Source organism: Acinetobacter sp. 1125_18A (genome assembly GCF_052824985.1).
In genome coordinates, this window is record NZ_VTDG01000004.1 from 230,687 (window position 1) to 346,029 (window position 115,343).

Annotated in this window: 113 protein-coding genes, 1 tRNA gene and 3 pseudogenes (2 of these 117 running past the window's edge); 79 read left to right on the plus strand and 38 right to left on the minus strand. The window is 37.1% G+C overall.

The window, feature by feature from the left end:
* The 3 genes from FY049_RS09170 to FY049_RS09180 form a co-directional block, all read left to right on the plus strand.
* A protein-coding gene (locus FY049_RS09170; protein WP_446083576.1) for a TonB-dependent receptor domain-containing protein crosses the window boundary here: on the plus strand, positions 1–1,589 show its 3' portion. The gene continues 1,546 nt to the left of window position 1, outside the view; only the last 1,589 of its 3,135 coding nucleotides appear in the window; its start codon lies beyond the left edge, outside the window; the stop codon is at positions 1,587–1,589.
* A 201-nt stretch (positions 1,590–1,790) separates the two neighbouring features.
* Positions 1,791–2,552 (plus strand): Slam-dependent surface lipoprotein, encoded by a 762-nt coding sequence (locus tag FY049_RS09175; protein WP_004820661.1) that lies wholly within the window; start codon positions 1,791–1,793, stop codon positions 2,550–2,552.
* A gap of 67 nt (positions 2,553–2,619) precedes the next feature.
* Positions 2,620–4,110 (plus strand): surface lipoprotein assembly modifier, encoded by a 1,491-nt coding sequence (locus tag FY049_RS09180; protein WP_446083577.1) that lies wholly within the window; start codon positions 2,620–2,622, stop codon positions 4,108–4,110.
* A gap of 133 nt (positions 4,111–4,243) precedes the next feature.
* Here the strand turns inward: FY049_RS09180 and FY049_RS09185 are convergent, their stop codons facing one another.
* Positions 4,244–4,939: an alpha/beta hydrolase gene (locus FY049_RS09185; protein WP_333667797.1), complete on the minus strand. Its 696-nt coding sequence runs from the start codon at positions 4,937–4,939 to the stop codon at positions 4,244–4,246.
* Between the two features lie 201 nt (positions 4,940–5,140).
* Here FY049_RS09185 and FY049_RS09190 point away from each other — a divergent pair, with 201 nt between their 5' ends.
* Positions 5,141–6,037, plus strand: a complete 897-nt coding sequence (locus FY049_RS09190) for an AraC family transcriptional regulator (protein ID WP_446083578.1) — start codon at positions 5,141–5,143, stop codon at positions 6,035–6,037.
* Positions 6,038–6,265: 228 nt separating this feature from the next.
* Positions 6,266–6,643 carry a hypothetical protein gene (locus FY049_RS09195; RefSeq protein ID WP_446083579.1) on the plus strand — a complete coding sequence of 126 codons (378 nt, stop codon included), beginning with the start codon at positions 6,266–6,268 and terminating at the stop codon, positions 6,641–6,643.
* Positions 6,644–6,742: 99 nt separating this feature from the next.
* On the opposite strand, the gene FY049_RS09200 is transcribed toward FY049_RS09195, so the two are convergent.
* Positions 6,743–7,978: a pyridoxal phosphate-dependent aminotransferase gene (locus tag FY049_RS09200; RefSeq protein WP_004721317.1), complete on the minus strand. Its 1,236-nt coding sequence runs from the start codon at positions 7,976–7,978 to the stop codon at positions 6,743–6,745.
* A 221-nt stretch (positions 7,979–8,199) separates the two neighbouring features.
* Here FY049_RS09200 and FY049_RS09205 point away from each other — a divergent pair, with 221 nt between their 5' ends.
* Positions 8,200–8,379 carry a hypothetical protein gene (locus FY049_RS09205; RefSeq protein ID WP_004721316.1) on the plus strand — a complete coding sequence of 60 codons (180 nt, stop codon included), beginning with the start codon at positions 8,200–8,202 and terminating at the stop codon, positions 8,377–8,379.
* A 101-nt stretch (positions 8,380–8,480) separates the two neighbouring features.
* Here the strand turns inward: FY049_RS09205 and FY049_RS09210 are convergent, their stop codons facing one another.
* From FY049_RS09210 to FY049_RS09220, 3 genes are all read right to left on the minus strand, one after another.
* Positions 8,481–9,932, minus strand: coding sequence for a sensor domain-containing diguanylate cyclase (locus tag FY049_RS09210; RefSeq protein WP_419258833.1), 1,452 nt, complete (start codon positions 9,930–9,932; stop codon positions 8,481–8,483).
* Between the two features lie 187 nt (positions 9,933–10,119).
* The gene (locus tag FY049_RS09215) at positions 10,120–11,532 is read right to left on the minus strand and encodes a diguanylate cyclase domain-containing protein (RefSeq protein WP_446083580.1); all 1,413 of its coding nucleotides are present in this window, start codon (positions 11,530–11,532) and stop codon (positions 10,120–10,122) included.
* A gap of 99 nt (positions 11,533–11,631) precedes the next feature.
* Positions 11,632–12,411 (minus strand): A1S_2505 family phage non-structural protein, encoded by a 780-nt coding sequence (locus FY049_RS09220; RefSeq protein ID WP_262085757.1) that lies wholly within the window; start codon positions 12,409–12,411, stop codon positions 11,632–11,634.
* 177 nt (positions 12,412–12,588) lie between these two features.
* Between FY049_RS09220 and uvrB the strand changes: the two genes are divergently transcribed.
* From uvrB to FY049_RS09260, 8 genes are all read left to right on the plus strand, one after another.
* The gene (uvrB, locus tag FY049_RS09225; RefSeq protein WP_446083581.1) at positions 12,589–14,610 is read left to right on the plus strand and encodes an excinuclease ABC subunit UvrB; all 2,022 of its coding nucleotides are present in this window, start codon (positions 12,589–12,591) and stop codon (positions 14,608–14,610) included.
* 137 nt (positions 14,611–14,747) lie between these two features.
* Positions 14,748–15,338, plus strand: a complete 591-nt coding sequence (locus FY049_RS09230; protein ID WP_056512453.1) for a lipocalin family protein — start codon at positions 14,748–14,750, stop codon at positions 15,336–15,338.
* Between the two features lie 144 nt (positions 15,339–15,482).
* Complete coding sequence (gene rarD, locus FY049_RS09235; protein WP_333669834.1) at positions 15,483–16,412, plus strand: EamA family transporter RarD; 930 nt, start codon at positions 15,483–15,485, stop codon at positions 16,410–16,412.
* Between the two features lie 112 nt (positions 16,413–16,524).
* Positions 16,525–18,225: a hypothetical protein gene (locus FY049_RS09240; RefSeq protein ID WP_446083582.1), complete on the plus strand. Its 1,701-nt coding sequence runs from the start codon at positions 16,525–16,527 to the stop codon at positions 18,223–18,225.
* Positions 18,226–18,579: 354 nt separating this feature from the next.
* On the plus strand, positions 18,580–20,037 hold the full coding sequence (locus tag FY049_RS09245; protein WP_004721304.1) for a glyceraldehyde-3-phosphate dehydrogenase: 1,458 nt from the start codon (positions 18,580–18,582) through the stop codon (positions 20,035–20,037).
* Between the two features lie 147 nt (positions 20,038–20,184).
* The gene (locus FY049_RS09250; RefSeq protein ID WP_154129877.1) at positions 20,185–20,646 is read left to right on the plus strand and encodes a hypothetical protein; all 462 of its coding nucleotides are present in this window, start codon (positions 20,185–20,187) and stop codon (positions 20,644–20,646) included.
* A gap of 130 nt (positions 20,647–20,776) precedes the next feature.
* A complete protein-coding gene (locus FY049_RS09255) occupies positions 20,777–21,511 on the plus strand; it encodes an MFS transporter (protein WP_096733849.1) in 735 nt (244 codons plus the stop codon).
* 12 nt (positions 21,512–21,523) lie between these two features.
* On the plus strand, positions 21,524–22,204 hold the full coding sequence (locus FY049_RS09260; RefSeq protein WP_035371575.1) for a hypothetical protein: 681 nt from the start codon (positions 21,524–21,526) through the stop codon (positions 22,202–22,204).
* Positions 22,205–22,264: 60 nt separating this feature from the next.
* On the opposite strand, the gene FY049_RS09265 is transcribed toward FY049_RS09260, so the two are convergent.
* Positions 22,265–23,116, minus strand: coding sequence for an SDR family oxidoreductase (locus FY049_RS09265; protein ID WP_446083583.1), 852 nt, complete (start codon positions 23,114–23,116; stop codon positions 22,265–22,267).
* Between the two features lie 126 nt (positions 23,117–23,242).
* Here FY049_RS09265 and FY049_RS09270 point away from each other — a divergent pair, with 126 nt between their 5' ends.
* Positions 23,243–23,617 carry a winged helix-turn-helix transcriptional regulator gene (locus FY049_RS09270; RefSeq protein WP_004721299.1) on the plus strand — a complete coding sequence of 125 codons (375 nt, stop codon included), beginning with the start codon at positions 23,243–23,245 and terminating at the stop codon, positions 23,615–23,617.
* A 68-nt stretch (positions 23,618–23,685) separates the two neighbouring features.
* On the opposite strand, the gene FY049_RS09275 is transcribed toward FY049_RS09270, so the two are convergent.
* The 5 genes from FY049_RS09275 to FY049_RS09295 form a co-directional block, all read right to left on the minus strand.
* Positions 23,686–24,327 (minus strand): DUF2238 domain-containing protein, encoded by a 642-nt coding sequence (locus FY049_RS09275; RefSeq protein ID WP_335954929.1) that lies wholly within the window; start codon positions 24,325–24,327, stop codon positions 23,686–23,688.
* A gap of 101 nt (positions 24,328–24,428) precedes the next feature.
* Positions 24,429–25,817, minus strand: coding sequence for an adenylosuccinate lyase (purB, locus tag FY049_RS09280; RefSeq protein ID WP_446083584.1), 1,389 nt, complete (start codon positions 25,815–25,817; stop codon positions 24,429–24,431).
* Between the two features lie 56 nt (positions 25,818–25,873).
* On the minus strand, positions 25,874–26,605 hold the full coding sequence (gene hflD, locus FY049_RS09285; RefSeq protein WP_004721292.1) for a high frequency lysogenization protein HflD: 732 nt from the start codon (positions 26,603–26,605) through the stop codon (positions 25,874–25,876).
* Positions 26,606–26,635: 30 nt separating this feature from the next.
* Positions 26,636–27,772 carry a tRNA 2-thiouridine(34) synthase MnmA gene (gene mnmA / locus FY049_RS09290; protein ID WP_034613669.1) on the minus strand — a complete coding sequence of 379 codons (1,137 nt, stop codon included), beginning with the start codon at positions 27,770–27,772 and terminating at the stop codon, positions 26,636–26,638.
* Between the two features lie 4 nt (positions 27,773–27,776).
* A complete protein-coding gene (locus FY049_RS09295; RefSeq protein WP_056512437.1) occupies positions 27,777–28,262 on the minus strand; it encodes an NUDIX hydrolase in 486 nt (161 codons plus the stop codon).
* Between the two features lie 739 nt (positions 28,263–29,001).
* Between FY049_RS09295 and FY049_RS09300 the strand changes: the two genes are divergently transcribed.
* Positions 29,002–30,048: a linear amide C-N hydrolase gene (locus tag FY049_RS09300; RefSeq protein WP_004721283.1), complete on the plus strand. Its 1,047-nt coding sequence runs from the start codon at positions 29,002–29,004 to the stop codon at positions 30,046–30,048.
* Between the two features lie 13 nt (positions 30,049–30,061).
* Positions 30,062–30,544: a hypothetical protein gene (locus FY049_RS09305; protein WP_004721281.1), complete on the plus strand. Its 483-nt coding sequence runs from the start codon at positions 30,062–30,064 to the stop codon at positions 30,542–30,544.
* Positions 30,545–30,665: 121 nt separating this feature from the next.
* Here the strand turns inward: FY049_RS09305 and FY049_RS09310 are convergent, their stop codons facing one another.
* The 4 genes from FY049_RS09310 to FY049_RS09325 all read right to left on the minus strand — a co-directional run bounded on the left by FY049_RS09310 (position 30,666) and on the right by FY049_RS09325 (position 33,554).
* Positions 30,666–31,208: a gamma carbonic anhydrase family protein gene (locus FY049_RS09310; protein ID WP_151957070.1), complete on the minus strand. Its 543-nt coding sequence runs from the start codon at positions 31,206–31,208 to the stop codon at positions 30,666–30,668.
* Positions 31,209–31,341: 133 nt separating this feature from the next.
* Complete coding sequence (gene dacC / locus FY049_RS09315) at positions 31,342–32,490, minus strand: D-alanyl-D-alanine carboxypeptidase PBP5/6 (protein WP_056512427.1); 1,149 nt, start codon at positions 32,488–32,490, stop codon at positions 31,342–31,344.
* Positions 32,491–32,631: 141 nt separating this feature from the next.
* Positions 32,632–33,006 carry an MCR_0457 family protein gene (locus FY049_RS09320; protein ID WP_004721274.1) on the minus strand — a complete coding sequence of 125 codons (375 nt, stop codon included), beginning with the start codon at positions 33,004–33,006 and terminating at the stop codon, positions 32,632–32,634.
* A gap of 182 nt (positions 33,007–33,188) precedes the next feature.
* Complete coding sequence (locus tag FY049_RS09325) at positions 33,189–33,554, minus strand: MCR_0457 family protein (protein ID WP_004721272.1); 366 nt, start codon at positions 33,552–33,554, stop codon at positions 33,189–33,191.
* Between the two features lie 116 nt (positions 33,555–33,670).
* Between FY049_RS09325 and surE the strand changes: the two genes are divergently transcribed.
* From surE to FY049_RS09340, 3 genes are all read left to right on the plus strand, one after another.
* Positions 33,671–34,456 (plus strand): 5'/3'-nucleotidase SurE, encoded by a 786-nt coding sequence (gene surE, locus FY049_RS09330; protein ID WP_151957069.1) that lies wholly within the window; start codon positions 33,671–33,673, stop codon positions 34,454–34,456.
* A 106-nt stretch (positions 34,457–34,562) separates the two neighbouring features.
* A complete protein-coding gene (locus FY049_RS09335) occupies positions 34,563–35,399 on the plus strand; it encodes a peptidoglycan DD-metalloendopeptidase family protein (RefSeq protein WP_004820715.1) in 837 nt (278 codons plus the stop codon).
* Positions 35,400–35,494: 95 nt separating this feature from the next.
* Complete coding sequence (locus FY049_RS09340) at positions 35,495–36,427, plus strand: LysR family transcriptional regulator (protein WP_004721269.1); 933 nt, start codon at positions 35,495–35,497, stop codon at positions 36,425–36,427.
* A 137-nt stretch (positions 36,428–36,564) separates the two neighbouring features.
* Here FY049_RS09340 and FY049_RS09345 read toward each other — a convergent pair whose 3' ends face one another.
* On the minus strand, positions 36,565–37,776 hold the full coding sequence (locus FY049_RS09345; RefSeq protein WP_446083585.1) for an acetylornithine/succinylornithine family transaminase: 1,212 nt from the start codon (positions 37,774–37,776) through the stop codon (positions 36,565–36,567).
* 165 nt (positions 37,777–37,941) lie between these two features.
* Between FY049_RS09345 and grxD the strand changes: the two genes are divergently transcribed.
* Entirely contained in the window at positions 37,942–38,283 is a 342-nt protein-coding gene (grxD, locus tag FY049_RS09350) for a Grx4 family monothiol glutaredoxin (protein WP_004721264.1), read from the plus strand.
* A gap of 227 nt (positions 38,284–38,510) precedes the next feature.
* On the opposite strand, the gene FY049_RS09355 is transcribed toward grxD, so the two are convergent.
* On the minus strand, positions 38,511–41,150 hold the full coding sequence (locus tag FY049_RS09355; protein ID WP_166782653.1) for a Lon protease family protein: 2,640 nt from the start codon (positions 41,148–41,150) through the stop codon (positions 38,511–38,513).
* 181 nt (positions 41,151–41,331) lie between these two features.
* Between FY049_RS09355 and FY049_RS09360 the strand changes: the two genes are divergently transcribed.
* From FY049_RS09360 to rpmE, 4 genes are all read left to right on the plus strand, one after another.
* Positions 41,332–43,527, plus strand: a complete 2,196-nt coding sequence (locus FY049_RS09360; protein WP_446083586.1) for an AmpG family muropeptide MFS transporter — start codon at positions 41,332–41,334, stop codon at positions 43,525–43,527.
* 289 nt (positions 43,528–43,816) lie between these two features.
* Positions 43,817–44,218, plus strand: coding sequence for a lactoylglutathione lyase (gene gloA / locus FY049_RS09365; protein ID WP_056512413.1), 402 nt, complete (start codon positions 43,817–43,819; stop codon positions 44,216–44,218).
* A gap of 351 nt (positions 44,219–44,569) precedes the next feature.
* Positions 44,570–45,550: a bile acid:sodium symporter family protein gene (locus FY049_RS09370; protein ID WP_004820726.1), complete on the plus strand. Its 981-nt coding sequence runs from the start codon at positions 44,570–44,572 to the stop codon at positions 45,548–45,550.
* Between the two features lie 227 nt (positions 45,551–45,777).
* Positions 45,778–46,002: a 50S ribosomal protein L31 gene (rpmE, locus tag FY049_RS09375; protein WP_004721254.1), complete on the plus strand. Its 225-nt coding sequence runs from the start codon at positions 45,778–45,780 to the stop codon at positions 46,000–46,002.
* Between the two features lie 146 nt (positions 46,003–46,148).
* Here the strand turns inward: rpmE and FY049_RS09380 are convergent, their stop codons facing one another.
* The 3 genes from FY049_RS09380 to epmB are packed head-to-tail and all read right to left on the minus strand — an operon-like array spanning position 46,149 to position 51,150.
* Positions 46,149–48,386, minus strand: a complete 2,238-nt coding sequence (locus tag FY049_RS09380; RefSeq protein ID WP_446083587.1) for an EAL domain-containing protein — start codon at positions 48,384–48,386, stop codon at positions 46,149–46,151.
* The gene (locus tag FY049_RS09385) at positions 48,368–50,119 is read right to left on the minus strand and encodes a hypothetical protein (protein WP_034612070.1); all 1,752 of its coding nucleotides are present in this window, start codon (positions 50,117–50,119) and stop codon (positions 48,368–48,370) included. Before FY049_RS09385 ends, FY049_RS09380 begins: the two co-directional genes overlap by 19 nt.
* Positions 50,120–50,133: 14 nt before the next feature.
* A complete protein-coding gene (gene epmB / locus FY049_RS09390; protein WP_004721248.1) occupies positions 50,134–51,150 on the minus strand; it encodes an EF-P beta-lysylation protein EpmB in 1,017 nt (338 codons plus the stop codon).
* A gap of 340 nt (positions 51,151–51,490) precedes the next feature.
* Here epmB and efp point away from each other — a divergent pair, with 340 nt between their 5' ends.
* The 10 genes from efp (at position 51,491) to FY049_RS09440 (ending at position 62,177) form a co-directional block, all read left to right on the plus strand.
* A complete protein-coding gene (gene efp, locus FY049_RS09395; protein WP_004721246.1) occupies positions 51,491–52,060 on the plus strand; it encodes an elongation factor P in 570 nt (189 codons plus the stop codon).
* Between the two features lie 398 nt (positions 52,061–52,458).
* On the plus strand, positions 52,459–54,558 hold the full coding sequence (locus FY049_RS09400) for a carbon starvation CstA family protein (RefSeq protein ID WP_446083588.1): 2,100 nt from the start codon (positions 52,459–52,461) through the stop codon (positions 54,556–54,558).
* Between the two features lie 32 nt (positions 54,559–54,590).
* On the plus strand, positions 54,591–54,893 hold the full coding sequence (locus tag FY049_RS09405; RefSeq protein WP_004721243.1) for a YbdD/YjiX family protein: 303 nt from the start codon (positions 54,591–54,593) through the stop codon (positions 54,891–54,893).
* Positions 54,894–55,089: 196 nt separating this feature from the next.
* Positions 55,090–56,115 (plus strand): 2-dehydropantoate 2-reductase, encoded by a 1,026-nt coding sequence (locus tag FY049_RS09410; protein ID WP_446083589.1) that lies wholly within the window; start codon positions 55,090–55,092, stop codon positions 56,113–56,115.
* A 140-nt stretch (positions 56,116–56,255) separates the two neighbouring features.
* Complete coding sequence (locus FY049_RS09415; protein WP_224965313.1) at positions 56,256–57,215, plus strand: AAA family ATPase; 960 nt, start codon at positions 56,256–56,258, stop codon at positions 57,213–57,215.
* 12 nt (positions 57,216–57,227) lie between these two features.
* Positions 57,228–58,136 carry a DUF58 domain-containing protein gene (locus FY049_RS09420; RefSeq protein ID WP_224965314.1) on the plus strand — a complete coding sequence of 303 codons (909 nt, stop codon included), beginning with the start codon at positions 57,228–57,230 and terminating at the stop codon, positions 58,134–58,136.
* 9 nt (positions 58,137–58,145) lie between these two features.
* Entirely contained in the window at positions 58,146–60,161 is a 2,016-nt protein-coding gene (locus FY049_RS09425) for a transglutaminase family protein (protein WP_446083590.1), read from the plus strand.
* A gap of 44 nt (positions 60,162–60,205) precedes the next feature.
* Positions 60,206–60,282: transfer RNA gene (locus tag FY049_RS09430), tRNA-Val, on the plus strand.
* Positions 60,283–60,501: 219 nt separating this feature from the next.
* Positions 60,502–61,518, plus strand: coding sequence for a tyrosine-type recombinase/integrase (locus tag FY049_RS09435; protein ID WP_446083591.1), 1,017 nt, complete (start codon positions 60,502–60,504; stop codon positions 61,516–61,518).
* A gap of 29 nt (positions 61,519–61,547) precedes the next feature.
* On the plus strand, positions 61,548–62,177 hold the full coding sequence (locus FY049_RS09440; protein WP_446083592.1) for a hypothetical protein: 630 nt from the start codon (positions 61,548–61,550) through the stop codon (positions 62,175–62,177).
* An 18-nt stretch (positions 62,178–62,195) separates the two neighbouring features.
* Here FY049_RS09440 and FY049_RS09445 read toward each other — a convergent pair whose 3' ends face one another.
* The 13 genes from FY049_RS09445 to FY049_RS09505 all read right to left on the minus strand — a co-directional run bounded on the left by FY049_RS09445 (position 62,196) and on the right by FY049_RS09505 (position 72,068).
* Positions 62,196–62,489 (minus strand): hypothetical protein, encoded by a 294-nt coding sequence (locus FY049_RS09445; RefSeq protein WP_446083593.1) that lies wholly within the window; start codon positions 62,487–62,489, stop codon positions 62,196–62,198.
* A gap of 66 nt (positions 62,490–62,555) precedes the next feature.
* Positions 62,556–63,959, minus strand: coding sequence for an SNF2-related protein (locus FY049_RS09450; protein ID WP_446083594.1), 1,404 nt, complete (start codon positions 63,957–63,959; stop codon positions 62,556–62,558).
* Positions 63,956–64,153, minus strand: coding sequence for a hypothetical protein (locus tag FY049_RS09455; RefSeq protein WP_446083595.1), 198 nt, complete (start codon positions 64,151–64,153; stop codon positions 63,956–63,958). The genes FY049_RS09450 and FY049_RS09455 overlap by 4 nt, the downstream gene beginning before the upstream one ends.
* The gene (locus FY049_RS09460) at positions 64,150–64,413 is read right to left on the minus strand and encodes a VRR-NUC domain-containing protein (RefSeq protein ID WP_446083596.1); all 264 of its coding nucleotides are present in this window, start codon (positions 64,411–64,413) and stop codon (positions 64,150–64,152) included. Before FY049_RS09460 ends, FY049_RS09455 begins: the two co-directional genes overlap by 4 nt.
* Entirely contained in the window at positions 64,414–65,238 is an 825-nt protein-coding gene (locus FY049_RS09465) for a hypothetical protein (protein WP_446083597.1), read from the minus strand.
* Positions 65,239–65,242: 4 nt separating this feature from the next.
* Positions 65,243–67,309, minus strand: a complete 2,067-nt coding sequence (locus FY049_RS09470; protein ID WP_446083598.1) for a DNA polymerase — start codon at positions 67,307–67,309, stop codon at positions 65,243–65,245.
* 209 nt (positions 67,310–67,518) lie between these two features.
* Positions 67,519–68,337 carry a DUF2303 family protein gene (locus FY049_RS09475; RefSeq protein WP_446083599.1) on the minus strand — a complete coding sequence of 273 codons (819 nt, stop codon included), beginning with the start codon at positions 68,335–68,337 and terminating at the stop codon, positions 67,519–67,521.
* Positions 68,338–68,395: 58 nt separating this feature from the next.
* Positions 68,396–68,722 (minus strand): hypothetical protein, encoded by a 327-nt coding sequence (locus FY049_RS09480; RefSeq protein WP_446083600.1) that lies wholly within the window; start codon positions 68,720–68,722, stop codon positions 68,396–68,398.
* 58 nt (positions 68,723–68,780) lie between these two features.
* Positions 68,781–69,353 carry a DUF2815 family protein gene (locus FY049_RS09485; RefSeq protein WP_446083601.1) on the minus strand — a complete coding sequence of 191 codons (573 nt, stop codon included), beginning with the start codon at positions 69,351–69,353 and terminating at the stop codon, positions 68,781–68,783.
* Between the two features lie 15 nt (positions 69,354–69,368).
* Positions 69,369–70,658, minus strand: coding sequence for a DUF2800 domain-containing protein (locus tag FY049_RS09490; protein WP_446083602.1), 1,290 nt, complete (start codon positions 70,656–70,658; stop codon positions 69,369–69,371).
* A 10-nt stretch (positions 70,659–70,668) separates the two neighbouring features.
* Positions 70,669–70,845: a hypothetical protein gene (locus FY049_RS09495; RefSeq protein ID WP_446083603.1), complete on the minus strand. Its 177-nt coding sequence runs from the start codon at positions 70,843–70,845 to the stop codon at positions 70,669–70,671.
* Positions 70,838–71,302 carry a hypothetical protein gene (locus FY049_RS09500; protein ID WP_446083604.1) on the minus strand — a complete coding sequence of 155 codons (465 nt, stop codon included), beginning with the start codon at positions 71,300–71,302 and terminating at the stop codon, positions 70,838–70,840. The genes FY049_RS09495 and FY049_RS09500 overlap by 8 nt, the downstream gene beginning before the upstream one ends.
* Before the next feature lie 148 nt (positions 71,303–71,450).
* On the minus strand, positions 71,451–72,068 hold the full coding sequence (locus FY049_RS09505) for a LexA family protein (protein WP_446083605.1): 618 nt from the start codon (positions 72,066–72,068) through the stop codon (positions 71,451–71,453).
* 139 nt (positions 72,069–72,207) lie between these two features.
* Here FY049_RS09505 and FY049_RS09510 point away from each other — a divergent pair, with 139 nt between their 5' ends.
* The 31 genes and pseudogenes from FY049_RS09510 (at position 72,208) to FY049_RS09660 (ending at position 97,878) form a co-directional block, all read left to right on the plus strand.
* Positions 72,208–72,465, plus strand: coding sequence for a helix-turn-helix transcriptional regulator (locus FY049_RS09510; protein WP_446083606.1), 258 nt, complete (start codon positions 72,208–72,210; stop codon positions 72,463–72,465).
* Positions 72,455–72,646, plus strand: a complete 192-nt coding sequence (locus FY049_RS09515; RefSeq protein WP_446083607.1) for a hypothetical protein — start codon at positions 72,455–72,457, stop codon at positions 72,644–72,646. Before FY049_RS09510 ends, FY049_RS09515 begins: the two co-directional genes overlap by 11 nt.
* A gap of 4 nt (positions 72,647–72,650) precedes the next feature.
* On the plus strand, positions 72,651–72,989 hold the full coding sequence (locus FY049_RS09520) for a hypothetical protein (protein WP_446083608.1): 339 nt from the start codon (positions 72,651–72,653) through the stop codon (positions 72,987–72,989).
* The gene (locus FY049_RS09525) at positions 72,986–75,571 is read left to right on the plus strand and encodes a phage/plasmid primase, P4 family (protein ID WP_446083609.1); all 2,586 of its coding nucleotides are present in this window, start codon (positions 72,986–72,988) and stop codon (positions 75,569–75,571) included. The genes FY049_RS09520 and FY049_RS09525 overlap by 4 nt, the downstream gene beginning before the upstream one ends.
* Positions 75,572–75,831: 260 nt before the next feature.
* On the plus strand, positions 75,832–76,278 hold the full coding sequence (locus FY049_RS09530) for a hypothetical protein (protein WP_446083610.1): 447 nt from the start codon (positions 75,832–75,834) through the stop codon (positions 76,276–76,278).
* Between the two features lie 183 nt (positions 76,279–76,461).
* Positions 76,462–77,088: a super-infection exclusion protein B gene (locus FY049_RS09535; protein WP_446083611.1), complete on the plus strand. Its 627-nt coding sequence runs from the start codon at positions 76,462–76,464 to the stop codon at positions 77,086–77,088.
* 71 nt (positions 77,089–77,159) lie between these two features.
* Entirely contained in the window at positions 77,160–77,705 is a 546-nt protein-coding gene (locus FY049_RS09540; protein WP_446083612.1) for a terminase small subunit, read from the plus strand.
* Positions 77,680–78,969 carry a PBSX family phage terminase large subunit gene (locus FY049_RS09545; RefSeq protein WP_446083613.1) on the plus strand — a complete coding sequence of 430 codons (1,290 nt, stop codon included), beginning with the start codon at positions 77,680–77,682 and terminating at the stop codon, positions 78,967–78,969. Before FY049_RS09540 ends, FY049_RS09545 begins: the two co-directional genes overlap by 26 nt.
* Positions 78,966–81,191: a portal protein gene (locus FY049_RS09550; RefSeq protein ID WP_446083614.1), complete on the plus strand. Its 2,226-nt coding sequence runs from the start codon at positions 78,966–78,968 to the stop codon at positions 81,189–81,191. Before FY049_RS09545 ends, FY049_RS09550 begins: the two co-directional genes overlap by 4 nt.
* A gap of 1 nt (position 81,192) precedes the next feature.
* Positions 81,193–81,996, plus strand: a complete 804-nt coding sequence (locus FY049_RS09555; RefSeq protein ID WP_446083615.1) for a hypothetical protein — start codon at positions 81,193–81,195, stop codon at positions 81,994–81,996.
* 12 nt (positions 81,997–82,008) lie between these two features.
* Positions 82,009–83,238, plus strand: a complete 1,230-nt coding sequence (locus FY049_RS09560) for a P22 phage major capsid protein family protein (RefSeq protein WP_446083616.1) — start codon at positions 82,009–82,011, stop codon at positions 83,236–83,238.
* 64 nt (positions 83,239–83,302) lie between these two features.
* Entirely contained in the window at positions 83,303–83,836 is a 534-nt protein-coding gene (locus FY049_RS09565) for a hypothetical protein (RefSeq protein WP_446083617.1), read from the plus strand.
* Positions 83,837–83,906: 70 nt separating this feature from the next.
* Positions 83,907–84,074, plus strand: a pseudogene (locus FY049_RS09570) (DUF2829 domain-containing protein); the annotation flags it as partial.
* Entirely contained in the window at positions 84,057–84,272 is a 216-nt protein-coding gene (locus tag FY049_RS09575) for a crAss001_48 related protein (RefSeq protein WP_446083684.1), read from the plus strand. The pseudogene FY049_RS09570 and the gene FY049_RS09575, both read left to right, overlap by 18 nt.
* A gap of 12 nt (positions 84,273–84,284) precedes the next feature.
* Positions 84,285–84,908 carry a hypothetical protein gene (locus FY049_RS09580; RefSeq protein WP_446083618.1) on the plus strand — a complete coding sequence of 208 codons (624 nt, stop codon included), beginning with the start codon at positions 84,285–84,287 and terminating at the stop codon, positions 84,906–84,908.
* On the plus strand, positions 84,901–86,838 hold the full coding sequence (locus FY049_RS09585; RefSeq protein ID WP_446083619.1) for a packaged DNA stabilization protein: 1,938 nt from the start codon (positions 84,901–84,903) through the stop codon (positions 86,836–86,838). The genes FY049_RS09580 and FY049_RS09585 overlap by 8 nt, the downstream gene beginning before the upstream one ends.
* A gap of 3 nt (positions 86,839–86,841) precedes the next feature.
* Positions 86,842–87,042, plus strand: a complete 201-nt coding sequence (locus FY049_RS09590; RefSeq protein ID WP_446083620.1) for a hypothetical protein — start codon at positions 86,842–86,844, stop codon at positions 87,040–87,042.
* Entirely contained in the window at positions 87,039–87,638 is a 600-nt protein-coding gene (locus tag FY049_RS09595; protein ID WP_446083621.1) for a hypothetical protein, read from the plus strand. Before FY049_RS09590 ends, FY049_RS09595 begins: the two co-directional genes overlap by 4 nt.
* Positions 87,635–88,531: a hypothetical protein gene (locus FY049_RS09600; RefSeq protein WP_446083622.1), complete on the plus strand. Its 897-nt coding sequence runs from the start codon at positions 87,635–87,637 to the stop codon at positions 88,529–88,531. The genes FY049_RS09595 and FY049_RS09600 overlap by 4 nt, the downstream gene beginning before the upstream one ends.
* A gap of 16 nt (positions 88,532–88,547) precedes the next feature.
* A complete protein-coding gene (locus FY049_RS09605) occupies positions 88,548–89,033 on the plus strand; it encodes a hypothetical protein (RefSeq protein ID WP_446083623.1) in 486 nt (161 codons plus the stop codon).
* Entirely contained in the window at positions 89,021–89,977 is a 957-nt protein-coding gene (locus FY049_RS09610; protein WP_446083624.1) for a hypothetical protein, read from the plus strand. Before FY049_RS09605 ends, FY049_RS09610 begins: the two co-directional genes overlap by 13 nt.
* A 12-nt stretch (positions 89,978–89,989) precedes the next feature.
* The gene (locus FY049_RS09615) at positions 89,990–91,498 is read left to right on the plus strand and encodes a hypothetical protein (RefSeq protein ID WP_446083625.1); all 1,509 of its coding nucleotides are present in this window, start codon (positions 89,990–89,992) and stop codon (positions 91,496–91,498) included.
* Between the two features lie 53 nt (positions 91,499–91,551).
* The gene (locus FY049_RS09620; protein ID WP_446083626.1) at positions 91,552–91,809 is read left to right on the plus strand and encodes a hypothetical protein; all 258 of its coding nucleotides are present in this window, start codon (positions 91,552–91,554) and stop codon (positions 91,807–91,809) included.
* Positions 91,809–92,264 (plus strand): surface-adhesin E family protein, encoded by a 456-nt coding sequence (locus FY049_RS09625; protein ID WP_446083627.1) that lies wholly within the window; start codon positions 91,809–91,811, stop codon positions 92,262–92,264. The genes FY049_RS09620 and FY049_RS09625 overlap by 1 nt, the downstream gene beginning before the upstream one ends.
* Before the next feature lie 123 nt (positions 92,265–92,387).
* Positions 92,388–93,068: a hypothetical protein gene (locus tag FY049_RS09630; protein ID WP_446083628.1), complete on the plus strand. Its 681-nt coding sequence runs from the start codon at positions 92,388–92,390 to the stop codon at positions 93,066–93,068.
* Positions 93,069–93,071: 3 nt separating this feature from the next.
* Complete coding sequence (locus FY049_RS09635; RefSeq protein ID WP_446083629.1) at positions 93,072–94,829, plus strand: hypothetical protein; 1,758 nt, start codon at positions 93,072–93,074, stop codon at positions 94,827–94,829.
* 52 nt (positions 94,830–94,881) lie between these two features.
* Positions 94,882–95,778, plus strand: a complete 897-nt coding sequence (locus FY049_RS09640; RefSeq protein ID WP_446083630.1) for a phage baseplate protein — start codon at positions 94,882–94,884, stop codon at positions 95,776–95,778.
* 15 nt (positions 95,779–95,793) lie between these two features.
* Positions 95,794–96,189 (plus strand): hypothetical protein, encoded by a 396-nt coding sequence (locus tag FY049_RS09645; protein WP_446083631.1) that lies wholly within the window; start codon positions 95,794–95,796, stop codon positions 96,187–96,189.
* Positions 96,182–96,394, plus strand: a complete 213-nt coding sequence (locus tag FY049_RS09650; RefSeq protein WP_446083632.1) for a hypothetical protein — start codon at positions 96,182–96,184, stop codon at positions 96,392–96,394. Before FY049_RS09645 ends, FY049_RS09650 begins: the two co-directional genes overlap by 8 nt.
* Positions 96,395–96,437: 43 nt before the next feature.
* Positions 96,438–96,995, plus strand: a complete 558-nt coding sequence (locus tag FY049_RS09655; protein ID WP_446083685.1) for a lysozyme — start codon at positions 96,438–96,440, stop codon at positions 96,993–96,995.
* A 622-nt stretch (positions 96,996–97,617) separates the two neighbouring features.
* A complete protein-coding gene (locus tag FY049_RS09660) occupies positions 97,618–97,878 on the plus strand; it encodes a hypothetical protein (RefSeq protein WP_056512397.1) in 261 nt (86 codons plus the stop codon).
* A 328-nt stretch (positions 97,879–98,206) separates the two neighbouring features.
* Here the strand turns inward: FY049_RS09660 and FY049_RS09665 are convergent.
* A pseudogene (locus FY049_RS09665) lies at positions 98,207–98,673 on the minus strand (BLUF domain-containing protein).
* Between the two features lie 39 nt (positions 98,674–98,712).
* A complete protein-coding gene (locus FY049_RS09670) occupies positions 98,713–99,162 on the minus strand; it encodes a BLUF domain-containing protein (protein WP_446083633.1) in 450 nt (149 codons plus the stop codon).
* 566 nt (positions 99,163–99,728) lie between these two features.
* Between FY049_RS09670 and FY049_RS09675 the strand changes: the two genes are divergently transcribed.
* The 6 genes from FY049_RS09675 to FY049_RS09700 all read left to right on the plus strand — a co-directional run bounded on the left by FY049_RS09675 (position 99,729) and on the right by FY049_RS09700 (position 103,740).
* On the plus strand, positions 99,729–100,073 hold the full coding sequence (locus FY049_RS09675) for a hypothetical protein (protein ID WP_446083634.1): 345 nt from the start codon (positions 99,729–99,731) through the stop codon (positions 100,071–100,073).
* A 185-nt stretch (positions 100,074–100,258) separates the two neighbouring features.
* Positions 100,259–100,417, plus strand: a complete 159-nt coding sequence (locus FY049_RS09680; protein WP_004721227.1) for a DUF1328 domain-containing protein — start codon at positions 100,259–100,261, stop codon at positions 100,415–100,417.
* 102 nt (positions 100,418–100,519) lie between these two features.
* A complete protein-coding gene (locus FY049_RS09685; protein ID WP_446083635.1) occupies positions 100,520–100,789 on the plus strand; it encodes a hypothetical protein in 270 nt (89 codons plus the stop codon).
* A gap of 23 nt (positions 100,790–100,812) precedes the next feature.
* A complete protein-coding gene (locus FY049_RS09690; RefSeq protein ID WP_327858531.1) occupies positions 100,813–101,013 on the plus strand; it encodes a hypothetical protein in 201 nt (66 codons plus the stop codon).
* A 585-nt stretch (positions 101,014–101,598) separates the two neighbouring features.
* Positions 101,599–102,210: an NAD(P)-dependent oxidoreductase gene (locus tag FY049_RS09695; protein WP_004721223.1), complete on the plus strand. Its 612-nt coding sequence runs from the start codon at positions 101,599–101,601 to the stop codon at positions 102,208–102,210.
* 1,272 nt (positions 102,211–103,482) lie between these two features.
* Positions 103,483–103,740 carry a hypothetical protein gene (locus tag FY049_RS09700; RefSeq protein ID WP_166782637.1) on the plus strand — a complete coding sequence of 86 codons (258 nt, stop codon included), beginning with the start codon at positions 103,483–103,485 and terminating at the stop codon, positions 103,738–103,740.
* Between the two features lie 125 nt (positions 103,741–103,865).
* On the opposite strand, the pseudogene FY049_RS09705 reads toward FY049_RS09700, so the two are convergent.
* A pseudogene (locus FY049_RS09705) lies at positions 103,866–104,744 on the minus strand (ATP-grasp fold amidoligase family protein).
* An 870-nt stretch (positions 104,745–105,614) separates the two neighbouring features.
* Between FY049_RS09705 and FY049_RS09710 the strand changes: the two are divergent.
* The 4 genes from FY049_RS09710 to FY049_RS09725 all read left to right on the plus strand — a co-directional run bounded on the left by FY049_RS09710 (position 105,615) and on the right by FY049_RS09725 (position 107,791).
* Complete coding sequence (locus FY049_RS09710) at positions 105,615–105,848, plus strand: hypothetical protein (protein ID WP_224965319.1); 234 nt, start codon at positions 105,615–105,617, stop codon at positions 105,846–105,848.
* A gap of 634 nt (positions 105,849–106,482) precedes the next feature.
* Positions 106,483–106,743, plus strand: a complete 261-nt coding sequence (locus FY049_RS09715; RefSeq protein WP_262779846.1) for a hypothetical protein — start codon at positions 106,483–106,485, stop codon at positions 106,741–106,743.
* Between the two features lie 354 nt (positions 106,744–107,097).
* Positions 107,098–107,301, plus strand: a complete 204-nt coding sequence (locus tag FY049_RS09720) for a hypothetical protein (RefSeq protein ID WP_004721216.1) — start codon at positions 107,098–107,100, stop codon at positions 107,299–107,301.
* An 82-nt stretch (positions 107,302–107,383) separates the two neighbouring features.
* Positions 107,384–107,791, plus strand: coding sequence for a hypothetical protein (locus tag FY049_RS09725; RefSeq protein WP_004721214.1), 408 nt, complete (start codon positions 107,384–107,386; stop codon positions 107,789–107,791).
* 235 nt (positions 107,792–108,026) lie between these two features.
* Here the strand turns inward: FY049_RS09725 and FY049_RS09730 are convergent, their stop codons facing one another.
* Positions 108,027–108,578, minus strand: coding sequence for a DUF2799 domain-containing protein (locus FY049_RS09730; protein WP_262779849.1), 552 nt, complete (start codon positions 108,576–108,578; stop codon positions 108,027–108,029).
* A gap of 1,131 nt (positions 108,579–109,709) precedes the next feature.
* On the opposite strand from FY049_RS09730, the gene FY049_RS09735 reads away from it, so the two are divergent.
* From FY049_RS09735 to FY049_RS09745, 3 genes are all read left to right on the plus strand, one after another.
* The gene (locus FY049_RS09735; protein WP_004721210.1) at positions 109,710–110,066 is read left to right on the plus strand and encodes a hypothetical protein; all 357 of its coding nucleotides are present in this window, start codon (positions 109,710–109,712) and stop codon (positions 110,064–110,066) included.
* 261 nt (positions 110,067–110,327) lie between these two features.
* Complete coding sequence (locus FY049_RS09740; RefSeq protein WP_262779851.1) at positions 110,328–110,507, plus strand: ribbon-helix-helix domain-containing protein; 180 nt, start codon at positions 110,328–110,330, stop codon at positions 110,505–110,507.
* Between the two features lie 506 nt (positions 110,508–111,013).
* Positions 111,014–113,071, plus strand: a complete 2,058-nt coding sequence (locus tag FY049_RS09745; protein ID WP_151958037.1) for a TonB-dependent receptor domain-containing protein — start codon at positions 111,014–111,016, stop codon at positions 113,069–113,071.
* 693 nt (positions 113,072–113,764) lie between these two features.
* On the opposite strand, the gene FY049_RS09750 is transcribed toward FY049_RS09745, so the two are convergent.
* Positions 113,765–115,343: the 3' portion of a TonB-dependent siderophore receptor gene (locus FY049_RS09750; RefSeq protein ID WP_446083636.1), read on the minus strand. 656 nt of this gene lie beyond the right edge of the window; 1,579 of the gene's 2,235 nt are visible here — the last part of the coding sequence; the start codon falls outside the window, past its right edge; it ends in the stop codon at positions 113,765–113,767.

Below are 115,343 nucleotides of genomic sequence, written 5' to 3' on the forward strand. Positions count from 1 at the left end.
ATACCAAGAGCCATACTTATAGTTCAGGTGGATTTCCCAATGATACCAATGCAAACTTGGGTGTTTTTGTGAACAGTGCTACCGCAAACTCAGATAATACTCGCCAAGGAATGACCTTAAGTAATAAGTTTAAATTGCTGTCTAATCTGGGTTTAACTGTTGGGGGGAGTTTTCAAAAAGAAAAACTTAGTTCGGATGATATTTATAAAGACCCGAATATTAACGGAACAAATTCGGGTTATAGGATGTTACCGAGAGCAGGTCGTCGAGAAGAAAAAGAATTTAATTTTAACTTTGACTATCAACCTGTCTCATGGCTGAATTTAAACGCTGGTGCAAGATATCAAAACTATTGGGCCTTTGATGATTTTCTTAATGAACGAGTCAATGCGGGTGATCCCCAGTTTAGCCTGATTAAAAAAGCCACGGCATTAAGTATGACTTATTTTACTAAACGCCCAAATATGACACCAGAACTTGAACAGCAAACACGAGAAAGTATAGAGGCTCTTGCTTTAGCGGAAGGTTGGACTGATGAGCGCAAGCAGGCTCGAATTTTAAGTCGAATTTATCAGAAATCTAATAAAATTGATTACAAAATGGATAACCGTGGAAAATTAACCATTGCCAATAATCCCTTTTTAAATGGGACCTTAGTACAAGGTCGGGATTATGGATATTATTCTGGTAGTGGCATTCCTAGCGGTTATGAAGATATTGACTTAGCAAAAACAGGTGTGCAAAAAAGCAAAGATCATGGTTGGACACCGACAGCTTCAGCAACGGTTAATTTTAGCCCAAATAGTCGAATGTATTTACGTTATAGCGAAGCTTATAGAATGCCAAGTATGTTTGAAAGCACGCTTGGGTTTTCTGGAACCTTAAGTGGTTATAAGTTGCAACCAGAGCATGCATCAAATTATGAACTTGCCTATGTTCATAATCTATCTGAGTTATTTAAAAATAGCAGTTATGCAGATATTAAGTTGGCTTATTACTATAACAAAACCAAGAATGCGATTGAACGTAGTCCAACTTTGGCATTTAGCAATGTCGATAGCCTTACCACAGAAGGATTAGAACTGCAAAGTCGCTTTGACAATGGGCGTTTCTTTACTGACTTAAGTGCCAATTATCGTTTTAAAAATAAAGTTTGTGATGAAAACTCAGCGATGCTTCTAGGGGCGAGCCACCAGTTTTTATTAAATCGTTGTGTTGATGATGGATTTGTAGGCGGATATTTAGTCAGTATGGCAACCCCAAAATATTCAGTGAATTTAACACTTGGTGGACGATTCTTTGATCAAAAACTTGAAGTCGGAACTCGTGCGAGTTATCACCATAAGTATGAAAATCCTGAAACGAAAAACTATAACGATATAGAGATGAGTTATTACGCCAATACCCCTTTGGCATGGAACTCAATGACCATTGTGGATGCTTATATCAATTATCGACTTAAACAAGACACCTTATTTGAACTGGTGGGGACTAATCTCACTGACGAATTCTATATTGATCCATTAACTCGTTCGGCAATTGCAGCACCAGGTCGAACATTTAAGCTAAGCATTACCCATAAGTTTTAAGGAACTTAGAGGTAATTAACCGAATTTATTGCACACCAAATGCAATAAATGTGTGGAAAATAAGACACGTACTCCTTGATTTTACACTTGAATTTAAATATTAAAATCAGTGCAGCACATGTTTTATTTTAATGATAATCATTAAGACTTTTGTTTTTATTCTTAATGATAAAACTTTAAACTCAAATCGAGGAACTTAAAATGAAACTTCAATCTATCTCATTGGCTATTTTACTATCTGTTGGTTTAGTCGGTGTTGCACAAGCAGCTGTTGTAGGTGAATCAAGTGATATTGGTAACATTGTAGTTGGTTCTACAGGTTCACTTGGACCGACTCATCCAAACTCAGGTGTTGGTTTTGGTGTTAACACTCTTTATAACGGTGCAATTGTTGCATTCTCAGGTTTTAATGGCTATGCAGATGGCAATGGTGTTGTACGTCTAAGCCCGTACTTACCTGGGCTTCCAGCGTCTCATGCTGGGATTGGTTATGCTAACTATAAACAAGTGCCTACACAAGACGTCTGGTTTGGTGAGTGGAATGCCGAAGCCAAAGATGCCAGCGGTAAGCGTTTAGGTACGGTTGATCCAGCAACACACACTGTTTATTACAATGGTAAAGATGCGGATACCAGCGTACCGTCTACAGGTACTGCAAATTATAGTGTTCAAGGTGTCAATAATTATAATGGCTCTAATTTATTGTCAGGTACTTTTACTGCTAACTTTGCAACCAAACAGTTAACGGGTTCATTGAGCGATAGTTCACGTACCTTTAATTTGGGTACTGCAACAATTAATAACGACGCAACGATTAGTGGTTCAAATGCATCTTGGACGACTAATCCGTCAGCTGGTGCAGGGACAGTTTCAGGTCAATTCTATAATAGCCAAAGCAGCTTAGCTGGAATTGCAACATTTAACAATAATGTGCATGACGTTGCTTTTGGTGGAAAAAAATAATGATTTAAATGAGAAAGGCTTACTTCGGTAAGTCTTTCTTTTTTTATTCTATCTGGTGAGTTTATAGATGAAAAAAATAGTATTGCTTGGTGCCGTATTGCAGTGTGGACAATGTGTTTATGCAGCGGATGATACCAGTATCAGGTTAAATCAGGAAATTAGCCAACAGCAATATCAAAATGATAAGAAACTACTCAAATCAGAAGACCCTAAGAACACACAAGCATTACCGAATCTGATCATACAAGGTCAAGAATATGTGGTTAAGGATGAACCCGCAGAAGTTGCATATGCACTTTACTTGGCAGTGATGCAAAAACAATGGCAAGTGGCTTTAAGCTATCTTGAAAAATATAAAAAATTTCCAAATTATGATCAGGCTTTGACTGAGTTCGCTGAGGGCGTCATGGCACGAACACAGGGGAATTTAAGTTTAGCTGAGAGTAAACTAAAACACAGTCTAGAGATTCAATCGAATAATTTAATGACTCAACTTGAACTGGCTCGTGTCTATACTGAACAACAAAAAAATCAGCAAGGTCAACAGTTATTTCAACACATTCAATCTCAACTGGCTCTATCTACAGATCCCGCTGCCCAAGGTATTGGTCAAACCGTAGAGATGTATCTCAAAGGGCTTAAACAACGAGATGAATGGCATGGTTCATTGGCTTTTGGTTCACGCTATGCCAGCAATATCAATAATGCTTCCGATAAATACGACATTATTACTTACTACGGTATTGATCCAGTGACCAAGGAAGTAGTGCCTGTTGAACAATTAAAGCGTGGCACACCTGATGCGATCAGTGCACAAGGTTTGGACTATGAAGCGACCTTAACTAAACGATGGTCGCTTTCTGGACAACATGGTATTGCATTGCGTGGATTATTCTATGGTCAAGTTTACCCAGAGCAGACAGATTATAATGAATTAACTTTTAACTTAAATGCGGGTTATAGTTATTACAACGAACGTAATCAAGTCTTGATTGCCCCCGTATTTGAACATAAATACTATGCCCACGACCCGCTGTATAGTGCCTATGGGCTAAGGGGTGAGTGGATGCGTTTTATCTCTAACGACAAAGCTGTCAAGTTAGAAGCCGAAATGAAAGATATAAATTATTCCCAGTATAAAGGCCAAGATGGCGTAGAATATTCAGTCTATTCAACCTTTTGGAAAATTTTACCGAGAAACTGGACCCTATTTGGCGGACTGGATTTTGTCGACCATAATACCCAAGAGCAATATTTCACAGCTTATCAACAACAAGGCGTGCGTTTGGGCCTTTCCAAAAACTTTGACTCAGGTTTTAACGCAAATTTATTTAGTTCTTTCCGTTGGCGTCAATTTGATAAATTTACTCCGGTGTTGGAGGCTAGACGACATGATTTTGAACAAAATTATACTTTGATTTTAAGTGCACCTCGTTGGGCTTTTTATGGTTTAACACCTAATCTCACTTATCAATATAATCAAAATAACAGCAATGTAGAGTGGCTATATTCTTATGATAAACATAATGTTAGTTTAAAGCTGGAGCATCGGTTTTAAAGTGTTGTAGAGGTTTTATTACTGAATTCTAATTTAGGCATTTATATAGCCAAATTGAATTTCAATAAATCTAAGTTTTAAATGGGCCTATGATATAGAGGAAATCCATTGATTCCCTCTATTCATTCATCATTTATTGAGCAAGAAAGCTGACAGCTTCCTCAATCAAGTCTGAAATTTCTTTTGGATGTGATGCCAAAGAAGCATGGCTTGCATCTAACGAAATCACTTTTTTTGCATTTAAGCGTGCAGACATGACTTTTTGATTTTCAGGGTGGATCATTCGATCTTGAGTCGAGATTTGATACCAAGATGGTTTCGTTTTCCATGCTGGCGTGGAAATCGTATCGGCAAAAGTGCTTGCTACTGGCGCTTTTTGGGTGACACCCATTGCAAACCCTTCATCTTTGGTTAAATCCTGACAGAAACTTTCATGGAATTTATCTGCTTTAAGCCAGAGATAACCATCACTGTCTGGTTCTAAGTTTGGTGCAGCCTCAGGTAAATGTTGTTGAGTAATGCCACCAGGGCTTTCGTTTGAGTCAGGTGCAAAAGCAGCAATATAAACCAGGCCTACCACATTCGTTTGATTGCCAACTTCAGTAATTACAGCGCCACCATATGAGTGACCAACCAGAAGCACATCTCCTTTAACTTGCGCAATCATTTTTCTTGTTCGTTCAACATCTTCAGCCAGTGAGCTCAGCGGGAGTTCTACTGCACGTAATGATTCATATCCTCGGTGAGACAGCTCAGTTACCACTTTACTCCAATGAGCAGCGCCTCCCCAAAATCCGTGTACGAATATAATTGTCGGTTTATTACTCATGTGTGTCTCCTAGCTAAATGCTATTGTATTTGTTGAGCTAAATGATTGAAGACTTTTTGTATAAAGATTGGATAGATACTGAATGTAATTTTTATACTCAAAAAAGCTTCTATAAACGATTATTCATGTTTAAATTCACTTTAACAATAACAGAAACACCAATGTTTTTGCAGAAACACTTTTTAGGAATTGTGACAAAGAATGAGAGATAAATATGCTGAAAAAAGTGCTTTAACGGATATATTCTTTGATATTTACCAGTTTGCAAAAATATCAGGTGAGATCTATGACTTCGCGCGATTTACAGATCAACAACAGTTAAGCTTTAAACAGGATTATGCATATATCCATATCGTTCAGCAGGCGACATGTAGACTTAAAGTAGCAAACTCTAATCTAGATCTGGTTTTAAAAGCAGGGGATATTATTGTTCTACCTTCAACTGGAGAACACACGATTGAATTGTTGGATGCTGAAAACCAAGCAGCCGCTGTGATTAGCTGTATTTTTAAACTCAGCGGAATTTATGGTGCAGCCATAATCGAGGGGTTGCCTCGCTATATCCATGTCCCATCGCATAATGATACTGGTAAAATTGCAGAATGGGTGCCAATGACTGTTGCTGCGATAAAGCTTGAGCTTGAGCATCCTAGCCTTGGTAGTCAAGTGATGCTTTCACGAATCATCGATCTTCTATTGGTGTGGTCAATACGGTTTTGGTTGGCAAAGGCAACCATCGAACATAAAAGCTGGATTGTCGCTTTACGTGATCCTGCGATTAGTAAAGCATTATCTTTGATGCATGATCGTCCTGCTTATGCATGGGATGTGGAAAATTTGGCTCAATCCACCCATCAATCTCGTTCAAGTTTTGCTAAAAAATTTGTTGAACAAGTGGGTGTTTCTCCAATTCAATATTTAAAAAATTGGCGGATGAGACTAGCAAGTCAGTTTCTAAAAGAGACAGACAAAAATATCTTTCAAATTGCTGAATTAGTAGGATATAGCTCACAAGCAGCATTCACTCGTGCTTTCACACAAACATATGGATATGCACCGAAAGTATTTAGAGCATCATTGATACAAAGTGATCTATAAATACAAATGATCAACTTTAGTTTTTATGCTCTAAAACGCGCTTTAACACTGAATCGTATTTAGTCAAACTGATCTGGAACAGCAATAAAACTTGAAGATTTAGGCTAGGTCTTAGATTTTTTTGAAGGTGTGCTTAGATTGGTTAATGTCATAAATGTAATTCCCATGACCGTGAATTGTATAGTTTCGACCTCTAGAATGAAATGATATCTCAATGGGAAGAATGACATGAAAACTTTAATCAGATTAACTGTTATTGGTCTTTGTAGTGTTTCAAGTTTAAGTTTTGCATCACATCAAAATACGCAAGAAATACGCATTGATCACTTTGGTACAGGTAGCGATGGAGATAACACGTCAGGTCTTTTATTGAAAGAGCCAATAAAACTTGTGCCTTATTCAAAGCTTGATCAAAATAAGGGGCCGAGAATTGAACATTATGGCACAGGCAATGATGGAGACAATACCACAGGGTTATTATTAGTCGATCATGAAAAGTACTATGCGGCAAACACATCTACTGTGCAAGTTGATACTGTACGTATAGATCATTACGGTACTGGAAATGATGGAGACAATACCACGGGCTTGCTACTCAAAGATTAATTTACAAAAAATATAGAAGCTTGTTGATAAGTAAGATTAACAAAGATAAAAAAATGGGTGTAATCAATACACCCATTTTTCATTTAAACCAATCTCGTCTTATTGCGCTGCTTTTTCAGCTGCGATTGAAGCAATTGCTGCATCAACACCGTCAATAGAATCTGCAGCTTTTTTAATACGAGCAAGCGCATCAACAAGTACTTCATCAGCAGTCGCATAAGAAATACGCATATAGCCGCCTAAACCAAAAGCATCACCAGGAACAACAGCAACACCAGTTTCTTCCAATAACCATTCTGAGAATTCTGTGCAAGATTTTAAGCCTTTTGCACGAATCAAAGGACGAATGTTGGCATAAGCATAGAATGCACCATCAGCAGGTAAGCAGCTAATCCCTTGAATTTCATTCAAGCCATTCACAACTAAATCATGACGACGTTTGAACGCTTCAATCATTGGTTGAAGTACATCTTGAGGACCATTTAACGCAGCTTCAGCAGCAACTTGTGAAATCGAAGTTGGGTTTGAAGTTGATTGTGATTGGATTTTTTTCATTGCGCCAATCAATTTTGCAGGTCCTGCTGCATAGCCGATACGCCATCCAGTCATTGCATATGCTTTAGATACACCGTTAAGCACGATAACACGCTCATAAAGATCAGGAGCTACAGTAGCAATATTGTAGAACTCATCATCCCAACGGATCGGCTCATACATATCATCAGAAGCAACATAAACTTGAGGATATTTACGGAGCACTTCTGCTAAAGCTTCAAGCTCAGCTTTGCTGTAGATCATGCCTGTTGGGTTAGAAGGACTATTTAAAACCACCAAACGTGTTTTGTCTGTAATCGCAGCTTCTAGTTGAGCAGGTGTAATCTTGAAACGTTGTTCTTCACCACATTTCACGATGACAGGAACACCTTCAGCAATGATCACCATATCTGGATAGCTTACCCAATATGGCGCTGGAATAATGACTTCATCACCTTTGTTTAACAAAGCAAGTGCTAAGTTAAAGAAAGACTGTTTACCACCGCAAGACACTAAAATCTGATTTGCAGCATAGTCAAGATTGTTATCACGTTTTAGCTTCGCAATAATTGCTTTTTTAAGGCCTGGTGTACCATCAACAGCGGTATATTTGGTAAAACCGTTGTTAATCGCTGTAATAGCAGCATCTTTGATGTGTTGTGGGGTGTCAAAATCTGGTTCGCCAGCGCCCAATCCGATTACATTTTTACCCGCAGCTTTTAATTCAGCAGCTTTGTTGGTAACAGCAAGCGTTGGAGACGGTTTGATGGCATTTACACGATCAGAGAGACGTACGTCCACGGCATTATTCCTTCTTATAGGGATTAAAAAAATAAAAAGCACATTATCATAGCCTAATTTTTCATGTTTGGTCGTCTAATATCTATGCAAATTCAATAAATATTCATCAAAAGCAGAAATTAATGTATCAAGAGAATACAAATAAAAGCGAAAGTTTAAGAGCACTCGCATCAAAGCTGAAATTTACGTACAATATAGTCAGTTAAAATTGAGTGAATCACATGAGCACCCAAAATACTCCCAAAAAGAAGCCATTGGTGAATTTACCATTTCCAATGCCATCATCTTTAGAAAATGATGATGATGTTGCCCACAACAACGTCCGTCCTAAACCTGAGCAATATGCAGATCGTACTTGGATGCCACCTCGTGGTACACGCCGTTCGATGGGAAAACGCTAAGTGTTTGAGATATAAAAATAGGTGCTTGATGCACCTATTTTTATAATAAGAATTAAAAAGAATATTTTTATTAAGGCTATAACATTTATCCTTATGGATTATTAAGCACTACCATTTAACATTTCCGTGACATATTCATAATAATTTTTTTTCTTTTGATACATCAATAAATCTGCACGTTTCAACATATTGTCTATACTTTCATTTGCAGATGTTGTTGCATAACCAATGGCAATACTAATAGGCTGTGACGAATAATATTGATTGTCGATATTGAGTAATTCTTCAATAGTCATAATCATCGATTCGACGGTCTGTTCATTTGCCGCAGGCATAAGAATCACAAACTCATCTCCACCAATACGGGAAGCGGTATAACTTGTATTGGCAATGGTACGAGTCAGAATGTTGCCCATTCGTCGCAATAATTCATCACCAACATCATGACCCAACTGATCATTGATGGCTTTTAAACCGTTCATATCAATAAAAATGGCTGAAGTCGGACGCAGTACACCACGCTCTAAACGATTAATTTCCTCTGTATAGAACGAACGATTGAATAATTTAGTCAGAACATCATGTTTCCCCAGATATTCCAAATACGTTTCTGCTTTTTTCCGTGCAGTAATATCAGTCAATGCAACTTGCACTAGACTCCAGTCATGTTCATAACCCGGGAAAACAGTAAATTGAAGCAATACATTTCGTACTGAACCATCCAATGCATAATTTACAGCTTCACGTTGATGATGAATTTTACCATTCCAGAGTTCAATCAGTTGCTCACGGAAAGTCTGATACATCTCTTTTGCAAATACTTTGTTTAAGTTTTTAAACAGGGTTTCTTTGTCTTTGGCTTTAAATAAATCAAGGGTTGCTTGATTGACATCCAATAAGATGATGTCTTCGATACACTGGTTTACAAAGTCGGTATGTACATCTAAGAAGGTGCGAAAATCTTCGATACCAATTTCACGGAGTTGGTCTATGCGGAGTCTTACACGACTAAAATCTTCAACCCACAACGAGGTAGGCGAGTAAATAAAGCGAGATTCTGCCAGTTGGCGATTTTTTTCTTCTAAACGGCGCGCATTTTGATAGTCCGTAATATCTTCAGTGGTGATTAAAACCCGGTCTAAACTGACTTCTGAACCCGGCATGATGATACCGCGTAATTTGATGTCTAATTTTTTGCCTGAAATCGTGTAATTGACTGTGGTATTTGAAAATTCAGGTTCTCCATTCCAAAGTGCAACCAGCTCTTTGATATGTGAGTGCAGCATTTCTTTCTGAAAAATAATATTTAAGTTCTGATACAGGTGTTGCTGATTTCTGGCTTCAAATAAATCTAAGGTTTTTTTATTGACATGTAGAATTTTAATTTTGTGTGCACAAGCCGTAATCTGATCTGGATTTTCTTCTAAAAAGCTTTGAAGATTTGTGATTCCTTGGCCTTTCCACTGATTAAATTGTTCTCTTACTTCGCTATAGTCCTCTATCCACATCGGGGTAGGTGATATATCAAAAATAGAAGAATCAGAAAATTCCATTATAAGATTCTCGTGTGTTGAGCGGTGATCTAGAATGTTTGAAATATATCCTAAAAAAGAGCGATATAAAATAATAAAATCCAAGTTATTTATTACTTATTGTATTTTATGATCGCTGGTTATCCTTTTATTGGGTTTGCATTGATGTTGGTTAATTTCAATTAATTTCTTTAATTCTTAAAAGACATTAATCCGTATTTAATAAATAATATGCTTGCTTATCTTGATACATAATTTGATCTGCTTTTTTTAATAAATCATCAATATTTTTATAATGGCTTGTTGTCGCATAACCAATCGCAACATGAATTGGATGTTGAGGATTGTTCAGTCGATCTATCTCTAATTCTTGTTGAATGATCTTAAGTAATGTTTCTATATGCAGATGATTTGATTCAGGCATAAGAATCACAAATTCATCACCACCAATACGCGAAACAGAATAAGGTGTTTTGATGGTGGATTTTTTTAACAGGTGTGCAAAACGTTGAATCAGTAAGTCGCCGACATGATGTCCCTGTAAATCATTCACTCTTTTTAAACCATTGATGTCTAAATACATACATGAAAGTGAATTAAATTTTTGAGATTGTAAGCGTTGAATTTCACCGATAAAAAATGTTCGATTATATAACTGCGTTAATTGATCATGTTTACTGGCATGTTGCAGATGATCTTCTAATTTTTTTCGTTCCGTTAAATCGGTAAAGGCAATTTGCACGGTATCCCAGTTATGTTTTGAATCTGGAAAAATAACAAACTGTTCGAGTACATGCAGCAAATCTCCATTGATTGACTGGTATTCACATTCTCGTTTAAGTTGATGATGATCATTCCATAAGTGTAATAATTGTTTATGAAAATTTTGTTGATAATTCTCTCTAAAAATATGATTTAAATGCTGATAAAAATGTTGTTCATTGTCGGCATTAAATAAGTCCAGTAAAGCTTGATTTACACCAACTGATCGGATGTTTTCAAAACAAAGAAATAGAAAATCTGGATTTTGCTGAATATATTGATCTAAGTCAGTGACATTATTCGCTACTAATTGATTAAATAATGATTTTATTTTGCTGTAGTCTTTGACCCAGAGGGCAGTGGGTGAATGCAAAAATAGGGATTCTGCAATCCGACGTGCATTTTGACACTGAGAGATATCTTCCGTGGTTAATAAAACTCGATCCCAGCTTTGTTTCGCATCCGTTAAAATATTGGCTCTAAGTTGGATATCAATTTTTTTGCCTTTGCAGCTAAGGTTGACCACTTGAATCGAGCAATCTGTTTCTTTATTCCAAAGCGCTGAAAAAAATTGGATATGTAATAGTTCAGTATTTTCTGTATGCATTTCCGGAAATTTTTCTAAAATATCCGCTAAATCATCAGCTTCATATAAAATCAGGGTGCTTTTATTGATATGAATGGTGCGGATCGCCGCCAAACAAGGTTTTAAACGGCTAGTATCTTCCAATAGATGTTGCTTAATATCGGATATACCTTGCGCGGTCCACTCATCAAATATTTTTTTTATACCACTAAAATCTTGTAGCCACATGGCAATTGGAGACAAATCAAATATTGTTAAATCCATTTGCTCCATATATTTTCCAATTTCTCTTTTATTAATTTAATCTTAACTATATAACATAAGTAAAAACTTAACATAAATAGTTGTTCAATTAAAAATAATCAAAGCATTTTACTTTTTAGCTCGATGTTCTGCTTTGGGTGCAGCAATGGTACGCTGACCAGTCCATACTGCAATAAAGTCTGTTTCATTTAAATTATAGAGTTCTAAAAGCGCTAAAATAGCACCCCCAAAAATCATTGAACCTTCTGAATTAGACTGAAATTCAAATATTTTTCCATTTAAATTGTGCAGGATATCTTGTATTTCAAAAATACGATCTCGACCATTACTATCGTTAGGATACATTGGCGTATTGAGAATAATTGTAGCAAGGCTTTTTTCAGCTTCAGTTAAATCTAAGCTTTGAATCTTTTGCTCTATATCTGAACTAAAAATAACCTCATCAGTTAAAAAACTATGCAGTAATTTTTGCGTGAGCTTAGGCAAGGTTTTTTCTACAAATGGACGGAATGAAGCAGGGAAGATCACATTGCGTGAAATACCTTTAAACATCGGCGCGATTTCTTCGACTTTATAGCCTGCAACACCACAACCCACCGACGTAATAAAATATTTCATCTTCGGGTGATTTTTTGTATAAATTTTAAAATCATCAATATAGTGTTGAATTTGCGAAAGTGGCATTTGTTGTAAATGTTCATTCATGGTCGGTATAGCAAAACTTTGTCCTGCCCAGCCACGTCCAACACCTTTGGTTGCGCCAAAATGTAAATGTGCTGTTTTTGCCGCACCGCCTTGATGAGTACCCGCCATATTACTACCAAAAACAAACACAGTATCTTCTGGCAAAGTTTTGATTATGCTTTCATCATGATAGTGATATGTCATGTTTTTCAATCTTTTAATTGGCTTGTTTCCATGTTGCTATTGAAATAAAAAAGGGTCAAGGTATTTGTTGAATATTGTGTAAAAAGCCCCATCTAGAATAGGTGTCAATGTATGGGTTTAATTGGTTTCTGTTAAACTACTGTGGCTTCTTCCCGATTGGTTAAAGAGTGAATTATTGTGAGTGAACATCAACCTTTTGAACTTGTTACAAATTATCAACCTGCTGGGGATCAACCACAGGCAATAGCAAAATTAGTCGAAGGCATAAATAAAGGTTTTCACGACCAACTTCTACTCGGTGTAACGGGTTCAGGGAAAACCTATACCATGGCAAATGTGATTGCACAAACGCAACGTCCAACTATTGTCATGGCACATAACAAGACTCTCGCTGCACAATTATATGGTGAATTTAAAGCATTTTTCCCAAACAATGCAGTTGAATACTTCGTTAGTTATTATGACTATTATCAACCTGAAGCTTATGTACCATCTTCGGATACTTTTATTGAAAAAGATTCAGCAATCAATGATCATATTGACCAAATGCGTCTCTCTGCTACACGTGCTTTATTAGAACGCCGTGATGCCATTATTGTCGCTTCAGTATCCGCAATCTATGGTTTAGGTGATCCCAATGCTTATATGAGTATGTTATTGCATATTGTACAAGGGGACAGAATTAGTCGTGATGACATTATTCGCAGACTTGTTGAAATGCAATATACCCGTAATGAGCTGGAATTTTTACGCGGTACCTATCGTATTCGTGGCGAAATTATCGATATTTTCCCTGCTGAATCGGACCAACATGCAGTTCGGATTGAGTTGTTTGATGATGAAGTCGATTCAATTCGATGGTTTGATCCAATTACTGGGAAAATGGTCCGTAAAGCACCGCGTATAACAATCTACCCAAAAAGCCATTATGTAACGCCAAAAGACAATTTGCAGCGTGCAATTGGAACGATTCGTGATGAATTGGCTGATCGTTTAGTGTTCTTTAAAGAACATGAAAAACTCCTTGAAGCACAGCGGATCGAACAACGGACCCGTTATGATTTAGAAATGATGCAACAATTGGGTTATACCAATGGTATTGAAAACTACTCAAGGCATTTATCTGGTCGCCCAGCGGGTGAAGCACCTCCGACATTATTTGACTATATCCCAGATGATGCGTTACTGATTATTGATGAATCGCATGTGACTGTTCCACAAATTGGGGCAATGTATAAAGGTGACCGTTCACGTAAAGAAAACTTGGTCAATTATGGTTTCCGTTTACCTAGTGCATTGGATAACCGTCCGATGAAATTTGAGGAATGGGAGCGTATTGTTCCAACCACTATTTATGTCAGTGCAACACCTGCGAAATACGAACTGGAAAAATCTGAACAAGTTGCAGAGCAGGTGGTACGTCCAACAGGATTGGTCGATCCAGAAATTGAAATACGTCCTGTATTGACTCAAGTGGATGATGTGCTTTCAGAAATTAATATCCGTAAAGAACTCGATGAACGTGTTTTAGTCACCACCTTAACCAAGCGGATGGCAGAGGACTTAACTTCATATTTAAAAGAATATGGGGTTAAGGTGGCTTATTTACATTCAGATATTGATACCGTTGAGCGTGTCAAAATTATTCACGAACTGCGGACAGGAGTACATGATGTTCTGGTCGGGATTAACTTGTTGCGTGAAGGTCTGGATATGCCAGAAGTATCGTTGGTTGCCATTCTTGATGCAGATAAAGAAGGTTTTCTTCGTTCTGAACGGTCGTTAATCCAAACCATCGGTCGTGCCGCTCGTCATTTAAAAGGTAAGGCGATTCTATATGCTAACCGTATAACTGATTCGATGCAGAAAGCCATAGATGAAACTGATCGTCGTCGGGCCAAACAAATTCAATTTAATGAAGAGCATGGCATTATTCCACGCAGTGCTGTACGTCAAGCAATTAAAGAAATTGATACTGGTGAAGTGATCAGCGATGATCAAATTGAAGCAGGTATTAGTGACCAGCATCAGGCTTTAACTGCGGATGAGCGTCATATTTTATCTGATCCAAAACTCTTTACGAAACACATTAGCAAGCTTGAAAAAGAAATGCTAAAAGCGTCTAAAGAACTGCAATTTGAACAAGCTGCGCGATTACGTGACGAAATTGTGCGTTTAAAAACCAGAATGTTAAAGTAATTGTCTCATTGTGAAATGATTTCACTTTTGTGCTTGCTGTAGCTTTAGCTCGAACAAGGATACATAAAGCTACAGTCTAAGTTTAAATTTCTGATTATTTTATAATAAATAGTAAAAAGTAATGCTGAGGGTATAAGGTGCAATTATTTAAAATATTACCCAATTCTTATGACTTTAAAAAATTAATAATCGTATTTGGGATGGTTTTTTCGAGCTTTTTTTATCCAAAAGTCTATGCGGAAAACTCGACTTTAGCTGCGATTCCAAAATTGGAATTGGGTCAATATTTAGGGCTATGGTATGAAATTGCCCGCAAGCCAATGTATTTTCAAAAAGATTGTAAGTCGGATGTGACTGCACGATATACCGTGAATGAATATGGCAATGTTGCAGTTGATAATAGATGTGTAGATCAAAATGGACAAGAATTACGTTCATTGGGTGAAGCATTTATCAGTAATGAGCCGTTTAATTCAAAATTTAAAGTAAGTTTTATTCCCGAAGCGATTCGTTGGATGCCGGTGGGACGTGGTGATTATTGGGTGTTAAAAATTGATTCAAACTATCAAATGGCTTTGGTGGGAGAACCGAAGCGAAAATATTTGTGGTTGCTGTCTAGAGACCCTCATCCAGATGAAGCAAAAGTAACTGAATTTCTTCGTTATGCCCAGACTGTTGGTTTTAACTTAAAAGATCTGATTCGAACCAAGCAGAACGCGCAAGAATAATCAGAAATTTAAGCCGATATATTTTGAATATTTCGATATTTGCAAATCTTGAGTTTGGAAAAATAATTGAATATTCAAATTAATTTTGGGTGAAGATGTTTATAATGCCTAAGAATTTATTTGAAAATCACCGTGAGGCGACAGATGTTTAAGGGCGTCGTATTGTCTGTATTGGCATCTGTAACATTTGGGGTCTTATACTTTTATACCAAATTGCTGGGCGATCTAGATAGTCAACAAACCTTTGGTTGGCGGATTATCGCCACTTTACCGTTCCTGACCTTATTTATGTTATTGAGCGGTGATTTTGTCCATGTTAAAACCATTTATCATCGAATGGTCAAACAACCTGCTTTATTACTTTTATTGATCATCACTTCTATTTTGACCTGTTTCCAACTTTGGCTTTTCCTTTGGGGGCCGATGAATGGACGGGGCTTACAAGTATCGCTTGGATATTTTCTTTTACCCTTGGTTCTAGTCCTTGCAGGTAGCATTTTTTATAAAGAGAAATTATCTAAATTCCAGATGGTTGCCGTTGCTTTTGCGGTGCTTGGAGTAGGGCACGAATTATGGCGTTTGGGCACTATTGCATGGGAAACCCTCAGTGTTGCATTGGGCTATTCGCTTTATTTTCTTGTTCGAAAAACTATTAAAACCGATAATTTAGGTGGCTTTTGGTGGGATATTTTAATTTGTATTCCCATCGCAATTTATTTCACTCAAACAGGATTAGATGCTTATAACCAATTTGCTGATGCACCGGTTTTAATATTTGTGGTTGCAGGACTTGGGATACTGAGTGCGATTGGTTTAGGTAGCTATATTTTGGCGAGTCGCCATCTACCGATGGTCTTGTTTGGATTGTTAAGTTATTTAGAACCTGTCTTGTTGGCCTTAGCATCCTTGGCGCTGGGTGAGTCTATTTCAGCAGATGAATGGTTTACCTATATTCCAATTTGGTGTGCTGTGGGGGTTTTGGTATTGGAGGGGATCTGGCATCTCTATCAACAAAACAATAAACGGAAAAACTTAGCCTTGAATATCGAAAAATTAGACGAAAGAATTGGTTAATCAATAAAAAATAAATTGATAATTGTTGGGCTATAATTTTTAAAAGTGTTAAATTTATCTCATTAATCTATGTTTTAATTTGGTTTTTGAGTAAAAAAACGCTGAATATATTATGAACACAACAATAATTCCCTATCAAACACGGGCAACCTTATTGCAATTAGAGCCTAGTACCGATTTAAACTGGGAACAGGTTTTGTGTGATGTTTTTGACGAAGCCAATATCGAAATACGCGAAGAGATTGAGCGTCAAATTTTAAGACCGAAAGAAATTCAATGGAACAAAGGCAATAACAGCTTTGAATTTAAAATCACAAATTCATTAGAAAATTTAAAATATACCTTTGAAAATGAGCGAATGCGTTCCATTGCAACCAAACTGAGCAACTCAATCAATTGGTTAAAAAATATTACAGATAGTATTCAGATTGCAGACTATTTAGAAAATGCGTTGTATCAAATTGATTTGATTTCGGTGGATGATCATCTAAATTTGCAGCGAGAAAAATTACTGATTCGTCGTGTTTTTTTACAAGATGTGGCGAAATTGATCCGTACATTAAATATTGAAGCGCCAGCAGGTATCCGCAACTTAACTTCTGATCAAATTAAATGTTTTATTATTGAAGTGTTTATTAAACAACAATTATTGGGTTATTGGTTTAAGCCCTTATTGACCAAATCATCTGAATTAATGAAACGTCCTTTTTTTAAGTATTTTATTTTAAGAGAACAACGGATTCGTAAGTTTGAGATTGTTAAAACCTCTGAATTTATCTATTTAATTGCACCAATTGAAAATTTTGAACAGAATCCTTATTCAATTCGACGCTTTTTGTTTGAAGAAAATATTGAATATAAAAATCAGGTCTATGTAACGGGTTTGGTTCTCGATACGGATCAAATGAGTGAAAGTGAATATCGAGATAGCACGGATCTTTTGATTCAGAAAATGGTCACAATTCAGCATCAAGTCCATAGAGATGTGATTGAAATTGTGCAAGAATTTGAAGAATTTACAGAAAACAAGCTCTTGCCATTTTTGATGGAACCCCTTGGAATGGTGGGGAAAAATAGTGATACGGTTGCACAAAACCATATCAAAACCATTGAACAGTTGCTCACGGCCAATATATTGATGCCTTTAAGAAATGCGGTTAAAAGCGATTTATCACATATTGAAGAATTTGAATATTTGTTTATGAGTGTACATCGAATATTTTCTGAAATTTTATCGCATTATCGTGACTTTAAAGAACAACCCGCATTATTTTTTAATTCTCATGTACAACTGTTTGAATATCGTCTGCTGGCTTATTTAAAGCTATTGGAAAAGCGTAAAGATGAAATTTTTATTCCAATGAGTCCGCGAGAGTGGCAAGTCATGCATGAACGTTCTCAACAGCCAATTAGAAAACTTCAAGAAATTATCGCTGAGCAAGTGAAAGATTATAGGGCTTTAGACAGCTATGTTAAACAATTAAAGAATGAACAAAATGAAGTAGAAGGCTCGCTGTTAAAAAAAATGATCAAAGGTGGGAAAGTTGAAAAAGATATTGTTCAAGCAAACCATGCTGCAATGTTGATAAAAAAACAAACCTATTTAGAGGTATTAACTGTCCCTAAATGTTTAGCAAAGTATAGTGTATTTATTGAGTTTGAAAGCCTGACTTCAATGAGTGAATTGGAGCGCCATTACGCATTTCCTTCAGGGGACAATGGTATTATTCGCTTTCCTTATTTAATGAAGCTGCCCGAAAATTTAGCTGATTTTGATTTGGAAGAATTTAATGCGTCGATTAATGATGATTAAAGCGCGTGTTAGGGGCTGAGTAGAAAGCTCAGACTAAGCGCGATAATAGGATGTTTAACGAAGCTACATCAGCTTTATTTTTTCTTTTGTCTGGTTTTTTCTTTATTGTTATCTGGTTTATTTTCCTCTTACTCTGCTAAAGTCAATATCAATACTAAAAATCTACATAGATGTAAAAAATCGAAATGGCTAAAATATTGTTTAGAGATCAAGGCATAATTTAAAATAAAATACCCAGTATGACAAAATATTATAAAAATGTATCACGATTTGATTTCAACTAAATGAGAATTACATTACAATTATGGGGTTTAAAAATCCATGTCTAGATATACATAAATAGAGGACGTATCTGTGAGCAAAGACACTATCATCGCCCTACATGCAGAGCACCAAGGTCGCTGGAAAAACCGTGAAGAAATCGCGGAACGTATGATTGCATTAATCGGTCAATTATACCGTGAAAAAAACATTGTGACTTCTGTGTACGGTCGTTCTTTAGTGAACCGTTCAGTAATTCAAATTCTTAAAGCACACCGTCGTACACGTATGATGGATGTTGAGCTTTCTGTTGTACATACTTTCCCTATTTTAGAAGCTTTAGCGAAATTAGATAATATCGGTTCTGCTGAAGTTGATTTAGGTAAACTTGCAGTTGAATATAAAGAAAAGGGTGGCGATATTGATGCATTTGTTGCTCAAGCTGTTCAATCTTTAGAAGGTCGTCCTGCGCAAGTTGAGCCTAAAGATGTTGTTCTTTATGGTTTTGGTCGTATTGGCCGTATTTTAGCGCGTTTAATCATTAGCCAATCAGGTCTTGGTCGTGGTTTAAGCCTTAAAGCGATTGTTGTACGTAAATCATCTGATGGTGATTTAGAAAAACGTGCTTCATTGTTACGTCGTGACTCAATTCATGGTCCATTTGCAGGAACAATTTCTGTTGATGAACAAAATGAAGCAATCATTGCAAATGGTAACTTTATCAAAGTGATCTATGCGTCTAGTCCTGCTGAAGTTGATTACACAGCTTATGGTATCGACAATGCACTAGTGATTGATAACACGGGTAAATGGCGTGATATCGATGGTTTATCTCAACACCTTAAATGCCCTGGCGTAAGTCGTGTTGTGCTTACAGCGCCTGGTAAAGGTGATATGAAGAATGTCGTGTTTGGTGTTAACCAAGCAGACATCATTGATTCAGACAAAATCATTTCTGCTGCAAGCTGTACAACTAACGCGATCACACCAGTTTTAAAAGTGTTAGAAGACAAATACAAAGTGATTAATGGTCATGTGGAAACTGTTCACTCATTTACAAATGACCAGAACTTGATTGATAACTACCACAAAGCGGATCGCCGTGGTCGTGCTGCAACTCTGAATATGGTTATTACAGAAACAGGTGCTGCAAAAGCTGTTGCGAAAGCATTACCTCAGTTACAAGGTAAATTAACAGGTAATTCAGTACGTGTTCCAACACCAAACGTTTCACTTGCTATTCTTAACTTAACACTTGAGAAAGAAGTAGATCGTGAAGAAGTGAACGAATATATTCGTCAAATCTCGATCAACTCTAACCTTCAAGGTCAAATTGGCTATACCAACTCTACAGAAGTTGTATCGTCTGACTTTATTGGTTCGCGTACAGCGGGTGTATTTGATGCACAAGCAACAATTACTTCTGGTAACCGTTTAACAGCTTACGTTTGGTACGATAACGAAGTTGGTTATAGCTGCCAAGTATTGCGTATTGCTGAACAAGTATGTGGCGTAAGCTATCCAAAAGTACCGGCTGAAACAAATGCATAATTTGTAAGAGTTGTCGAAAAGGAGCTTCAAATGAAGCTCCTTTTTTATATTCAAAATTGATGATATATGGTTAAATTCAAATGAAAATTACCATTTGTCTCAACAATTTGACTATAAACATTTGATTAAGAAATTAGAGAAAATAAAATGAAAACAAAAATCTTATGCATCATGATGTTATTTACTTGTTTTGCTACACATGCCAAATCCTTAGAATTACGTCCTTTATTAAAAGATCGTTTTGAACAAAACTGTGCAATTCGGCAGCAATATGATTTTCATAATGAAAATACAGAACTGATTGCACCACTTGAACATTATACGATTGATGTAAAATATGTGGATAAACAGGTATATGACTCAACCGCTTATAAATTAAAAAATGTCACTTATGCTGGCATTCCTATTCGCAAAATAGAATTTAGTTTTGGTCGTCCAGCGCAACAATACAATGAATATTTATATTTTGATTTGAGTGCTACAGCAGCAAAGCAGCGATTTAAAACTCTAAAATTCAATCAAAACCATGAAAAAGGCGATGTGAGTGTTGAGTATAAAAATAATACAGCAATTGTGCAGTGCTATTGGTTAGCTGATTTTCCGAAATAATCCGTAGGTTAGATATCAATTGTTTATTAATTGAACAAAATTCTTCGACTTTTATACATAAAAACGCATATTAATTCACATAAGTATTTAAAATGAAAAATAATTAAGGATAAAAATTAAGGACAGGATTTTGCAGTTGAAGCAAGTTATGGCAGGAGTTGCCTTTATTCTTATTGCTACAGTGTGTGGTGTATTGATTGCAATCTGGGTATTTAAACATTTTAATATTTATATTCCACTTGAAAATCAAGCTGTACGTATCGATTTAAAAGAGCCTTTACAAGCCAAAGTACAAATTCATGACGCATTAGATGTGGATGTTAAAGGAAAAGTCAAAGCTGAAATTCCTATTCATGAAAAGCTAAATTTACCGATTACACAAACCTTAACCCCACACGTGTATTTTGATAATGAAGTCCCAATTCAAACCACAATTCCTGTGAATGAAGTGATCAAAATCAATCAGGATATGCCGATTGATACCAAGGTTAAAGTCACTGTTTTAGGCAAAGATATTACTTTACCGTTAAAAGGGAACATCCCGATTCATATGGATGTGCCGATTAATTTGCAAGTGCCACTCAACCAAAATATTCATTTAAAGTTTGATGCGCCTGTAAAGGTTTTACTTAAAGAAAACTTACATGTGCCACTTGATGCGACATTAAAAACCAATATTCCAATTCAAGGCCACCTCAATGTTCCAATTAAATCAGCACTTCAAGCAACAGTAGATGTTCAAAATACATTGCCAGTAAAAATTGAAAAAGGGCAACTTAAAATTCCACTCAATAGTTTAAGGCTATCACGTCGCGATCATCCGCCAGTAGAACCACAACAACCACAGTCCGAAGCTTTAAAATAGGGTGGTATGGAAATGTGGATCTTTAAATCTATACGAAATTTGTTGTTCACTTTTATAAGTGTCGTATTGCTCATTGCGCTGTGCGTTTGGTTATATTTGAATATTCATGCCTCAATGCAGGTTTCTGCACAAAGCGCACAAATTCAATTGTCGGAATCTTTACCGACAAAAATCCATGTGGGGAATTATTTACAAACACATGCACAAGGCGCTTTAGATACTGAGTTGACGATTGACCGTGAGTTGGCTTTACCTTTGAAAGGCAAATATTTGGCTAATTTAAGTTTTGTTGTGACAACGCCGATTGAGGTTGAGCTGGATTATGAGACTGATATTCAGATTGAAACGCTAATGCCATTAGAAACGACTACGGACTTGGTTTATCAAAATAAACTGTTGCCTCAATTTCCTTTAAAAGTGGATATTCCGATTAAACTTTCGGTGCCATTTAAGTTAAAACGACGATATCAAGTCCCGATCAAAATTATGTTTGATGGGCCGGTTTATTTAGAATTTGATGAAGTGATTCATTTATATGTTAAGCATAAACTTAGGCCAATACTGAATATTAATGATCCAATGACGATGAAAAAAATTGCGGTGTTCCGTGCAACCATGTACAACACAGAAAGGCAGTCCCTAGCAGATCTAGAGATGAATATCGATTTCCCTATCAAAAATATTCATCCTTAATTACTCAGTATAGCATGGGCTTAAATTTTGTATTTAAGCCCATGCTTATCTTTAAAATGCCTAAAATAAAGCTTTAACCTGATCCTGAATATGCGTTGTTTTACGACCAATCAAATATTCCAAGTCTTTACTTTCACTATACATTGCACCATTTACAGTCTGTACATCTGCATCAACAATAAGCGCTACCAGTGCTTGGGGTAATCCTGCTGTGAGAAGCGCCTGAGTATAATCTTCTGGGCTGATATCTTGATACTGTACAGTTTTACCTGATGCCAAAGCGATATAAGAGGCTAAATCTGCAAAGGTAAAATGATTTGAATCTGCAAGCTCATAGGTTTTATTTTCATGTCCTGAGGAAGCAAGGACTTTGGCCGCAGCTTCAGCATAATCTAAACGAGAAGCTGAACTGATTTTTCCATTTTGAGCACTGCCGTAAAGCGTTCCTGTTTCCGCAGTATGCTTAACGTTACCAAGATAATTTTCGCTATACCAATTGTTGCGTAAAAACGTATATTTCAAACCACTTTGCAGAATAAGTTCTTCTGTTTCAGGATGTTCTTGCGCTAAACCGAGTAGGTTATCTGTTGCATTGAGTAAGCTGGTATAGGCAATGTGTTCAACTTTGGCTGCGACTGCGGCATCTATAACTGCTTTATGTTGTGGGGTACGACGACCAATTTCATTGGCTGAAATTAAAAGTAATTTATCTACATTGTGTAAAGCAGGTATTAATGTTTCAGGTTGATCATAGTTAAATAGGCGAAGTTCAATCCCTTGTTGTTTGAGCGACTGTGCTTTATCTATATTTCGAACCAGCGCCACAATATTTTCAGCAGCAGTATGTTGAAGTAAGGCTTGGATCACCAATTGTCCAAGTTGACCCGTTGCACCTGTAATTGCGATTTTCATAAATTCACCTTTAAATATGATTTAAATTGGATGTTTTTTAAACTTGATGTTATTATCATAATCATTAAACTTACTATATGTAAGTACGTACCTAAAAGTAAGCTAATTACTGTGTAGAGAGAATTTATGAGCATCTATGCTTCAAGTGATTTAATTGGTCAAGTTTTATCCAGTCAGTGCCCATCTAGAGAAATATTGGAGCATTTAACCAGCAAATGGTCTGTATTGGTTTTACGTTGTTTAAATGATGGTGTGCAACGTTTTAGTGAACTGCGCAATCGAATTGAGGGGATCAGCGAAAAAATGCTGGCACAGACATTAAAAGTGCTTGAGCAAGATGGCTTTATATTGAGAACGGTTTACCCTGAAGTACCACCGAAAGTAGAGTATCAATTGACGATTTTAGGCGCACAAGCGGCTGAAAAATTAAACTATTTGATTGGTTGGATCGAGCGCAGTTTGCCCGATATCTTAGAGAATAAACAAAGATTGCAAAAGTAAAACTCAGTGGATTCTATACTCACCAACAACTTGATCGCTGAGTGAGTATATTGAGAGGAAAGTCCGTATTATTGAGGATGATTTCCTTTTGTCGCAGCTTTTAAAGAGACTAGTCCTGTCATGATTGCACCAATGGTGGCTAAGAACATATCCTTATGTGCATCCCATATATCACCTTGTTGCCCATTGTAGTTTTCAGCTTCTTCTGGAGATAGGCCAATGGCAATCCACCATTCAATCCATTCATAAAATAAACTGGTTGCCATAACAAATTGAATGACCAATAAAAATAAGGTTTTAGGCTTTAAGCTTGGTAACCAGACTTGGAAAATTCGGTAGAAAAATGGGTAAAGGAATAAACCATAGAACAAGTGTACAAAGCGGTCAAACATGTTACGTGTCCAACCCATTGCTTGATTGAGATCAAAATGTAAGTATTTGATTGACCAATCATTATAAGGCACATAAGAATAAAGATAATGTGCTGCAATGACATGAATCATCAAGAAGAGGATATACAATAAAAATGATGAAAATGTCAGCCCTATTTTCTTTAGACAGAAAAACAGGGTAATCAGCATGAGCAAGGTGCCAATCTGATGCAGCATGTAGGATGGATATTCTAAAGGATTGATACTGGCAAGAATGATTGCGATTGCAAGAATAGCAAGAACAAGCCAATGTTTTTTTGTTAAGGCATGATAAATCATTATGGTATTTTCTAAAAATTATTACTGCGCATTGTAATCAAAAAGCAAAAAAATGCGAAGCATTGGCTTCGCATTTTTAGGTCTTTTAGAAGATTAAAAGCTTAGATTTTATCAATCAAATCTTTAATTTGTTTGGCTTGATCCGCAGCATTACCCGTGTAAGTCGCAGGGCTCATTTCAGCCAAACGTGCACGATCAGCAGCAGGTACGGCTTCAAGTTCAGTGCCATTGACAAAATCAACCATCATGTCACGTGTCATCGCTTGACCGCGAGTCAATGCTTTTAATTTTTCATATGGTTTTTCAACTGCATAACGACGCATTACAGTTTGGATTGGTTCAGCCAATACTTCTTGAGCATGATCAAGGTCTTCAAGAATACGTGTTGCATTGAGCTCAAGTTTACCAATACCTTTTGAACATGCTTCAAAAGCAATTAAACTTTGTGCCAAGCCAACACCCATGTTACGCAATACAGTCGAGTCGGTAAGGTCACGCTGCCAACGAGAAATTGGTAATTTTTCGCCTAAGTGGGCTAATACTGCATTGGCAATGCCCAAGTTTCCTTCAGAGTTTTCAAAATCAATTGGATTGACTTTGTGAGGCATTGTAGAAGAACCTACTTCACCTTCTTTTAGACGTTGTTTAAAGAAGCCTAAAGAGATATAGCCCCAAACGTCACGGTTAAAGTCGATTAAAATTGTGTTAAAACGACGTAAAGCATCGAATAATTCAGCGATGTAATCGTGTGGTTCGATTTGAGTTGTATAAGGGTTGAAGGTTAAACCGAGTGATTCAACAAATGCTTGTGAGTGAGCAGGCCAGTTGATTTCTGGATAAGCAGAGTAGTGCGCGTTGTAGTTACCTACCGCACCATTAATTTTGCCCAATAATTCAACTTGTTTAAATTGTTTGATTTGACGCGCTAAACGATATGCAACGTTGGCCATTTCTTTACCCAAAGTGGTTGGGCTCGCAGTTTGACCATGGGTACGTGATAGCATTGGTTGTTCTGCATGTGTTTCAGCTAAAGCCACAATAGAATCAACAATTTGTTGCATAGCAACAACTAACACTTCACGACCATTTTTCAACATCAAAGCGTGAGAAAGGTTGTTGATGTCTTCTGAAGTACAAGCAAAGTGAATAAATTCGCCTGCATTTTTAAGCTCATCAATATGTGCAATTTTTTCTTTTAAGAAATATTCAACCGCTTTTACATCATGGTTAGTGGTGCGTTCAATTTCTTTAATACGGTTAGCATCATCTTCCGAAAATTGAGTAACAATGGCATCTAAAGCTTTATTGGTTGCAGTAGAAAAAGCTGGAACTTCTGTGATTTCAGGACGATTTGCAAGCGCTTGTAACCATCGCACTTCAACAGTCACACGAGCATGGATTAAACCAAACTCAGAGAGGTAAGGGCGTAATGCATCACATTTGCTTGCATAGCGTCCGTCTAGTGGAGAAAGTGCGGTTAAAGCGTTCATAAAGATTCCTTAAATTTTGGAATTAGAGCGAATGGCGTAACTCGAACAGTATCAAATTAAACAACCTGATATTGTAATCGAGCAAGATCTTGAATATCTTGAAGAAGTTTACGTTTGCTAAAGATCATATTCCATGAACTACCACCTAGTTGACGCCATAGGTGAGCCATTTGTAAGCCTGTGAATAAACTGGCACGGATACGATTGGTATGTGCAGAGTCTTTAAAAGCTTCTGCATTACCACGGACTAGAATTCGAGGGTTAATTTGACCAGCAGTGTCGACATAGGTTTGTGCTAAATTGGCAATGATACTTGGATGTAAATAGTTATTATCAAAAAAAGACAGCTGTTTTAATATTTTTTGTTGAGATTGTTCAATAATTTCAACAAACTTTGGATTGCTATAAACTTTTTTTTCCAAGGCCAATAATGACATGGCATAAGTCATTGGCAGTTTTGCATTGGCAATTTTAGGAATTCTAGATTTCGGTGATGTCGAGAAAGGTTGCGTAATACTACTTTCTAAAGCTTTTAAACCTAAGGAGATGTCTGCCAATTGATTGAAGAAGTCTAAAGTTTGACCTGATGAATTGGCAGTGGCACGGATATTGAGGCTGGCTTTGATGAGCTGTTCAAAATAGAAATTACCGCTTTCACCAATGCTTTGACGTCCTGACATTGCAGTCATATGGGTTAGCTGTGTTGCTTGAAACACAGCTGCTAACGCCAAAGCTCGGTTTTGGCGTTGATTCAAAGTTTGAGGCTGTTGAAAGGGCAACTCAACCATGCCTAAATTCCTTTAAATAATTTTTAATCATTACTCAATAAAATCTGGTTTTGGTGCATTGGTATGATGAATCACACCTCCACCTAAACAGACTTCATCGACATAGAAAACAACACTTTGTCCCGGCGTTACGGCACGCTGTGCTTCATCAAATTCGACACGAACACCATTTGGCGTGTTTGCATCTTTATAAATTGTACATGCTTGATCAGGCTGACGGTAACGAGTTTTTGCCGTGCATCGGAAACCTGTGTCTGGAATCGCTTGTTCACCCGCAACCCAGTCAATTGTTTCAGACCATAAAATGGTACTTTGCATTAGTGGATGTTCATGACCTTGTCCAACCACAAGACGATTACCTTCGATGTCTTTATGTAGAACAAACCAAGCACCTTCTTCTGCGCCTTTGAGTCCACCTAAACCAATACCACCACGCTGACCGAGCGTATAGTACATTAAGCCGTGATGATCACCAACCTCTTTTCCTGTATCTAAGACAATTTTCCCAGGTTGAGCCGGTAAATATTGTTTTAAGAAGTCATTAAAACGGCGTTCACCAATAAAGCAAATCCCCGTTGAATCTTTTTTCTTGGCAGTAGCCAAACCAAGCTCTTCAGCAATTTTACGTACTTGTGGTTTTTCAATCTCACCAACAGGGAACAAGGTCTTATTGATTTCACGGCCATGAACCGCGTGAAGAAAATAAGTTTGATCTTTGTTGTTGTCTACACCACGTAATAAAGGCGCATATTGATCGCCTTTTGAATTGGTGGTTGTTTCACCACGACGACAATAATGTCCAGTTGCAATAAAATCAGCACCTAAATTGACAGCATGATCTAAGAATGCACGGAATTTAATTTCTTTGTTACATAGAATATCTGGGTTTGGCGTACGCCCAGCGGCATATTCTGCTAAGAAATGTTCAAAAACGCGATCCCAATATTCCATTGCAAAATTTGCAGTATGGAGTTTGATCCCAATTTTGTCGCACACCGCTTGCGCGTCAGCAAGGTCATCCATTGCGGTACAATATTCCGTGCCATCATCTTCTTCCCAGTTTTTCATGAAAAGCCCTTCAACTTGATATCCTTGTTGAAGTAAAAGTGCAGCAGAAACAGATGAATCTACACCACCCGACATACCGACGATGACACGTTGTTGCATAGGATTAGGCATCCAAATTTGAAATTAAAGGAGAGTTTTGGTGCTCATAGATGAGCGAAAGCGGGTATTTTTGCCCAGAAAGTGCGTCTTGTACAGCTTTAATGACCAAAGGGCTTCTTGCGCGAGCAGATTCAAGCAGTTCTTCAAGCGTCATCCATTGCGGACCAATGATATCTGTATCAAGTTGCGCGTCTGGAAAGTATTCAGTTACATGGGCTAAAAAGCAAAATCTAAAATAGGTACGGTCTGGAAACATGGGTGGGGTATAGGTATAGATCCCCAGTAATGAATTGATTTCTACTGCATATCCTGTCTCTTCCATGGTTTCACGTAACGCAGCTTGAATAATGGTTTCATCAGATTCAACATGCCCAGCGGGTTGATTGAACACAGTATGGCTTACACCTTCAGTATATTCTTCTACAAAAAGAAATTTTCCATCTTTTTCTACAACTGTCGCAACAGTAACGTGGGGTGTCCAAGCGGTCATGACCAGCACCAAGGGAGATAAAGTATTATTCTACAAAATTTAGCGCGTGGTGGCTATGTTCATAAGGGTTTTCTTTGATCACCCTAAAAGGATTTATATCTATAGGCTGTTTAAAAATACCTCATGGTCGAGTTTTGTTTATTTTTTTTAAAATTTTTATTTGCTTATTTTATAAAGGAAAGATTTATCTCATGGTTTTTTTTTGGTGATACTTCATGTAAAAAGTTTAATAAAAATATTCTTATATCTTGATATCTAAATGCAATTAAATGTGACATCAATTTATGAAGTAATTTTTTTTATTATTTTAATTCTTATCAGTAATGACCAATAGATAGAGGTAGCAACTCATAAGTAAATATTTCAAAGTTATTGGTTTTATGGTGAATGGCATTTAATTTATTTTTGTACAATAAATACCCGAATAAGGCATTTACTATGATTGAAACATATGATAAAAAATACGTATATATAAAATTTTATTAAACTTAACAATTATTTATTTTTCCTGTTAATAGTGTGTTTATTCAATTTGGTTTTATTGGATGCTTCGTTGAATAGGTATGGTTATCCAAAATTAATTAGTTCATGGATCTATCGTTTAAAGATGTGTAATCACAAATAGAGTGGAAATAAACTTTTTTGATAAATATAGTTTAAGCATATTTTATTGGAAATATATGCTTATATTGAGTCAAAAATAAGTCTAACTTTAGTAATTTTATAAGTGAGTATAATCATGAAAAAGGCAATAAAAAAGGTATTGTTTGCAGCAGGGCTTTTGGTTGCGGCTGAGCTGGCGACGGCATGTACGCGGGTTGTTTATTTAGGCAATAATGATGTGATGACAGCACGTTCTATGGATTGGAAAAGTGATGTTGGAACAAACTTGTGGATATTGCCCAATAATGTAAAACGCAGTGGTATGGCTGGGCCAAAATCGATTCAATGGACATCTAAATATGGCAGTGTTGTCGCAACAGGTTATGATATTTCAACAACAGATGGTGTAAATGAAAAGGGTTTGGCTGCAAATTTACTTTGGCTGGTTGAGTCTGAATATCCAAATGTTAAAAACAATAAAAAACCGCCATTAAGTATCTCACTTTGGGCGCAGTATGTTTTAGATAACTATGCAACAGTAGATGAAGCAATTCAGGCTTTAGCACAAGAGCCGTTTATGATAGTAACAGATCAAGTGCCAGGTGAAAAAAGACTAGCGACTCTGCATTTATCAATTTCAGATGCAACGGGTGACAGTGCTATTATTGAATACATTGGTGGTAAGCAGGTCATCCATCATAATCGACAATATCAAGTGATGACAAACTCTCCAACCTTTGATCAGCAATTGGCGTTAAATACATATTGGAAACAAATTGGCGGAACAACGATGTTACCTGGAACCAATCGAGCTGCAGATCGGTTTGCAAGAGCATCTTTTTATATAAATGCGATTCCTAAAGATGCGACTCCTGAATATTCTTTAGCAAGTGTATTTAGCGTGATACGTAACACATCTGTTCCGTTTGGGCTCAATACAGAAGAAGAGCCAAATATCTCCTCTACACGTTGGCGTACAGTGGTAGATCATAAGCGAGGACTTTATTTTTTTGAATCTGCTGTATCACCAAATGTTTTTTGGGTAGACTTAAAAGAGATTGATTTTAAAGATGGTCAAACCAGAAAGCTTGAGTTGGGTGCTGATCAAGCAAAAGTTTATGCAGGTAAGGCTAATTCTTCTTTTAAGGTCGCTCCACCATTTCAATTTTTGGGCATACAATAGGATTTAAAAAAGTATGATAAAGAAATTATTATGTATACCTTTCAGTGTATTACTAATTACTGGGTGTGCTTCAAATCCTAATGACGCTACTTCAAATTTAGGTACGCAGGGATTATTAATTTGTCAGCCAAATGAGCTTTGTCCAATCGTCACCGTAGTGTGGAATGAGACACATAAAGATTTTTTAAAAGTGAAACTTAGCTTAAATAGTGCCTATACAAAATATAATATTGAAAAAGTTGTATTTAGTGATGGCGCAAAAAGTCACTCATTTAATGTGATTGGACCAACTGAAATTGATTTTGCTTTTAAGGCAAATCGCTCTCGCAACAGTGTGCTTATTCCAGTCAATCTTATGGGGGACTTTAAAAGTTCTCAAAATATCTTTATGGAAATACATACAGATCAAGGTGTGATTACTCGATATATCTTAAAAGATAATGTCAAAGCACCAGTATTTGAAGAATTAACCAAATACTACAATGTTTCAAAATAGAAATTTGATCTAAAAAATATAGGCTTCATTCCACTGTGCTTCAGTGGAACGAAGTCGACTTGAACCACTTAATTCAAATAATCAATATGCTTTAAAAGATGTTTATATGTTTGTTATATCCCTAATCATTCGCTTCTAAATATTGATTTGCTACTTTGACATAGTGTCTTGCGGAATAAGGCAAAAATTCCTTTTCTTTATCAGTTAAAGGTCGAACCTTTTGTACTGGGCTTCCCACATAGAGGTAACCACTTTCTAAGCGCTTACGCGGTGGAACCAGTGAGCCTGCACCAATCATGACATCATCTTCAATCACTACATCATCTAGAACAATGGTATTAATTCCCACTAAAACACGGTTGCCAATGGTACAACCATGTAAGGTGACATGATGTCCAATGGTCACATCTTCCCCAATCACTAAAGGTGAGCCATTGGGTTTAGCATCATTTTTATGACTGACATGTAACATGCAATGGTCTTGTACATTAGAATAACGACCAATTTTGATGTGATTGACATCAGCACGAATCACTGCAAAAGGCCAAACAGATACATTCTCCGCCAAAGTTACTTCACCGATCACAACGGAGAGATCGTCAATATAACAAGTTGAATCAATTTTAGGATGATGACCTAAATACGAACGAATATTTTTTTTCATGTTGGCTTCCATGTCAAAAGCAAATTTAACCAGTGTATTTTTACCGAGTATAAATTAAAAAGGCATCCAAATCTGTGATCAGGATGCCTGTGCTTTAGTCTAATAGATTCAATATTAGGTTTAAGCGAATAACTTAGAACAAGTTGCTAAAGAACATTTTGATATGGTCGATTAAGCGAGAGAAGAAGCCTGCTTCTTCTACAGCTTTTAAAGCCACTAATGGTTTTTCAGCAATCACTTTACCATCTAAGGTTGCTGTTAATTTACCAACGACTTGACCTTGTTTTAATGGTGCATTTAAGTTGGGTTGAACAGTGACTTGTGTTTTGATTGCATTGGCTTGACCTTTAGGCATGGTCACATTGAAGTTTTCAGCTAAACCAATTTGTACATCATTTTCTTTACCAAAATAAACTTTTGCTTTAGCAAGCACTTGATTTGCAGGTTGAACGCTGACCGTTTCAAAGTTTGAATAACCCCAAGATAACAATGAGCGTGTTTGGCTCGCACGTTCATTCATAGACGGTGCACCAAAAATCACTGAAATTAAACGCATTGGACCGCGTTTTGAAGATGTGGTTAAGCAATAACCAGCTTCCTCTGTATGACCTGTTTTTAAGCCATCAACACTTGGGTCAGTATAAAGCAAGGCATTACGGTTACCTTGTTTAATCCCGTTGAAGGTAAATTCTTTTTCAGAATAAATAGGATAATATTTTGAACTGTCATGAATGATATGTTTAGCAAGTACCGCCATATCTTTTGCAGTGGAGTAATGACCTTCAGCAGGCATACCTGTTGCATTGATAAAGTGTGTATTGACCATGCCCACACGTTTGGCTTCTTGGTTCATTGCATAGGCAAATGAACCTTCATTACCTGAAATATGTTCAGCCATTGCTTTAGATGCATCATTACCCGACTGGATAATAATACCTCGTAACATTTCTAAAACTGTTGCAGTACCATTTAACGGCACATACATACAAGATTCAGTACTGCTACCACGACACCATGCAGACTCATTCATGCGAACTTTTTCACTTTCGGTCAGTTCGCCTTTAAGAAGTTTTTGCTCAATGATGTAACTCGTCATCATTTTCGTCATCGAAGCAGGAGCTAATTTTTCATTTTCATTCTTCGATGCAAGAATTTGACCTGTCTCATAGTCCATTAAGACATACGATTTATTATTTAATTCTGGCGGAGTGGTTAAGACGGTTGCTGCATAAGAAAATGAAGGTAAAAGTAATAATGCAGCAATGGCGCTTTTTCGAGTCATTCTAGGTCGTTCCAATCGTTATATGAGCACAAACAGGCTAGCATTTTAGGGCAAAGCAAAGCCGACTTCTATAAGGAAAGTCGGCTTATTTCTTACTTATTGTAACTAATTCAATATTTGTTGAATAAATTGCAGAAATCGTTATGACTGATAGTTACTAATGTCATTACAAATTGCTGTGTTTTCAGTATCACCCGCTTTTTTAGCATCACTTTTTGCTTCTTTTAATGCTCTTTGGAAATCTTTTTGCTTGGCAAGTGATTTTAAGGTTGCTTTAGGATCTTTGTCATTAGGCATATAGTCTTTAAGTAAGTGATCAAAACCTTTATTAAACGCAGCGTCTGTTTTAATTAGACTCGGGCAGATATCCGACAATACATAAATTGCAGCCAATTCTTCTTTAGATACTTGTTGCTGTGTGACTTCGATTTTGTCAGATGCGGCAAAAGCATGGGTCATAAACAAACCACTTGCTGAAACAAGGCTTAATGTAAGCATTTTTAAAGTCATACGCATAAATAACCTAATCAATTTTTAATTTGAGAACCTGCATAGATTAAACGTAAAAACTGTGAAAAATATAGATAAAGTGTATCGATGTTGTAGATTTATTTGAAATTTTCGCAAACTGAACAATGCAAAAGATGTCAAAAAAGGGTTTTTTAACATCGCATTGGGGGGAGGTTTTTTATCTTATGTTAGTGTGGAAGTTCAAGCACATCTGCACATACTGCTTTGTGTTCAGCTTGATCAACTTCTTTGGCACTGGTTTGTGCTTCTTTGAGTACGGTTTGGTATTCTGGATCTTGTTGAAGCTGAGTCAATGTTGTAGGTTTAGACAAATCCTTTAATAAGGTTTGGGTTAAACTTCCGATTTTAGTTTGAAATGCAGGGTTGTTTCCAATTAACGCTGGGCAAACTTCGGCAAGCACCTGTGTTGCGGCAATATCCTCTTTCACAATTCGATCAGATTCTTGTGAAGTTAATGTTTCTGAAAATGCAGATTGTGCGCAAAGTGTGATGAGTGCGATAGAAATAGTACGAGTAAGAGAACGTGTAATCATCTTTATAGTCACAAATTAGATTTAAAATTGAGTAAGTAACTATATATAATTGTTCAATAAATTTGAATTAAATTACTCGGTAGTCATTTAATAATTTTTAGTCAGAGAACTTTTTAGTGAATATTTTAGTTGCCAATGATGATGGTGTTTTTGCACCAGGTATTCAAGCTTTAGCAAAAGCATTACGACCATTAGGTCGAGTTGTTATTGTTGCGCCAGAAAGTGAGCGCAGTGGTTTTTCAAGTGCATTAACCCTAGATCGACCACTTCGACCGATTCAAGTTGCACCAGATATGTGGGCAGTAAACGGCACACCTGCTGATTGTGTTTATTTGTCAATGAATGGTTTATTTGATTTTGAGTTTGATTTAGTTGTCAGTGGAATCAATAGTGGTGCAAATTTAGGTGACGATGTCCTTTATTCTGGAACCGTAGGGGCGGCATTTGAAGGACGGTTGATGAAACAGCCTGCAATCGCAGTTTCATTGGCAGGCAGTAATGTACGTTCCTATGACCACCCTGAAGATTATGCGCAAGCCGCAAACTGGGTTTACAACTTTATTGCTAAGGGCTTACCCGAGCTGCCTCCACGACATATCTTAAATATCAATATTCCAGATGTCGCAGAAATTTTAGGGGCTCAAATTACGTATCAGGGTCGTCGTATACAATCAAAACCAATGACCAGTCAGGTTGACCCGCGTGGTCGTCAAGTCTATTGGATTGGTTTGGCGGGTGAAGCGGTGACAGATCCCCAAAAAAACGCACAAAACCTGCAATCTGACTTTTTTGCCATTGCCAATGGTTACGTCAGTATTACGCCAATTCAGATGGATGCAACCAATTACACAATTCTTGAAACACTACAATCACAACTCTCACATAGTCATTTTGATGTATGAGTGTTATAACTTTGTGAAAAAGCACTGTTAAACAGTGAAATACGTGTGTATTTTGCTAATCTTAAGCAAATATTTTTAAATTTTAAGATTGTAGAGAGGGAAATCAATGCTTTTGGCTCGATCAACACTTCCAATTCAAATGCCTAAGCGATGGATGAAAATCATTTTGTCCACAATAGCAATCACCTCTACCATAGTGGTGACTGGGTGTGCATCGAAGCCTCAAATTAATAACCCTACACGTTATGCTGTTGCACCTGACTATTACACAGTTCGTTCTGGTGATACCCTAAGTGCAATCTCTATGCGTTATGGTTTGAGTTATCTCAGTGTTGCTGAAATGAATGATATTGCTGCGCCTTATCGAATTTATGTAGGGCAGTCATTACGTTTGAAAAAAGGTGGGGGTAATGTCACCCGATCTACAACGAAACCGTTGACGAGCAATGAACCACAAATTCAACGCCAAACGATTAAGTTACCAACGCAGCAGCCGACGTCGCCAACTGGCACAACGACGGCTCAGCCAGTAACGCCACCGCCTGTACAAACGACGACGACAGTACAATCAACTCAATTGAGATGGGTAAAACCATCAAATGGATCTGTTATTGCAAATTATAATATTGCGAATAATATTAAAGGAATACGTTTTGGAGGGAATCAAGGTGATCCAATTTTTGCCGCAGCAGATGGACAGGTGGTTTATGCTGCAGATGGATTAAAAGAATATGGTAATCTTGTCTTAGTAAAACATATTGATGGTTACATTACTGCATATGCTCATAACAGCAAAATGTTGGTGAAAAGTGGTCAAACTGTGACAGCAGGACAGAAGATTGCAGAGATGGGATCTTCAGGTGCTAGCAGTACCATGTTGGAGTTTCAGGTACGTTTAGATGGCAAACCGATAAACCCAGCAAATATTTTACCAATAAATTAAATATTTTAATGCAAAGTGTAATTTTCTTCGTATAATACAATGAGTTGTTTTGAACAAAAAAGTGTGAAACAGCTCATAATTTCAGAGGGAAATTTATGTTAGATCAACTTCGGGCAATGGGTGTATTTGCTTGTGTTGTTGAAAAAAGCTCTTTTAGTGGTGCCGCGCGTGACCTTGGCATTACGACTAGTGCGGTTAGTCAGCAAATTAGATCTCTAGAACATGAAATGGAAGTGACACTTCTACATCGTTCTACGCGAAAGCTGAGTTTAACTGAGGCTGGTCAAGCTTTTTTCCACAGTTGTCAAGAAATGCTCGCTGCCGCAGAGCGTGGAAAAATCCGCATTAATGAGTTGCGCGATGATTTAGTTGGGGATTTGCGTATTGCGACAACCCCAGAAATAGGAGCAACACATGTTGTTCCTGCTTTATCGCATTGGATGTCTGCACATAGAGGTTTGATGGTTCATTTTGAAGCAGATAACCAATATATTGACTTGATTCAAGAGCGTATAGATATTGCTATTCGCATGTCTTCAAAAATCGAAGATGCGAATAACTTGAGTTGTATGCCACTTGCACGAGTCGATCAGATCTTAGTTGCATCGCCAAGTTATTTAAATCAAACAGCACCTATTTCACGTCCTGAAGATTTACAGAATCATGATTTGATTCCGATAAATATCATGAAAAATTCTCAACATTTTTCATTTCAGCATGGCGCAACTGGTGAAGTTGTTAATTTAGAAATGAAGCATCGTCTTCAGACAAATAACGTATTTGTTGCAAAATCATTGTGCCAACATGGGCATGGTATTGCGCGGATCCTTTATTTAGATGTGCAAAAAGAATTAATGAACGGAACATTGGTTGAAGTGCTTCCAGAGTGGAAATTACCAACTTTCACTTTAAGTGCTGTGACCTTAAAGCGTGAACAGCAGCCGATGAAAATTCATCGTTGTTTGGATGCTTTGAAACAATATTTTAGCCAGTTACCTGGTGGTAGAATTTTCCAAGAAGCTTCATAGAGTCAAAGTTCTAATTCTAATAAGTTCTAATAAAAAAGCCGCTTTAAAGCGGCTTTTCTATATCTGCAATTTTATACGCAATGATGATGAAACCAAAAGAGATTAACAGGTTAATCTCTTAAAGCGTTTATACACACTTAGGCAAGGAACTCTTTAATTGCAGGCACTAAGCGTTTTAATAAATCATCTGCTTGTTGATGATTCATATTCAAAGCCGGCAGTAAACGCACCACATTGCCTGAAGTAACGTTAATAATTAAATGATGCTTATCACGTGCAATGTTTACTAATTCGGCACAGTCTTTAGGTAATTCGATACCAATCATCATGCCGAAACCACGCACAATCACATTTTGCTCTACAAGTTGAGCACGGAACTGATCGACCAGATATGCTCCAATTTCAGCAGCATTTGCAACGATGTTTTCTTTTTGGATCAAGTCAATCACTGTGTAGACAACGCGTGAGCCTAAATGCGTACCACTATAAGTAGAGCCGTGATTTCCCGCAGCAAGTACCCCAACACCACGACCTTGTGTCATCACAGCACCAATTGGGAAACCATTTCCTAGGCCTTTTGCTGTGGTTAAAACATCTGGAATAATATTGGTATGTTGATAAGCAAAGTATTTACCGGTACGACCATTACCTGTTTGGACTTCATCTAGCATCATCAACCAATTATGTTGATTACAAATACGACGAATACCTTCAAGGTAGCTAAAGCCTTGAGGTGCGGTATTGACACCGCCTTCACCTTGGATCGGTTCGACCAGAATTGCCACAATGTCAGGATGCTGAATAGCGGCTTCTTCAATGGCTTCTACATCGCCAAAAGGCACACGAATAAAGCCTTCAACTAATGGTGCAAAACCTTCTTGAACCTTTTTATTGCCCGTAGCTGAAAGCGTTGCAAGGGTACGACCATGGAATGATTGATCCGCAACAATGATTTTGGGATTAGAAACACCCTGTAAGTGACCAAATTTACGTGCAATTTTAATTGCACCTTCATTTGATTCTGCACCACTGTTTGAGAAAAAGATTTCTTCCATACCCGAAACTTCAGCCAGCTTTTGCGCTGCTGCAGTTTGCCAAGCGACTTCGTAAATATTGCTGGTATGGATTAATGTAGCCGCTTGTTCTGCAATAGCCTCTGCCAGCACAGGATGAGCATGTCCTAAGCCACACACGGCAATACCTGTCAATGCATCTAAATACTCTGTACCATTTTCAGTATAAAGATAAGAACCTCGTCCTCGTACAAAGCTGATCGGTTGACGGCTGAATACAGGCATCAAATGTGAAGGTTGATCAGTTTGTACCGGAGCGAGGGTGATGTTATTCATAACTAACTCTTATCTGTTAGGAGTGGAAAGGGTAAAGGATTATCTAACCAAAATATGCGCAAGATTTAAAGCTTTAATATAAATAAAATTGGAAATAATCGTCTAGACATATTCTTTATTGTGGATTTAGGTATAATGCAGGCAGATGAGTTGAGGATTTAATCAATGACTGAACAAGCGCGTGATACAGAAGCGTTAATTCGCGATCAAATAGCTAAACATGCAGTACTTCTTTATATGAAAGGTACTCCGCAATTCCCACAATGTGGTTTTTCTGCACGTGCAGTTGAAGCACTTAGCCAAATTGGTCGTCCATTTGCTTATGTAAATATCTTGGAAAATCCAGATATTCGTGCAACTTTGCCACAAATTGCAAATTGGCCTACATTCCCGCAATTGTGGATTAATGGCGAATTGATTGGCGGTAGCGACATTATGCTAGAAATGTTCCAAAATGGTGAATTAAAACCATTGATTGAGCAATATAGCCCAGCAGCAGATGCTTAATAAGTAGATGATGTAGAAAAAGCACCAGAAGGTGCTTTTTTATTGGCTAAGCTTTATGTTGTTTTCACTTGGCTGAACTGATCAGTTGCCTAGACGAGATTATGTCGTGACTGATGCACTGTTTCAATCTTTGTTTGTTTTGAATATTTAACAAATTATCAGAATAAATTAGACAAAGCTTTGAATATTCAAAGCTTTGTCTATCTGAAGTTTAGCCAAGAAGCAACTTAAGCTGACTTGTGCTTATTTTGTTTTGCCGCAACTTCGGTTTGGTTTTCGTCAGTAATGATGCTTGCTGATTCAGCTTCTGCCTTTTTCTGTTTTTTTCCTTTGTTCTTTTTTTTCTTTTTCTTTGGCTTTTGCTCTATTTCAACGCCATCTTCCAAGGCTTGCCAATATTCAAGCTGTGCCATCACTGCTGCATAGATTGAACCTTTGGTATAACGACCTTTCTTGTCTAATGTTCCAACAGGACGTGCCATTAGGATTTCTAAAGCTTGATCAATGGTGTCAATTGCATGTATATGGAATTGCCCCTCATTGACAGCCTCAATCACATCATGGCGAAGCATTAAATGCTGCATATTCTGACGTGGAATAATCACCCCTTGTTTGCCTGTTAATCCTTGGAGTTTGCATGCATCGAAGAATCCTTCAATTTTTGCATTGACCCCACCAATAGGCTGAACTTGACCCAATTGGTTCATCGAACCTGTGATCGCCCACGATTGATCAATAGGCAATTGGCAGATTGCGGAAATCAATGCAGATAGTTCTGCAACCGTGGCACTGTCACCATCCACTTGACCATAACTTTGTTCAAAGGCGAGGGCAGCAGAGAAATGCAAAATCTGTTCACGACCAAAATGAGCCTTTAAGAAGCTCGACATCAGCAAGACACCTTTGGCATGTAATGAACCACCAAGTTCTACACTGCGCTCGATATCTAGAATGTCACCGCCACCTTGGTATACAGAAGCGGTTAAGCGTGAAGGTAGACCAAACTCAACATCAGCATAGTGGATCACGGATAAAGCATTGATCTGACCCAAGCGATGGCCGCGTGTCTCAATCAGTTGGGTACCACGTGACAAGTCTTGCCAATAGAGTTCTCTTAAATAGCCTAAGCGATATTGACGATGTTTAAGGGCAGTGTTGATATGATGAGAGGTGACTAACTTTTCATCTGACTGTGCAGCGTGATGATGAGATTCACGGATCAAGTCACCTAGGGTCAAAGCATGTAGAGACAATGAACTCTGGTCTTCAGCTTGGCGACTTGAATCTGTTAGTAATGCCGCCAATGCTGAGCGATCAAAAGGCAGTAATTTGTCTTGTTGAACATAGTCTGCAATCAGTTGCATATAAGCTTGTTCATTATCATCATTACGTTGCAGGGTATCGGTAAAATCAGCACGAATTTTAAAAACGCTGCCTAATTCTGGCTCTAGTTCTAAAATTTCATAATAAATTTCAGGTTCTGCCAATAAAACCACTTTTAAGTTGAGTGGCACAGATGCTGGCTCAATTGAAATACTGCCCGTTAAAGTCAGCATGTGCTCAAGAGAGGATAGCTTTAATTGTCCTGATTTTAATGCACGTTTTAGCCCTTGCCATGCATAAGGCTGTTCTAACAGCTGTTCTGCTTCTAAAATTAAAAAACCACCATTGGCTTGGTGCAATGAGCCTGGGCGAATCAGAGTAAAGTCCGTGGTGATGGTGCCATTTTGCGTCAGCTGTTCAACATGTCCCAGTAAATTATAGTGTGTTGGGAAGTCTTCAAAAATAACTGGTGCACCAGAGTTTGGCTTATTGCTGACCACAACATTGGCTTGGTAACGTGAAGGAACCCGATTAAATAAAGCAGGAGAGAACTCTTCACCTTCTTGGTCTAAAATCGTTTCAACATTTTCAATGATATCTGCTGCAAAATGTTTTAAGTATTGATCGAGTCCATGAACGGTTTTAAATTTACTTAAAATTAAATCAATACGAGGAATCACCACTTGTTTGGCAATATCACGATTCAGTTCAGAAACTTGATCACGTGCATCATCTTCCAAATCGCCGAGTTGTAGACCAAGGCGCTCAAGCTTTTTATCCATATAACGCATATTGGAATTAATTTCTGCGCGCTGTTTACTGTCAAGCGCATTAATATCTTCCTGTGACATTTCCAATACTTTGTCATCTTTGACATGGATCGGCACAAAAATATGTTCATCGTTACGATTAATCAGTTTTAGGTCGAGGTCTTCGCCTTCTTTGGTCAGTTCAACTAAAGCCAGTTGTTGCTCATTCCCCGTAATTTGACGAATGCGTTCAATACGATTGTGATACGTTTCGGCACTAAAGCGACGTTCAAGTTGCTTGAGAATGGTTTGCCATGCTTGATGGATTAAAGCTTGAAACTTACTGCCTTGGCCTGCTTGAAAACGCAGTGCAATCGGTTGTCGTGCATTTTTAAAATTATAAACATAGACCCAATCATCAGGCGTTTGCATGGTTTTGGCATGTTGTTGCAGCAAGCGCTTGATCATGGTTCTTTTGCCAAGACCTGCCGTACCCACAGCAAAAATGTTGTAGCCTGAATAAGGTAAAGCAATCCCTGCTTCTACAGAGGCTCTAGCGCGATCTTGCCCTAAGAAATTATTTAAAGGCTTGATTCGCTTGGTTGACGTAGGAATCTTGCTCAGATTGGGGATATGCGTCAGTTGTTCTGATTTTAATGCGGTTTGTGTCAACGTGTTTTGAATTTCCGTTTGATCAAAAGCAGATGGAAAAATCGTTTCAGTTTTTTGTATTGGGGTTGCAGTCGTCGTAATTGAAACAGTAGTAGAGCTTAATTGATCGTGTCTTTGGGTCACAGGTGAAATCCAAAACTTATATGGGTTGAAAAGTTAAAGGTATACAGGATTGGGGGTAAAGATCAAGCGCCAAAAGCGGAAATATCTGTAAAAGCGCTCATCAGTTGCATAAAAGTGATTGAAACTCTAAGCATTAAGCGGTTGAATAGCACTATTTCATTTTTCAGAAAATAACAACGCAATGACAACGCAATTATCTCAGCAATCAGCTGAGCAGAATTCCACAGCAAAAAATGGATGGAAATCTGCTTTTGCCGCTTTTATCGATCGGCGTGCTGCAATTATGCTCTTTCTTGGATTTTCGGCAGGTATTCCAATTCTGCTCATTTTCTCAAGTTTATCTTTATGGTTAGGTGAAGCCGGAATTGAAAAAAGTGCAGTAACTTTTTTTAGTTGGGCAGCGCTGGGCTATTCGTTTAAATTTGTATGGGCACCGCTGATTGATGAATTACCCGTCCCGATACTCACCAAAAAACTGGGGCGGCGCCGTGCTTGGTTGTTGATTGCACAAGTACTGATTATCTGTGCGATCTGTATTATGGCGTTTTCTGATCCAGCTTTGGGCCAAAGTTATATTTACCAAATGGCTGTGGGGGCAGTATTACTGGGGTTTTCCGCAGCAACACAAGATATTGTGATTGATGCCTATCGAATCGAGCTGGCTGAAACCGAAATGCAAACGGTGTTGGCATCGACCTATAACGCAGGCTATCGTTTAGGGATGATTCTAGCTGGAGCGGGCGCTTTATTTCTTGCTGCTTCTTTGGGGACTGCAAAAGGGAACTATATTTATGAAGCGTGGAAATATACTTATTTAACGATGGCGCTGGTGATGCTAGTGGGCATTATCACCACTTTAGTAATCCGAGAACCCTTGGTTAATCGAGTTGATAAACACTATAAAAATATTGATTACTATCGTTTAGTTTTGGTCTTTATCTTGGCTGTGGCGAGTTTTGTTTGTTTATATATTTACTCCGATGACATGGTTCAATATCTGCAAGCGACTTGGCAAGTCGAAGACAACTTGCTGAAGTTTTTAATGGAAGCAGTACGCTTTTTAGGTTCAGGTCTCGGTGCAATTCTTGTTGCAACATCGTTGATTCGTTTTGGTGTAGTCAATAAAAAAATGGCCTACGAGACTTGGGTTAACCCGATTGCTGATTTTTTTAAGCGTTATGGGGTAAAGCTAGCATTGGTTTTACTGTTATTGATCGGTTTTTATCGAATTTCAGACATTATTGCGGGTGTTATTTCGAATGTTTTCTATCAAGATTTAAACTTTACCAAAGAGCAAATTGCAGAAGCCGTTAAAATTTACGGGGTTATTTTTAGCCTATTGGGTGGTTTTTTAGGTGGCTTACTTGCGCAACGTATGAACATTATGAAATTGATGTTTGTCGGTGCTGTTTTAGCAAGTTCAACCAATTTGATCTTTATCGGGTTGGTAAAATCTGGTGCACCAATGCAAGCTGTATCTGTACAGGTTGGCGATAAGAAATTTCAAGCTCAACCTGATGAAGTAGGCTATTGGAAAGTTTCTGTGCCTGGTCAGGACTTGGTAAGGGAAAATACCATTCATATCAAAGCAGCATTGGTTGATCAGGCTGTCGCGAATGAATATACGGTGCCCTATTTAAAAGAAAATGCCAAGCCCCAAATTCAATTGTTGCCTATTACCAGTGACAATCAATTGTCTGAAACAGAAGCAAAGCAAAGTATTGTGGTTAAGGGGCAGATTGCAGGAATACCTGTATCTGAGCTTAATCCAGATCAGCCGATTACCCTTAAACTCGATGGCAAAACATATCCTGCAAAATTAGATAAAGATGGTTTGTTTAGTGGTGCGATTGACGGTAAAGCCTTATATGCTTCTGGCTCAAAAAACGTGATCGCCGTGGTCAATTATCAACACGCACAAGCAGCATTAAGTACTCAACAAAGCTATCAATTAACAACGATAAAAAGTGATATCGATGTAGATGTTCAACCAATTCCAGTGATCAAAGCGGATTCATCTGCAGCCGTTGAGATTAAGGGTAAAGTGATTGAGAAATATAGTTCTGGTTGGCTGTATTTTGCCATTGTTGTCGATAATTTAGCTTCTGGTTTAGCGGGTGCAGCATTTATTGCGTTCTTGTCTAGTTTGACCAGTGTGTCATTTACAGCAGTTCAATATGCGATCTTTAGTTCATTGATGACGCTTACACCTAAGATTTTAGGCGGGTATTCTGGAACAATTGTCACCCACATTGGTTATCCTAAATTCTTTTTAATGACCACCTTAATTGGTATTCCGATTCTATTGCTTGTGTTGTGGGTTGGAAAATTATTGCGAGAACATCAAGCGCAAAAGGTGGATCAATCCATCGAGTAAGCGACTGAATTACTCAAGATAGATTTATGATGATCGCAAGAGCCTATTTTATCTTATAGATAAAGTAGGCTTTTTTAACAGGATGAGAATTTGAATCATTGGATTGCTAACACATTCAAACAGCTTATTCGAAAGATAAAGCTGTAGTGTTCATCTAAAATAAGCGGTTATTGCTTAAAAATAATCCAGAAGACGACATCATTGATCAGCTGAAATATAGATAAATTGAAATATTGAACTGTATTGCCTATATTGGCAGATGATATCTGATCAAACAGGAAAATAAATCATGCGCATGTTGCATACCATGTTACGAGTAGGCAATTTAGAACAATCTTTAGCGTTCTATACTGAAGTTCTCGGTATGACATTACTTCGTAAACGTGATTATGAAGAAGGGCGGTTTACTTTAGCATTTGTGGGTTATGGTGATGAAGAGCATCATACTGTATTAGAGCTTACCCATAATTGGGATACTGCAAGTTATGAATTAGGTAATGCTTATGGACATATTGCCATTGGTGTCGATGATGCCTATAAAGCCTGTGAAGAGATCAAAGCACGTGGTGGTAATGTGGTACGTGAAGCTGGACCTATGAAAGGTGGTGTCACAGTCATTGCTTTTGTTGAAGATCCAGATGGCTATAAAATTGAATTGATCCAACAAGATCAAGATGCACGAAATAATTGATCATTTAAAAATGATGCGGGGCTATTGTTTATTTGGCAAAGACATATCAATAAAGATCTTTCATAAATCAAAAAATGATCATGTGGAGTGAATTATATTGGTATTGAAAGTTCCTTCTCCCTATGGGAGAAGGTTAGGATGAGGGTGCTTTTATGTTGATTTATGATTTTAAAAAGCACTTATGAAAGAAGTCTAATAGACCTTAAATTAACTTGATATGTGTCGTAAATAAATAGTGAACATTTAGCCAAATGAGTAGCTTTATTTATTTCGCTCAGTAAGATTGAATTTTACCCGATAGTAAAATTTAACTACTGGGCTTTTTCATGTTTAAAATACAGGACGTTGCTTATGAAAATGTTGAAATTATTAGCATTGGATCGCTTTACGATACTTTTAATCGCGATGGTGGTTTTAGCTTCTATTTTACCGATTTCAGGTCAGGCAGCGCTTATCTTTGGAAAAATCACCACAATTGCGATTGCGATTTTATTTTTCCTACATGGCGCAAAATTATCACGTGAAGCCGTGATTGAGGGGATTTTGCATTGGAAATTGCATGGATTGGTTTTTGCTTTTACTTTTTTAGTTTTTCCTTTATTGGGACTAATGGCTAAACCTGTGCTTGAACCTTTGCTGGGGCAACAGTTGTATTGGGGTTTTCTGTTTATGTGCTTTTTGCCGTCGACAGTACAATCGTCAATTGCATTTACCTCTGTTGCAAAAGGGAACGTGGCAGCGGCTGTATGCAGTGCCTCATTTTCAAACCTGATCGGTATGTTTATTACTCCGATTTTGGTGAGCATATTTATTTTCGGTCAATCTAAGCATAATTACGATCCAACTTCTTCTATTATCGAAATCACCTTGTTGTTATTGGTTCCATTTGTTTTAGGGCAAGTATTACGCCCCTATGTATTTCCATTGATGCAGAAAATGCCAAAGATCGTCAAAGTTTTTGATCAAGGCTCGATTTTGATGGTGGTTTATGGTGCATTTAGTGGGGCAGTGGTGGCAGGTTTATGGCATCAGGTCAGCTTATCTACATTGATTTACCTCACCTTGGCATGTTCGATTCTACTCACGGTGATTATGCTGTTGGCGTTGTATGTTCCAAAATGGCTTGGATTTAGCAAAGCAGATCAGATTTCAATCTTCTTCTGTGGATCGAAGAAAACCCTTGCCAGTGGTGTGCCTATGGCGCAGATTTTATTTATTGGGCAGCCTTTAGGTATGATTGTGTTACCGATTATGATTTTCCATCAAATCCAGTTAATGGTTTGTGGGGTGATTGCAAACTATTGGTCAAAGCAAAAACATTCTGACGAATAAATTAGTATCGATTGGCTCGCAATTTATAAATATTTCGAGTATAATCTTGCCCACTTGTTGTGCTTAGCTCTGACGCTTATAGTCTCGGTGGGCCAAAAGAAATGGTCTGTTGTGGTGTTAACCTGCTGGTTTTTAATTTAAATCTGCTTTCCTCAAAGTTTTATTAGATTTTGAGAGTGGTTAATTGCGATGACAGCTAAACCTTTCTTAACTTAGGAGAATCGACCATGCGTGCCGATATTCACCCAAAATACGAAAAATTAGTTGCTACTTGTTCATGTGGTAACGTTATCGAAACTCGTTCAGCTTTAGGTAAAGAAACACTTTATCTAGACGTATGTTCAGCTTGCCACCCATTCTATACTGGTAAACAGAAGAATGTTGATACTGGCGGTCGTATCGATAAATTTAAACAACGTTTTGCTGGTATGTCACGTTCTGTTAAGCGTTAATACGACAAAACATAAAAAACGGGCTTTAGCCCGTTTTTTTGTTGCTGAATTTTATCTCGTGTTGATCTATTTCAGGATCAGACAAAGTGATAGATTTAAAAAAAGGTTGAGCATTTTAAACGCTCAACCTTTTTTAGTATTAGAATTTATTGATCTTGAACATCAGTCAAGTGATCCAGTTTCTTCTGGAAATATTCGCCTTGCAAGAATCTGACATCTACATTCCAAGCATTTGCAAAAGAGTTCATATCATTTAGATTTTTCAGTAGCAATTCAATTGGCTTGATCGCATGATACTTTTCAAGGATATGCTGGAATTGCGTCATAGTCGCATCACTATTAAGCTGCTTTGTAAATTTCTCATCCAGCGTTAATAAGCTTACATCCAATTGTTTTAAGATCGCTTCACTTGAAATACTCGAACCAAAACGTCGAATTGAAATTTCGGCACCATGATCACGTAAAACGCCTATTTGCTTTTGAGTTTCTAAGATATTTTTTGCAATATCTTCTTCATCAAATTGTAAAATCAGTGGATGAGATTGGCGGCTTCCAACAATGGTCAATAGTTTAGAAATAAGCTCAGGGAACTGTTTGTCATGGAACAGCACATGACGATTTAAATTGACGATTAATTTTGCTTCTGGATATTGAGTGATAAAGTTATGTAATTGCTTACATGCTTCGACTAAAATCCAGCGATCTAATTTAATTGAAAGTTCAATATCATCATCTAAATCAATTAAATTACTTACTTTTTTCCACTGATTTTCAAAAATAAAACCGCTACTGACTTCATAGGTATTTAAATTGCTATCTTGTTTGTCATAAAGCTGCTGGTATTTTAGCTGAATCTCACCTTTTTCAAGAGATTGAGCAATTTGACCAAGAATCGCGGAGGTTTTAAAGATATGTGGCGCTGGTGTTTCTTGAATTTGAACTTGTTTCTCTACAGCTGTATTTTCAACTTGAGGTTTTGGGGCAAATTCAATGGAGTTACTTTGCACTTGCAGCGGTTCTGCTTGATCTAATTTTGGTTCAAGCAATGACAATTCAATTTTAGTGTCCTGTAAAGTTGCCGTTAATTGTTGGTCGGATACAGAGTCTTTTTTTGCCAGACGATGATTATAAGCTTGTTCTAAAACGTCGTTAAAACTTGCTTCTGTAAAGCTGTTTTGCTGTATGTTTGAATAGCCAATCTTGATATTCAGTGGGTAAGTATGACCATCAATTTCCAATAATTGTGGTTTTTCTAAAGCATGCAGCCCATGAATACGAGATTCTAAAATGGTATCAGACTCAGCTTGTAAAATCACTGCATACAACAACATATCAATTTGATATACCGTGGTATTGGTTTGTTCTTGAATGAAGTTTTTAAAGCCATCTAAGTATTGAACGGCTGTTTTCCAAGGAGAAGTTAAAATATTCTCAGGACAAGCGGCAAAGCTAAACAGTACCAATGCATTCGATTTGGCAGGTTGGTTAATTAAAGCGTACTGAATTTTTTGCAAACTACTTGCGACAGCACTGATGTTTTTCTTATTCGATTCGGAGGGTTGTGTTTGCGGTTTTTGACTTGCAGAATTGATTTCAATGGTGATTTGGATACAGTCTTCTTCATCTGAAGGCAGAAATTCAATTTTTAATGGATTTTCTGATTTAGCATTGCTATTCAGTGTATCAATTTCAAAACGTGCTAAATCAAAATTACCTTGAGAAATCTTTTTAAAACGTTGTTTAAAATCATTGATATTCTTCGGTTTTAAAATATCTAATATCGGCAATCCGATAATTTCTGCTTCATCTTTTAGACCAAACAATTTTAAATATTCAGCATTGGCTTGGGTATGGATACCTTCCTGAATTAAGGCAATCGCTTTATGTTGTTCTTCAACCAAGGCTTGGGCTTGATTCTTTGCACTTTCAAGATCGTTTAAAAGGTGCTTTTTCGCTTGTAAGGTACGGCTATATGACAACGCACGGATTAAGCTAATGTAAAAACGATCGGTATATTCTAAATTAACGACATCATAGATGCCTTTTTGAATATAGGATTGATATTGGTTGGTTTGATAATCTTCAGGTTCTAAGAACAAAACAGGCAGATCAATATCAGCAGAGGCTTGAATCAAGGTAATAGCTTGCTCAATCTTGATGTCATAAGCACGACCAAAAATAATCAAGTCCCATGAGGTATTGAGTTGTTTTTCAAAACTTTTTAAATCATCCAATAAAAGCGCTTGTACTTGATGATTCTTACTTTGAAAAAGATCAATAATTTGATTATAACGAATCTGGTTATCATCAATAATGAGTAATCTAGTTTCAGAGAGTTTTAATTTTTTCGATAATAATAAATTTCTCACTTTAAAGCTTCCCATACATCTTGATTATTCAAATTGGCAGATTGGTGTTGAATGAATTGATCAATGCGGTCATTTTCTTCATCATTGATCAATTCAAATTCGTACTGAATAAAGCTCTGGGTAATTAACAATGTTTTTGTTAAATACACCTTAATTTCTTCAGTGTCTAAACGTAGATAAATTGCTTGCTGTTCTTTGAAGAACGGTAAATTTGGCAAAATAATAGAAACGTTGGATTCATTTAAATTTTGCACTTGAACCATAAGGCAAGGGTGGTAGTTAATCGTCGAACGATCAGCTGGAACTTTTACCGCACATGGGTAGATGTCTTGAGCTAAAACCTCTAAACCCACTTCATAGGTTTTTTTAACCGATTGTTTGATCCAACGAATGATCGCACCTTTCCATTTGTCATTGAGACTTTCGTTGACCAAGATAAATTCACCCGTGCGTAAATTTCGTGGGGTTTCATCTGACCAGCGAATACGATAACCGTTTACACTAATATCCAGTACTTGGGTTTGATAGATCTGTTTTGCTTCACGGTCTAAAGTTTTGATTTGTCCTAAGTTCGATGCAGTGCTTGAACCTGTTGAAATCGATGAATGAATATTGGACTCAGACTGAAATGCATAATTATTATTTAAATTAAGTGTTTCATAGAAATTTTTAGCTTTGGATAAATAGAAGTGTGCGGTTTGTAAGCTAAAACAAATTTGAAGTTGTGCAGAGTATTCATAACGCTCATGTTGACGTTCAGTTGTTGTACCCAAGACATTTTGCACATGAAATTTTAAGGCAGCAGATAAATAGATTTGTTCATTTTTAGACAGATATTCGTCTTTATGAATCGTTGAATTAATATGTTCGAGCAGATTCTGTGTAGAAATATATAGAGAAGTACGGAAATTCGCATGTTGTTTGCGATTATAAATTGGTGGAACGTCTTTAGAGCCATCAATCACATAACGCGATAAGCTGGTTTCTCTTGGTAAAATTTGGATCAGTTTGACCCAATCAAAAGTACATTGATAAAGTGCTTGTGTTTCTGAAGGGCGAATCTGGTGCGTATTAAAAATATCCAAAAGCAGCACTTGCGCATAGGCTTGCTGGATATTTTGAATGGTAAAGTGTGTACCTTGTAATTGGTTGATATTGATATTAAATTCTTGGTTTTTAACCGCAAGCTCATAAAGATGATGTGTAGTGAGCCATTGATGGGTCAATGGACCACTGTAGAGCATTTGCTGTTGAACCAACAATAAACCAAGTTGTTCTAAAGCATAAAAGGTTGCAAGTGTACGGGCTGTTTGTAAATTTCGTTTTTGTTTGAAATTAAAAAATGAGAATTTATTTGAAACCAGTGTCTGATGACTTCTTCGCACAATATTGATATAGACGTTGGCAAAATAGGTACGAATTCTAGAGGATAAATCAATAATATGTTCAATACGCGCATTTTGAGAAAGACCTTGATTTAAGATGTTTTTTTCAAGGCTGGATAAAATGCTTTCGGTAATTGGGTGCAAAACTTGAATTAAATCAAAGCGTAGCATTTCGCTACAATCGAGTTCGCTGATTTCACAAATGGCTTTTAAGACCGACTCTGAGGTATCGCCAAGTTGCATAATAGATAGTGTGGCCACCCATGCATTGACAGATGCCACCGAATTTTCTGCAAAACTTAGACTTTCTCGTTGTAGAACCGTGATATTTTGAAAAATTTCTGAAATTTCTTTATTTATCATGAGCATTTCAACTCTTAAAAGGTTGTGACTCCAAACAGCGGTGTTTTATTATTTTCTCCCGCGACTTCTCGAACCAATTTAGGAACTAGATAACCCGGTAAACTGGCCAATACATCCTTATAAATCTGATCAATTTTTTCCGCCCCTAAATCGAAATGATGCGCACCTTTTACTTTATCTAAAACATGAAGATAATACGGTAAAATTTGTGCTTCAAAAAGTCGTTGACTTAAATTAACGAGAGTTTGTGCAGAATCATTCACACCTTTAAGTAAAACGGCTTGATTCAACACAAGAATATTTTGTTTTGCTAAATGAGATAACTTTGCACAGGTCAAATTATCTAATTCTGCAGGATGGTTCGAGTGTACCACTAGAATTACACGTAGCCTACTGTTTTTCAATAAAGAAACCAGCTCTTCATCGATTCTTTCTGGAATTACAATTGGAACGCGTGAATGAATTCTCAAGATCTTAATCTGACTGAGAGATTCTAGACGTTCTATCCAAGTGGCTAATTTTCGGTTAGATAAAGTTAATGGATCGCCACCACTTAAAATCACTTCATTGATTTCAGGATGAGCTTCTAAATAGCCTTTAATGTTCAACCAGTCTTCATTTTTAGGTAAATTTTCTTGGTATGGAAAATGACGACGAAAGCAATAACGGCAATGCACGGCACATGCACCAGTGAGGGTCAGTAAAAAACGTGATTTATACTTATGTAAGACCCCAGCAATTTGATTGGCTTGTTCTTCATCAAGCGGATCTGTGACAAAGCCTTCGTGTTCTTCCATTTCCAGATGATGTGGTAAAACTTGCAGTAAAAGCGGATCTAGGGGATTGCCAACTTCCATCTTTCTGACAAATGCACGGGGCACACGTAGTTTAAATTGTCCAGACGCAAGGATTGCACCAGACAATAACTGTGCTTTAGAAAGTTCAAGTATTTCTAACAGTTCTAATGGGTCAGTAATTAAATCACTGAGTTGAGATTGCCAATTTTGCTCTTGATATAAGTAATTTAACATGCCACGTGCAATAAATAGTTGAAGATAGGGGAAAGCGGGTGGTATTGCTTGTTCAGATTGAATCTGTCAGGTTCAATCTGAAATGTTTCACTGGAAAAATGCTTTCAGTACAGCTGATTTGTATTGAACAGCTGTGAATCACCAATGAATCGAAGATTTTACCCTCAATCTGACCGAACATGGGTAATTTTTCATTGCTTCACGATGTATTGCTCATTTAGAATACGAAAAATGTAAAATACATTCTTTGCTGTTTGGAATGATCACTGTCACAAATCGGGTGATTTGCTGATAGCATCGCAGTAGAGATTTAAATTAGTAAGTTCGGAGTGTGCCTTTCATGGCCTATTATTCTACAAATGATTTCAAAGCTGGCCTAAAGGTTATGCTTGATGGTAACCCATGTTCAATCATGGAAAACGAATATGTAAAACCAGGTAAAGGTCAAGCGTTTAACCGTGTAAAACTACGTAACCTAAGATCTGGCAAAGTATTAGAAAAAACTTTTAAATCAGGTGAATCTTTAGAAGCAGCTGATATTGTAGAAGTAGAAATGGATTATCTCTACAACGATGGCGAATTGTGGAACTTCATGGATCCAGTATCTTTTGAACAAATTGCTGCTGATAAAGTTGCAATGGGCGATGCTGCAAAATGGTTAAAAGACGATTCAAACGAAAAATGCACAATTATGCTATTTAATGGTATTCCATTAAACGTTAGTGCACCAAACTTCGTTGTATTGAAAATCGTTGAAACTGATCCAGGTGTACGTGGTGATACTTCAGGTGGTGGTGGTAAACCAGCTAAACTTGAAACGGGTGCAGTTGTACGTGTTCCATTATTTGTACAGCAAGAAGAAAGCGTTCGTGTAGACACTCGTACTGGTGATTACTTAGAGCGTGCTTAATCATTTTATTGAAAAATGATTAAGCTAAGGGATGATGAAAATCATCCCTTTTTTATTGCGCATAGCTTGAGTTGGTATACGGCTTTTTAAAAGTACACGCCTTTATAAAAATAGCGAACATCGGCTAAATTTTCGACTAAAGTCGTAGATCGACAGCCTATAATTAATAGTAGAGTCAGAGAGTCGGATAATTACATTGATGATAAAAATAACAAAGTCGCGATTTAAGTCACTGTGATGTCATGCTAATAGTACATATTCAGACCAGTTTTAATGCCAAAGTCTTAGATGAAAACAAAAAAATGAGGAGTAGAGTCACCAAGGAATGAGTCACGGAAATGCATTACGCTTTATAAAAACAATGGAACTGCTTTTTGTAATCAAGATGTGAGGTTTTAATGGAAAATATTCAAACAAAATCATCACCCTTATCAAAATTGATCTGGGTGATTGTCGCCATAATTGGTGCAGTATCTTTTGGAATACTTGCAGTCAGCAAGGGTGAGCATGTCAACGCGGTTTGGCTAGTGCTTGCAGCGATATGTGTCTATAGCATCGCATACCGTTTTTATAGCTTATTTATTGCGACCAAAGTTTTTGAACTGAATCCTCGGCGATTAACACCAGCACATCGTTTAGCAGATGGCTTGGATTATGTCCCGACCAATAAATATGTACTTTTTGGTCACCATTTTGCTGCTATTGCAGGAGCGGGGCCATTGGTTGGGCCTATTCTTGCTGCTCAAATGGGTTATCTACCAGGAACAATTTGGCTTTTGGTCGGGGTTGTTCTTGCTGGTGCAGTTCAGGATTTCTTGGTTTTATTTATCTCTACACGTCGAGATGGGCGCTCACTTGGCGAAATGGCAAAGCAAGAGCTGGGTTCATTTGCAGGTGTGGTGGTGATGCTTGGCGCATTAGGTGTGATGATTATCATCCTTGCCGTATTGGCATTGGTGGTGGTGAAAGCACTGGCACATAGTCCATGGGGTGTATTTAGTATCGCAGCGACGATACCGATTGCCTTATTTATGGGCATCTATATGCGTTATATCCGTCCGGGTAAGATTGCAGAAGTTTCTATCATTGGTTTTGTGTTAATGATGGCTGCAATTGTTTATGGTGGAAATGTTGCTGCGGATCCTTATTGGGGACCATTTTTCACCTTAACTGGAACACAACTCACTTGGGCACTCATCATTTATGGATTCGTGGCTTCAGTTCTCCCAGTTTGGCTGTTGTTAGCACCACGTGATTATTTATCAACATTCTTGAAAATTGGTGTAATTGCGGGTTTAGCAGTGGGTATTATTGTTGCAATGCCAATGTTAAAAATGCCGGCTGTTACGCATTTTGTTGATGGTACTGGTCCTGTATTTGCTGGATCTATGTTCCCATTCTTATTTATTACCATTGCTTGTGGTGCGATTTCTGGTTTCCATGCCTTAGTTTCGTCTGGAACTACACCTAAACTGATTGATAACGAAGTCAATATTCGTGTCATTGGTTATGGTGGTATGTTGATGGAATCATTTGTTGCAATCATGGCAATGATTTGTGCAACAGTGCTTGAACCGGGTGTTTATTTTGCGATTAATACGCCAGCAGCAGTATTGGGTACTACAGTAGAGAGCGCAGCAGAAGCAGTACGTACACTTGGTTTTGTGGTTACACCTGAGACATTGAGCTTGCTGGCAAAAGAAGTGGGTGAAAGTACGATTCTTTCGCGTACTGGTGGTGCGCCAACATTTGCAATTGGTATGGCTCATATCATCACGGATATTTTTAATAATCGTTCAATGATGGCGTTCTGGTATCATTTTGCGATCTTATTTGAAGCGCTGTTTATCTTAACTGCTGTCGATGCAGGAACACGCGCATGCCGTTTTATGGTACAGGATACGGTGGGTATCGTTGTTCCAGCACTTAAAAACTCACACAACTTTGTGGGGAATATGATCGGTACAGCGGTTGCTGTCGCTGGATGGGGCTTCTTTGTTTATCAAGGTGTAGTCGACCCGCTTGGTGGTATTAACAGCTTATGGCCTTTGTTTGGTATCGGTAACCAAATGCTTGCGGCAATGGCTTTGATCTTAGGTACAGTGATTTTATTTAAAATGAAGAAAGAGAAATATGTATGGGTCACCATTATCCCAACAATTTTCTTATTCATTACCTGTATGACTGCGGGTTGGCAAAAAATCTTCCATACCAATCCTAAGATTGGATTCTTGGCTCAAGCGGATAAATTCTCAACAGCAATTGCCAATGGTGAAATTTTAAAACCAGCCAAAACACTTGAAGAAATGCAAACCATTGTATTGTCCAATCAAATCAATGCTGCACTGTGTGCATTCTTTATGATTGTTGCGATTGTGATGTTGTTTGCTGCTATTGGCGCAATTCGTCGTGCATTGGCAAGTCCTACCCCAACAGTAAATGAAGCTCCAGCGGTATATGCAGATCCTGAAGAAGTGTCTGTTTCTAAATCACACTAAGTTGATATTGCAGATAGAGTGAGAGGTGAGTGATGAAGCTTAAATTTGCTCAAGGTGGTAAAACGGTGATTTATAAAATCATCAAGATGACCATCATGTCGCAAAAGGAGCTAATTTTTAATCCTAAAAATTGGTCTAGAATTGCAACATTATGGACACGCTTACAACAAAGTTTCCGTTTGATGGTGGGTGTTCCAGATTATCAAAATTATCTGGAACATATGAAAAAGCATCATCCCGATATGGATGCAATGGATGAAAAGACTTTTCATCGCTATTGTGTAGATGCCCGCTATCCAACGGCTGGTGGAACAATGAAGAAGTGTCCGTGTTGATGGAAGGTATAAGTTGATTTAAAGCTTAAATAGAAACGGCACTTGGGTGCCGTTTTTTATTGAATATGAGCGAAGTGATTTATCGGTTTAACGCAATAACAGCACACTTCATGATGAGACTTGTCGTATAACTGACAGTTGGCAAAGTCTAACTCCGCTAGAATCATGCAATAGATATAAATGAAAGGAGACTGCTATGAAAATCTGTATTTATGGTGCGGGTAGTATTGGATGTTATATTGGCGGTCGATTAGCAGCGGTAGGTGCTGATGTGAGCTTTATTACACGTCCTCGCGTATATGAAGAATTGAGGAAGTCTGGTTTAAAACTGACAGATTATACTGGTAAAACGATAAAAATCGCGGCAAATGATTTACAGCTCAGTGTTGATCCTAAAATAGTCACAAATGCCGATATAATTTTTGTATGTGTAAAATCGGCTGCGACTGAGCAAGTTGCCAAAGAACTTTATGACAACTTGGGCGCACACAGACCCTATATTGTTAGTTTTCAAAACGGATTGAGTAATGTTCCGATTTTAAAGCGGATTTTAAAACATCATAGGATTTTAGAAGGCATGGTGCCTTTTAATGTTGTAGTTCAAGCAGTTGGGCATTTTCATCAAGGGACATCTGGTGCGTTGCATGTGAAAGCGTATACACAGCAACAGGATTTAGCCAAGCTTTTTAAACAAGCTGAATTAGAAATTGTTTTTGATCAGGATATGCTTGCGGTGCAATGGGCAAAAATTTTGCTGAATTTAAATAATTCGATTAATGCTTTGTCAAAGTTACCGTTAAAACAACAATTGTCTAATCATCAATATCGACAATGCCTTGCTATGGCGCAACAAGAAACTTTACATCTCTTAGATTTAGCACAAATCCAGCCAGCAAAACTCACAGCAATTTCGGCACATCTATTGCCTAAAATAATCAGTTTGCCAAATTTCATTTTTAAAATATTAAGCCGTAAAATGTTGGCAATCGATCCCTTGGCGCGTTCATCTATGCAAGATGATTTGATGGCAGGGCGAACCACAGAAGTGGACTGGATCAATGGCGAAGTTGTTCAGCTCGCCCAACAGTTAGGTAAACAAGCACCTATCAATAAAACCTTAATCGAATTGATTAAACAGGCTGAAATTTCAGGAAGTGAATTTTCAATTGGTGCAGATGATTTAAAAACAAAGTTAGAACATGCCGCAAAATTAAAAGTGTAAATTTTGGCTGATAGGGGAAGCTATAAATGTTGAAGTGTATTCAGCAAATGAAAATAAGGATTTATCGCAGTCAAGATTGAGTATTCCTTAAAACCGTGTATGTTAAGGAAGTTACAATAATTTTATTGGGGAAATAAAAGGTGATTTGGGGAACAACACAAGTAAAAGCATCAGAACAACATAGCACTGTATCAAATTTAGACCTCACTCAGTTTTATCCAAAAATTGATGATTTTTTAAGTCAAATCAACCAAATTATTTTAGATAAAAGTCATCAGACTAAACTGGCGTTATGTAGTCTATTGGCTGGCGGACATTTACTTTTTGAAGACTTACCCGGACTTGGGAAAACCACCTTAGCCAGCAGCTTGTCACGTTTAGCAGGTCTCGATTTTCAACGGATTCAGTTTACCAATGATATGCTGGCAAGTGATGTGATTGGGATCAATATGTTTAATCAAAAAGAACATCAATTTGAGTTTAAACATGGTCCAATCTTTACCCAAATTCTGCTTGCAGATGAAATTAACCGCTGTAGCCCTAAAACCCAAAGTGCTTTGCTTGAAGCGATGGAAGAGGGCAATGTCACTATAGATGGTACACGTTACCCTTTACCACAACCATTTTGGGTGATTGCAACGCAGAACCCACTTTTTCAAAGTGGAACCTATAGTTTGCCAGAGTCACAACTTGATCGTTTTTTGATGCGACTGTCTTTAGGCTATCCATCACGCGCAGCAGAAAAATTATTATTACAACAAAACTCGCGACATGATTTGATCGAAAAGTTGCAAGCGATTTTCCAACATCAGGAAATTTTGCAATTACAATGTGTGGTAAATCAAATTACATTGAGTGATGTTGTTTTTGAATATATGCTTAATCTAGCAGAAGAAACACGTAAAGGTCGTCATGGCTTATCTCCACGTGGATTACTGGCGTTAAAAAAATCAGCACAAGCCTATGCCTTGATTGAAAAAAGACAATTTGTAATTGCAGATGATGTACAAGCAGTGTTTGTTGCTGTGGTGTCGCATCGTATAGGATTAGGTGAATCTGAGACACGAGCACTTATGCAAAAAGTTCCTGTTAAGGGCTAATTGGAAACGCTTATGTTAGGTCAACGATTTGTTAAATGGCTGCATCTTCGGTTTCGCTATACAGGAATCCGTACACTGAAACAAAACCAAGTGTTGGTGTTTATGTACCAACAAGGTTTTTTGTATCTGGTCCTTATTCTGATTACTTTTATCGCTGGGATTAATTATGCCAACAATTTAATTCTTGGTTTTTGTTTTTTAATCAGTGCGATTTTATGTATTAGTTTCTATCTCAGTTTTAAACAATTACATGCGATTACATTAGATGTGGTTGTCGATGAGGTGGGTAAGGTCAATGAAGCTTTTAAAGTGAGAATTAACCTACAACAAGACCGTGCTACGCCTAAGTTTTTAAACTTTAAAATTGATGAACAATTACAATCTTTTCTATTTGAAGAAAAACAACAAAGTTTTGAATTGAATTTTATCCCACAACAACGAGGTGAATTTTCAGTTCCCCCAATTCAAATTTACTCCACATATCCGCTTGGTTTAGTGCGGGCATGGACTTATATCTATTTAACTGACAGTTACTGGATTGCCCCTGAAGCGAAGTCTTTAACGCATCAATCACAGAATTATTCCAATACGGGTGAACCTGATTTAGATGAATTTAAAGAGTTAAGGACTTTTAAATCAGGTGATTCATTGCAAAGCATTTCTTGGAAACAGGCCGCGCGTGGACAAGGATTATTTGTAAAGCAATTCGATGATTTGGTTGATACCCATGCGATGCAAATTGAATATAGCAAAATGCCAAGCGCAGACCATGAAGAGAAGCTAAGTTTTATGATGGAGTTGGTCGATCGATGTCATCAAACGGAAACGCCGTACAGCATCATTTTACCGCATGCACAAACTGAAAACGGGATTGGTGAACAGCACTATATTCATATCAAAACCTTATTGGCGCAAGCGTGAGGATGAACAATGAATAAATCGATACAAATTTCAATTTTAGTTGTGCTGAGTTTGATTTGGCTGGCACAACTGGCTTATATGCCTGTGGCATTGTCTATTTTATTCCTCATTAATATCGTGGCTTTGGCACTGTATTATGACAAAACCAATAAACATCAAGTCTATAATCTGCCTCGATTATTTACACAAACCCCAAAATTAGTTTTTGCACTTTTAGCCTTACTTATCATTTACTTTGATTCCCGCACTTTTTTAGGCGTAGAAGCAGGCACAGCCGTTCTCTCCACATTTTTATTTGCTAAAGCACTGGAAACCAAATCAAAGCGTGACTTTATTATTCTGTTTAACTTTGCTTTGTTCGTCAGTGCCAGTTTATTTTTACACAACCAAGCCTTTTGGATGGCACTGTTAGTTTTATGTTGTTTAATCAGTTGTTTGGTTGGACTGTATCGTGTACAAATTGCCAATTTTGAAATAGAGCAACCTATTTTTCAGTCACTTAAATGTGATTCATTGCATATCCTTAAATTTATTGCTTTGGCGCTTCCATTCTTTGTTTTACTGTTTATGTTTTTCCCGCGTTTGCCACCACTTTGGCAAATCCCCATTCCCAATAATAAAGCGGTAACGGGATTAAGTGATCGCATGTCACCGGGTGATATTGCTGAGCTTTCACAGTCAAGTGCATTGGCATTTCGAGTTATTGGCAATATGAAGCAATTGCCAAATCGTAATGAGCTGTATTGGCGAGCGATGGTGCTTGATCGTTATGATGGTACAACGTGGACAAGTGAGTTTGCCAATAAACAGGTAAAAGCTTATTCCAAGATCGCAGGGCAGATTGATGGATTTCATTATCAATACCTTGCCAGTGATCCAAGTCAGCAATGGATTACCGGTTTGGAAAAGTCCATTCCAATAGAACAACGTTTTGAGTTACACCAAGACTGGTCGATTACACCTAAACGACTGGTACAGCGTACCCAGCCAATTGAATTGCAGTGGGTGGGGAGTCAGGTTAGAGATATTCAGGATGCACATTTTGAACAGATAATGCTGAAAAATAACCTCAGTTATCCAAAAAAGAATGATCTACAGGCCCAGAAGTTTGCTTTAAATCTGTATCAGCAGAGCCAGTCCAATCCAGAAGCTTATATTCAGAATGTATTGAACTGGTACAAGAAAGAAAATTTTGTTTATACACTTGCACCAGGAAGGTTGGGGAATAACCGCGTTGATGAGTTCCTATTTCAATCACGGCAGGGGTTTTGTGAACATTATGCCTCAAGCTTTGTCTTGCTGATGCGTTATGTTGGAATTCCAGCGCGTGTAGTCACAGGCTACCAAGGCGGTGAGTTGTCTCCTGATGGTCAAAGTTGGGAAGTACGCCAGTTAGATGCACATGCTTGGGCTGAGGTTTACCAACACGGGCAATGGCAACGTATTGATCCAACAGCCATCATTGCACCAATGCGCATTGATCGTGGTATGCAAAATGTGATGAATGACGATCGTTCGATTTTTGGTGATGCGGGTTATTCAAATTTGCGTTTTCAGCATTCATCGCTGCTTAGAACGCTGCGTGTTTGGAGTGACTATGCTAGTTTTCAATGGCAGAGTAAGGTTGTCGGTTATGATGCAGAGAAGCAAAGCGGCTGGATGAAGAAGCTTGGCTTAACATCGGCTTATAGTTATGGTTTGGTTTTAATTTTTGGAATTTTTGGATTACTGCTGATCTATTGGGGTGTGACGCAATTTTGGCGCACTCGTCAAATGTCAGGGCTTGAGCGAATCATTGCTCAATTTAATCATCAATTATCTGAGGTTGATCAAAAAGCTGAATCAGAAACCTTTCAACAATGGATGCAGCGTTTAGCCTTGCGGACTGAACAAAAACATCTGTTTGAACAAGTGAATCAGATTTTTCAAAAAATTGTCTATTTAGGTAATGAAAATCAACAGGATATTCAAAATATCAAGAAATTGCTTAAAGAGTGTGCGAATGCATTAAAAGTAAAGAAATAAGGCTTGTCATCTTATTAAAAAATGAATAATATTCTCAGCACTTCAGGTGTATAGCTCAGTTGGTTAGAGCGCTACGTTGACATCGTAGAGGTCTCCAGTTCGAGTCTGGATATACCTACCAAGATTTTTATTGATATTAATCAATAAATTAGGGGTGAAATTGTAATGATTTCGCCCTGTTTTTTATGTCAAATAGGTCAGCTTTGAGTAATCAAAATACTCAAAATTTGCATTAAAAACTGCTTTATATTTCGCTTTCGGGCGCCATTTTTGACTTGCGTATGCATCTCACTATGAATTGGCGCCTGAATTACGGCCCCAAATATTGAGAGTTATTAATATGCAAAAACCTGTCAAACGTGGCAATGCTTGGCGTATTCAAGTCAAGTACAAACATCTCCGTGATGCTGCAACTCGTGATACTTCTGAAGAATGCACCCAATGGGCTCATAAGCGCCTAATGGAATTACAACTTGAGTATGAAAAACAACTCAAGAATCTAGAAAAACCTCAAATAACATTAAAACAGCTTTTTGAGCTTTACTATGAAAAAGTTGGTCAATTCACAAAATCCAAGACATATATCAAAAACCATATCAAATGGCTTGATCGTTACTATGGCGATTTAACCCATTTTTCAATCCACGATCTTACACCTAAATTAATAACAGAAAATCGTGAAAGACGCCTGAAGTTTGTTAAGCCGGGTACTTTGCACAAAGAAATGAGTTTAGGCTCGTCAGTCTTTACCTTTGCCGTTCGTGAAGTGTTCCTCATTCAATCAAACCCATTTAACTTGGTTAAGAAGCCTACTAAGCCACAATCAAGGCAAAATCGTATTAATCAAGATCAGATTGATAGAGTCTTATTAGGATTGGATCATTACAATGAAAATACGGTTCCAAGTACACCAGCGCATTACATTGCTTGGGCGTTTCTCTTTGCCTTAGAAACGGCTATGCGCAAAGGCGAGATTCTAGAGATCCGTAAAGAACATATTCATGATGACTATGTGCATTTGCCTGAGACAAAGAATGGTACCTCAAGAGATGTGCCTTTATCTCATAAAGCCCGAAAGCTTTTAGATCTAATAGAAAACAGAGAGAATTATTTGATTCCCCATAACTCCAACTCATTTAGGCTTTTATGGCAAAGGAATCTCAAAAGAACAGGATTAAGTGGGCAATTCACATTTCATGATTCACGCCATGAAGCGATTACAAGAATGGTAAATAATCAGAAATTACCTGTAGAGATCCTTGCAAAAGTTACAGGGCATAAAACAATTAACGTTTTAGTGAATACTTATTACAATCCAACAGCTTCAGAGATAGCAAAAATGCTAAATGCTGCTTAAAATACGCCCCATAACTAGGGGCTTACTTTATGAAAAAAATTGATATTAAAGAAATAATAGTAATTGGGGTGGTGACATTTGCACTTTGCTTTGCAGTTTCTAAGTTTGTACTTTGTAAATTCGGAATGCAAACTGATTTTTTATCAGCTTCTGCAACATTTTTTGCCGCAGTAGTTGCATTTTATTTATATAGCGACTGGAAAGAACCCCACAATGCTCAAAAAATATTATCTGAAAGAAATGAGCTTATCCATAATCTAATTCAATTGAGAAGTGATTTTTATAAGTTTGCTGTTCACGTGCGTTTAAACATTCCACATGGTAATAATTCTAGTGAAATGTCTAAATATGAGTCTGATTATCTACTTTTGGAAAGTAATCTAGTATTGTGTTTGGATGAATTAAGGGATAAATTGTATGTTTATAAAAATAACTTTTTTGAAAATTCGAATGATGGGAGATTAGAGTTTATTCCTGGTACTGAAGCCTATCTTATTCAATTAGAAAGTATGTATAAAATTTTTATGGAGCATGACCCCCTTGAGGATTTTCACAAAGCCTATCAAAATGTAAAAACACATTTTGACAACGGTCACTTTGGTCATATCATGACTTCATTAACAACCAACTTAAGAGATTACATTATAGAAAATAAATAAAGGGCAATAAGCCCTTTTCTAATTTTTACGTCTAGCACCGCGTTTCGATGCTGTAATATGTAAATTCTCAAGTAATGGCATTACTTCTTTAGGATCATACAAGTGCTTATTTTGATCGCCCTTATTTAGGGGCCCAACTTTCTCAATAATAGTTTTACGAGATAGATTAAATCGTTGAGCAAGCCAAGCTGCAGTTACACGGTGCGGTAATTCTTCAGCCTTTAATTCAACTATTTTGCCACCCGCAAGGTTGTCACCTAGAAAGACTTGAGGCGGTTTGTCAGATTCAATGACAACTATATACTTGTTCATCTCAAATAATCTCCCAGTGCAAAGCCAAAATTAAATTTAGAGTTAGCCAGTCGGCTATTAATATTCCTAACATGGCACGACTCCTTTACGTTTCATTGCCTCCATCAATAAATCCTGTACTTCGCGCTTTGACTCTCTGCGCTCCATAACCACTGAATCCATAGTGTCTTTAGCAACGATAAAATGAAGATAAACAGGGCGGTCATAGCCTGCTTGGGCTTGGCGTGTTGGCCCAATACGTTCAACAATTTGCTGAAATTGTTCTAAGTCCCACCAATGTGAAAAGAAAACTAAAATATTCCCACCATCTTGCAAATTCAGTCCGTGACCCGCACTCGCCGGGTGTGCAAATAAAATAGGGATTTTTCCGCTATTCCAGTCGTGGATTGTTTGTGGATCTTTATCTAAATGGCGACCTTGAGGAAATGCTTTGAGCAAGCGCGCAAGGTCGCTTTTAAAATGGTAAGAGACTAAAACGGGCATTCCTGAAGCTTCTTCAATAATGGATTCAAGCGCCTGAATTTTTAGATCATGAATTGCTTCCCATGATCCGTTTTCATCCGTATAAATTGCGCCTGATGCTATTTGCAAGCACTTCATGGTTTTTGAGGCAGCATTAAAAGCTTCAACTTCAATGGATTCTGAAAGCTCAATGAACATCTCTTGTTCCATTTCTTTGTATATCTTTTTTGCTTTTCCAGTCAGCTCAATTTCAATGACGTTTACTATTGGCTCTTTGATATCAAAATAATCTTTTGCTTCAATGCTGATACAAATATCTTGAAGTTTATTGTGTATTTCCGCTTGGCTATGCTGAAATGGTATAAGCTGCACTGCGTTACGATCAGCACCAATTTGCACCTGCTGAAACCATCGGTTTGTAAAAGAATTGAAACTTGTACCAAGTCTTTGCCCTCGATCGAGAAACCACGCTTGCCCCCATAAATCTTTTAAACCGTTGGGCGCGGGGGTTCCTGTTAGCTCAATAAAACGATCAACCAATTTGGTATGAGCAACCTTACCTAAAGCACGTGCACGTACTGAACCTTGACGAATGCGGAAGCCTTTTAGCTTTGTGCTCTCATCCGCAACTATTTTTTTAAAAGGCCATTTAGCCCCTAAATAACCAACGAGCCAAGGCAAGTTTTCATAATTAATGGTGTAAACATCCGCTTTCTGTTTTAGCGCATATACGCGTTGCTCAGGTGTACCAACAATAGCAACGACCTTGAAATTTTTTAGGTGTTCCCATTTTTTAGCTTCATCGGGCCAAGTAGTTGCCGCAACACGCAAAGGTGCAACAACCAAAGCAGGACCAGGTTCAAACGCTTCAAGTATTTCTAAAGCGGTAAGGGTAGATGAAGTTTTTCCTGTACCCATACCCGCATAAACCCCACAACGTGGATTATCAATAATATGGCTGATAATTGTGTTTTGGTAAATGCGAGGGATAAATGGTTTAGCTGTCATGGCTTTCTCCACTTATCAATAACTAGCTGTAAATTGTTTGCAGAAACAGTAAAGTGATCGAACCAAGTGCTTGGTTGTCCTGTTTGCTCAAATACCTTTGAAATTCTTTCACCATCGAGGGCATCTGAAGCTGTTGAAAGTACTTCGATAAGATCGTGAACATTCACTAAAACTTGTTCAAATTCTTTACTCATCCCAATAACTCCTCAATTCGCGCTAAGCTATCTATAATTTCAATTCGTTGACCCATTTTGCGCATGCGTTCATGTTCACGGCTTTGTGCTTTGGTAGGCTTTTCGCCTGGTGCCTTTAACTCTGCCCAAAAGCTATTTTCAGGTAGCATTACGATACGATCAGGGGCGGAGTTACGACCGATCCATTTAACCTTTCTAACTTCACCGCCTAGTGCTTTAACTCGTTGCACAAAATGGCTTTCAATTGTTGATTCGCGCATTTAAATTACACACTCGCAAGGTTTTCTCGATTTAGCATCTTCAGGCAAGTTGACTCCTTCTCTTCGAACCATTGCCCAAAATGTTTGATGTTTAATATGTTCTGTTTGAGGTATTCCTAACATTTTCATCAAGAAGAAACTTTCTTCCATTTCATCTAGATAAAAGTCAGAATCAATTGAATAGCCGATTATTTCTTCAGCTAGTTTAGCCTTGTTAAAAATATCAGGACGTTGGCAATAAACGATATACCAATGCTGCCTACCTGCTTTTAAGCATCCGATACAATTTGCATGTTTAAATTGCCCGTACTGAGCTGGTGGATTGATTCCAATTTGTATAGTTTGAGAAATTGTTCTGCATTGTTCATCCCACAAAGCTAACGGGAAATCAGATCTGTAACCCATTGAACTTAAAATACTAGAACGTCTTTGAATACGATCTTTTTCGTTTGCATCAAATCCGTAATAAATGATGCAATCTTTTAAAGGAAAGTTGTTTTTCAAGAATTCAATAAATGGCTCAGTTTTCAACCTACTTGTACATAGTTCTGATCCATTGCCAACCTTAAACGCTTTAGCTTTTATCACTACATCAAATTGATCTGGTATTGATTCGATTGATAAATTTTGAATATTTACATATTGAATCTTTAAGTCTAAGTATTCTGCAACTTCTTTTTTAAACCGTTTTACGTCTTCTAATTCAACTGAACTATTTATGTCATGGTTAACTAAAAGTACATTCTCTTTGCCGAATTTTCTAACTACTTCAATTGCAGTAATTGCAGAACTGTGACCGCCTGAATAACAAATAATATGTTTCATAGGTTTAGTCCTTTTTATATCTGTATGATTCAAAGCCCGCTGCCGCTAATGGCAAATCTAGGGCCCAATTTGGATTTGTAGATAATTTTTTTGATAGGTCTGTATCATTAAAATCATCAATGTCTGGTGTTTCTGTAATGACTTCATCATGAACAGATAGAACAATTTCATATCCTGATTGCTCAATGATTGGCATGTTGTGCCCAAGCACATCACGTGATACTGCTTGTGTAATGTTCTCGGCAAATTTACCGCCATATGTATAAAGGCGTTCCCATTTACGTGTGTACTGGTTGTTGCCCATATATGAGATTTTTCCGTCCTCGACTTTTGCCCCCGGATAGCAAAGGAAACGACTAGAGGGGAGGCGAATTAAAAGCCAAGAACCCTTTTTGATAAAATCAACTTTTCGACATTTGAACGGGGTATTTGGATTTTGCAGGGCATTTGTTGCTGCTTGTTTTAGTTCTGACCACCAAGCAAATATATTTGGATGTGCATAGCGCCAAGATCGTTTAAACGAATCACATACAAGCCATGTTTTCTTTTTTAGTCCGAAAGTTGTACGACGTTCCTTTTTATGCCATTCCCAAGCACGGATAGCTTCATTCATGATTGATGGATCAATACCGTCAAATGCTTGTTCAGCCATCGCATCGAGATCTAAGCCATAAACAGTGGCAAAGGTTAGGAATGCGCCCACACCGCCCTCATAGCCTAATGCTAATTCTTGAACCTTACCTACTTGGCGTTGCTCTTTGTCCACATCCTCAGGAGATACCCCAAAAGATTTGGCATAAGCTAATTTATATAGATCGTGACCTTTACCATCGTCAAAATCATAAAAGGCTTTGATTTTCCATGATTCACCTGCAAGCCAAGCTAAAGCACGGCCCTCGATGTTTGATAAATCAGCTACTACTAATTTTTTGCCCTTAGGCGCACAGATGCATCCACGGATTGCAGAAGATGTAAGCTCCATGACGTTGTCATAAAACGCATCTGCAAGATCAATCTTAAGCGCTTCAATTCCTTGATCAATTTCAAATTGCTTAAGTACAGGACGCGGTAAATTTTGAGGTTGAAATAATCGACCGGCCCAACGTCCCGTACGAGATGCACCATTAAATTGTAAAGTACCTCGCAAACGTCCGTCTGAACTTATACCCTTGGCTAAAGCCTTATATTTAGCAGTACTTGTTGTGGATGATTCTAATCTCACAGCGATTAATTCACGAACAATTACAGGTAGGTTTTCGTCATTTAATCGACGTTCTAAAGTGGCTTTTTGCATATCAGGAAGTGATACGCCATGAACCTCGAGTATGTGCTTTAGCATTGCATCTCGTTGGGTTGCTGCTTGAACCTCACCATCCGTCAATGACTTAGTGCGTTTTGCTAATACTTTTTGTGCTTTATCTACAGCTGTAATTGCGCATTCAACTAACTCGAGATCGATGCAAACGCCTCGATCATTGATTTGTTGGTCTAAATGCCACAAGACTAATTCAGCACCTTTGTAGTTCCACTTTGGTATTTTTCTATGTAACTCGCGCATTGCTAAAATATCGTTCTTGGCATATTCGACAAAACGTGCCCATTCAACAGGATGGGTATCGCTTGTTGCACGACGTATTTTTTGATTAGCAGGGCGTGGCTTACAAAATAATTGAATAAGTTGCTTGCCTGCTTTGTCTTTCGCCTTATCGGTATCAATCTTGAAAATGTCACAAAGAACATCAAGCCCGCCAGGTAGTGAATGGCTCAAAGCTTGGACCATTGTGTCTTCCCAACGTTCTATTTTTAAATCGTATTGTTTAAATGCATGACGTAAAACTGTGCGATCAAAGCCTGAGTTATGGGCGATTAAATTTACTGACTGATCTTTTAGTAAATTACTTAATTCAATTGAAATGCTTGGGTATGTTGTTAAATCTTCAACATGCACTTGACCGTCATCTAAAGCCCAAGCAAAAATCATCACCTCTGCATTTTCTGCATAAGCGTGTGTGCCGTTTTTAATTGGTGTTTCGCAGTAGGTTTCTAAATCTAGATATAAATATCTGCTCATTTTGCTTTCTCTATTTTTGCTTTGGTAAAGTGAACGCAGAGGGTCAGCTATACATTCACTTTCCAAAACAAGTCACACTATCGCAGTGACACTCGGTAAATACCTACGCGGAAATAGGGGAACGTATTATTTACTGCTATGGTTGTTTCCAGTATCGACACTCATAGCTTGTCGAAATTGCCTTAGGCAAACTGGGAGACATCACATCTTTAAGCGGTGAAACTGCCTTGATAGAAATCAACCGCGCCTGCTAATTCGTTTTCTAACAATTCAATAAACTCTTCAGCGCGTTGTTGCTCATGGGCATCTTTCCCAACGAAGCGAAGAATGAAAGTAGGATTTGGGTCTTTTGTGGAAATGCGGATTGTGATTTTGAGTTCATCAATGGCTAAGCCTTTATATGACTCAGTTTTCAAAATGAAATATTCAGGTAGGTTTTCGTCCACACCTGTAGCTTCAACCTGTTCAGTTACGCTTTGCTTGTAGCCATATTCTTGAACATCGCTATCAACTTCATGCCCACGGTTGATTTTTACTTTACGCAATGCACGAATGGATTTGTCATGCGCGATTTGACCACCTGCATTGTGAGCTGTTACAAAATCAGACCAGTCATCTAGCCAATCAATTAGGGCTTGTTGCTCAAAACGTTGACCATCCGCACGTTCAAGCGCTTTAAATTCAGGTTTCTTTTCTAAGGTAAGTTTTGCAAGGTCATCCGCATGTCCAGCTTCTGCAACATCGCCTAAATTGAAAACTGCTTCTGCTGTTAGACCTTGTGCCGTTGAAACAAAAGCTTTAACGTCTTTGATTCCACGATCATTGATGTAGCCAACAAATGAAGGAATGCTAAGTGTGGCAAATGACCCACGGAAACGATCACGCAATTGGTTATATTTTTCAGTGCTGTAAATTCTAAAACCTTCAGGAACGATTGCGATTGATGCAGTGCTATCAACTTGAATCGGCATTTTTCCTTGTGCTGCAATTGCAAGGTTTTTAATTTGTTCTACAGAATTATTTTCCATTTGGATTTACTCTTGGTTGGTTAATTTTCAGTAATTGAGTTGCTTATTTAAAAATGATTTAGTCTGCGTAATCTTTCATGTTGGTGCGTTCTGGCATCAACGAAATGCAACCGCCTTTGAGAACATGCATAGGGGTTGCACCTTCCGATAACTCGGTGCGATGCCCTTTAGCCGTTGGGGTTTTATAGTCAATCGAATGGCTAACATTGACCTGTTGAGTATCTGAAATTTGCTTAATTTTCAGCTTGATTGTGACTTCACCTTGTTTGTTGTTCATAACAACGCCCGCAGCTACATCTGAAAGAACAGCGCCTAATTGCTTTTCGAAGATTCCTGCGTTTAGGTCACCAATAAAGTTTGGTACATCGGTTGATTTTTGGCTCATTTCTAATTTTCCTTTTACTTATTGGAAAGGTTTGCCCTAGTTGCCTAGGGCGGTTTGTTTATGCTTCCGCAAACATCGGATCGTTATTTAAATCGTCACCAGTCGCGCCCACATCCAAATCTTCAAATTCATCTTCAGACGCAACGCCACCGCCTGCAAATGCTTCACCATCTTTAAAGAATTGAACGCCACGGAGAGAAGCATTAATGCGCTTACCGTAATTATTGTCTTGTGCCCAAAGTTCGATTGACGCATTGACATAGCAACCTGCATAAGGGCGTCCATCTGCTTGTACTAACGGGGTACGGTCACGATCAACAACAGTTACACGGGTCTTGTTGCGGGCAGAGATATAGAAATTGCCTGCGTAGCCTTCGTAATCAGCCTTTGCATCACCATCATGCAAAGCTGTGCGATCTTTGGTTTCGATTTCTTTTTTAACCTGAGGCCATTTAGCGCCCCATTTGTCTTTGCCGATTTGCTCCATCGCTTGCTTGATTTGAGCAATTTGTGGGTGGTTTGCAGGTAAAATAAATGAAGCTGAAAAAGCGGGCTCGCCTTCGCCATTTACTGTTTTTGCTTCAAATAAAGCAGGGAATGCAAGACGTACGTTTGATAATGCAATTTTCATTGTGATTGCTCCTCATTAAGCATCAAGATTGTTAAAATCATTTTCAGGGTTGACGATAAGTGCAGGGCGCTTATCTGATTCAGGCACGACAGTTGGCTTACCATCTGCGCGTGTAATAAGGTTTTCAACTTTTGTCCATTGGCGAACGCCGATGACATTTTCTTTTTTAAGTTTTTCTGCTGTAGTCGGTGAAATGAGTTTCAAGTCATACATTTGATCAGTCTTAAGGCGCATAGATTTGAGCATTTGCTCCGCTTCTTCTGCATTTTCCCAAGCGCGATTGCCTTGTTTGCCTTGAACGATTTTGTATCCTGGTACTGATTCACCTTGATGCAGTTTGTTATGCACCAAGCCACTAACAGCTTTAATCCATCCCTCAATCAGGGGAATAGCACTAAAAAATTTGCTAAGGCGATCATTTTCAAGGTTTGTCACTTCACCAGTGGCAGTGTTGATTTGAGCATTTAGATCTACTGCATCGAGATCCTCAAATTCACCCGCAACAGTTTTGAGAATATGTTCAGCAAGAGCAGGGCAAGTCGCTTTTGCTTTGCACCATTGGCATTGTTTTTCGCCGGGGTTGAATGAGCCACCGAAATCGGCAATTGCACCACCGTCGCCCGTTTCAAGTCCTTCTTCTAAGCAACGGATATACTGAACTTGATTTTTTGATTCACGTGCAAACTCAAGGAGTTCATCCACGGTGCAAACTGCTTCTGAATAATGATTTAAACGCGGTTGGTGGATGACTTGTCGAACTTGTTTAAAGTCGCCAAAAGCACCAAAGTTATTTAAAGCACCCAAAGCGTAAAGTTTTAGTTGCTCATTATTTTCTGCATAAACCTTTACACCACGTCCGTATTTCAAATCGTGAACTTGAATTTCATCATCCGTCAGAATGATTACATCACTTGTTCCAAAGGCATTTTCTGCACCGATATACGATGAGAAATCTACACGTTGCTCAACGAGCAATTCATTGCCAACCGCTTGAGAGCGCACAGCATCAAGGTAGATTTGAATGTTTTCTGACATTTCCAAATCAACATTGAAACGGCTTTGATTATCATCAAAAGCGGTATCTAACCAGTATGCATTGCCTTTTTTAATACCTATAAAGCAGTTCAAAAAGTCCGTTGCATCTTTTCCTTGCTCAAGACACTCTGAAGCTAGGAAATGCGCTGCTGTGCCTTGTGCAGCATGTTCTGAGCTAGAATCTGGGATATCTTTTTCTAGGATCAAACTGCCAGCACATTGCATCCAACGGTGTGCAGATGAAGGGCTTAATTTTGCGTGTGAGGTCATGGCTGTTTCCTTATGCAAAATACGTTGTAAAGGTTAAATAGCCTATGCAAATCAACGTTGCTAAAAACACTGCGATAAAAACGATTAGTTCATTGCGTGTTAAAAGGGCGTTGTATTTAGGCTTTTGCGCAAAGTCAGATGACTTGATGCGCTTAGCACACATCTGATCTAATTTTGAATTACGCATTTTCAGCCTCGAATTTCTCGACTTCAGCAATTACAGCTTGGAAATCTTCAGGTTGAATTGCGGGAACATTTGGCGCATTGAACTTAGCCATGATTGCTAGGAACGCATCACGATCAGCTTTGGCAACTCGCATTAACGCTGCCTTTACATCTGCGGGTTCGATCTTTGACTGTTCCGTGGTTTCTGTTGTTGCTTCTTGTTCTGCAACAACCTCAGTGGTTTTTTCTTGTTTAACTGCATCTTTCTTTTCTGTTTTAGATGTAGTTGTTTTAGCTTCCTTTGTTGAAGTCTGTGCTTCAGGTACAAAGGTTGATTTAGTACCGAAAACATAATCTTCAATTGCCTTTGCTGTATCCACAATTTCAGGGGCGGTTTTAAGGCCCGCACCAATTAGTTGTGAACACAATGAATGGCGGATTTCTTGAACGGATGGGCTGTACTGTTGTGGCATATTCATGTCGGGGTTCCTTATAATTTACGTGTAACGTAATTTGTTGTTTTAAGTTATACGTAAATTTAATTTACGTCAAGCGTAAAAAATAGAATTTTGACAAAAAAAATCTCACCGAAGTGAGATTGATAAAATAGTTAAGTAGATTTATTAATTAGACGTCCATTTGCATTTTCTTTACTACACCACAAAAAGTTGTGCTTGGTACTAAAGGCATAAGGGGGTATTTTTCATTTAAGGGCTTTAAGTATGTACCAGATTCATCATCAATTAATTGTTTAAACGTTGCTTGATTGTTGTCTTGCACTGTGACTATTACAAAACTTTTATTATGTGGTTGCTCTTCTGGTTCAACTATAATCACACAGCCTTCAGGAAATTTAGATTCCATACTGTCCCCAACTACTTTTAATGCGTAGGTATGTTTCCGTGGCTTATACGTAGTTTCAACAAGTTCAATGTTGTCTAAGTTACTTAGAAAAACATCTTCATAATTTCCTGCTTGTACCCACGAAATCAAAGGGACTCTATATACCTCTGTGGTTTCACTAACGTTTGTGTTTTCACCTGAAGCTACCTGAAAAAATTCAGAAACAGATACATCTAACGCTTTTGCTAAGGCGGGTAGTTTATCAACTTCTATCCCTTGTTTGCCTGTCTCATATCTAGATATGTTTGCAGTAGCAACTTCGAGTTTTTCAGCTAGATCGTCCTGCGTCATCTTCCTTTCCTTTCTTAATTTACGCATTGCTTCGCCGATTTGAGCCTTCATTACAATCACCAGTTAATGTGTCTTGGTTAGCATTCTATCATTTATTACGTTTAACGTAATAAAGTAAGACGTAAAAAGGCTTGCTGTAATATTACGTTTAACGTATATTTTAATTTAAACGTAAGATTGGCTAGAGATTATGTCTACTCCATTAGAAAGAAAGCGCAAAGGACTGAAACTTACAGTTGAACAAGTCGCTTCATCAATCAATTGTTCGCCTCCAAACTATTGGAGGATTGAATCAGGTAAACAGCAACCTAGAAAAGATTTACTTAAGGCAATAGTGCTGTTTTTTAATGAAGAAATTTCTGAAATGGAAATCCTTTTTCCTGAACAATTTGCCGATGAAAGTGAATTTGATGATCTATCTCTTCAGGAGATGGGCAATGAGAATTAATTTTGAAATATGGTTTAAGCAGCAAGATTTTTATACAAATCTGCGCATTAACTTGGGTGATCGTATTTTTGATTTTGACAATCATTTAAATGCTTATCGATCTTTGCATGTTCAGATTGCATGGGTGACTTGGCAACATTTGCATGTTAATGAAGCCGATAAATTGAATCGATTAGGGTGAGAGGATGATGGATGCAATTGCTGTTAGTTACGCTCTAGCGCTTCTAGAGCCTCTAAAGGGAAGCAAAGATGAAATATCTGCACATAAAACTATTTCAGATTTGGTTGATCTTTTAAAAGCGAAACAGGCTGAGGTTGACCAACTTAAACACGAGAAATCACTTCAAGAACTTGAAATAAATCAAGTTGCTCAAGCAAATCAAGAGTGGCAAAGGCTGGTTGAAGAGAAAGACAAGAAGATTCAAAGGGCTTTAAAGATAGCAGATCAAACTTTTATAGGGTTGCCAATGCTACTCAGTAATGTTGAGGGGATGGTTAATGCCCTAAGAGGTGAGGATAAATGAACTATTTCAAAGAGTTCGGAAAAACCTTACTCGCCAATCACTATATGCTTATTCCAATCAAACAGGGCATGAAGCGCCCTGTAATGGATGAATGGCAGAATTTTAGAATCAATGTGACTGACCTACCTAAATATGCTAATCACGGAATCGGCGTGTTAACTGGTCAAGGGCCTTTTCCAATATGCGCAATTGATATTGATGTGCTAGATGTGGATCTAGCAGAGAAGTATGCAAATTGGTGTAGAGATAATCTAGGCGTTTGTTGTGAACGTATTGGACGAGCGCCTAAGATTCTTCTTGTATATCGCGCTGAGGATCCTAACTGGGGTAAATCGGCATCTGCCTGGTTTGCTTCATCTGAGGACGCAAATAAACCTTTCAAAGAAATCACTAAGCATCGCGTTGAAGTCTTAGGGCGTGGTCAGCAATTCGTTGCATACCATACGCACCCAGATACCAATCGACCTTATGAATGGGTGGATTTCTTTGGAGGGATTAACGAGTTCTCAGCCGATGCTTTAACTATTTTAACTCAAGAGCAAATTGCAGAAGCGGTTAATGCCTTTGAGCAAATGGCCCTTGAGCATGGCTTTGTGCGAGTTAAGAATAGCAAATCACGTATTGGTACAAAAACATCAAGTGAATTAGTTGATGACGATGATTATCTCAATACGATTACAGCAACTATCGGTTTGCAACTTGATGAAGCAAAAAAATATTTAAATTACATAGACAATGAAGATTATGACACCTGGTTACGTGTGGGCATGTCTTTGCACCATGAATTTAGTGCTAGTGATGATGCTTTGCAACTTTGGAATGATTGGAGCTCAACAGCAAGTAACTACACAACGTTTGAAGATGTTGAGTACAGATGGAATTCATTTGAGCAAACAGGCGAGTCTATCGTTACTGCCCATTGGTTACTTAAAGTTGGCCGAGAATCAAAGCAAGAAAAAGTTAGAGCAGAAAAGCGGAAAATCTTTGCAGATGTAAAACAGAAAATCATTGAATGCGATGATGCTCAGGTCTTAATTCAAGTTGTTGCTAAAGAAGCAGGCAAGATTGCAGGCACAGATTTAGCTTTGCGCAATGAGCTAGCAGGTTTGATACGTCAACGATATAAGCAATTGACGAAATTCACGATTAATCATCGTGAAATCAACATTGCTATGGGCGGTAAGAAAGTCCAAATCGCATTGGATGACGCCCAAAAGCGCCCGATGACTGAATTTGGTAATGCTTCAAGGATGCTTGATACATATTGCAATGAAATTATGTATGTTGCTGAAACTGAAAAATGGTATCGCTGGAACGCTGTATATTGGGAACCTTGCGTTCATAAGGTCATAGAGCAATTTGCCAAGCAAACTATTTTAGCCATGGGTGATGAAGCCAAAAAGATCGATGACGATACCCAACGAGCTGAGTTCTATCAATTTTGTGCTCAAAGCCAAAAACATGTAATGGTTGCCAATATGGTTAAGCTTGCACAATCTGACCCACGCGTACTCACTCCGTTCAATGAGCTAGATAGTGATATCAACCTTTTAGGTTGTGCCAATGGCGCTATTAATCTGCGCACTGGTGATTTGATCAAACCATCTCAAGACTTACTTATCACCTATAGCACCGGGGTTGATTACAATCCTAAAGCCAAATGCCCTTTATTTGAAAAAACTGTACTTGATGCCTTTTTTGGTGATCAAGGTATGGCAGATTTTTTCCGTCGATTAATGGGATATGCAGTGCTTGGTCATCCGGTAGAAAATCTTTTAATTATTCCTTTTGGCGATGGTTCAAACGGTAAATCAACAGTATTCACAACCATATCAAAAGCATTAGGGGATTACACCACTACTGCAGCTGCGGAAACTTTCTTAGGTGGAGGCAAAGGCAGTGCAGGCGGTGCGCGTGAGGATTTAGTACGTTTGCGTGGATCTCGTTTTGTATATGTCAGTGAGCCTGAAGAGAACCAGGAGCTAAAAGAAAGCCTAGTCAAGTCGGTCACTGGTGGTGAAAAAATTACTGCCCGCGGTATCTATGGCAAACAGTCAGTTGAATTCGTTCCTACTTGGACCGTTGTAATGCCAACTAACCATAAACCGATTGTCAAAGGCGATGATTATGGTATTTGGCGCCGATTAATGATGTTGCCCTTCGAGCGCAATTACGACACAGATCCAAACATTATCAAAGATCCTTTCTTATCTAGCAAAATGAAAAATGAGCTTGAAGGTGTACTCGCTTGGATTGTACGTGGTGCGATTGAGTACCAACAAGATGGCTTGAATCCTCATAGCAAGTCACAAAAGGCACGTGATGAATATAAAGATGAGATGGATTTGCTCAAAGACTGGATCAATGAATGTTGTGAGCTGGGCGATTTTCGAGAAACATCACAAAACCTTTGGGTGAGCTGGAAACAATATGCAGAGTCTAAAGGTGAACTGAAGTACATCCCGACGGCAAGAAGCTTAGGGCGTCGTTTAACAGGCAAATTTAAAGCCGCAAAATCTAACGGAACTAGGATGTATATAGGTATCCGTGTGCGTATATCCGCAGAATTTGCGGATGTGTAAATAATTGCAGATTAGTTTTAGAGGTAAGCTGGTTGCATTTTGCGAATTGGTAGTTTTTTACATATTTGATGTGAATTTAGAAGTTTTATAGGGTCGTTAGGGTCGTTAGGGGCGTTTGTGGGGCGTTTTTTCAAAACTATTATTTCTTTATATACATTTTAAAGTTTTGGAAAAAGTAAAAATAAACGCCCCTAACGACCCTCCTACACAAAAACGGCAAATTTAAACCCTTTGGCGGGTTGAAAAAAGTTGAGGTGACTATGGAAGCAGTACAAACAAGAAAGAATTTCCAAATTGCGATTGATTGGAAGATAAAAACACTTGAGCAATGGTTGGAGCAGTATGGCGCTTGGTTGCTTCTAGACTGCCATTACGAAGATCTAAGTGCGCATTGCAGCTTAGGTAGCATTCTGGACATGGCACAAGGCGTAAAGATCGACAGACGCAGAAGAGCGTTGCCACGTTGCAATATCAACGAATCACAAGCAATGGCAGTAGAGGACATGCTAAGTCACTTGCTTGAAACAGAGAGCGTAAAGGTTAAGCAATGGCTCAAAGTGGCAATTAAATATTACGTTGATGGCTACAGCGAGGATGATATTTCAGATTGCTTCGAAATGAGCACGTACGCAGTTCAGCGGGATAAAATGCTTGGCACATTGCGAATAGCGACTCGCTTTAAATTACGCAGTTTATTGACAGATTAAAAATAATGCTTGCGTATCGGATAGCATTATGCAATATTTCAGGTATCGTAGACGAAGTCTATGAAAAACAGTGAAAATTAAGCGTGCCATTGGCGCGCTTTTTTCATGAATAAAATGAAATATACAGATTATGTACTAAATTTGTTATGATAATGTCACTTTAAATTACTAAAACTAAGACTTATGGACATAAAGCCCTTCACAGACATTTTAAGCAAGTTTAACTCTCTTTTATTTGCCGTATTTGCATCTACTGGTGTAATTACATTTGATATTTTCAGTATAAAGGAAAAAATAGGGCTCTCAGAAACATCGGAATTAGTTAAGTTAATCGGTTTAGGTATAGGCATTTTATGGCTATTAAGCGGATTTTGTTTATTGATATTGTTGGTTGAGTTCATTTGTAGCTCTTTGAAGAATAGATACCTTGAATGGTCTTCAAATAAATATTTTAAAAACAATTTTAAAAACAATTTAAACAGCCTCTCAAATAAAGAAATTGTAATTTTATTACAATACTTAGAAGAGGATGCAAATACAATTTGGCTACCTATAGATGCACCTGAAGTTATTAGGCTACTTAATAATCGGTTCTTGATCCTAGAATCGAATGAGGGGAGAAACATGTCGAATGGCATGATTATTTGTCTATTATCAATAAATACTGAAGTAAAGGATGAAATTTTTAACCATATCACCGAAAAATTTGGTGAGTCACTCAATCGGGATATAGTCAATAACTTTATAAGAAGACACCAACCATCTTATTTAATATCGATTAAAGAACACAAACAGCTATGGAAAATATAAATATTTTTCTAAATATCAATTAAACCTCCCTCGGGAGGTTTTTTATTACCTAGAGTTTTGCAGGAGGAAATATGTCAAAGCTCACTGCAAAGCAACAAGCATTTATTGAAGAGTATTTGATTGATCTAAATGCTACTCAAGCCGCAATTCGTGCAGGCTATTCCGCAAAAACTGCATATTCCAAAGGGCAGTTGATGACCAAGACATTGAGCGCACATATAACAGAAGCTCAGGCCAACCGCTCAAAGCGAACTCAAATTACTCAAGACATGGTGCTCAATGAGCTAGCTAAGATCGGCTTTAGCAACATGCTTGATTATGTGTCTGTGACCAATGGCGGTGGTCTTGCCACTGACTTCTCAGCTCTTACACGAGATCAAGCAGCAGCGATAGGTGAAGTGACCGTTGAGGAATATACAGAAGGCAGAGGTGACGATGCTAAAAACGTCAAGCGCACTAAATTCAAACTGAGCGATAAGCGCGCTGCATTGGTAGATATGGGTCGGCATTTAGGAATGTTTAAAGACAAAGTGGAAGTCACTGGTGCAGATGGCAAGCCAATTGATTTAAGTTTAAGGGTGGTATTTGAAAATGATGGAAAAGAGAGTTCCGCATAAGTTCAAGCCCCTTTACACGCATTTAACCAATAGCGAACTATTTTATGTTTTCCACGGCGGACGAGGTGGTGGAAAGTCATGGGAAATTGCAGATTTCTTACTGATTGAGGGTGCAAGCAAAAAGCATCGTATTCTTTGCTGTCGTGAAATTCAGAAATCAATTAAGCAATCTGTACATAAACTCTTATCAGATCGGATAATAGCATTAGGCTTGGGAGAATTTTACCAGATCCTTGATACCGAAATCCGAGGAGCAAATGGCACAGAGTTTTCATTTTCAGGTTTGCAAAACCACACTGTAGATTCTATTAAGTCATTTGAAGGCGCAACAATCACTTGGATTGAGGAAGCACAAACAGTATCAGCGTATTCATTGAAAATTTTGATCCCAACGGTTGTGCGTACAACGAATTGCATGATCATTATGTCAATGAATCCAAAATTACCAAGCGATGCGGTTTATGCAGATTATATTGCTGTAGAACGTGCGGATACCCTTGTTGTTCAGATCAATTACGATGAAAACAAGAACTGCCCTGAAGAATTAGTAAAGTTGGCAGAGCAGATGCGCGATAGCGATTACGATGAATATGAGCATATTTATTTAGGTAAGCCTAAAGAAATTGCAGACGGTGCGATTTATAAGTCTGAGTTTGAGCAAATCAAACGTCAAAATCGAATTTGCAAAGTACCTCATGACCCAAATTTACCAGTTTATACATCTTGGGATTTGGGGATTCTTGATCCTACAGCAATTTGGTTTTTCCAAATTTATGGTAAAGAGGTTCGAGTCATTGATTATTACGAAGCAAATAACGAACCACTTGCACATTACACCCGAATCTTAGACGAGAAAAAACAGCAGTTTGGATATAACTATAGTAAACATTTTGCACCTCACGATATTGCAGCTCGTGATTTATCGAGTGGTGTTAGTCGTGAGCAGACAATGGCTAAGTTAGGTTATCGCATGACAAAAGGTGCAAGACTTGGTGTAGAGGATCGTATCGAAGCTACACGTCAATTACTTAAAAATTGTTGGTTTGATGCTGAAAAATGTAAATACGGTATTAGGGCCTTGCAAAATTATCGGCGTGAATTTAACGATAAGTTAGAACAGTTTAAGGCAACCCCTGTACATGATTGGGCATCACATGGTTCTGATGCATTTGGTGAAGGTGCTTTGAACATCAATAAAATGCAAATCCCAACAAGTAAAAAATCCCCACCGCCTCCACTCGCAACAAGGACAACATTGTCATGACAGATGAAAAGAAAAAAGACACTGATATTCTTGGACGTGTGCGCAAGTTGTGCGATGAAGCTGAGGATTATTGGGCTGATAATTACAAACTCGGCAAAGATGATCGTCAGTTTGTCACAATTGATAAAGAGCAATGGAGCGAGAAAGACCGCAAAGAGCGGGAAAAAGACGGTATTCCAACACTCACATTTAATGTGCTCAGAACGTATTGCAAACAACAAATCAATTCAGCCCGGTTGAATCGTCAGCAAATCAAAGCTGAACCTGTTGATGATATTGCGGATCCAGCAATAGCCAAAATCTTCAATGGATTGTTACGTGACACCGAAATTACTAGTGGCGCTGATAATGCTTATGACGCAGCAGTTGAGGGCGTTGTTTACGGTGGCATGGGCTTTGTTCGTATTCACGTTGATTACGTTTCACCTGATAGCTTCCAACAAGAACCCAAAATTCTCACTATCCATAATCCAGAGTCAGTTTATCTTGATCCGATGAGTAAAGAACTAGACGGCTCTGATGCTCGTTATGTTGTGATTAAAACATGGTTGCCAAGAGCTGACATTATTGACCAGTACGGTGAAGATGCGGCAAGTGATTTTGATGATTCAATTCAAAATAGTGAATGGCTCAATCATGACGATAAAACGGTATGTGTTGCTGAAATGTTTGAGATTCAACGTAAAGCAAAAACATTGTATTTATTGATTGATGGCACAACCACTTACGATGAACCTCAAGACAAAACGATGATTGAAAATCAACGTGAAAGTTACGAGGAGAAATGCTGGTGGTACAAACTTACAGGTACAAAAGTTTTAGAAGATCGTGAATTTATTGTGCCAATGCTGCCGATTATCCCGATATATGGTGACGTCACATGGGATGGTGAAAAGCGCTATGTTTATTCAATGGTTCACTTTGCCCGAGATCCTCAAAAGCTCTATAACTTTTGGAAATCTTCAGAAGCACAACAAATTCTAGAGGGATTGCGTAAGCAATATATGGTATCTGTTGAGGCATCACGTGATTTGCCTGAATGGGCGAATCCCAACGGTTATCAGGTTTTGCGCTATAACCATGTTACTGATGAAAATGATGTGCCATTGCCTCCACCTCAACAAATGCCTTCATTAACTGCTTTAAACGGTATTTTAAATGCAGCAGATGGAGCCAAGCAAAGCATTGAGCAGATTTTGAATATGCAACCTGCAGCGATGGGGAGTGATGAGCGTGGCCTTTCAGGTAAAGCCATTGGTATGCTGCAACAACGTGCCGATGTAAGCCATTTTCATATCACTGACAACTTGAACAAATCACTTGCTCAAGTTGGCCGTGTGCTAATTGGGGTTTATCAAAAGGCATATTCAGTGCAAATGGTAAAACGTATAACTGGTGAAGACAATAAAACTGAGCGTGTTCAACTAAATGCACCTGCGCCAATGCAACAGCAAGGGCAACAGATTGATGGTGTAATTGATGGCATTTTGAATAATTTAACGGTTGGTCGTTATGATATTCGTATGTCTACTGGTCCAAGCTTTATCAGTCAACGCCAAGAGAATAAGCAAGCGCTTACAGAATTATTGCAGTTTGTTCCGCAAATCGGTCAAGTCGCACCTGACTTATTGCTCAAAGCGTTTGATGACGGCAATATGCTTGAAGATATTGTTGAGCGTATCAAAAAATCTCTTGATCCAGCTTTGACACAAGATGGTGAAGATCCGCAGCTACAAGCATTAATGCAACAATATCAGCAGCAAATGCAACAGCTTCAACAGGAATTGCAACAGGCTCAAGCACAAGCTGAGGATAAGGATGCAGAACGTCAAGCTAAGTTTGAGATTGAGAAACTCAAAGCAGAAACAACGCTTGCTGTGGCCCAAATTAATAACGTAGCCAAAGCTGAATTGGAAGAGCTCAAAGGTGCAATCAATCTGATTTTGCAACATATGCAACCGCCTGAAGAGTGGCTTGATACCAATTCACACAATCAGCCACCACCTGAACAACAGACTTATCAAGAACCGCCACAAGATGGCGGTTTTTTAATGCCTGATGAAATGCAACAGCAAATGCTTGAACAGCAGATGTTAGAGCAACAGGCACAGCAACAAGAATTCGCACCCAATGACGGTCAGATTGGGATTGATGCGCAAAACATGGCTGTAGATGAACAAAACCCCGAACTTGACGGTTTTCAAGGCATAAGTGAGCAGTAGTATGGAAGATTTAGAGCAAACAACAGACAACACTGAACAAACCACAACACCAGTAGAAACAGAGCAATCTGAACAATCGCAAGGTGGTGATGGTAGTGAAGTTGAATTAACAGAGGAACAGCAAGCCGAAGCTGCTCAAAAAGCAGAAGAGGAAAAAGCTGCCCAACGGCAAAGTGCGATTGATAAGCGTATTGCAAAACTAACTTGGGAAAAAAACGACGCAATTCGTAAAGCTCAAGAGTTAGAGCAAAAGTATGCAAGTCAAGCTCAGTCTGCTTCTAAAGAGCCACAATTGCATGAATACGATTCAATCGAAGATTATGCAAATGCAATCTCTAAGTTTCAAGCAGATAAAGCGCGGCAGGAATATGCAAGTCAACATGAGCAGCAACGTAATGATCAATTACATCAAGCTCAAGCGTACAAACTTGAAGTAGCTGAAGCAGAGTTTTCAAAAACTCATCCTGATTATCAACGTGTCGTGGGTTCACTCGTTCATATCAGTGGCGGGGAATTACCAGAACAACTAAGCAGAGCTGTGCTTGAGTTGGGCGATGCTGCTCCTGCTGTACTTTATGAACTGGGTAAAGATCCTGTTGATATTGTTGAATTGCTCGATATGAGTCCAACACAGCAATTAATGAAGCTTGGGGAAATCCGAGCAACGCTAAAAAATAGTCCAAAAAATCCAAAAATCCCTAATGCCCCTGCGCCAGTGAATCCACCAAAGGGTGGGGCAAACTCAAAAAAAGATCCATACAAAGGATCTGATGAAGAGTTTTTGCGCAGCCGTGGTATCAAATAAGGTAATTGAAATATGTCAAATAATGTTTTAACTCATGATGTTGTAGCAAAAGAAGCAGCAGCAATGCTAATTGAAGAATCTGTCTTTATTAAATCGATCAACCGTGGTCGTGAGACAGAATTCAATAAAGATAAAGCGGGTTATAAAGTCGGTTCTCAAGTTCGAATCAAAATCCCACCAGTGCCAATTGTTACAGATGGCAAAGAATATAACGGGGATGATGCGGATCTAAACGCCAAGGAATCAACACGCGTTTTAAAAGTTGATACTCAAAAACACGTTTCATTAGAATTTGGTGCAGCAGAACAAACATTAACCTTAACCGACTTCAAAGATCGTTTTTTAAAGCCAGCTATCCAGTCTTTAGCAACTACTGTAGATGCGGATCTACTTAAACGTGCAATTGTGACTGTAAACAACAGCACATTGATTGGGGCTAATGAAATCTCGCCACTCGCTCCTTTTGGTCGTGCACGTGAAATGTTGGCACGTTCTTTAACGCCTGCAGCTGGTCGTATTGCCTTACTGTCATCTGAATTTACCAATGGCATTGTTGATACTTCAGGCACTCTATTTAATCCAAATGCTGAAATTGCCAAGCAATACAAAGAAGGTTATGTAGGCCGTGCACGTGGTTTTGACTTTGTCGAGTCTGAGCATATTTACCGTCAAGTAAATGGTAAAACATCTGGGATTACTGTTAATGGCGCTGGTCAAACTGGTGGCTTATTGACAGTTGGTGGGTTAGCTAATGGCGATGTGATCAAAGCAGGTCAGGTTTTTAGTTTACCTGGTGTTGAAATGCTACATCCGTTAACTCGCTTATCTTATGGCAAGCTTATGCAGTTTGTAGTGCTTGAAGATGTAACGGCAGGCGGTGCAACAGCGACTTTAAAAATCTATCCTGAAATCATACCTGATTTAGTCGGCGGGACTAAACAGGCAAATGCCAATGTTTCAGCATCTCCTGCAAATGCTGCTGGCTTAACTTTCGTTGGTGCTGATAACGATGTTATTGATCAGGCGCTTTGCTACACCAAAGACGCATTTAGTGCCGCTTTTGCTCCATTGAAAGTACTTGCAGGCTGCGAGGGTTACACCTTTAACACTGAAACAATGGCATTGCGTGTACAAACAGGTGGCAACTGGGTCAGTGACTATGAGGGAACACGTATTGACGTTCTTTATGGTTTTACCATGGTTCGTGGTAATCATGCTGCACGTGTAGGCCGTATCGATTAATCAACAATATAAATGACAACACATGCCCCTTAATTGGGGCGTTGTCATTTTTGGAGTATGTAAAATGCGTGAATTCCCAAAAATGCTATATGTAGGTTCGACTCAATCACATAAGCATCAACTTGCACAAAATGAAGACCATGAAGCTGAATTACGTGAATTTGGTTTTGTTGATTTTGCAGATTTAGAAAGTGAAGTTGAGCAAATGTCGAGTGGCGGCATGCTAGGTGGTGCATCAAGCGAAGATTTTAAAAACGCTTTTGTACCTATTGAACAATTTGATGCAGTCAGTGAAAAACTTGTTCAAAAAGAATTACAGCTCAATGTTGCCCAAACAGAGCGTGATGATTTTAAAACTGAAAATGACGATCTCAAAGGGCAATTGAGCAAAGTACTTGAAGAAAATCAACAGCTGAAAACGGTCATTGATTTATTCAAAGCTGAAACAGTGAACGCTACAGATGCAGCCGATTACAACTCGCTTACAACCCCACAGCTACAAAAGTTGCTTGATGAAAAAGGCATTGCATATTTAAAACGTGACAATAAAGAGACTTTGCTTGCTTTATTGGCTCAGCCAGTTAAAACGGAAGAATAAAAAGATGAAAAAAATGATAACTTTAACACTTTGTGCCTATATTGGAACTAAATCTGTATTAGCCACAACAATGACTCGCGGTGAGTATAACGAGTACCGAGGTTGGACTATTCCTGAAAATGAGGATCCAGCTGAGCAGGGTTATTTAGTTGAATATGTGGATGGCGGCAAACCAAATGATGAGCGTCATACGGGATATATTTCGTGGTCACCTCGTGATGTGTTTGAAAAGTCTTACCACCAATCACAAACCCCACAAGATCGAGTTCGTTTAGAACACCGCGAATTAAAAGAACGACGGGATAAACTAATTGATTTTCTTCAAAAAGGTCAGCCCGCTTTTATTGATGATAAAAACTGGACTTTACTTGAAGAACAGTGTGATGCAATGAATTGGTATTACACGATTCTAGGCAGTCGAATAGAACTATTTTAAGGCGAAATAACAATGAAAGTTCGTGATTTAGTCCATGCCTCAGCGCGTGTTATTGGCATCATTGCGTCAGGCGAAAATATGACAGATGCCGAGTTGAGTGATGCAGTATCCTCTTTAAATATGCTACTAGGGCAATGGTCTACATCACGAGATTATGTGTATTCATCTCAAGATATTGAGATCAACCTAAATGGTAATTCGTTATATCAAGTCGAAGCAAATTTGATTTCAGATGATGCCAAGCTCAATGACGAAGAAATCAAAATCTATCGTGATATTGCTCAAAACAAGCCTAAAAATTGCATTGAGTATGCCAAGATGCTGAATTGTTATGAATTACATATTCCGCAAAGAATTACAGGGAAATTAACGATTCAATCTTTGATTAGCCCTCAATTCCCACTTAAAGCGCTCGATGATATTACAGTACCAAATGAGTATTTCCGCGCAATTAAATACGCTTTAGCAATTGAGCTTGCACCTGAATATCAACTACCGATTACTCCTGATGTTCAGCAGCAATATCAGCAAGCTATGCGTATTATGCATCGTGCACAATCTACACCAACACCTGTAAAACCCGATCGAGTATTGATGGGTATTAGCCGTGGTAGACATTGGGGGCATTATGATTAAGCTGCCTTTAGTTGGTCCAGCATACAAAATGCAGTCACAAAGCATTAGTTGTCAAAATTGCATTAACTGGTATCCACAAACCATTGAATATCCAAACGGTTCACGTGTTGCAGCATTGATGCCTACACCTGGTCTAAAAAAATTATTTACTGGTGATGTTGCCGCTACCCGTTGTCTATTTGTTTTATCAAATGGTGCATTGCTTGTGGTAATTGGGAAAAAGCTATACCACAGCAAATCAAATAAATTAGAACTCACTGAGATCGGTTTAATCAGTGCACTTGGTACAGTGCGAATTGCGGATAATGGTCAAGTTGCGCTTATTGTGAATGGAACATATACATATGCATTTGATTTAAAAACCCTAACTTTGACTCGCTTATCTGGCTCAACCATTCCACGCTCAACACATGTTTTATTCTTAGATGGTCGCTTTGTGGTGAATAAAGCAAATACAGGTCAATTCTACTGGTCCGATTTGTATAGTACGAAAGTAAATGCGTTATCGTATGCAACCGCAGAATCTACACCAGATAACATCACTGCAATTGTGACATTTAACCGTGAATTATGGTTGTTTGGTGCGCAAAGTGTAGAGCGTTATTATGGTACTGGTTCGAGTAATTCTCCGTTTTCTCGTTTGTCAGGCGGTGCAATGGCGTTTGGTTGTCTTGCTCCTGATAGTATTGTTTCTCTCGCTACTGGTGTGATTTGGCTAGGTGTCAGCGAGTTTGGTGGCAATCAAATTGTTATGAGTGGCGGTGGTATTCCTGATCGAATCTCGACTCATGCGCTTGAAGAGGAGATATCCTCATTTACCAAGACTTCTGATGCTTCTGCTTATGCTTATCAGATCGAGGGGCATGTTTTTTATGTGATTTCGTTCCCATCGGCTAATGTGACGTATTGCTTTGATGTTTCAACAGGTCTTTGGCATCAACGCTCTTTTACCAATGCACAGGGCATACATGAGCGTCATCGTTCTCAGCATCATGCTTATTTTAACAATACGCATATTGTTGGAGATTACCGAAACGGCAAGCTTTACCAACTTGATAACAATACCTTTACTGATGACGGTGAGCTGATTTTAAGAGAAAGAACAGCACAAGCGGTCATCACAGATCAGAAGTTGACTCGTTTTAATCAGCTGCAGATTATTTGTGAAACTGGTTTTTATGGCGAGGTTAAGAAAGAAGATCCTGTCAATCCTGAACCTATAGGCTGCGAAGGCTCCATCCCTTCATGCACATTGGGTACTTTGACGAGTGGTGGTCTTTATAAAATCTATGTGAACGATGTTGAAATAACTGAGTCGAGGCGCTTGTTTTTAAGTGAAGAGGGCTCACGATCTTTATCAACAATTTTAAAAGATGATTTCAATGTTGTGTTTGTCCCATTAACTATAGATTTAGATATAGCAACCGATCCATTTTTTAATGATGTTGAAAATGGGCGTTTTGAAAATAGAAATCCAAGCTACATAAAACTCAGAATTGTGACTATTGATGCTTCAGCTATTAATCAGCAATTTGAACCTTTAAATGGCTCAATGCAACTTACACCTAGACCAGAAGAAGGGGCTTCTTTTTGTTTATCGCCTTATAAGTCTCAAGTAATTTCATGTGATGGAGCATATTATCGACAGTTTTTTCGAAGCTTTCGAGGTTTTTGGGATATGGAATTAAATGGAACCTTCTATAAATCATCTATAGATATGTTGCAAAATTATATTCATCGAAATTTTAGTGGCATATTAGATTCTGATTTTGATGGTTTTTTATATATTGCAAATATTTCTCAAGAAAACCAACGTATTAGATTAATTCCTGTTGATGATACTAGTTATTTTGAACCAAGCGAAAATGATACTTTTATAGCTCATGAAGATGGGAGTTTAACTTTTTGCTTAAGCGTTTATGAGGGGTGATACATGGAACCACTTTTACAACTTAATTGGTCAGATGATAACGGCCATACATGGTCTGATACTCGCCTGATCCCTTTGGGTAAAAAAGGTGAGTATCGTAAACGTGTGATTGCTCGTCGGCTTGGGTCTGGTCGAGATCGAGTCTTTCGACTTCGATGTTCAGAACCAATCAAGATCGTAATAATTGAGGGGCTACTCGAATGACTCAAGGCATCCCCTCAAAAGATTTACTCGTTGATAGAAACGGCCAGATAACGACAATCTGGCTTATTTTTTTTGAGCAACTGTATTCTCTATATTCAAATACAAGTGAAAGCAACACGGAATCAATTGCCCAGATTAAACAAATTGCAGATCAAGCACTTGAACTTGCAAGCAATGTCAAATCAACAAATGATGATCAGCAAAAAGAGATTGAAAAGCTATATGAGTTAATTAATGGCTCACAAGAGAATCAGCGACTTGAGCAAATTGAATCTAGCATTGAGCAATTACAATCCTCTTTAAACGATCTAAGCAACACATTTAGCAGCTCACAAAGTGATTTAATAAAACAGATTAAAAGTCTACAGACCCAAATAAACAACATAGCAAACTCAACCTTTGTTGATGCCCCAGAGGATGGAAAAACCTATGGGCGTAAAGACGCTGAGTGGTCTGAAATCGTGGCAGTGAAATTATCATTGCCATTTTTTTTAACTGATGGAACAAAACAGAGCATCCCATTAACAAGTGACTTTCAACTTCCATTTTTCTTATCTGATGGTACCCAATTAAACATTCAAACGGTGACAGTATGACAATTCCCTTAAAGCATAGGCCAGATGGTTTGGGAGAATTTGAGCCTAATGATGTTGTTCCCATTGAGCATGGTGGTACTGGATCTTCAACATTATTGGATGCTCAAAATGTTCTAGGTATCACAGACAAATTAGATCGTTCTGAATATATCCAACATTTCAAAGGTGTCTTTAATAGTTATGCAGCTTTGACTGCGGCATTGCCAACTGCCTCAGATGGTGATTATGCTCATATCGACTCAGGTTCTGGCTTCGATCGAATGGTCGCTATTTGGGATAGCTCAGACACTAAGTGGGTAGTTACTCAAGCAAACGCTGGTGCAAATACGGATGAAGTACCTGAAGGCAGCCAAAACCTATATTTTAAAAACCAACGAGTTTTAGCAACGATTCTTGAGGGTTTGGTTGCAGGTACAAATGCAGAGATATTGCCAACTGATAATGTGATTACTGCATTTCAAAAGTTACAAGCTCAACTAAAAAGCTCAATCCCTGTATGGGTTGACGCAGAAACTATAGGAACTTTTAATGCGTCAAATTTCGGTCATGCAACTATTGGCGGGCTCCCAGCGAAATTAGAGTTTGCAAGAATAGGCGGCAATCTTTGGGTCAGAGGATTTTTACTACATAAAGTTTTTGGGTCAGGACAAATTTTAACTATAACTGATAAGAACTATAAAATTTGGTCGAAAGGTACGGATAATGCTGGGATCTCTGCGGTATTTGCTTGGCTCTCAGGAAACTCAAATGCACTCACTTTAGTTTCTCCTTCCGATGTTTATAACGAGTCTACAGCGACAAGCAGTAGCCAATGGTTAAATGCGCCAAACACAATGGCGGCGACAACTTTTCACATCCCTATGCAATGTATAGGAAAATTAGTTTTACCTTAACAATAAGGAGTCAATCATGGACTTACTCAGTTCTTTAACTGGCTCTAATGAAGCCACTTCAATAGAAAAAGAACCATTAGATTATTTAAAAAAAGTATTCGATTTACAGAAAAGTTTGCTTGAGCTTGAGCAATTAGACATACCAGTTGAACATCATTTTGCACCTGGTAATTATGCGCGTGAATGCTTTTTACCAGCAGGCTCAGTAGTGATTGGGAAAGTACATCGTCATGCCCATGTGAACATTATATCAAAAGGCAAAGTAACTGTTGCAACTTCAGAGGGGCTTCATGAATACGAAGCACCATTGACGTTTATTAGTGAACCCGGAGCGAAACGTGCTCTGATTGTTCATGAAGATACGGTATGGACCACAGTACATCCAAATCCATCAGATACACAGGATCTTGCATTGATTGAATCCGATGTGATCGTTCCTGAGAGCGAAGTTGAAGCATTTATTCTAAGTTTGAATCAGGAGAAAATCACATGTCATGGGTAGCAGCAGGAACCGCCGCAGTATCAATTGGCAGTAATCTTTATGGAAGTAGTAAAGCCAAAAAGGCAGCCGCAAAAGCAGCAGCAGAACGAGCCGCAGCAGCCAAAAAAGCTGCAGGTCTTCAAAGCAGTGCCTATACAAACGCAGGCAAATTACAATCAGATGCAGCATTAAAAGGTTCAGGATTATTAAGTCAAGGTTATCTTGATTCTAATAATAATTTGCAACGTGGATACGATACAGCGAATTCAACGCTGAGCAATGGCTTAAATTCTGCATTAGCATATCAGAAACCTTATGCTGATTTAGGCTCTCAAGCGAGTGGCTTATTATCAAAAGGTTTATCTGATGGCAGTTTGACACGTGGATTTAGCATGTCAGATTTTAATGCTGATCCGGGTTACGCATTTCGAAAACAGCAAGGTATGGACGGAATCCAATCTAGTGCTGCCGCAAGCGGTGGATTGCTCAGCGGTGCAACACTTAAAGCATTAAATGGTTACAACAGTGATCTTGCAAGTCAAGAGTATCAAAACGCTTATAACCGCTTTGGTAACGATCAGGCTAATGCATTTAATCGTTTATCTACTACTGCACAAATGGGGCAGAATTCCGCAAACAATATGAGCAATATGACCTATAACAATGCTTCTAATGTTGCTGGCAATCAAACCTCACTTTCTCAATTGATCTCCCAAGGCTTACTTGGCTCTGCAAATGCTAATGCAGCTGGATTAACTTCATCTGCGGGCTTTAATGCTGATGCGCTTGTAAATTCTGCAAATGCGCAAGCAACAGGTCTTTATAACGCAGCAGGTGCAAATGCTAATGGCTTAATTCAAAAGACTGACATAAACAATCAGATGCTAAACGATGTTATTAAGAATAGTTCATCTGGCATTGGCGCATTAGCTAAACGCTATGGCGGTGGTGGTAAAACCTCATAAGGTGTAAATATTATGGCGACTCAAAACCCAATCCCTGTTTATTTCAATCCTGAAATTGGCCCTAACTATAAGGGCCTTTCATTTGAAGACATAGCCAACTCTTTTAATAACGGCCAACAGTTCAGCAATCAGATTCAGCAACAGCAGCAACAGGGAATTTTAGCTCGATTGATCGCTCAAAATACTGGTGCAGACGGTCAAGTTGATTTAAATAAGTCTTTACAGTCAGTACAAACAAATCCCAATCAGAGATATCAACCTGAAATGGTTAATACGTTGTCAGGGATGATTCAGCAACAAAATGCAGTGAAATTAAAAGCTCAACAAGATGCGATTAAGTTTAATGCAGATACCAATAAAACTAATGCTGAAACAGGGAAGTTGTATCAGGAGTCAGGTGAGAAAAAATTAGGAAATACTCAAAAAGGGCAAACTTTACTATCTAATTTAATTGCTACGTCTACAGATGTCACAGATGCTGCAAAAAAATTAGAGATTCTAGGTTCACAATATGGTTTGCCACCTGAAACTATTGAAGCAACAAAAGCTCAATTGATCGATTTAGCTGCAAATAATCAAGGCGGTTCAGATGCTTTTGAGAATATTCGTAAAAGCTATGGATTACTTGGGGCTTCAGATCCAATCAAGTATTTGACACCTGAGGCAAATACCGTTGCCAACAATGAAGCGAGTAATACAAATAATATACGTGACAATCAAACAAAAACCCTTGGAATTACAACTGATGCAGAAACAGCCAACAAAGATCGTATACAGAAGCAAAGCCAATTTACTGAAGCTCAAAAATTAGCAGATTGGATTGCCAAAAATAAACCCATTGATGAATTTACGGCTCCAGATGGGACAAGATATAACGTTTATCCAGGTGGTAAAGGGATTGCTGTTTCAGATAAAAACGGCACTGTATTAAAAGCACAAGTGAAAAGTGGTGAAACACAGATTCAAAAGACTGAACGTATGGAAAAAGCTCTAGGGTATGAAGATGCTGCTAAAAGTGCGGCGGGTGCTTCAACTTTGGCTGCTAAATTAGCAAATGATCTTAAAGGTTTAAATAGTACTGCTGGCGGTTTTGGTATTTTAGCTAAAGTACCAGGTTCTTCTCAAAAAACCTTTGCTTCACAGATTGAGACCTTGCAATCTCAAGTATTTTTAAATCAAATTGCTAAAATGAGAGGATTAGGGGCTTTAACCGATGCAGAAGGTCAGCGTCTTGCTACGTCTATCTCTAATCTTGATATAAACCTTGATCCTATTACATTACAAAGTAATTTAAGTGAAATATCTAAGGTTATGTCTGGAGCGGCAGTTAAGGCAAGTAAGTTAGCCAAGCTTCATGTTAATCCAAATGCTGTTCAACAGTCTCAAAGCCAACAAAGTGTAGGATCAAACCAATCTATGACTACATCAATGGTAGAGGTTAGGCAAGCAGCTCAGCAGATGGGCTTAAGCGTTCAAGATGCCGTGAATATGTTTAAAGCTCAAGGCGTTAACATTCAGTAGATAATTGATCGTTTTGTGTGCTATAAATCCCTCATTACGATGGGGGATTTATAATGAAAAATATTTTACTTATGGTTGGTTTTTGTGCGTCAACTGCTGCTTTTGGAGCAACCACCTACCTTCTCGAACATTCATCAAATGATGAATTATTTATAATAAATGGGGAGGTATATAAGGCTAAATCCTACTGCTTTAACATGAGGCAAAATGATAAAATTCTATTTTTAGAAGGTAGTCCTTATGGCGCTTGCGCTACAGCTAAATTGTATAACCTCAGAACAAAAGAATCCTGTGAAGTGTGGTGTGAATAATGAAAAAACTAATATTAATTTGTGGATTGTTTGCTTCAAGTTTTAGTTTTGGGGCGGATTGGAAGTATGTTACTTCAACGGGCAGTGAAAGTTTTTGGGTTGATAAAGGATACTATAAGTATGATGCTAAAACAAAGACTGTTGACTTATGGAGCAAGTCTGTAAGAAAAAAGATGTATGATAAAAACTACTTTACATCATCAAAAACACTAAACAGGATATCCTGCCCCAATAAATCAATTAAACAGTTAGCGCATGTAGAATACTTGGAGAGCGGAGACACTTCCAAATCCACAACTAAACCACAAGCTAATTTTAGTGTGATTTTTCCAGATTCGATTGGAGAAGGTTTCTGGGAGGTTGCTTGCAAATCTGGTGGAAAAGGGTTTAGCTTTACCAAAGATCAACTAAGATTTATGGATATGTCAACAATTGATCTTAGTGAATCACAATAAATCTTCTTGTGGGCATCTAAAGCTTTATATGATTTTAACTTAATGCTCCAAACCTAAAATATTTAAAGTAAGTATTTCAATTAAACCCACTTCGGTGGGTTTTTTAATGCCCGGAGATAAAGTATGGCAAGTCTATTGCAGAAACAAGTTTATCAAGCCTACTTGAATGCAGGCTTGTCACCCAATCAAGCGAGAATCATCACAGCGGAAGTAGGGCGTGAGGGTTCATTTAGCCCTAAAAATCTGTTTGGGGTGCATATTGACCCTAAAAACGGAGCTGCCAACTTAGGCATGTTGTCATGGCAAGGCAACCGTGGGCAAGCGCTTTACCAGGATTTGAAATCAAAGGGCTTGATAAAAGGCAACGGTATATTACCTACTCAAGAAGCGCTTAACTCAATGGCTCACTTCTCTGTGAATGAGATGAGAAGCAATAAAGCTTATAGCAAAACAGCTCAAACTTTTTTGAATAATCCAGATATAGATTATCAAACTGGTGCGGCAGTGTTGGGGCGTAATTATATCCGTTGGCGATATGATGACCCTGAATATAAATCAGGGCATATGAATAGAGATAAATTTTATCAAGCTTTGGGTGGTGTGGTTGGACAGCAGCAGCAACCAACTCAAAAACAATTTTCTCCAAATCTTGTAGATCTAAATGCACTTGGATACAAGCCTCAGATAACTGAACAATTTCAGCCATCGTTTGTTGACTTAAATAAATTGGGCTATCAAGAAAAGTCAAATCAAGAATTTCAACCAAAGTTTATCGATTTAAATGCATTAGGTTATAAAGGGTAAAATATGGCTCAATTAACAGCAGATCAGTTGGTTCAACTGGCAAGACAAGGCAAAGGGGAAAGTCCAGTTGATTTAGGACAATTCTCCACAACTATTGGTGTTGATGGTGAAGTAATACCAAAGAGTACGCAATTAAATGCTGACCAATTAGTTGCTATGGCAAAACAACAGCAACGAGCAAACTATAAACCGTTCGACTGGAAAGCATCACAAAAAGAGGGTATGACCCAAGCTGCTAAAGAAGCAGGGGGAACTCAGGCTTGGGAGTCTGGTTTGCTTGGTTTTTCTGATTTAGCAGCAGGCGCTATTCAAGGTGCTACTTATGCAGCGGATGGTATCAGTGGATTAGCAAATAACCTACTAGGAACTAATTTAGATACAAAATCATATGAACGTTTCACAAAGGAGCGTAAAGATACTGAGGATTGGCATAACTTACGCCGAGAAGCAAATGATCAAGGTTTTGATGGTTGGCGCCTTGGAGGAGCAGTCACAGGTACAGCGCCAATTGCGCTTACAGGTAGTGGTGGGTTATTAGGTGTTGCAGGTAGAGGTGCTGTATCTGGTGGATTAATTTCACAAGCAAGTTTTGCTAAAGACTCTAATACAAGATCCAAAAATGCTGCTGCAGGGGTTATTGGTGGGGCTATAGGTGGAGCTGCGGGAAAAGGCTTAACTACACTTGCATCTAAAGCTACAGATAAGATTTCTAGTAATGCTGTGAATAAGGTTTTAGATGCGCCCAGAAATCAACTTGCTAAGGATGCTAAAGCAGCAGGCTATACAATTCCGCCTAGTTATAGCAATCCCAACTTCTTAAATAAATCTTTAGCAAAAATTGCAGGAGAGGCGGATTTAGCTAAAATCGCTAGTTCAAAAAACCAAGATATAACGAATATTTTAGTAAAGCAAAGTCTAGGGCTTCCTATTAATAAACCTCTCACCGAAGCAAGTCTTCAGGGGGTTAGGCAGCAAGCAAGTCAAGCATATGATGTTGTGAGATCATTAGGAAAAATTAAGGCTGATCAATCATTTACCAATGATATTAAAAATATCATAAAACCTTATGAAGATTTAGCAAAAGACTTTCCTTTAAAAGTATCGAACGATGTAATAAAGGCCATAAATCAAGTAAAGCCAGTGAATGGTGAGTTTGAAGCAAGCGCTGCAATTCACGCTATAAGATCATTGCGAGAAGTAGCTAAGAAAGCATTTAAGGCTGATGATGTGGATTTAGGGAGAGCAACCAAGGCAGCAGCGGAAGCTCTAGAAAAACAGCTTGATCGAGCAGTAGGAAATTCATCTTTAAGCAACAATGCCATTGCTAATTTCAAGAATGCTAGATCGCTAATTGCAAAAACCCACACAATTGAAGATGCAATGGATGAAGTCGGGGATGTGTCTGCAAATAAACTAGCTTCAATGCTTGGAAAAGGTGTACCTCTTACAAGCGAGCTTAAACAAGCCGCTCAATTTGCTTCTGTTTATCCTCAATTAAACAACGTGGGACGCAGCGGGGGTGGTGGTATAACCTTGTTTGATAGTGCAGCTGGTATTGGCGGCTCTATGGCTACAGGGGGAACATCAGGATTTGCATTAGGTTTAACACGACCATCTTTACGTTATTTGCTTAATACAGGTATAGCAGGAAGAATGGGTACTCCAAGTTACAACTCTAAGTTGGCAAATTTATTGCAATATGCTGACAAAGTTGCACCAATTACACCTGTGGCAGGTGCTCAAATCAATAAAGAAAGATAGTAAACCACAAACCAATAACCGCCGAAAGGCGGTTTTTTAATGCAGGTTCAAAATGACAGCATACCCATTAACACCAGTGCGATATCGAGCCTTTGATAAAAACGGAGAGCCATTGATAGGCGGTCAAGTTTTTGCGTATGAGGCAGGAAGCACAACAAATGAAAAAGATACATATTCTGATAAGGTTATGGAAAGTTTAAATACATGGCCTGTCATTCTTGACGATATGGGCAGTGCATCGATCTATATTTCAGGGGATTACTTTTTTCAGGTTTTCGATGCTGAAGGTAATTTGATTGAGGAGGGTGATGGCATTGCTGATGCTGAGTCGATTGCTCAAGCCTTGATCGATGGCAATTCAGGTGGTGCAAACAATATTGAGCAACGTGTAACTGATCTTGAGGCAGCTAGAGATGAGCACACAGACCAGATCAATGACTTGCTTGATGATACTGGGGCTTTAAGAACTGATCTTGATAAAGAGGTTAAAACTGACAGAGACGAAGCAATTGATGCCGCGATTAAGGCTTTATCTGATGCTGTTGATGAGAAGATAGAATCAGCTATCGAAAGCATGCAAATCAAAGTGGGCGATATTTACTTGGCTTTAACTTCTGCAAATCCAACCGACAAACTTGGCTACGGTACTTGGGAGCTTATCTCAAAAGGGAAAGCGATTGTTGGTCTTTCAGATGCAACCTTAGACCCAGCATGGACAAAAATCATTGGCGGTACGTTTGGTGATTATGAACACACCCTAACTGTCGATCAATTGCCCGAACATGATTTCTCTATCCCATACTCTACAAACAAAACTGGCACTGGATCAATTAATGGTAGCTCAAGTGGCTCAGATGGATCAGCGCGCTCAGGAAGTGTTGGGGAGGGGAAATCACATAACAACGTACAACCAAGTATGGTTTTTGCCATCTGGAAACGAACTACATAATAAATTGGGGGTTATATGTCTGAAAATGAAACGTATGGGATGCGGTTAGAAAAGAAGATCGACTCAATGCAACATCAAATGTCTGAGATGAATAACGCATTGATTCGATTATCAGAACGTAATGAAGCGCATCAAAATTTATCCAGCTCAAATAAAGATTCAATCACAGTATTACAAACTGACATGAACCAAGCAAAAGGTGGTCTTAATTTCGCGAAACTTATCGCCAATACAGCTTTGGCTAGTGTGATCGGGTTTGGGATATGGACGGTTCAAAGTCTATCAGCAACACAACAACGCATATCTGACGCAAATCAACGCATTGCGATTGTTGAATCGAAACTTATTCGACTTGATACAGATATTTCCGTATTGAGTAAACGAACCCCTAAGGAACTTGAAAATGAATAAGGAACTAACAAAAACTATTATTGCTTTTATAGCCTTAGCAATGGTTGTTCTATCAATTATAGGGCTATTTTTTATTGATATCCCTGACCGTAACCGTGATTTAGTCAATATTGTTCTTGGCGCAATTATTGGGTGGGGAACTACAGTATTTGGTTTCTATTTTGGTAATTCTGATAAAGCCATTAAGGAGAGTAACGGTGATTGATCAACCATATCAAATTGCGCAGGCGTATTCATGGCTTCGGGCAATGTCAGGCGGTAAATTAACTCAAGAACAAGTGGAAGCAGGGGACGCAATTATTGCGTTGAATGGTTTACCTACCTTTGCCAAAGTCATAGGTTTCGCTTTGGCTATCGCAACCCAACGAGATATTTCAGAAAATGGATTTCAAATAATCCGTGAATTTGAAAGCTTTCAACCCAAAGCGTATTTAGATACTGGCGGCATATGGACAATCGGATATGGAACGATTAAATACCCGAAAGGTGTTCGAGTAGCCAAAGGCGATATATGTACTCAAGCACAAGCAGAGATGTGGCTTAAAAACGATTGTAAGTGGGTAGATGCTTGTTTAGATAAGTATGTAAAAGTGCCTGTAACTCAGAACCAATTTGATGCGCTTGCCTCGCTCGTTTATAACATTGGCGAAACAGCATTTGTTAAAAGTACATTACTCAGTGTATTAAATCAAAGCTCATATAAGTTGGCGGCCGAACAATTTGATCGTTGGGTGTATGACAATGGTAAAAAAATACAAGGTCTCGTTAATCGTCGCAAAAAAGAGAAAGAATTGTTTTTGAAGTGATGCTTTTTTGTAACAAAAATAATGGGCGAATCATGGGCGCCAATTAGATATAAGTATTTGTATTATAAGAAGTGTACTTACGTTGACATCGTAGAGGTCTCCAGTTCGAGTCTGGATATACCTACCAAGATTTTTAAAGACTTATAAGCGATTCAAAAGCTTATAGGTCTTTTTTTGTGCTTTTGTTGCATCTCTATTATTCGTGAATTCAGAAAAATTGCAGAAACTGGCGGTATATTCAACATGTTTGCAATAAGTTAGCAACAAAATAAAAATATCGAGATCATGTGGCAATTTTTGGTGTCTTCAAGTCAAGTACAAACATCTTCGAGATGCTGGAATAGGAGATACCTTAGAAGAGTGTATTATTGTTAGGACTCATAGCATACACGTGCGACTTTAAATTAGGTTCTACTATATTGAATTTAATACGGATTAAAATCTATTCACGTTATTGAGATATTACTCAATAATCTTTCCAGCTTAGCTTAAATTTAACTTACATATATAAAGATATATGTACATTTAATCATTAAATTACATTTTTAAAAAAATCATAATAAAAAAAAGAAATAAAAATGAGTTATAGTCTAAATGATTTTAAATTGCAGGAATCACACTATTGAGTATTCATGAAATAGTACTTCAAGATGATAAATTTCATTTACATAAACTTGTCAAAGTTAAAGATAGTATTTATGACCCAGTCAAAAAAGATGAATCTACTTTGTGGTTTTGGATTTATTCAGACACATCTGAATTTTTTTACTTTGAATTATGGGATGAACTTGATCATGCAAGAATAAACGAAAATATTAATTATAAAAATTGTAACTTTAAAGTAGTTAGTATTAATAATAACAATAAAATGAATTACTCATAAAACTTAATTATATTAAAGATAAATAATTTTCATAATAATTTAAAACATGAACCTAAGGTAAAAACGATTTAACTTTATCTATTTAGGGATGGTAACAATACATCTCTATAGGTATAGGAAATTAAAAGTGAAAACTTAACAAGCGACCAACAAGAGATTAATCCATTCATTAACTAGACTCAGTTTGTAATGGCGCAGGGAAGCTTGTTACTTTTTTAAATTAGTGAAAGCATCTATATCTGGTGAATCAGAGCAACTGGGTTCGAGTCAATCGGTCAAACTTTAAAATTCTTTAAAAGAGAGGGTCCATAACTCTCTCTTTTAATATTTAAAGAAATGAGGAGATTCCTCGTTGATTTAAACCGACCTTTTTACGCACTCGAGTTTGCTTTTCTTTCAAAAGCTCATTTAATAAGCTATTTAAATGAACGTCATTGAGGGCTGCTGGCGTAAATGAGTCATAGCCAAGCTGATTAAAAAATAAATCAACTTTTGAGCACTTTTGTACATATTTCATTGACCAGTTTTTAAAACTAATTTTGTCAATATCCATGATTTCAAATTCAATAATGCTATTGTGCCTAGCGTCATTTTTTATACTTTGAAATAGCGCTTGAACTATAGACTTTTCACCTTCAAGACATTGAAAAAATGATTATTGGCATAATATAGAACGCCAAAAATCTTATTTTTTCCATTAAAATCACGCGCAGTATTTAAGATAGCATTTAAATCTTCAATAAGGTCATTGGCTAATTCATTTCGAGTACTCGCATAGCACAATCGAATTAGCATACATCTTTCCTCAAGTTGCGTAGATTCGTATAAAAAATCTTATTCATTGATATCAAAATTATATGGCTCAATAGCGTATTCATCCGCTAAAAGGTCGATAAAAGAAGGGATCGTCTCACTAGAAAGAAGAAATGGATTGAAATCATCACGATGATTTTCTAGGAAAAAGTCACCAAGTCTTTTATTGACAGGGGCAAATTTCATATTCCAATGCTTAAACAAACCTATGTCGCATGTTTCGTAATATAAAATCTCACAGTTTTGATGACGTTGATCTTTTAAAATTTGATTATAGAACAGATCATCAACTTTACTTTTATGTCCTTCAAGACATTGAACAAAATATCCATGTCCATAATAAAGAACGCCTGTGATTTCATTGCGAGAGTTGAAATCAACAGCTGTGTTAAGAATTTCTATCAAATCATTCTTAAGATTTGGATGAGTACTCGTAGCTTTACTTGCATATAAAACTCTTACAAATTCCATTAGAAGGCTTCCACGATAAATAATTACTTCGAACTAAGTGCTAACGCTTTAATTTTATTAATAAGCTTTATGTATTCACATAGAAAGATTAGTAACGATGACTACAATACATTGATAATTAATCAAAAGCTAACAAATCGTACCAACCGGTCTAAACATGAAATGTAAAGTTTTTTAACACTGTTTGAGTGTTTTGTTACTTTACAAAACAAATTGAGCCTATTGTTAAAATTAAGTATTTGAAAATAACATATTTAATTTACATATTTTGAATTTTATGTGGTTAAAAAATATACAAATGTAAGAAATTTCTCACAATCATGTAAGCCATGGATTATATCGCTAAATTTCATATTATTTATACTGCCTAGATACACCACAAGTGCTCATCATTATTATAAATCTGAATCTTAATTTAAAGTGATTGTCGCTAACGCTTAAATTAAAATAATTCATTATAAAAATGATGCGTTGAATAAAAGTGTTGTGTATTGGGGGAGTCTTCCCCCTTAGTCGGACAACTAAGGGGGGAGCATTTTTATAAATATGAAATAGGAGAGGATGAAATGCAAATTTTAAAAAATATTGTTATTTTTATTGTCTCTGTTTTAAGTATTTCATTACTCATTATTATTTTTGATCAATTGGGGATGAATAAGAAATTTAACTTGTTTTTATCAGCTTTATTGTATGGGATATTGATCACAATTTATTTAAAAAAGGTATTCCTAAGTCTATCTTTCTTTTTAGGATTCTATAGCCTTTTATTCATGATAAGTTACTCTGTTGAAGTCATCATCATGCTTTTTATTTCTTGTTCTGTTTTATTCATGATAAAAATGATTATGCCGAAATTAAAGGATACACGTGTCGATCGATTTTTTACTCTTAATAACTTATATAAAAAGTAAATTTTAGCGATTACTTTTTTTTAAATAGTAAGTTGATCTTAATTGTTATGCTTAAATTTTAGTGTTATTTTAAGTGAAAAATATTATAAACTAAAACATTTTAATCACATAAAATAACACTTGAATTAAATTATTAATTTATAGTGTTGTTTTAAATCAAAATATATTTCAGGGAGTACTATATTATGTTTCGTTGGGCGATTATCTTTGCTGTAATAGCACTTATAGCGAGTCTTTTAGGGTTTGGTGGTGTAGCAGGTCTTTCAAAAGATTTTGCAGTTATTCTATTAGTTGTCGCTGTTATCCTTACTGTGATTGGTTTTATTTCTCGTGGAAAGGTATAGTCACTATAAACCATCTAACGATAGAATTTAATCATTCTATCGTTAGATATAATGAATTTGAAAATACTTAAATCATTTAAATAAATTTGAACTGAGAACATTATGAAAAATATTAACTATGATTTTGTTTTAGAACAAATTTATAATTTTTTACTTTTAAGACCTGACTTTAATAGTAAAACAAATTTTGAGAAGATCGCTGAATATTTCAGAGCTTTAAATGAAGGCACAGATGATGAGTTCAATTTTGAGAAACCAAACAAAATCTCGGGTAAATTTGGCAGTAAAAAAAATATAGTAATAGTCAACGCACCTGAAATAAATAATAAAAATAAATTTTTGGAATGGATTGATCGGCAAATAAATCTATAAGGATTTTGATTAAGGGTATCTATATGCATCATAGACATAAGCGCAAAAAAACAGCATTGATTTCAGAATGGTCAACTGATCAAGACTGCTATTTGATTGAAAATAGTTCATTACCTATTGAAATATTAAAAGATTCTTTATCATTTTCTGAAGAAGAAATACTTGAGAGAAAGATGCAGCTAGGATTAGTTCGCCAGCAACGACAAATGATGAGAAGCAGTTGAATTAAATATTCTAAGCTTCTCAATTCATTTTTATAATTTTAGCCTTAATTTAATCGGTCTAAAGTGACTAAGAGTTACCTCATAGAGTAACTTAACTAATCAAAACTGCATACTGAATATACGATGCTACACTCTTAGCAGTTTTTAAACATGAAAATTTAGAGCTGTGTGTTTAGCTACCCGAAGTGAATAATCATAACGTTTTTCTGTTTCTTGACCACCTTTAATAGGGGCAGCTAAGGCAACTCAGCCATCTTAGTAGGTATATTTTAAAATAAGGCATAAAATTTATTCAAGTGAAAGTCAGTTACTGAAATCATTGTACTTAAAAATAAATACCTATACATGAGAGCTATTAAAAAGTGACATTGTTTACATGATTTTGACAGAAAATAAACTTAAATAATGATTTATAATAAAGCTATTGAGGTGATAATGGGTTATCAATTTTAATCGATAAATTGTTAATTATTTCATGTATAGATTATTTATAAAATTTTAAATATTATAAGTTTTATATTTAATGGTTTATAAAACTATTTGATTAAGATTTTTGAATTATCTTAAAATAAGTGAGGAACTATTATGAAGATTGCTTTAATTGGCGCAACAGGTATGGCGGGTTCACGTATTTTAGAAGAGCTTGTTTCACGTGGCCATTACGTTAAAGCCATCGCACGTAATACACATAAAGTACCAGATACAGAGCGTGTCTTATCCGTAGATGTGGACTTAAATGATCATGAAGCGCTTGTAGAAGCTCTAAAAGGGCAAGATGCCGTGATAAGTGCTGTTCCTTTTCATGGCTTAGATGCGAATGCATTGATTAACACAATTCGGGATTCTAAAGTTAAGCGTTATTTGGTTGTTGGTGGTGCTGGTGGACTGACTATTCCCAACAAAAATGTACGCTTATTGGATACGGATGATTTTCCTGCTGCGTATAAACCTGAAGCAGAAGCTGCTGTAAATTTCCTTGAAAAACTTAAACAAGTCGATGATATTGAATGGACTTTCATATCACCTTCGGCTGAGTTTGCTCCAGGTAAACGTACAGGAGAATTTCGTTTAGGAAAAGATGAACTTATAATTGGTAAAGATGGCAGTAAAATTTCAGCTGAAGATTTTGCAATAGCATTATCTGATGAAATTGAAAATAACAACCATATTAATCAACGTTTTACTGTTGGATACTAAGAAATGTATAAAAGCCCTCATTTGAGGGCTTTTTTCTATAAAAATTAAATGATGATTTTAGCGTTTTCTAGACTTATTTGTACTCATAAGTATTTTATTTTAAATGTTTTTTAATCGTTGCTGAAGAATATTTTATTTATATTGAATAAATGTAAGTGTATAGTTTAATTGAATTAAGGATTACAAATTTTAAAGATTGTGTTTAAAAGTTGAATAGATAATACATGTAATATTTTTATGATGATAAAACAGTTAATTATGGTTAATAAGGTGTCTGAAAAATCATTATGGATTACATTAGTGGTCATAATTGAGATAAATAAGACCAAAATTAGAATATAGAACTTGCTGTTGATATATGGATTTGTCATGAAAAGCTCTTTTTTGAATTGTTATACTATAACACTTTTATGTATAGACTTATATGTTGGAAATGTTATGAAACAAAAAGTCCTTTTTTAAAAAATATTTAAAAAGGTCTAAAATTTGCTGAAGTTAATGAGTAATTTTTATTTAAGTATCAGGTGGTTATAGGGATTTTAAGATATCATTAGTGTGATCTAGAAATGAGTCTTGTATAAATAAAATAGATTAATACGTGATGATAAATGATTTATTGTCATTGGTTTTAAAATCATCATTCCTAGTTGTGTAAATATTAATTCATTTAAATCAATCACATCTTTTGATTTTGTTGTCATTTGAAGATGTATTATTTTCCGCGCTTTATTCATCACACTTAGATTGGGTCACATTTGGATTGGGTCACACTTGGATTAGTGCTGAGTAAAATGATCTGAACAGTTGCAACCATTGTAGATATGACTTTATATTTTAGACTTCTTCATAAGTCCTTATTAAAACCATAGATCAACATAAAATCCCCCTCATCCTCACTTTCTCCCAAAGGGAGAAGTAACTTTCAATACCAATCTGATTCACTCCACATGATCATTTTTTGATTTATGAAAGATCTTTTTTAAGAACTGTGTTGGTATAAATATATTAGGAAGTATAAGAATAGAAGAAGAAAATAACTGAAAATTTATTTTTTATTGGTATGAAATCTCAGAATGGTAGAAAATTTAAAAGAATAGTAGTTGATTTTCAGCCTGAATTTGAATTAGTATATCTATAAAATACGATATAGTGAATCGTAACTTAAGAACTAATGTCTGGATAATTTATCTTTCTGATAAATTAAAGAGTATTTGGGTGGTAGGTACGAAATTCTTTATCTAGTTATGACAAGCGATTTAGGAAAGAGGGTATATGCACAAATTTTCAAAAATTGAGCTGGTAACAAATCATTTAACTAAAGCGCTAGAGGATTATCTAAAATTAAAAATGAGTTGTGATGGCGTATATACACAGACGACAAAAACAGAAGATGAAAATTATAAAATTGAAGTCGTTATTGATCCACCAAGTGATGTTTTAGAAACCTTTAAGAATATAGCACATGATATTAAAGATTACTTAGATACTATTGATTATAAAGGAAAATTTGAGTTTAAATTTATTGTGTAGTGACTGATCGGTTACATGTAATATGTCATATTTTCATTGAAGTAAACTTCGTGGATTTTTTATCCGCTTTTATGATTTATATACCCACAAGTCCACTTTTTTATGGGTATTTTTTTGTATCATCTTTAAAATAAATGCCAATAAGTACCAAGTTTCATATCCCATTCTTTAGGTTCAATGACCATTCTTCCAGCATTAGGTGTTAGGGTTATTTCGCTGAAATAGATATTATTTTTTGATATTAGAAAATCTATTCGGCTATAACCGTATTTAAGGCAGAGCGCTTGAGATAGCTCAATTAAGATATCTAATCAAGCTGGTTTCTTTAAATATGCAGGGCTATTGTTTTTTAAATCAACTGTAAATGGTTGGAGAGTCCACGATGTATCGTAAATATTTGAATATTCATTTTTGAGGCCATCTTGTACATCGACTTCAATAAATTTGGGTTGACCTTCAAAGCAATGAACTCTACATGTGGTAATGGTTAATTTAGTCTCTTGGTCTATCAATAACTCAACATATTGCTCAGCTAAAATTGATGGCTTAATATTTTTGTAATGCCATTCTCTTTTTCTGAAATACATATTTTGTTTTAAGTGATGCGTTAACTTATTTTCAGCATTTCTTTGATCAAATTGACGCTTATCATTGCATACGATTGCACTGCCACTATCATGATTGCATTTCAAAACGAATCTGTCGGGCATTCGACTAAAGTCAATTTCATTGAAAGATTTATATACGCCGATCAATGGGACCAGATGGGAAGAACAAATTTTATTGCTGATCACTTCTCTTACAGCCAATTTATCAGCTAATAAGGTATGTAATGGATCTCTTTCGAAAATCATTCTTGCTGTGACTTTTTCATTAAAACTTTTAGGTTGATCAAAATTGGGAATATAACCAAGTTTATTAATAAAACGTTTGGTTAAATATTCCTTATCAGAGACAAAATATGCTCTTATAACTTTTGCAAAATAGGTGAGATTGTCAATCATTTGTCAAAACCCAATCAATGATCGTATAAGTATAAATAGCCAAAACTTAAAAAAATTTTAAAAAGCGACTGACTTTATGTATGAGTATTATAGGAATAGGCTTATTGTTCTGAATATTTCATATTTACTTTCACTTAGGGGGTGATTGGAAAAGTTGATCGGGATACGTTTTAAGATTATAAAATATTATATTAAATCAATATTTTGAATCCATTTTTTATATGTGTGATATGGCATATTGGGTATTAAGAGTGTTGTTTTGTCATTCAGTAAATTTAAGCTTTAGATCGCTTGGAGTACAATCCTTGGGTGATTTTGCTAAGGATTTAATCAGTCTGTTACATAAAATTTACGATACATATATGAAGCTTTACCAAAAGGTAAAATATTTTCTTGAATCTTAATATGAATTGTGTAAAATTTAACCAGTGAAGAAGGTTGTGCTTTTCACTTTGACTTACTTTTAAGTCTTTAATAAACCCACCTATTTTTAGGTGGGTTTATTAATTTTAGCCTAATCAATAAATGCTAGGTGTCTGGCCTGGCTTCTATCTAAAATCATAAAAACGATTTAAAAAATGAATATTAGTATCTGTAGACAACTGAATAGTTAAGTTTATTTGAAGAATATTGAGGGTTTAATGTGAATTTCAGCACGTTTTTTAATAAAGATGAATGAATTCATATTCCGAATAGCTACGGTAAATTGATATTCTGCTTACTAGCTTGACCTAATAAAGTTCAAATAATGTGCTCTTTGGTCCAATAATGTGGTCTATTATTTTTTTGTTTAAAATTTATATGAAGGTATGGGTTGTTTATTTATAGATTTGATGTAAATTCAAAACAACATCTTTAAAATTAATTCTTATGAATATTTGCATAGGCGGTCCCTGGCATGGAAGTAAGTTGCTTGGAAATGATAATAAAAAGTCTTTTAAAGTAAAAGGCAAATTAACAGATTCAACGACAAACTACTTCAAAAGAAAAATTCAATTTAAAAACGTATTTTATATTTTTTGGGTATCTGATGAACTGATGTTATTAGATGAGAATGAAATTATTAAAAATTTTTTACTTAAAAAATTAAATATTATTGTTTAAATAAACTTCATATAAATGAAAGGCGCTAAGGCGTCTTTTTTTATATCTTTCCGTTCTGCCTTGGTACACTTGGGTTAGAGTGAAATGGTGATCATTTAGGATCATTCATGAATTTTTTATTTTAATTGTTTGATGATTTATTTTAACAAATGGTAAAAATATATCTTAAGTTATTTAAATTGTTTGATATTTTACATAATTTATTGTATAAAAAAGAAACAACAATAAAATGAGGGTGAAATTATGATAGACAAATCAATAAACATCGTTTTTTTCTTTTCCGTATTTATTGTCTTAACTTTACTGGTGCACCTGTTGGGAAATGTGCCAACTGGAGTATGGCTTCCAAAATAAAACTGCTCAATGGAAAAGCTCATCTTGAGATGGGCTTTTTACTTTATGGAGGGATTGATTTTGATCCAGTTATTAAAATGTATGCTTGGCTTTCATCGTGTGATTGAGACACATTATTGTAAAGATGGCGAGTTGGAGGTTTGTCATCATTGCTTAAAAGTTGTTAAAAAATAATCATATAAATGAAATGACAAAGAATACATGATATTTCAATTTTTATACCCAATTCAAAGTTAAGCTGTTCATAATATTTTTTTACTTTGCGATTGTGAGTTTTGAAATGCCAATACATAAAATGAGTGAAGCTAATATTGATTCCAATCAAGCGCCATATTTTTCAATTGAGCAGCTTAAAAGATTTTTGAAAACACAAATTAGATTAAAAGCTGATCAAGGAGAATTATTTGTAAGTGAATACATTACTAAAGATTTTGCTCAACATGACATAATTAATTTGGGTGAAGAATTTAAGAAAGCGGGCTACAAGGTGAGGATCAAAAATGCTGGTAAAGAAAAAATATTTTCTGTTTTTTGGAATTAAAACACTGTAAGTTTTAAGATCTCCAGAAAGAAATAACCATAACTTGATTCCACCACCTAAATGAACCAACTTTTATTTTTTGATTGGGTTTAATTTTTCAATCAAGATAAGACTCAATGATGAAAACCATTTCAATAGTCTGTCTCGTTTTATTGTGGGGATGAACCACATGTCAAAAAAAGATACATATTCACAAGATCACTATACTCTGCATTTGCTGGATCGAGACTATGAATAGAAGTCAGCTATTGGTCCTGTAGAGGGAATATGGCATAGTTCTGCTATCGATATGTAGTCAACTGAATAGCTCCTGATCATTGGGAGATTTTTATATGAGGCTTATGGGAGAACAAAGTGAATAATTTAGAAAATGAAGATTTAGAACAGCAATCTCAACAAGAGCAAAAAGACTCTAGCATAATGAATGATATCGTGAATTCGATAAATCCATTGGATGCCGTTGATCTGATCGTGGAAACAGGTCGATTGATTGTGAATACGAATAAAGATATTGTTTCTGACATTGCCAACAACATCGATATTGATATAAGTCTTTAAAATTACTTAGCGAGTGCACCCATCAAAAGTTGGGGCTTTAATTTATATGATTGAACTTTTTTTGTAGATGACATTCAAATCAATGATAAAAAAAATTCTCTTGGCATTTCTTTTATTGAATTCGAAATTTAGCTTTGCTGATCCAATAAAACCGACTTTTCTTGAAGAAAAATTAGATATTAAAAAGTTTAAAAAAGAGCTAGATGATAAGCATACATCTAAAATAAAAAAGTCGCTTTTTCTTGTAAAAAGAGAGCCGAAATTGGACCAGCCTAGATATAAAGCAGTTATGCTAAGAGTCGCTAAGGATAGGCAGGATAATTCTTTTAAATATATGAAAATGATCAATTATGTAGACTGTGATAAAAATAAAACTTATACATTTTTGTCATTTTATGATGAAAATGGCATTACACATGGTATTGGTTCATCTAATGACGATCTTGCAGATGATAGTCCATTAAGAAAACAAGTCTGTATCATTGAATGATGGTGAATAGTTGAAAAAATATGGTTGTTTCATGTTTTAAAATTGACACATTTCACGTTATTTAGTAAAACTGTGATTGTTAATTCATTATAGTGAATAAACATACAATAATCCTTAATCAGCGCAAAAATTAAGGGGAAGCCTCACAGTGATGTGAGGCTTTTTTATTCGAATGATTTATTCCAAGCGACGTTCGAAATCATTACTGAGTAGATCTCTGTGACTTTGTTTAAAACTAATAGAGATCATGCTCAGCTTTAAAACGTTCTAGATTCCGAAGTGCATCTTGATAACGTGAGCGTACTTGACTGCTATTGCTTCGGAGGTCAGATAATTTCTTTTTATAGTCATCACGATCTTTGGTAGAGAGGTCTTTACTATCTAACTTTCCAAGATAGTAATCTAGGTTGTTTTGTGAGGTATTAAATTCTGAATTCGCATGATAAAAGTTATTGGCGACTTGATAATAATGACGTAAGGATTCACGTTTCTCTGCAGGACAAACTCGAAAATTACCACGACCCTCTAAAGCTTCGTAAAAGATATTTTCAGGTTGACAGTAAGCCCCTAAACCTTTTAGATAACCCATTTCATAAAGATTTTGACTAGGAATAATATTGGCTTTTTTACAAGAGGAATAGTATTTATCTATATGGGATTTATTTCCAGCAGCGCCATCTTTTTCGCCAACGTTAAACCAATTTGCAGTTTTACATTGTTCAACACTCATTGCAGCACAGCCGGAAAGTAAAACCGTAAAGGTAGATAAAATTACTATAAGTTTCATGAAAAATTCTTCCAAACGATTTTTGAATTACTTTAAAAAATGATTTTATCATGACAAGATCAACAATTCCCTGATCATTAATATTGATTCACATGAAAAGTGAATCTAAATTCTTAAAAATACAATAGGGTTTTTATCTTGATTCTGCAGCTATTGCCGATATCGTATTTTAACTTTGGCATATCTTCAGCTTGAGCATAATGTTTGTATCGCAGTTGATAGATATAAACCTAGGAATTCTATCTCCAAAAGAACAGAACTGCTAAATTCTTAACTTCATTTAATTTAAAAATAACGGATGGACAGCTAAATTTAATAGATTGATAATTTGTTCAGATTTTTCTAAAAATAGGATTTTTCATCTAACACTATAAAAATAAAGTGGATTAAAGCAAGACTACAAATCCAAAACATAGACAATCATTGAGCTCAGTGCGGTCACGATTACACAGAAATTTATCGTTACTTATTTAATTTCATAAAACTTATATACTATGATTTTATAGTTAAATTTACATTGATCTTTAAAGTGGCTTAATTCTAATGTTTGCGAAGATCGTTTTTACTGTATCGGTAGTCTTATCCATAGTTTTTTTTGTTCTAGGTTTAACGGAAGCTATTGTTGAGTTTATCGTTATTGGATGCCTTGGTTTTATCGCATCGGGCTTGGTTTTTAAACAAATGAAAATATCATTCAAGCAGAATGACGACTAATTTTGTGGTTTTAACCAAGAGTACTTTTGGCTAATTTTTATTGTCAAAAAATGCTATGCAATCATGGTGTTGGATTTAAAAATTAATTGGATATTTTTGAACTGTAATTATTTTCACAGATTTCTTATCTACTTTTTGCCTATGAAAAACAAAACAAACAAAAATTATAAAAGTCGCTAAAAGAGCAAGATCTAATTCTACTATTAGGATGTAAGCACTGAGCTAAAAAGTTCAAAAGCTTGATAGAGCCCTCATTGGAGGGCTTTTGTGTGTCAAGGTGCTGAAAAACATTAAAAAAATCACATATTATTATAATAAGATAATATTTTATTATCATTTTATGATATTTTTATGTTGTTATATAGCGTTATAAATCTATATAAATCATCTTATATTGAATAAAAGGGGTAAAAAATAATGGCTAAAATTGACTTAAATCCATTGGCTGAAATTGATGGCTTCACAGCAGCAGCACTTGTAGACTATACAAGTGGATTATCACTTGCCGCTCAAGGAACGGGGATCGATTTAGAACTAGCTGCTGCTGGAAATACGGAAGTTTTAAGAGCAAAAATTAAAACAGCAAAAGCACTAGATTTGAAAGATACGATTGATGATGTTTTGATCACACTCGGGAAGCAGTATCATTTATTACGTCCACTTGAAAAGAATAGCGATTTATTTTTATATCTGGTATTGGATCGCCAAAAATCGAACTTAGCGATGGCAAGACATGAACTTCGAATTTTTGAAAAAGAGTTAGATTTTTCTTAAAAATATCGATTGGCTATTATATTGGATACGGTGTAATAGCCATTTTAAATCATCAATACTCAAAAATAGAAAGTATATTTAGCATATAAATATAGCCCAAATATAGGTTATCTAAAGATGTTGAAACTTGAGTGAAATAGTCGACTTAAGTCTATGAATGTAAAGTTATAAATATGAATACTATAAAATAAAAAAATATCATTGAAAAACTCATAAATGTTATTAGAATTCTATTTCTAAATAAATTAAGAGATTGGGGATATGGAAAATAAAACAGCAAGATTAACTATTTTGATAGACCCGAACAAAAAGGAAGCTTTTGAGGAATTGTGCAATCGTCAGGATCTAAAGCCTTCACAAGTGGTTCGCCAACTAATTCGTGAGTATTTAGAGAAGCATAATGTAGATTACGCGACTAAACCTACTTTACCGAAAAAGTAATATTTAATTTATCTATTTTTATCAATAAATAGGATTGTACTTTTTAGGGGGAAAGAGGTGTCTTATTTATATTGAATCAGAAAAAATTGATCAAAAATGTTGTGCTAATTATTGACGATTTTGATATTTATAAATTTTTAATGTATTTGATTCTTTAAAGCTGACCAATTTGAGCTTGATGATATTGAGTAAAATAAGCAAAAGAGAGCTTACAAGCAGGTTGATGGCTTGTAAGCTTTCTTTTTTTGTAGAAAAAGAAAGCTATAAAAAGGACACCCAAAAATAAATTTTTGAATTCAACTTTGATAAAACTATTCCTTGAATTTGGTCTTTAAAAACAATACTTTTCATGTATTTGAGATTAAGTGTATTTGCATAAATTTACCTCAAGTTAAAAATATATAAATGATAATTATTATTATTAGTAATTGCATTTGAGATTTTGCTCAAATACAATACGCAACAATTCTTTCACAATTCCTCCGTAATTTAAGTTGCGTATTAACATGAATAAACAATTAAGATTTCAAACGCTGTCAATCTCTATACTCACAGCAATGTCAATTTCAGCATATGCAAAAGATACTTCTGAAGATGCGACAAAGTTAAAAACAATTGTGGTGACTGCGAGTAGTCAGGCAGTAGATGTTAAAGAAGCACCAGCAAGTATTAGTGTTATTACAAGCGAAGATATTGAAAAACAACCTGTGGGTAGTCTTGGAGAGTTATTAAGTAAAGTCCCTGGGGTAACAGGTGGAATTAGTCCTTCGAAGGAAGGTTCTAAGATTAAATTGCGTGGTTTACCAGACAATTACACACTGATTTTAGTTGATGGTAAACGCATCGGGTCTTCAAGAGATGTAAGTTATCGTCCAGATTTAGGTCGTCAGGATTTAAACTGGATTACACCCGATATGATTGAAAGAATTGAAGTCGTTCGTGGTCCAATGTCTTCCTTATATGGTTCAGATGCGATGGGAGGTGTAATTAATATTATTACTAAGAAGATTCCCAATGCTTGGGGCGGTAATGTCACTTTAAATTATACTCAGCCAACAACTTCGTCTGATTTAGGCACTTCTATACAAACAGGTGTCATGGCTGCTGGTCCATTAACTGACACCTTAGGTTTACGCTTGACGGCAGGGATGACTGAACGAGAGGCAGATAAGAAATATTCAGCAGGTAACGGAACCACAGGTTCTCAAGATCAAAACTACAATGCGATGTTGCACTATCAGCCAACAGATAAACAGTCATTCAGTTTTGAAGCAGGGCACAGTATCCAAAAGAATGAAAAAGGTTCTCAAATTAACGCCAAAACAGGTGCAGAACAGGAGACTAGTTGGGGAGCTAAAAAATTAGAACATAATTCATTTAGCGTATCGCATGATGGTGAGTGGGCAATTGGTAAATCTAAGTTAAGCGCATACTACAATGATTATGATTCAAGTATTAATAAGGTTACGAGTAAATCAAATGAATTGATTGTTGAGGGTAGCTTAACCATGCCATTTGAGCTAATGTTTAAGCAAGTCTTAACTGTTGGCGGTCAATGGAAAAAACAAGAATTAACCAATACTGATACGATTGGTACTCTACCTGGTGGCAGTTGGGATGGGAAAAGCTATACCGACCCTAAGGTGGATAATAAAAATTGGGCATTATTTCTTGAAGACAATATTTCACTGCTCGATAATTTGACATTAACAGTAGGGAATCGTTTAGATCATGATGATAAATATGGTGAGCATCATAGTCCAAGAGGTTATTTAGTTTATAGTCCAATGGATGATCTTGTGATTAAAGGGGGGATCGCAAAAGGTTTCCGTGCACCAACTGTGAAAGAATCATCTCCTGGTGGGGCAACTGAATCTGGTGGGAATGGTTGCAATGGGTTAAGAGGTAAAATTTGGTATGACAGTAAGCAAAAGCCAGATACCTATACGGGTGGTAGCTGCTTTATGACAGGTAATCCAAACCTTAAGCCTGAGGAAAGCACAAACTATGAAATTGGTGTAAATTATACTGGTTTTGGTACAGACCTAGGTTTGACATTCTTCCATACAGATTTTAAAAATAAAATCACTTATTCGCCGTTAGGTCACGAAGGTGGTATTTGGTTTACTCGAAATGAAAATATTCAAAATGCAGTAACGCGTGGTCTAGAAATGGTTGTAAATTTCCCAGTTTTAGACAATCTAAAATGGAATAATAATGCAACGTATTTCTTAAAAGCAAAAAATGAAGATACTGGTGCAACCTTACTGACCACTTCAAAATTAACGGTAAATTCAGCCCTAAATTGGCAACCGATAGATCCACTCAATGTAGAATTGTCTGCGCAATATTTAGGTAAGCAATATTTAACTGATAAAAGCGCTACTCCTACGATGCAAAAACCACATACGATTGTAAATCTAGCAAGCAATTATCAAGTGAATGATAAGCTCACTGTACGTGGTGGCTTTACTAATTTACTTGATAAAAAATTGTCAAATGGTGCAGACGCATACTTCGTTGAGCGTCAAAAAGTATTTGTAGGCGCAACCTTTAAATTTTAATCAATCATACTGAAGTGAAAACTCACTTCAGTAATAAATCATGCGTTATGAAAACCATCTGCGGATGGTTTTTTGCTATGTATTTTTTATTTGGATGGATGGAATGCTGTGTATGAAATAGTGAAAACAATGATTTTTTAGGGTTTAGGTATTCTTCTATTCGTACCAAAATTTCCCCCAATATTTTTTGATCATTTTATAGTTTAATAAAATCAGTTGGTTATATATGTTTTAAAAAACTTTGGGTATTTTATGGTTTTTATATTTAACTTGCTGTTATCAGAGTGTTTTTTGATTTAAAATTATAGTTCACTGCCATATAGGCAGCTTAGAAATTGGTACCGTTTTCATATGACGTGGACCCGATGTTCACTGCCATATAGGCAGCTTAGAAATGACAAACCTTTAATCTGCGATTGAATAGATTGTTCACTGCCATATAGGCAGCTTAGAAATGAAACTGTCATTGATGAAAATGGTAAAGAAAGTTCACTGCCATATAGGCAGCTTAAAAATCAACGGAAGAACTAGATGAGATTTACTGCTAGACCAGCAGAGGCGTTTATTTTAGTTATCTTGATAATATTTGAATTTGTAGAGAAAGCTACCTTAACGGTAACTTTCTCTACATCTAACTCATTGGTTTATTTTAAGCTAAATCAATGTTTAGCTAATTATAAATAGGTTTCAGAATTACCAATCGTATTTTAACCCCACTCTAAAATTAGTTGGTGCACCGTAGTAACTATTCGTTGTGGCTAAATGATATTTTTCATTAAACAAGTTATTGATATTTAAATTCAGCAATAAATTTTTATTGATTTTATAACGTGCCATTAAATCAACCAAAGTATAGCTGTCTTGGGTAAAACGAGTCTTTACAGGGAGCGTTATATCAGAATAAATATCACTTTGCCAACGTAGGCCACCACCTATTGTTAGAGCTTGATCAAAGTAAGGTAGAGTATAGGTACTAAATAATTTAGCAGTATTATTTGGAATGTTGGTGTTTATACTATTACCTTGACTATTTTGTGATAAATTTCGAGTAAAACTTCCTGAAATTTGCCATAACTCAGAGAGTTTTCCCGTGGCTTCTAATTCAATACCGCGGCTTTTGGTTCCAGATTCCGCTGTATATGCTTGAGATCCATCGGGAGCAATGTGTGAATTATCGGGTTGTTCAGGAACAGCGACTGCAAAATTATCTTCTTTAGTTTGATAAACAGCAGCACCTATATTCAACTGATTATCAAAAAATTCACCTTTAATCCCTAGTTCAGTACTATTGCCGACAAGAGGGTCTAAATAGTCCCCCTTAACTGTCTTTTTATCTTGTGGTGAAAAAATATTGGTATAACTGGCATATGTTGTCCAATGGTCAGTTAAATCATAGGTAAGTCCTACATAGGGGATTACTTCACCACTTTCTTTATGGGTTTTGATATCTGTTGTATTTTTAGCATTGTCATGATTTATAGCGACACGTTTCCAGTCTTCTACACGTGTTCCTAAAATAATTGCTGCCTTATCTGATGGTTTTAACCGGACAGCACCGAATATTGAATGACTACTGTCATCGCCACTATACCAGCCGTCAATCATCGTCTCAGGTCGAGTTGGTGTATTGCCATTCCAACTGAAAATATTGTCTAATTTTCCATTCCAAGACATGCCATTATTCCAGCCTGAGTAGGTTGGACGTTGATTCTCACTTTTAGTAAAAGTTGTTCCCAAAACTAATTCATGGGTTTGGTTGAATAAATTAAATGAGCCATTCAGCGTTAAATTAAATAAATTTTGAGTAGGTTCATAATCCCAACGTGTTGCGTAAATTAAAGCACCTTTTCCAGTTTGTTTATCTATCCCTGAGCTATAAGCATAACCAACAACTTCATCTGAAGAGGTTTTTGTTCGAGAAAGAATACCTTTAAGTTTCCAATTGTCATTGAACTTGTGTTCAATATCTGCAAAAAATGCAGTAGTTGATTGATCTGAGTACGTCCAGTCTGCAGCAGCCGAATCAGAGCGCGACCATTCAATTAAAGATCCATCAGTATAATATGAAGGTAATCCCCCACGGGCGATGCCTGAAACATCAATTTGTTGATAGCTAATTCCAAGACTTGCTTTGGTTCGATCTGTTAAATCTGCTTCAAGTACACCATAGGCAACTTTGCGTTCTTCTGCATAACGATCGATATAAGAGTCACCATCTTGATAAGCCAATACAGCACGACCACGGAGATTACCAGATTGATTCAATGGTGAT

Coding starts and splice junctions, on each gene's coding strand:
- FY049_RS09240 (WP_446083582.1), top strand. CDS start 16,525: ATGAACACAACAATAATTCCCTATCAAACACGGGCAACCTTATTGCAA.
- FY049_RS09500 (WP_446083604.1), bottom strand. CDS start 71,302: ATGAATATGCCACAACAGTACAGCCCATCCGTTCAAGAAATCCGCCAT.
- rarD (WP_333669834.1), top strand. CDS start 15,483: ATGTTTAAGGGCGTCGTATTGTCTGTATTGGCATCTGTAACATTTGGG.
- FY049_RS09360 (WP_446083586.1), top strand. CDS start 41,332: ATGACAACGCAATTATCTCAGCAATCAGCTGAGCAGAATTCCACAGCA.
- FY049_RS09610 (WP_446083624.1), top strand. CDS start 89,021: ATGTCATGGGTAGCAGCAGGAACCGCCGCAGTATCAATTGGCAGTAAT.
- FY049_RS09635 (WP_446083629.1), top strand. CDS start 93,072: ATGGCTCAATTAACAGCAGATCAGTTGGTTCAACTGGCAAGACAAGGC.
- FY049_RS09485 (WP_446083601.1), bottom strand. CDS start 69,353: ATGAAAATTGCATTATCAAACGTACGTCTTGCATTCCCTGCTTTATTT.
- FY049_RS09690 (WP_327858531.1), top strand. CDS start 100,813: ATGCATCATAGACATAAGCGCAAAAAAACAGCATTGATTTCAGAATGG.
- FY049_RS09735 (WP_004721210.1), top strand. CDS start 109,710: ATGGCTAAAATTGACTTAAATCCATTGGCTGAAATTGATGGCTTCACA.
- FY049_RS09325 (WP_004721272.1), bottom strand. CDS start 33,554: ATGATTACACGTTCTCTTACTCGTACTATTTCTATCGCACTCATCACA.
- FY049_RS09295 (WP_056512437.1), bottom strand. CDS start 28,262: ATGACCGCTTGGACACCCCACGTTACTGTTGCGACAGTTGTAGAAAAA.
- FY049_RS09650 (WP_446083632.1), top strand. CDS start 96,182: ATGAATAAGGAACTAACAAAAACTATTATTGCTTTTATAGCCTTAGCA.
- efp (WP_004721246.1), top strand. CDS start 51,491: ATGGCCTATTATTCTACAAATGATTTCAAAGCTGGCCTAAAGGTTATG.
- FY049_RS09435 (WP_446083591.1), top strand. CDS start 60,502: ATGCAAAAACCTGTCAAACGTGGCAATGCTTGGCGTATTCAAGTCAAG.
- FY049_RS09715 (WP_262779846.1), top strand. CDS start 106,483: ATGCCAATACATAAAATGAGTGAAGCTAATATTGATTCCAATCAAGCG.
- FY049_RS09425 (WP_446083590.1), top strand. CDS start 58,146: ATGAATAAATCGATACAAATTTCAATTTTAGTTGTGCTGAGTTTGATT.
- FY049_RS09190 (WP_446083578.1), top strand. CDS start 5,141: ATGAGAGATAAATATGCTGAAAAAAGTGCTTTAACGGATATATTCTTT.
- FY049_RS09685 (WP_446083635.1), top strand. CDS start 100,520: ATGAAAAATATTAACTATGATTTTGTTTTAGAACAAATTTATAATTTT.
- FY049_RS09505 (WP_446083605.1), bottom strand. CDS start 72,068: ATGAAGGCTCAAATCGGCGAAGCAATGCGTAAATTAAGAAAGGAAAGG.
- FY049_RS09530 (WP_446083610.1), top strand. CDS start 75,832: ATGGAAGCAGTACAAACAAGAAAGAATTTCCAAATTGCGATTGATTGG.
- FY049_RS09305 (WP_004721281.1), top strand. CDS start 30,062: ATGATAAAGAAATTATTATGTATACCTTTCAGTGTATTACTAATTACT.
- FY049_RS09385 (WP_034612070.1), bottom strand. CDS start 50,119: ATGATAAATAAAGAAATTTCAGAAATTTTTCAAAATATCACGGTTCTA.
- FY049_RS09410 (WP_446083589.1), top strand. CDS start 55,090: ATGAAAATCTGTATTTATGGTGCGGGTAGTATTGGATGTTATATTGGC.
- FY049_RS09615 (WP_446083625.1), top strand. CDS start 89,990: ATGGCGACTCAAAACCCAATCCCTGTTTATTTCAATCCTGAAATTGGC.
- FY049_RS09335 (WP_004820715.1), top strand. CDS start 34,563: ATGCTTTTGGCTCGATCAACACTTCCAATTCAAATGCCTAAGCGATGG.
- epmB (WP_004721248.1), bottom strand. CDS start 51,150: ATGTTAAATTACTTATATCAAGAGCAAAATTGGCAATCTCAACTCAGT.
- FY049_RS09420 (WP_224965314.1), top strand. CDS start 57,228: ATGTTAGGTCAACGATTTGTTAAATGGCTGCATCTTCGGTTTCGCTAT.
- FY049_RS09525 (WP_446083609.1), top strand. CDS start 72,986: ATGAACTATTTCAAAGAGTTCGGAAAAACCTTACTCGCCAATCACTAT.
- FY049_RS09440 (WP_446083592.1), top strand. CDS start 61,548: ATGAAAAAAATTGATATTAAAGAAATAATAGTAATTGGGGTGGTGACA.
- FY049_RS09465 (WP_446083597.1), bottom strand. CDS start 65,238: ATGAAACATATTATTTGTTATTCAGGCGGTCACAGTTCTGCAATTACT.
- FY049_RS09215 (WP_446083580.1), bottom strand. CDS start 11,532: ATGGAGCAAATGGATTTAACAATATTTGATTTGTCTCCAATTGCCATG.
- FY049_RS09565 (WP_446083617.1), top strand. CDS start 83,303: ATGCGTGAATTCCCAAAAATGCTATATGTAGGTTCGACTCAATCACAT.
- FY049_RS09700 (WP_166782637.1), top strand. CDS start 103,483: ATGCACAAATTTTCAAAAATTGAGCTGGTAACAAATCATTTAACTAAA.
- FY049_RS09180 (WP_446083577.1), top strand. CDS start 2,620: ATGAAAAAAATAGTATTGCTTGGTGCCGTATTGCAGTGTGGACAATGT.
- FY049_RS09590 (WP_446083620.1), top strand. CDS start 86,842: ATGGAACCACTTTTACAACTTAATTGGTCAGATGATAACGGCCATACA.
- dacC (WP_056512427.1), bottom strand. CDS start 32,490: ATGACTCGAAAAAGCGCCATTGCTGCATTATTACTTTTACCTTCATTT.
- FY049_RS09310 (WP_151957070.1), bottom strand. CDS start 31,208: ATGAAAAAAAATATTCGTTCGTATTTAGGTCATCATCCTAAAATTGAT.
- FY049_RS09400 (WP_446083588.1), top strand. CDS start 52,459: ATGGAAAATATTCAAACAAAATCATCACCCTTATCAAAATTGATCTGG.
- FY049_RS09545 (WP_446083613.1), top strand. CDS start 77,680: ATGATGGAAAAGAGAGTTCCGCATAAGTTCAAGCCCCTTTACACGCAT.
- FY049_RS09460 (WP_446083596.1), bottom strand. CDS start 64,413: ATGCGCGAATCAACAATTGAAAGCCATTTTGTGCAACGAGTTAAAGCA.
- FY049_RS09250 (WP_154129877.1), top strand. CDS start 20,185: ATGAAAACAAAAATCTTATGCATCATGATGTTATTTACTTGTTTTGCT.
- FY049_RS09620 (WP_446083626.1), top strand. CDS start 91,552: ATGAAAAATATTTTACTTATGGTTGGTTTTTGTGCGTCAACTGCTGCT.
- FY049_RS09370 (WP_004820726.1), top strand. CDS start 44,570: ATGAAAATGTTGAAATTATTAGCATTGGATCGCTTTACGATACTTTTA.
- rpmE (WP_004721254.1), top strand. CDS start 45,778: ATGCGTGCCGATATTCACCCAAAATACGAAAAATTAGTTGCTACTTGT.
- FY049_RS09585 (WP_446083619.1), top strand. CDS start 84,901: ATGATTAAGCTGCCTTTAGTTGGTCCAGCATACAAAATGCAGTCACAA.
- FY049_RS09260 (WP_035371575.1), top strand. CDS start 21,524: ATGTGGATCTTTAAATCTATACGAAATTTGTTGTTCACTTTTATAAGT.
- FY049_RS09185 (WP_333667797.1), bottom strand. CDS start 4,939: ATGAGTAATAAACCGACAATTATATTCGTACACGGATTTTGGGGAGGC.
- FY049_RS09630 (WP_446083628.1), top strand. CDS start 92,388: ATGGCAAGTCTATTGCAGAAACAAGTTTATCAAGCCTACTTGAATGCA.
- FY049_RS09680 (WP_004721227.1), top strand. CDS start 100,259: ATGTTTCGTTGGGCGATTATCTTTGCTGTAATAGCACTTATAGCGAGT.
- purB (WP_446083584.1), bottom strand. CDS start 25,817: ATGAACGCTTTAACCGCACTTTCTCCACTAGACGGACGCTATGCAAGC.
- FY049_RS09405 (WP_004721243.1), top strand. CDS start 54,591: ATGAAGCTTAAATTTGCTCAAGGTGGTAAAACGGTGATTTATAAAATC.
- FY049_RS09495 (WP_446083603.1), bottom strand. CDS start 70,845: ATGCGTAATTCAAAATTAGATCAGATGTGTGCTAAGCGCATCAAGTCA.
- FY049_RS09210 (WP_419258833.1), bottom strand. CDS start 9,932: ATGGAATTTTCTGATTCTTCTATTTTTGATATATCACCTACCCCGATG.
- FY049_RS09205 (WP_004721316.1), top strand. CDS start 8,200: ATGAGCACCCAAAATACTCCCAAAAAGAAGCCATTGGTGAATTTACCA.
- FY049_RS09560 (WP_446083616.1), top strand. CDS start 82,009: ATGTCAAATAATGTTTTAACTCATGATGTTGTAGCAAAAGAAGCAGCA.
- FY049_RS09480 (WP_446083600.1), bottom strand. CDS start 68,722: ATGAGCCAAAAATCAACCGATGTACCAAACTTTATTGGTGACCTAAAC.
- FY049_RS09220 (WP_262085757.1), bottom strand. CDS start 12,411: ATGACATATCACTATCATGATGAAAGCATAATCAAAACTTTGCCAGAA.
- FY049_RS09640 (WP_446083630.1), top strand. CDS start 94,882: ATGACAGCATACCCATTAACACCAGTGCGATATCGAGCCTTTGATAAA.
- FY049_RS09670 (WP_446083633.1), bottom strand. CDS start 99,162: ATGGAATTTGTAAGAGTTTTATATGCAAGTAAAGCTACGAGTACTCAT.
- FY049_RS09675 (WP_446083634.1), top strand. CDS start 99,729: ATGCAAATTTTAAAAAATATTGTTATTTTTATTGTCTCTGTTTTAAGT.
- FY049_RS09555 (WP_446083615.1), top strand. CDS start 81,193: ATGGAAGATTTAGAGCAAACAACAGACAACACTGAACAAACCACAACA.
- mnmA (WP_034613669.1), bottom strand. CDS start 27,772: ATGCAACAACGTGTCATCGTCGGTATGTCGGGTGGTGTAGATTCATCT.
- FY049_RS09475 (WP_446083599.1), bottom strand. CDS start 68,337: ATGGAAAATAATTCTGTAGAACAAATTAAAAACCTTGCAATTGCAGCA.
- FY049_RS09510 (WP_446083606.1), top strand. CDS start 72,208: ATGTCTACTCCATTAGAAAGAAAGCGCAAAGGACTGAAACTTACAGTT.
- FY049_RS09645 (WP_446083631.1), top strand. CDS start 95,794: ATGTCTGAAAATGAAACGTATGGGATGCGGTTAGAAAAGAAGATCGAC.
- FY049_RS09340 (WP_004721269.1), top strand. CDS start 35,495: ATGTTAGATCAACTTCGGGCAATGGGTGTATTTGCTTGTGTTGTTGAA.
- FY049_RS09445 (WP_446083593.1), bottom strand. CDS start 62,489: ATGAACAAGTATATAGTTGTCATTGAATCTGACAAACCGCCTCAAGTC.
- FY049_RS09470 (WP_446083598.1), bottom strand. CDS start 67,309: ATGAGCAGATATTTATATCTAGATTTAGAAACCTACTGCGAAACACCA.
- FY049_RS09600 (WP_446083622.1), top strand. CDS start 87,635: ATGACAATTCCCTTAAAGCATAGGCCAGATGGTTTGGGAGAATTTGAG.
- FY049_RS09730 (WP_262779849.1), bottom strand. CDS start 108,578: ATGAAACTTATAGTAATTTTATCTACCTTTACGGTTTTACTTTCCGGC.
- FY049_RS09380 (WP_446083587.1), bottom strand. CDS start 48,386: ATGGGAAGCTTTAAAGTGAGAAATTTATTATTATCGAAAAAATTAAAA.
- FY049_RS09270 (WP_004721299.1), top strand. CDS start 23,243: ATGAGCATCTATGCTTCAAGTGATTTAATTGGTCAAGTTTTATCCAGT.
- FY049_RS09535 (WP_446083611.1), top strand. CDS start 76,462: ATGGACATAAAGCCCTTCACAGACATTTTAAGCAAGTTTAACTCTCTT.
- FY049_RS09695 (WP_004721223.1), top strand. CDS start 101,599: ATGAAGATTGCTTTAATTGGCGCAACAGGTATGGCGGGTTCACGTATT.
- FY049_RS09300 (WP_004721283.1), top strand. CDS start 29,002: ATGAAAAAGGCAATAAAAAAGGTATTGTTTGCAGCAGGGCTTTTGGTT.
- hflD (WP_004721292.1), bottom strand. CDS start 26,605: ATGGTTGAGTTGCCCTTTCAACAGCCTCAAACTTTGAATCAACGCCAA.
- FY049_RS09605 (WP_446083623.1), top strand. CDS start 88,548: ATGGACTTACTCAGTTCTTTAACTGGCTCTAATGAAGCCACTTCAATA.
- FY049_RS09625 (WP_446083627.1), top strand. CDS start 91,809: ATGAAAAAACTAATATTAATTTGTGGATTGTTTGCTTCAAGTTTTAGT.
- FY049_RS09595 (WP_446083621.1), top strand. CDS start 87,039: ATGACTCAAGGCATCCCCTCAAAAGATTTACTCGTTGATAGAAACGGC.
- FY049_RS09515 (WP_446083607.1), top strand. CDS start 72,455: ATGAGAATTAATTTTGAAATATGGTTTAAGCAGCAAGATTTTTATACA.
- FY049_RS09345 (WP_446083585.1), bottom strand. CDS start 37,776: ATGAATAACATCACCCTCGCTCCGGTACAAACTGATCAACCTTCACAT.
- FY049_RS09275 (WP_335954929.1), bottom strand. CDS start 24,327: ATGATTTATCATGCCTTAACAAAAAAACATTGGCTTGTTCTTGCTATT.
- gloA (WP_056512413.1), top strand. CDS start 43,817: ATGCGCATGTTGCATACCATGTTACGAGTAGGCAATTTAGAACAATCT.
- FY049_RS09740 (WP_262779851.1), top strand. CDS start 110,328: ATGGAAAATAAAACAGCAAGATTAACTATTTTGATAGACCCGAACAAA.
- FY049_RS09455 (WP_446083595.1), bottom strand. CDS start 64,153: ATGAGTAAAGAATTTGAACAAGTTTTAGTGAATGTTCACGATCTTATC.
- FY049_RS09320 (WP_004721274.1), bottom strand. CDS start 33,006: ATGCGTATGACTTTAAAAATGCTTACATTAAGCCTTGTTTCAGCAAGT.
- FY049_RS09710 (WP_224965319.1), top strand. CDS start 105,615: ATGAATATTTGCATAGGCGGTCCCTGGCATGGAAGTAAGTTGCTTGGA.
- FY049_RS09725 (WP_004721214.1), top strand. CDS start 107,384: ATGATAAAAAAAATTCTCTTGGCATTTCTTTTATTGAATTCGAAATTT.
- FY049_RS09580 (WP_446083618.1), top strand. CDS start 84,285: ATGAAAGTTCGTGATTTAGTCCATGCCTCAGCGCGTGTTATTGGCATC.
- FY049_RS09450 (WP_446083594.1), bottom strand. CDS start 63,959: ATGACAGCTAAACCATTTATCCCTCGCATTTACCAAAACACAATTATC.
- FY049_RS09540 (WP_446083612.1), top strand. CDS start 77,160: ATGTCAAAGCTCACTGCAAAGCAACAAGCATTTATTGAAGAGTATTTG.
- FY049_RS09550 (WP_446083614.1), top strand. CDS start 78,966: ATGACAGATGAAAAGAAAAAAGACACTGATATTCTTGGACGTGTGCGC.
- FY049_RS09655 (WP_446083685.1), top strand. CDS start 96,438: ATGTCAGGCGGTAAATTAACTCAAGAACAAGTGGAAGCAGGGGACGCA.
- FY049_RS09490 (WP_446083602.1), bottom strand. CDS start 70,658: ATGACCTCACACGCAAAATTAAGCCCTTCATCTGCACACCGTTGGATG.
- FY049_RS09195 (WP_446083579.1), top strand. CDS start 6,266: ATGAAAACTTTAATCAGATTAACTGTTATTGGTCTTTGTAGTGTTTCA.
- FY049_RS09520 (WP_446083608.1), top strand. CDS start 72,651: ATGATGGATGCAATTGCTGTTAGTTACGCTCTAGCGCTTCTAGAGCCT.
- FY049_RS09175 (WP_004820661.1), top strand. CDS start 1,791: ATGAAACTTCAATCTATCTCATTGGCTATTTTACTATCTGTTGGTTTA.
- FY049_RS09745 (WP_151958037.1), top strand. CDS start 111,014: ATGAATAAACAATTAAGATTTCAAACGCTGTCAATCTCTATACTCACA.
- grxD (WP_004721264.1), top strand. CDS start 37,942: ATGACTGAACAAGCGCGTGATACAGAAGCGTTAATTCGCGATCAAATA.
- FY049_RS09265 (WP_446083583.1), bottom strand. CDS start 23,116: ATGAAAATCGCAATTACAGGTGCAACGGGTCAACTTGGACAATTGGTG.